This is a genomic window from Postechiella marina (assembly GCF_039538365.1).
GTDB classification, from domain to species: domain Bacteria; phylum Bacteroidota; class Bacteroidia; order Flavobacteriales; family Flavobacteriaceae; genus Postechiella; species Postechiella marina.
This window is the reverse complement of sequence record NZ_BAABCA010000005.1, coordinates 115,343-230,685: the sequence shown is the minus strand read 5'-3', so window position 1 is coordinate 230,685 and position 115,343 is coordinate 115,343. Positions and strand designations below refer to the sequence as shown.

Here is a 115,343-nt window from a genome sequence, read left to right as displayed (position 1 = left end):
GTTTGGTTTGCGAAACGTATCCGTTTCCATGGATAGAGCTTCCTAATGATGAAGAACTTGCAGACCCGTCAAAAAATGTAGTGTATTACGATTGGGTACGTGGTTATAAATTGGTAGATTTTAACGATGAAAGTCATGATACTAAGCAGGAAAACCCAATTAGAATTTATGATGAAGGTGTTATTTTTGATTCAGAATCAATAGATTTAAAATCATCAAAAGCATTAAAAATTCCTTTAAGTTATAAGGCTAATAAAGATAGAGTAATATCTTTTCTATTAAAAGATTCCGAAGGTAAAAATATTGTAGATCAAAAAATTACAGCTTATGCAGGTTATGCTAATTTTGAATATGATTTAAAACTTAAAAGTAAATTAAAACCATCTAATACTTATGTATTATTGGTAACAACATATCCAATTGGAGACAAAAAAAGCTTTTTAGACAAAAGCACTCTCTTAATAAATATAACAAAATAAATTACCATGTTGCAGACAGTAAAATTAGTTGTGTTTATAAGTTTTTGTATACTCAGGCTTTCGGCACAAAACGAAATACATGTATACTCAACCGAAATTCCTTGGCAAGAGAATGCAATAACTCAAGACCCTACCAAATTATATTCTATTACACAGGCTATAAATCAAGCTTCAAGTGGCGATATTATTATACTTCACGAGGGTATTTATAGAGAACGCGTTCTCGTAAATAAAAACAATATTACACTTAAAAATTTTCAAGGCGAGTATGTATTGGTGTCTGGAGCAGATTTGATAACTGGTAGCTGGTCTAACGCTACTGGTATGGCGTCGGGAGTTAAAGTTACTAATATTTCTGGTTTAAATATAGAAACAGATTATAGTCAATTGTTTTCTAATGGTAGAATTCAAAAATTAGGCAGGCACCCTAATAGAGCCATAAATCAAACTATGGAGGTTATTTCTGAAAATAATAAAGGAGGATATGCACCCGTAACTAATGGCTTTAAACCTGCAGGAGTAGGAGCTACTGGTCAAATTACGTTTCAAGAAACCACAATTCCAAATGTAGATTTAACAGGAGGTATTGTTCGAGCAATGACGGGTAAAATGCGTAATTATGTTTATGGAGATATTGTCTCGAAATCTGGAAATACGGTTTCGTTTAACGCTATTAATGATAATTCTGATTGGAAAAAAGAAAGCGCTATAGCTTCCAATAGATTTAAATTAGGTTGGGGGTTTGTACTTCATAAAAATTTGGTTGACACACCAGGAGAGTGGTTTATAGAAAATAATAACTTATACTATTTTCCGAGAGTGGGAGAAAATATTGATGAAAGTAGAATTGAAATTCAAACCCGAGAGCGTGTATTGGTTTTAAATAATACGAGTGACGTAACTATTATTGGAATTAATTTTGTAGCAGGTAATCTAGACGCACAATCTACAAATAACACATTAATAGACCAGAGTTCATTTAGGTATTTACACCCTTTTTGGATACCAAATGGATATGGACAAGGAAATACCGATAGAAAAGGCATGTTTTTTAGGTATAGCTCTAACAACACAATAAAAAACACCTATATAGCTCATAATTGGGCAAATATGGTTGCTTTTCATTTTGGAGAAAATAATACTATTGAAAATTGTATAATAGAAGATTTTGGTGCTGTTGGGGTATTTACTTCTGGCGTTCATGTAAATCGATCAGATAATACTAGTATAAGTAAGTGTACTTTTGGAGATGCAGGAAGATTCCAAATTAGAATTGATGGAGGCGATGCTAAAGTTGATATTTTAGATTCAGATTTTTATGGTGCAATGAAAATGGGAGAAGACGCAGGACCTTTTGAAGCTACAAGTACAGGGAAAATTGGAGCTTTAGATTTGAAAGGAAGCACAATAGCATATAATAAGGTACATGATATAAAAGGATTGCCGGTTTCTGATGGTAATTATAATAGGCAAAAAGTAGTTGCATTTTATATGGAAGATACGCAAAACTACACAGCACATCATAATTTAATATATAATATTAAAGCCGATAATTATATGGGATCTGTAGATAATGAACCTGCAGGCGAATTTTTATACCTAGGGCCACGTTACAATAGAATGGAAAAACCGGTTAACTATTACAATAATACAATATGGAATTATGATAAACTTTTTACTTTATGGGGGCTTGAAATAGACAATTGGGAAGCATTAGGGCTTGCAGAAGAAGATAATAAAGGGACCATGGAAGATGGACATTTTGCTAATAATGTTTTTATGACTAATTCTAAATTTGTATTAAGTTATGGAAGACAAAAACTTTCTGCCACAGGAGGAAATCAGGGATGGGTTAATTTAAACCCAAGCCCTTCTTTAGAAACCACAAATTTTAATGAGTTTATAACGCATTGTTCTAATTATGGTTTTCAATTTAACCCAGAGAACAATGTGTTAATAGATTTTTCTAGTCAAGATAATAATTTTACAGATGCTTTAAATGGCGATTTTAATTTAAAAGCGGGTTCTGTAGCTATTGATGCAGGTAAAGAAATTCCTGGATTCACAAATTCTACAACACCGGATAGTGGTGCTTTAGAAGGAGGAGATAGAGTATTAAATGCGGGAGCTTCTTTAATTATTCCTACTTTTTTAGAAGAAGAAACAATAACCATTTGGAATACTACATTTACAATAGCTACAACATCTGAAACGTGTACAAACCAGAACAATGGTAGTATAACTATAGTGCCAGATGTAAAAGGTGATTATGAGGTGAGTTTTAATGGGGTTAGCTACGAATTTGTAAACGAAAAAACCTTTGAAAACTTGGAGCCAAAAGTGTATCAAGTTTGTATTAAACTTAAAGAAAAAGTAGACGAGCAGTGTTTTACTATTAGAGTAAAAGAAGCAGATCAAGTAACATTTAAATCAACATTAAAAACAAAAAAAATAGAAGTTAATATTTCTAAAGGCACAGCGCCTTACCAAGTGTATGTTAATCATAATTTGGTTTTAGAGACTTTGGCATCATCTTTTGCAGTAGATGTAAGTCAAAACGATATTGTTGAGGTTAAAACGAATAAGGCTTGCGAAGGGCTTTTAGTACAGTCTATCGATTTTTATTCTAATATTAGTCCGTATCCAAACCCTACAACATCTAATTTTTCAATAAGTTTGCCTATTTCTGAAGGACAAATTCCTGTAGAAATATATGATATACGTGGGCAATTAGTAACTTCAGGTGTTTACACAATTAATGCGGGTTCTATAAATCTAAGTTTACAAGGCAAACAATCTGGCATGTACTTTGTAAAATTAGTATTAGAAGAACCAGTAAATTTCAAAATTGTTAAAAAATAAAATGGCTCAATATATATTACCTCACTTTAATACTATACATTCAAAATTAATTTATCTTTTTTTTATTTGTAGTTTGTTGTCGTTTTCGCAAACGCAAACAAAGCCTAACGTTATACTTATTCTAACAGACGACCAAGGTATTGGAGATATTGGGTGTCATGGAAACCCATGGTTAAAAACACCAAACCTAGATAAATTTTATAATAATTCTGTACGGTTAACAGATTTTCATGTAAGTCCGCTTTGCACACCAACACGTGCAGCTATAATGACAGGTCGTTATCCTATTAATAATGGTGCTTGGGCAACTTTTAAGGGTAGAGATGCATTATCGAGCGGAGCTGTAACTATGGCCAATATGTTTAAAAATAATGGTTATAAAACCGCTTTGTTTGGCAAATGGCATTTAGGCGATAATTATCCAACACGACCAACAGATTCTGGTTTCGAAACAGCAATTCATCATTTAGCTGGTGGTGTAGGTGAGTTGTCAGATTATTGGGGTAATAGTTATTTTAACGATGTATATTATGAAAATAATACACCTAAACAGTTTAAAGGTTATTGTACAGATGTGTGGTTTAACGAAACCATAAAATACATAGATAAAAATAAAGAAGATCCGTTTTTTGTGTATCTACCTTTAAATGCACCTCACGATCCCTTAATTGTAGATAAAAAATATGCAAAACCCTATAAACACTTAGAAGGTAAAGAAATTATTAGTGCCAATTTATATGGCATGATTGCCAATATAGATGAGAATTTTGGTAAGTTTTACGATTTCTTAGATAACAAAAAGCTACTAGAAAATACCATTCTTATTTTTATGAGTGATAATGGTACGCGTTATGGCTACAGTAACGATGGTAAATTTGGATATAACAAAGGCTATAGAGGTATTAAGGGAAGTAAGCAAGAAGGCGGACATCGCGTACCGTTTTACATACGTTGGCCAAAGGGAAATATTAAAGGCGGAAAAGATATAGATGTACTTACAGCTCATGTAGATATTATACCTACATTGGCAGGTTTGTGTAACCTCTCGGTTCCAAAAGCCATGAAACTTGATGGGGTAGATGTATCTCCATTGCTTTTAAATCAAAAGAAAAAAATAGAAAATCGTTCGGTGTTTATTCATAATCGTCAAGATTGGAGACCACCAATGGATGTTAATCAAACCTGTATTTTAAAAGACGATTGGAGGTTAATTAATGGTAATGCTTTATATAATATACGTAAAGACCCTAAACAGAAAAACAACGTAGCACATCTACATCCCGAATTGATAAAAGAGCTTTTAGCACAAAATGCTGTGTTTTTAAAAGAAACTAAAAGAAATTCTGAATATAAAGAGCTCCCAACGCACCATGTTGGTAATAGTAAGCAAGAAGAAATTAAGTTAACCATACAACATGCTATTGGAGAAGATAGTGGTATTTGGAAATGTGAGCAGGTAGCTGCAGGTATAAAAAACACAAATAACACCCATGCCTTAACTATAGAAAAACCTGGGCGTTATCAAGTTTTATGTGCTAGATGGCCTAAAGAATGCGCAGGTCCTATTTTAGGAGTGCCAATAGAAAACCCCAAAAATATGTTTACTTACCAAGCTATTTCGCCCGAAAAAGTTAGAATAAAAATAGCCAATCAAATTCACGAAAAATTAATTAAACCAAAACAAAATGCAGTGTCTTTTATTGTAAATCTAAATAAGGGCAAAACATTACTTGTTAACGATTTTATAGAGGGCAAAGATAGGTATGGGGTATATTATACTTACGTAAAATATCTAGGAGAGTAGATATTAAAAAAAACTTTAAAATGGAAGAACAGTAAAGCTAATTTGCATTGGAATTATGATGAAGTAGAGATGCTATTAGTTAAGGAGCCAACAAATTACCATATAGTAGAACTGTTTATAAATGGACGATCTTTATTCTAGTATCAGATAAAGTAGTAACTAATAATGGTAGGTGTTTGGCTATAATTCAGTCTCATAAAAATAAAAGATTAGTAAAAATACAAGTACACTCTGTAGATATTGAAGGAGCAGATGTTATTGTAGAATTAAAGTGAAATTTAATTTTATAGCAACGAAAGACCATCAATATAATATTGAAGATTTTTTTACAATAGAACGGTCTATTTAAAGTATATTTTTACTAAGAAAATGAAAGTTGTATATTTCAAACATTATCTATTTTAAAGACATAATCTTGAAATTAAAAAGCATCATAAAAACAAACACTACAACAAATTGGTTTAAAATCTTATTTGTGCTTATGTGGTGTCCAACTACTTTTTATGGGCAATTTAATTACACGTCGCTTTTCGAAACTACAGATTTACCAACAACCACGGTTTCTCGTGTAAGACAAGACGATAAAGGTTTTATATGGTTTACGTCTGAAGATGGTTTATTTAAGTTTGATGGTTACCGTTACGAGCAACATGCTTTTATAAATAATAATCCAGATTTTCCTTTACGCGGAATAAAGAAAATAGAATTCGACGCTTATGGTCGAATTTGGTTGGTAACCAAGGATAACACCTTACATTGTTATATAATAGAAACTAAAAACTTGCACAATATTATTTTTAAAGGTGACGGAGCAGCATCTTTTGTTAATAGTATGACTATAAATAATTCTAAATTATTTGTTGGTAGAGGCGCACCATATTATTTCTCTGTAAAAAATATAGATTTTAATAATATTAATCCCATTCCTGTTAGTGGTAATAAGTCGGGATCTAGGCTAGGGTATAGTAGGTCTCATTATGCATGGTTTGTAATGGGAGAATATATGGTGTTTTTCGATTCTAAAAAAGAAAAATTAATAAAAACAGTCGATATGCCTGTTAAGGCATCAAGCATTTGTGTAGATAAAGATAATAATGTTTGGATAGGCGACGGAACTAAACGATTACTAAAATATAATAATAAGGCCAATGTTTGGGAAGAGCCTTATCAAGTTGAAGGTGGTGTAAGATGGTTAGAATACGATGAAAAAAGAAACCGTATCTGGGTAACAAGTCATTTAAAACTTAGGTATATAGATTTAGGGTCTCTAGAAAAGGAATTGTTGGATTTGCCTGTTTCTAGAAAGTTTATTAGAAATTTAGAATCGTTTGTAGATAAACAAGGTAATTTGTGGATGGTAACCGTAAACGATTTAATAAAAATTAATTTTCGAGGAAACCTATCGCATGATTCAAATTTTGAAGAATTGTTTAACTTCAAAAATAAAAAAGTTATAGAACAAGATTTTTCTGGAGCAATGTTGTTGGCTACTACAGATTCTGGTTTAATAAGAAAAAATTTTACCACAGGCGAGAGTAAAAGGTATTTACAAGGAAAAAGTATTTTATGTATTAATAAGGTAACAGATTCTTTGTTTTTAGTAGGAACCTCAAAGGGCTTATTCGAGTTTAAGTTTAATGCCAAAACAAATAATTATGTTTCCAAACAAAAACAACTAGACGAAACAATAAGTGCAGTTTATGCCATTACAAAAAGTAAAGATCATATTTATTGGGCAGGTTATTATGGCGGTTTATCTAGAATAGATTATTCTGGGGACAAAGTAAAAATAGAACGTGTGGCTAGGTGGAGTAATGTAGGTTATATTGTTTACGATAGTGTTAATAATGCTATTATAACTAATGCCATTAATAAAGGAATTTTTCAAGTAACATTAAACGAAAACCATGAAGTAAAAAATATTATAAACATTAATCAATCTAAAAATTTAGGAAGTAATTCTGTTCAAATGATTTATAAAACTAAAGATAATTTGTGGGTAGCCACGTCTTTAGGTCTCAGTAAATTAAAGTATAACAAAGGCAAGGAAGAATATGTTGTTATAAAAAACTATACTACCCACGACGGATTGTCTAACAATTATATTTCTAGTGTTGTTGCAGAAAATGATAGTATTTTATGGATTGGTACGCATAATGGATTAAATAAGTTTAATTTTTCAAAAGAAAGCTTTACAAACTATTATAAAGGATTTGGGTATTTTTCTAATCGTTTTTCAGATAAAATTGCTTTTTTCTCAAAAGAAAAGAAAATGTTTTTTGGTGTAAACAAGGGCGTTATTGCTTTCGATCCTAAAAAGTTTTCTCCAAGCGAAAATGAGTATACCATTTTTATAGAAGATGTTCAAATAAATGGAATAAGTGGCAACAAGACTAAAGACCTTAACAGGTTAAGTCACTACCAAAATAACTTAACTTTTAAAGTATCTGTTCCTAACTATATTTCGCCAAGCGCCATAAAGTATAGGTATAAGGTTGATGATGGCGAAAATAAATGGAATATAAAGTTTGTTAAAACGCCTTCGTTTACTTTAAACAATTTGCCTAGAGGAAACCATAAAATATGGTTGCAATGTACAAACGAAGATGGTAAATGGAATTCTGAAGTTAAAACTATAAACTTTACTATTTACCCACCGTTTTGGCTTACATGGTGGTTTATTGCCTTTTGGGTACTTGTTGTTTTGGGAGCAGTAATATTATTTACTAGGTTTTCTATTGTAAAACAAACTAGAAAAAAAGCGTTAAATCTTCAGTTAGATTTAGAAAAGAAATTAAGGGAAACCGATTTAGAAAAAATTAAGTTTTTTACCAATATTTCGCACGATTTAAAAACACCCTTAACCATGGTTAAAGAGCCTTTAGAAAAGGTGTTAAAAAAATCGATGCCAGAAGAAGAGAAGCAGTTTCTTTTAGAAACAGCATCTAATAATGCAAATAGATTGGTTAAACTTATAAACCAAGTGCTTAATTTTAGCACTATTCATACTGGCGAGCTAACTTTAAATATTCAGAAAATAGAATTTGTAGGTTTTTTAAAAACACTTTTAGAAAATTTTAAGTTTAAAGCAGAAGAGAAAAATATTGATTTAATTTTTGATACTCAAGCTGTAAAATTGCCTTTGTATTTTGATAAAGAAAAAATAGAACGTGTTTTTTTTAATATACTTTCTAATGCGTTTAAAAATACACCTAAAGGCGGTAAAATTATTTTAAAGGTAAGACACGATCAAGAAAATCAGTCTGTAAAAGTAAGTGTAGAAGATACAGGAAAAGGTATAAGTAAAGATAAGTTAAAAGAAATCTTTTCAAGGTTTTTTCAATCTAACACAGATGCACAAGGGCAAGGTATAGGTTTATCTATAGTTAAAGAATATATAGAAGCGCACGAAGGAGAGGTAACCATAGAAAGTGAGTATCAAAAAGGAACCAAGGTACTTTTATCTTTACCAAGTGAAGAAGAAAAGGTAGAAGTAGCCATAGAAGATAGTAAAGAGAAAACAGAATTTAAATACAGTATTTTAATAGCAGAAGACGATGATGAACTTAGAAAGTATTTAACCTACGAGTTATCTTCTAAATACAAACTTTTTGTTGCAAACAATGGTAAAAGAGCTTTAGAGATTGTTTTAAATAAAATGCCCGATATTGTTTTAACAGATTTAATGATGCCAGAATTAAACGGTATAGAACTTTGCAAGAAAATAAAGGGAGATATTAGGACGTCTCATATTCCAACAATAATTATAACAGCTTCAGGAAAAAACGAAATAGAAGTGTTAGACAGTGGTGTTAACGATTATATTACAAAGCCATTTAAAACAGAAAGTTTATTACTTAAAATAAAAAACCAATTAACAACCATTAAGCAAACTAAAGACTGGTTCCAAAGAGAGATAGATTTAACACCTCAGATAGAAGAAATAGAATCGTCAGGGACTATTTTTTTAAAGAATTTAATGCAAGTTATAGAAGATAATTTTATAGAAAACAAGTTAGATATATCTGTACTAACATCTAAAATGAACATGTCTAAAAGTTCGCTTTATAAAAAAACATCTCAGCTTGCTGGTATGACAATAAACGAATTAATAACATCTGTTAAATTAACAAAAGCAGCCGAGTTACTTTCTAAAACAAACTACTCTTTTAACGAAATAACCTTTATGTTAGGTTACAACGATGTTAAGTATTTTAGAGAACTGTTTAAGAAAAAACACGAACTAACACCTACCGAATACCGCAAGAAACATCAATAAACATACACTTTACACTATAATCCCCTTATTGTTGGAGTATTATCCCCTGTCAATTTTTTTTATGAGAATTAACTTTGGAGTCTATAGTTTATTATAAAATTTGTTTATGAAGGTAACACTCTCTGTTGCGTCTATTTTTACATTAATTTTAATGGGGCTTATATTAGCGCCAATAAACATTGATGGCAAAAATGAATTAGTACTTTACATTGGAAATTTTCACCCATTAATTTTACATATTCCAATAGGAGCATTGTTAGGTGTTTTTGTTTTAGAGGTTGTTAATTTAATAAAACCAAAATTACAGTTAGAAAACGCAAGTAAAATATTATTGTGGTTTACAGTAATAAGCTTAATTCCTGCTGTAATTTTCGGAATGTTTTTAGCGTCTAGTGGTGGTTATAATGTTGAGGTATTATCGTTTCATAAATGGTTAGGTTGGGCAACCGCATTATTATGTGTTTGGCTATTAGTTTTTAGACTATGGGCTTATACAAAGTCTCAAAAAACAATACGTATTTATCAAGGCTTACTATTTATAAATGTAATACTGTTAACTTTTGCGGGCCACTATGGGGGCTCTTTAACACATGGTGCTGGTTACTTAACCAAAGATATGCCAGTAAGTATGAAAGAGTTTTTTGGAGTAGAAAAATCTAAAACAGAATCTATTTTATCATCAATAAAGGAATTGGCTAAAGATAAAGGCGAAAGCGAAGAAGCTAAATTAGCGTTAATCTTTGCAGATAGTATTCATCCTATAATGGATAAAAATTGTTTTGAATGTCATAATGCAAATAAACAAAAAGGCGATTTACGTTTAGATACAGCTAGTTGGGAAATGATAAAACCCGAAGATGTAAAAAAATGGGAAACGGTTTTTGAAGAAATTAGCGAAGGCAATATGCCTCCAGAAGAAGAAGAACCTTTAACAGAAGCAGATAAAAACAGTATTTTAAATTGGATAACAAATTCTTTAAATAAATTAACTCCAGAAGTAAAACAACAAATAGCGCTTAAAGAGGAAGCTAAAGCAAAAGCTAAGGCAGAACAAAGAAAAAAGGAGTTAGCTATTTTAGCAAGTAAACCCAAAGTTAAATTAAGCAAACAGGCTTTGCATTATGCAAATAATATTAAGCCAATAATGGATAAATATTGTTACGATTGTCATGGGCCAGATAAGCAAAAAGGTAGCGTACGCTTAGATCGTTTAAATTGGGATATGGTAAAAGGAGCAGATGCCGAAAGTTGGCACTCTGCATTAGATATGATTAACTCTGGAGAAATGCCTCCAAAGAAAAAACCACAACTAACTGCTAAAGAGAGAAAAGAGGTTGTTAATTGGATAACAAACTCGTTAGAGCATGCTGCAAAAGCTAAAAACAGTAATGCAAAAGAAGTAACAAGAAGGCTAACAAAATCGCAATACACAAATTCTTTAAACGAAATATTAGGGTTACCTATTAATTTTGGTAGTGTTTTACCAGACGATGGCAAATCTAAAATGGGTTTTACTAATAATGGAGAAACACTTCAAATATCGTCTTTGCATATAGATTATTATCAAAAAATTGCCCGTAATGCTTTAGATAAAGCTATTGTTTTTGGCGATAAACCAGAACCTAAAATATATAAGATTACAGTTGGAGAAGGTATTGGGAAAAATGAAATTTCTGCAGAGTTTGGAGGGTTTCAATCTGTAGCTATAAAAAGCGACAATTTTAAAGTTGATGTTTTAGATTCTAAAAATAATGAAAAAACAGATGTAGATGAAATTAAAAGACTTATAGGTATAGGTATGCGAGGCTCTGGTAACGATAGGTTTTCGGTAGTAGAAAACGGATTAATGCTATACTCCGCCTTACCTCATAAAGATGTGCCACCTCGTTCTTGGCAAGGGCCATCTCCAAACATGAAAATGTTGGTAAAAAATAATTTTCCTAGATCAGGAAGGTTTAAGCTAAAAATAATAGCTGCAAAAGGTTATGCTTTAGAGGCTAAAGAAGGTATTATTGGATTAAGGAAAAACGAACCAGCAGTAGTTAATGCTAATACCATAATTATAAAAGCAAAAGATGTAAAAGTAATTAATAGGCTACAGCTTAAAGACGATAAGTTTTTAGTTCCAATAGCTACAGATGCCAATGCAACTGCAAAGTTAAAATTAAATGTTCCAGAAACAGGGTATTATCAAATAGATCTTGTACACCCTTATGTACCACAAGAAAACATGCCATCTTTTTTAATGAAAATAGGGAGGTTTAATAAAGTGCAAGAACGGTTAAAACTAGATAAAAGCTTAGCAGATAAAAGCGAAATAGTTACCCCAGTAACTTTGGCATCGTTAAAGAAGGGAACTTACGAGATAACTTTAGGAGGAAAGTTTTTTGTTGGATTTAGCGAAGTTAGAATTTCTCAACTATCTGATGATGACCCTTTGCCTAAAAAATTAAAAGCAGAAGCTGCTAAAAATCAAAAGAAATACGAAAACATGACGCCATCTATAAGAGCCTTTATAGGTTCTAGAACAGACGATGGTATGGATTATAGAACCTTTGATGAAGACAAAGATGTTATAGGGGGAATTAATGAGTTTAATACCTATGAGTTTACAGGACAATTAGAAAATTTACCATTACCAGTTTACGATCCTAACGAGAAAAATGAAAATTCTAATACCATGATAATTGGTTTATGGAATAACCATTTAGTAAAACAAAAAGGAGAAACAGGACCTCCGCTTTTGGTAAAGTCTATGGAATTGGAGGCTCCATATCACCCAGTTTGGCCACCAGAAAGTCATACAAATATCTTTTTCGATTCTCCAAACAAAAATAATAAAGAGGTTTATACAGCCGAGGTGTTAAAGAAGTTTATGGAACATGCCTTTAGACGCCCTTTAATAGAAGGTGAGTTGGATAGGTATATGGATTTTTGGAGAAACTCTAGAGATGATTTTGATAGGTATGAAGACGGTGTTAAAGAAGTGTTAGTGGCTGTACTATGCTCTCCTAGTTTTTTATATTTATTAGAAGGCGAAAAGCCAAGCCCTAAAAATACTGCCGAAGAGTTTTTATTAGCTTCAAAAATGTCTTATTTTTTATGGAATACACCTCCAGACAACGAGTTAATTAACTTAGCAAAACAAGGGGATTTAAAAAAGCAATTGCCTAATCAAATTGTTCGTATGGCAAATAGCCCTAAAATTAAGAACATGATAGAGTCTTTTGCTTACGATTGGTTAAGAGTAGATCGCTTAAAAGGGATGAGCACCAATAAGAATTTATATCCAGATTTTACACGATTTGTAAAACAAGATATGGCAGAAGAGACTTATAGTTTTATTCATTATATTTTAAAAGAAAACCTAAGTATTTTAAATTTTATCGATTCAGATTTTGCTATGTTAAATCAAAATTTAGCAGAGTTTTATGGTGTAGAAGGAGTTAAAGGAAATGCATTTAGACCTGTAGCTATTGCTAGAGAAAAAAACAGAGGTGGTTTATTATCTCAAGGAGCTTTTCTAACAGGGCATTCAGATGGCGTGCAAGCGCACCCAATTAAACGTGCTGTATGGTTAAAAGAGAAAATATTAGGCGATCCACCACCACCGCCACCGCCAAATGTACCAGAATTAGATCCAGAAACTCCAGGTTTCGAAACACTAACATTAAAAGAACAATTAGAGCTTCATAGAAATAAAGCTTCATGTGTAGATTGTCATTTAAAAATAGATCCTTTCGGAGTTGCTTTTGAGAATTATGATGCAGTAGGAAGATATCAAAAGTTAGCAAAAAACAAACCTATAGATTCAAAATCTAAATTACCAGATGGTACAGAAGTAGAAGGTATTGAGGGGATTAAAGAATATATATTAAATTTAAAAAGAGAAGATTTTACAAAGTCTTTAGTAGAGCATTTATACGCGTATGCTTTAGGAAGAGATGTAAGCTTTTCTGATGATAAAGAATTAAATAGAATAGTAGAAAAAATTAAGAAAAACGATTATAAATTTCAAACCGTTTTGGAAGAAATTGTTTTAAGCGATTCTTTTTCTAAAAGTGCAAACCAATAAAACGAATATTATGGCAAAAAAATCATGGCATTTAAATAGAAGAACCTTTATAAAAGGATTAGGAGCATCTGTTATGTTACCATATTTAGAGTGTATGGGTATGGGAAACCTTACTAGTTTTGGAGACGTTTCTGTAGCTCCAAAAAGACTTTGTTTTGTATATTTCCCCAATGGTGTAGCAATGCCTGGAAAAAAGCATAAAACAGATAAAGACTGGAATTGGTTTCCGCACGAACAAGGAACTAATTATAAATTAACAAAGTCGTTATCTCCTCTAGAACCTTTTAGAAATGAGATGTCTATTTTAGGCGGATTAAGTCATCCAAATAGTCGTAGTGTTTTAGGGCATATGGCTGGAGATACTTGGTTAACAGGAGGCGATTTAAGAGGCGATACATATAATAATAGCATTTCTGTAGATCAATTAGCAGCACAAAAATTAAGAAAACATACACGTATACCTTCATTAACAATATCTACAGATGGCGGTGTTGGTTATAAATCTAGAGCATCAACTTTGTCTTTTGATAGTGTTGGTAAAGCGGTTCCGTCAGAACATCGTCAAAGAGAAATTTTTGAACGTTATTTTTCTAAAACAGGAGGAGCTAGTGCAGCAGAAAGGCGTAAAAGTTTAAAGCAGGGCAAAAAAATTGTCGATTTAGTTTTAGAAGATAGTAAACGTATTAAAAACCGTTTAGGGTATAATGATAAGTCTAAGTTAGACGAGTACATGTCTTCTTTAAATAGAGTTGAAGAGCAAGTAAAACGTAACGAAAAATGGTTAGATATACCTATGAAGGATTTCGATGCTAGCCATATAAACTTAAATGTTGATGCAGCAATAGATCCTGAAGCATATCTACGTTCTACAATGGATTTAATGATTTTAGGCTTTCAAACAGACATAACACGTGTTATGACTTATATGATGGCTCGTGAAGATGGAATGGGCTTTGGAGATGCATTTCCTAAACTAGCTTTAGATTTAGGTGGACACCACAGTATGACACATGACAAGAAAACGGGCCATTACGAAAGACAAGGTAAATATGACCAGTGGTTAACAAAGCAGTTTGCTTATTTTATGGATAAAATGAAAAATACGCACGACGAGCACGGTTCTTTACTAGATAATACTTTAGTTCTATATGGTAGTGCATGTAGTTCTACACACAATGCAAACAACTGTCCGCTTGTGTTGGCAGGAGGCTCTAATATGGGAGTAAAGCACGGAAGTTACGAAGTTTTCGATGCTAAAAAAATACATTTATCAAACTTATTTGTAAGTATGTTAAATAAGGTTGGTATTGAAACTGAGTCTTTTGCAGATAGTACAGGAGCATTACCATCAGTTTTATAATTAATTTTAATACATTTAAAAACCAAAAAAACTAAACTAAACCAATACGAATGAGTACAGAAACAAAAGCACCAATTGTAAGCAAGCAATTATTATTTCCTTTTATTATAATAACATCCTTATTTGCACTTTGGGGTATTGCTAACGATTTAACAAACCCAATGGTATCTGCATTTAAAAAAGTAATGCCAGAACTATCAAATTTACAAGCATCGTTAGTACAGTCTGCTTTCTATTTTGGGTACTTTTTTATGGCATTGCCAGCAGCATTATTTATTAGAAAATACAGCTATAAATCTGGAATTATTTTAGGTTTAACACTTTATGCCATTGGTGCATTTATGTTTTATCCAGCAGCTGCTTTCGAAGATTTTAACTTTTTCCTTATTTCTTTGTGGGTTATTACCTGCGGACTATCTTTTTTAGAAACCACAGCAAATCCTTTAATTTTAGCATTAGGAGATAAAAGAACAGCAACACAGCGCTTAAATTTAGCGCAAGCGTTTAACCCTGTTGGCTCTTTAACAGGTATGGTAATAGCTCAGGTTTTTGTTTTAAGTGCATTACGATCAGATGATTATACAACTGAGGCTTATAATGCTTTAGAATCAGCAGAATTAGCTGCTATTCGCGAAAACGATTTAAGCGTTATTAGTTTTCCATACATTGCATTAGGCGTTTTGGTTTTGGCTATTATGGCCATTATCATATTTACTAAGATACCAAAAACACCACAAGAAGATAAAATGAGTTTATCAAATTCATTTAAAAAACTATTTGCAAACAAAAATTATTTAGGCGGTGTAGTAGCTCAAGCAGCTTGTGTAGGCTCGCAAATTATGTGTTGGACTTTTATTTTTCAATATGTAGATAATTTAAATGCAACCAACGGGATGGATATTACAGCAACACATTATAACATTGCTGCTATGATTTTGTTTTTATCTGGACGATGGATTGGAACTGGATTAATGCGTAAAATGAATCCGTCTAAAGTATTAGCTATTTTTGGTTTCTCTGGTGCTGTTTGTGCTGTTGGAGCCATCCTATTAACAGGAATAGCAGGTTTAATATCGCTTGTTGCTATATCTATATTTATGTCTATTATGTTTCCAACCATATATGGTATTGCTTTAAAAGACATGGGAGACGAAGCAAAAATTGGTTCTGCAGGTTTAGTTATGGCTATTGTAGGTGGGGCTTTTATGCCACCAATTCAGGCTTCAATTTTAGATATGGGAGGCGATGGTTTTAACGATGTTACTTTTTTAGGATACATTCCAGAGGTTAATTTTTCTTTTATTTTACCTATGTTTTGTTTAGCAGTTGTTGGTTTTTACGGTTACAGAACGATTCAAAAAGTTAAGACAGTATAACCATTAATGTATTTTTCTAAATTTCATGTTTTTTTTTATGTTTCAGTTTGTATGTTGCTATGCGGCAATGCTCAAGAAATTAATAAAACCGAAGCTAATAAATTAAGAACAATTTTAGAAGTGTTTTTTAACCCTGTAGAAACAGATACCCAGTTTCTATTAGCAAATAAAAACAAAATAAATTTAGGTAGGCATTTGTTTTTTGACGAGCGACTTTCTACAAATGCAACAATATCTTGTAATAGTTGCCATAATTTAAATGCGTTTGGTACAAACGGAAGTTACTATTTAGATAAGCATAAAAATGGCAAGTGGTTTAGAGATGTGCCAACACTTTATAACGTACATACGCTGTCTATATATAACGCCGATGGTGGAATAAACACCTTAAAAGATAAAATAAATGATGCTTTTTCTAATGGTTTTGAAATGCATGTAACAGATAAAAATGTAATTATAGATCGCTTAAAAGCTATTGAAGATTATCGTATTTTATTTAATCAAGTTTATGTAGATGATACAAATGCAGTATCGTTTAATAATATAGTCGATGCTTTGCAAACGTTTATAAAAGGTTTAACGACACCAGCACCTATAGATAAATTTATAAAAGGAGATAATAAGGCTTTGTCTAAAATGCAAATACAAGGCGGACATATTTTTAATGATAAAAACTGCTACTCTTGCCATACGGGTTCTAATATTGGAGGACAAATGATTCAAAAATTAGGAGTAGAATTTAATTGGCCTAACCAAAAAGATTTGGGTTATTATAATATTGAGAGAAATCCAGATTATAAAATGTTTTTTAGAGTATCACCTTTAAGAAACGTAGAAAAAACGTCGCCTTATTTTCATGACAGAACCTCTAAGAACCTAGAAGAAGCTGTGCAATGGATGGGTAAGTACGAACGCGGTTTAGATATAAGTGCTTCCGAAGCCAAAAAAATAAGTGCCTTTTTAAAGGGGTTAACTGGAGAAATTCCTTCTGTATATATAAAGAAACCAACCAAACTAGTAAACTAAAAGTTATAAAATATGAAAGTGTTATTTAAACTATTGTCCAGTTATTTATTAATAAGTTTAGTTTTATTATCGTGTAATACACCACAAAAAAGCAGTGTTTTAATTGCAGGTAGCCAAAACCAATGGCCAATGTCTGGTGGTCCAGATGGTAGTTGGAAAGTAAAAACAGATTTAAAAGTACCAACAAAATGGTCTGTAAGAACGGGAGAAAATATAAAATGGAAAACCACATTACCAGAAGGAGGACAAAGTGGTATTGCTGTTTGGAGAGATAAGTTGTTTTTAACTATTAATCCGCCAAATAACGATGCAAAGTATAGCGATGTTTTATCTCAATTTAATACAGCTAAAGCAGCTTACAATTTACTTTTAAATTCAGAAATAGAAAGATTAACTAAAAAAGGAGACGCTGGTTTTTATGCTGTAAAAAAAGCATTGATATTACCAGAAAAAGAATGGAATGCGGTATTAGAAAAAAATAAACATTATCAAGAAGCATCTGCTATAGAGAAACCTGCTATAGCTCAAAACATGATGAGAAAAGACAAAAAAGGTAAAGCTTATTCAAAAGCATTAGAGTCTTATAAAAGTTATATTCACAAAAAATCTAATCCGCTTAATGTTGCTTATAAAAGTTATCAAAAAGCTATACAAGCTAAGAAAGGAGGTGCTTCTAGTGCAGATATCATATTAATGTGTTTAAACTCTAATTCTGGAGATATTTTATGGAGTAAAACCATTAAAGGTACAGTGTCTAGTCAATATAATTATGGATTTAGCGATGCAACCACACCTTGTCCAATAACAGATGGTAAAAATGTTTGGGCTATTAATGCAAGTGGAGGTATGGCTTGTTATTCTTTAGAGGGCGATTTAGTTTGGGAACGTACTTGGAAACCATCCATGGGAGGTAAACCATTTAATAAGCAATTCGATTCGGTACTTTTTGAAGATTTAATTTTAAATACAGAGCCTCCAGTTGAAGGAGATACTACAAGACATGCAAATTGGAACTACTTACATGCATTTAATAAAAATACTGGAGCACGTATTTGGGTTACTAAAGAAGCTTTAACGCATTACAATACACCAATATTAGGAGAAACAAAAGATGGCAAACCTGCTGTTTTAATTGGTAGAGGTGGTCCGCATGGTGTGCCAGAGCGCCCAGTTGGTTTAAGTTTAATTGGTTTATCTGGAGAAAACGAAGGACAAGCGTTATGGAACTGGGAACCTAAAGAGCCAAACGAGTTTTCGGGTTGGGGAGCTTTAAGTACACAGCATTGGGATGCGCATAAAGCATCGTGGTTTTATAAAGGAGACGATCATGCTATAATAAACACGGTATCTGGAGCATTAATTTCTAAAAAACCGTTAAACGTAGTTAATCAGTTTAATTTTGATGTTTCAACGGGTAAGCATCATTTAAGTAAGAATGTTAGTTTAAATCATCATCAAAATCAGCGTCATTGTAATATTTCCGAAGGAGAAAACCTTTTTTATATGGTAAGGTATAGTCCTTTTATTGCGCGCCACAATGTAATTACAGGTATTAACGAGCATATTGAGATGCCACAAGAAATTAACGAAGATGGAAGTTTTGTTTGGAGAAAAGATCAAAAAAATGATGGGTTAAATGCCAAAGGTCAACTTCATGCTTTAGATGCAAGAACACGAGGCGATGGTTTTCAAAAGTGTTTTTTAGGGTCTCCAACTATGATTAATAATTACATTTATTTTACAAATGCAATAGGTTTGGTTTACGTAGTAGATGCTAATGCAAAAACCTTTGATGCTTCTGCAATTGTTGCTGTAAACGATTTAGGTAAAAAAGGCGAAACATGGTCTGTAAATTCATTAAGTTTTGCTAATGGGCATATATACCACAGAACGATGAAAGAAATTATTTGTATTGGTAATAATTAAGTAGAATAAGTATATAACTGCAACATACAGCTCTGTACTAAAGAGTACATTTATTAAACTAAGAAAGACACCTTTTAGAGGTGTTTTTCTTTACTTCGTGTTTAATAAAATGTATAACTAAATGTTTAAAAGAATTTCATTAATATGCGTTGTTTTTATAGCAACGTTAAAAATTTCGGCTCAAGAAAAACCAAATATCGTGTTACTGTTTGTAGACGATTACGGTTGGGCAGATATAGGGTATAGAAACACAACATTCAATACACCAAATTTAGATAAGCTTAAAAAAGAAAGTTTAGATTTTGAGCGTGCTTATATACCAACGCCAACTTGTAGCCCAAGTAGGTTGTCTTTACTTACAGGAAAAGAAGCGGTGCGTTTGCAAATGGTGCGTCATATTCATTTAGATCCAGAAAAACCAGACGCTAAATATGCTTTATGGAAAACAGATCCAGTGCAAATGCCTTCTATTAACTATTTACCATTAAAGGAGGTTACTTATGCCGAAAAACTTAAAGAGTTAGGGTATTATAACATGTTTATAGGGAAATGGCATTTAGGGCATACAGGAAGATATCCAACAGATCAAGGTTTTCATGCCGATTTTGGAACCACAGATGCAGGACACCCAAAAAGTTACTATTATCCGTTCTTCAAAACTTCAGAAGACCCTAAAGGTTTTATGAAAAACTACAAAGAAGGAGATTATTTAACTGATGTTTTAACAGATGGTGCAGTCGATTTTATTAAAGATTACGATAAAGAAGAACCTTTTATGCTGTCGTTTTGGTACTATTCTGTGCATGGACCTTCCATAGGAAGGAAGGATTTATTAAAAAAATATCAAGATGCCGGTTTAGAAGGTAAATATGCACATCATGCAGCTATGGTTGAAGCCATGGACGAATCTGTTGGTCGTGTAAGAGCAGCTTTAAAAGATAAAGGCATTGCAGATAATACGGTTTTTATTGTATTGTCAGATCAAGGTGGCGCATACACAAATGCCCCTTTACGTGGCGGTAAAAAAGGAGGCGATACTTTGGCTGAAGGCGGAGCAAGAGTTCCTTTTATGATTTATTATCCTGGTTTAACCCAAGCCAATACTGTTTGCCATACACCTGTACAATCTGTAGATGTTTTTCCTACGGTAGTAGAAATAGCTTCTGGTAAAAGTTGTAAAGCTAAAGGTATTCAAGGTGTTAGCCTTATGCCAATTTTAAAAGGAAAAACCATTAAAAAAAGAAACTTATTTGGATTTAGAAGTTACGAAGACCAATATTGTTCTATTACTTCTGGCGATTGGAAAATGATTAAATACCACTCGGGAAAATATCAGCTATATAATGTAGTAAAAGATAGAAGTGAATTAAATGATTTAATAGGAACAGGATTAAGAATTGAAACCAAATTAAAAAAGGATTTGGCTAAATGGGAAAAGAAAGCGGTGCCAGACTATGGACCACATCAATTAAGTGAAGGAGGTTATGAGTTACATTAAAATTACAACAATATTTACTCTGTTAATTTCTATAGTTTCATGCGGAAGCAAGGAAATAGAAAAGAAAACAACAGCTAAAAAATTAGATAAGCCTAATATCATTTTTTTATTGGCAGACGATTTAGGTTATGGCGAATTGGGATCTTATGGGCAAGAAGTTATAAAAACACCATTTTTAGACGAAATAGCATCTAAAGGCTTACGTTTTACAGATTTTTATGCAGGGACTTCAGTGTGTTCGCCATCGCGAGCTGTTTTAATGACGGGTAAGCATACTGGGCATTTAAGTATTCGTGGAAATAAAGGAAAATTATCTGACAAAAAATGGGACAGAGTAGCACTTAAAAAATCAGAAACTACTGTTGGCGAAGTACTTCAGGCTGCAGGATACCAAACCGCAATGATTGGTAAATGGCATTTAGGCGTGCCCGAAGATATGTCTACTTGGGCAAAAGGTCGTGGTTTTGACTATGCAGTGCAAGAGCAATGGGGAAAATCTATAAAAGGAAATGTAATAGACGAGCGCGTGCATTGGGTAAATAATAATGAAGATTCTGTTTTTTATAATTATAATAATTATAAATGTTTAGACGAATTTAGAACCAATTTTGCTTTAGATTATTTAGATAATAAAGACGATAATAAGCCTTTCTTTTTATACATGTCTTATAGAATACCACATGCACACGAATTCTTTTTAAGTAAAAACGATTTATATGCAGATAAAATGGAAGAATGGCCAGAAATAGAGCGTCGTCATGCAGCACGTATTACCATGTTAGACAACCAAATTAAACGCATGTTTAAAAAGCTAGAAAAAAATGGAGAATTAGATAATACTCTTATATTAATTTCTAGCGATAACGGGCCAACAAACGAGAATCACCACGATTATAAGTTCTTTAATAGTTCTGGAAACTTAAAAGGATTTAAACGCGATGTATACGAGGGTGGAGTGCGAGTACCTTTAATAGCTTATTGGAAAGGAAAAATAAAAGAAGGGCAAACAACAAACCATCAAGCTACATTTTACGACATTATGCCAACTTTGGCAGAAATAGCAGAAACTACAGCTCCAAAAAATATTGATGGTATTTCTATGTTGCCAGAATTATTAGGAAAACCACAAAAGAAGCATGATTTTTTATATTGGGAAATTCAAGAAGGAGCTTCGGTAAAAGGGTTTCGTCAAGCAACAAGAATTGGAAACTGGAAAGCAGTACGATACGGTAATAACTACCATACAGAACTTTATAATTTAGAAAACGATTTGTATGAAACTACCGATATATCTAAATCACATCAAGATATTGTAAATCAGGCAAATCACATTTTTAAAACACAAAGCGAAAAAGATATTCATTTTCCATTTTCAGGAGGTGTATTCAAGACTAATCAATAGATCTAATAATAAAATATGCAATCAATATCAAAAATATTAAATCTTGCAATACTAGCTGTAATAGTAGTGTCTTGCAAAGAGACTAAAAGCTCAGAATTTAAAGGAGATTTAAATAAAAAAGAAGGTCGAAAACCAAACATTATTTGGTTAATGGCAGAAGATATGAGTACCGATCTAGAATGTTACGGTATGCCAAATGTAAAAACCCCGCATTTAAATAAAATGGCAGCAGAAGGTATTCGCTTTAATAATGCTTTTGTAACAAACCCTATTTGTTCGCCTAGTAGATCGTCTATGATGGTGGGAACTCATCAGGTTAAAACCAACACACATCACCACAGAAGTAATAGAAATCAACCTTTAGATGCTCAATTTAAACCATTTACCAAATTATTAAGAGATGCAGGTTATACTACTATTCTTGGGCATGAAAAGGTATATACTTATGGGCAAAAAATTGATGTAAATTTTAAACATGAAGCTATTGGCCCTTGGGATGGAAAAGAAAATTTTGGTTTGTTTGATAAGACTAACACCTTTACAAAGGCAGACGAGCCATTTTTTGCGCAAATACAATTAAAAGTAACACATAGGGGAGAATGGTGGTCAGAAATTAGAGAACAATCTAAACATCCTGTAAACCCAGAAACCTTAACATTGCCTCCGTATATGGCAGATCATCCTGCCATTCGTTTAGATTGGGCTAAATATTTAGATCAAGTAGAGTATATGGATGACGAAGTCGGTATGATTTTTAAAGAGCTAGAAGATAAGGGTATGGCAGATAATACCATTGTTATTTTTATAGGAGATAATGGGCGTTGTAACATTAGAGGTAAAGGTTATTTACAAGATCCTGGTTTAAGAATTCCATTTATTATTTATTACCCAAAGGCTTTAAAGGGAGGTCAAGTTTTAGATAAGGTTGTAGCTGCAACAGATATTACTGCTACAATTGTAGATTTTGCAGGTATTGATGTGCCAGACTACATGACAGGGAAACCTATATTTAACGAAAATTTTAATAGAAAGTTTGTTTACGGTGCTCGAGATTTATGGGACGAAGTGGAAGAAGATTCTAAATCGATAACATCTGGAGAATGGTCTTATATTAGAAATAATAAGCCAAATATACCGTATGATGCGCATCAGGCTTATTTAGAGTTTTACAGACCTGCGGTTCATATTATGAGACAGCTTTATAAGGATGGGAAGTTAAACGAAAATCAAAAACCATTTTTTGAGCCTAAAAAACCGGTTGAGGAATTGTATAATATGAAAAACGATCCGTATCAACTAAATAATTTGGCTAACAATCCAGATTATAAAGAGGTTTTAAATAAACTTCGAGAAGAAATTATACTCTTTGATAAAGAAATGGTTCCTGTTAGCGATTTCTATGATCCTATACCAATGATAGGTCCTGCAGTTGTAAAGTGGCTTCAAAAAGAAATGCCAGAAGATTATAAACGCATGTTAGCTGGAGAAGAGATTGGCTATAAAAGAATTACAAAAGCTTATAAAGAAGCGCATAAAGTAAAAAAATAAATATTAAGATAAAATGAAGTTATTTGGGAAACCTGTGTTAAGTCAAATTTTTAAGTTGATAATAGTGGCCATATTAGTGGTTAGTTTTCAATCATGCGACAATGAAAAATCAGAAATAAAAATAAGTATAAATCAAGATTGGAAATTTAAGTTATTAGAAGATTCTAAAGTTTCAGACGCTAATTTTAGCGAAATAAACTTTGATGATTCTAATTGGAATGCAGTAAGTTTACCACATACAGCAAATATAGAACCTTTAGTTGTTAATAACCAGTGGCAAGGTACATGTTGGTATAGAAAATCTTTTTCGGTTCCAGAGTTTACAGTTAGTAAGAGAGTTTGGATAGAGCTTGAGGCAGCTATGAATCATTCTAAACTATGGGTTAATGGTTCTTTAATAAAAATACATCAAGGGGGATATTTACCAGTGGTTGTAGATGTTACTAATTATATTAAAAGAGGAGCGAAAAATGTTTTAGCTGTAAGGTTAAATAATACAGATAATGCTATTACAGGTCCTAAACCATTAAAGCGTTTAGATTTTAATATGTTTAGTGGTTTGTATAGAAATGCATGGTTAATTATTAAAGATAATGTACATATTTCTCATCCTGTTTTAGCCAATAAAGTTGCCGGTGGTGGTGTGTTTGTAACCTACCCAAAGGTTTCAAAAAAACAATCTGTTGTAAATATAAAAACGCATGTTATAAATGAAGATTCTAGTGATAAATTGGTGAAAATTAAGCATAGTCTTTTTTACAATGGTGCTTTAGTTACAGAAAACACATCTAATGTTAAAGCTATAAAAGCAGCAGGTGATAAAGAGTTCTCTGCGAATATTTCTTTAAACAATGCAAAATTATGGTCGCCTAAAAATCCTAATTTATATGTTTTAGAAACCGAAGTGTTGTTAGATGATAAGGTAATTGATAAGAATACAAATACAATTGGAATTAGAGACTTTGTGTTTAAGAATAACAAACTGTTTATTAACGGTGAAGAAACTTTTTTAAGAGGTGTAAATCGTCATCAAGAATATCCATATGTTGGTTATGCCTTATCAGATAATGCACAATATAGAGATGCTAAAAAAATAAAAGATGCTGGATTTAATTATATAAGATTATCACATTATCCACAGTCGCCAGCATTTATGGATGCTTGCGATGCATTAGGTTTGGTAGTAATAGATGCTATTTTGGGTTGGCAATATTATTTAGATAACGATTTATTTAGAGAGTATTGCTATCAATCTGCAACCAATTTAATTCGAAGAGATAGAAATAGACCATCTGTTTTGGCATGGGAAGTATCTTTAAACGAAACCAAAATGCCAATTCCTTTTATGGAAGAGCTAGATAGAATTGTGCATGCCGAGTATCCTGGAGAAAATGTATATTCTTGTGGTTGGATGGACGATGTTTACGATATTTATTTGCAAGCACGCCAACACCGTATTTTGCATCCGCATGAGTTAAAAGATAAACCATATTCTGTATCAGAGTATGGAGATTGGGAGTATTATTCTAAAAATGCAGGACTAAATCAAGATAAATTACCAAATGAATTAAGAGACGAATATAGCAGTAGACAAGCTAGAAAATATGGAGAAGAGCGCTTATTAAGGCAAGCTTATAATCTTCAAGAGTCTCATAACGATAATTTAAACACCGCAGCATATTCAGACAGTTATTGGGTAATGTACGATTATAATAGAGGGTATTATGACAATTTAGAAGAGTCTGGAATAATGGACATATTCAGGTTACCAAAATTCGGTTATTATTTTTATAAAAGTCAAAAAGATCCTAAAGAAGAACCCGTTGTAAATATAGCTAGCTATTGGAATGGAAAATCGCCTTTAGATATACGTGTATATAGTAATTGTGAAGTAGTAAGTTTTTATTTAAATAATATATTGGTAGCAACACAAACTCCAGATAAAAATAAGAATTCTACTAATTTAACGCATCCGCCTTTTACTTTTAAAATGACAGATTTTGAGCGAGGAGAAATTAAAGCAGTAGGGTTAATAGATGGAAAAGAAGTGGCTAGCCATATTGTAAAAACACCAAGTGAAGTTACTAATTTAAAGATATGGTTGGATACAAGCGGAAAAGAAGCTGAGGCTGGTTGCAACGATGTTTTATTTTTATATGTAGCAGGAATTGATGATAATGGAACAGTAAATCCTGATTTTTCTGAAGAAATACTATTAGATATTGATGGCGATGTAGAAATTTTAAATGTAGAAAAAGTAAAAGCAGAAGCAGGAATAGCCACAGCACTTATAAAAATTGGATATAAAAAAGGAACAGTTAAGGTTACTGCAAAAACAGGGAAAACTATTTTGGAAACATATAGTTTTAATGTAAAATAATAGGTTGTTGTATATAAAAGGGTGTTAATGTAATACCCTTTTATATAACCTTTTTAATTACGCGTAATTTATGCGTGTGTATATTTTTGTCTACATTGTAAATACCAGAATGATCTAAACGGTCTATTCTAACTTTTCCGTGGGCATGTATAATGTAATTATCTTTCATAATAATACCAACATGTATAATGTCGCCTTCGCTATTGTCAAAAAAAGCTAAATCTCCAGGTTCGCTTTCTTCAATAAAACTTAAAGCTTCTCCTTGTGTAGCTTGTTGCGAGGCATCTCTAAGTAATTTAAAACCGTTTAGTTTATACACCATTTGTGTAAAACCCGAGCAGTCTATACCAAAAGGCGATTTTCCTCCCCATAAATAAGGGCTATTTAAGTATAAAAAAGCTGTTTTAATTAAGTTTTCTTTTTTGCCAACACCTTCAAAAGAAGCTCCGTCAAACTTATGCTTTAAAAATGAAAGACCGTTTAAAGAAGAGCCTAAAAGCAAAGGATGTAATTGGTCGTTTTCATCTTGAATAAATTCAACTAAATCATGCGATATTTTTGGCGAGTCTTTTTCTAAAAAGTTATAATGAGCTTCTTGAAATTCTACATATTGCTTATTATCTATCCAACCTTCATATTTATCGAAAGCCAAACGAATTTTACTCCAAGATTTACGTTGCTCTAAAACTTTAAAGTGATCGCCATACAAAACCTGAGACACCAATTCGCTTTTATCCGAAGGTTCAAATCTTAAAGGCACAACGCTTAAATTACAAATACCGTACTGCATTCAAATAAATTAATTGCGTTCTATAATAATTGCAGAAGCGCCACCACCGCCATTACATATGGCTGCTGCACCTATTTTAGCGTCGTTTTGTTCTAGTACACTTAATAAAGTAATTAAAATTCTAACACCAGAGCAGCCTAAAGGATGCCCTAAAGAAACAGCGCCACCATTAACATTTACATTGCTATCGTTAAGGCCTAGAATTTTCATGTTTGCCAATCCTACAACAGAAAAAGCTTCGTTAAATTCAAAATAATCAACAGCATCAATACTAATTCCTGCTTTATCAAGGGCTTTAGGTAGTGCTTTAGCAGGTGCGGTAGTAAACCATTCTGGTTCGTGAGCAGCATCAGCATAACTTTTTATTGTAGCTAAAATATCTAATCCAAGCTCGTTTGCTTTTTCTTTGCTCATTAAAACTACAGCGCCAGCACCATCGTTTATAGTAGAGGCATTTGCAGCAGTAACAGTTCCGTCTTTAGTAAATGCAGGACGAAGCGCTGGAATTTTTTCCATTTTTACGTTTGTAAATTCTTCATCTGTATTAACTATTTTGGCATCACCTCTGCGCTGTGGTACTTCAACAGGAACTACTTCGTTATCAAATTTTCCAGCTTTCCAAGCAGCAGCAGACCTGTTGTAAGACTGTATGGCATAGGCGTCTTGATCTTCTCTAGAAAAATTATATTTGGCAGCACAAGCATCGGCACAAACGCCCATAGCATTTTCATCGTAAGCATCAACTAAGCCATCTTTTTGCATACCATCTACAAGGGTAGTACTTCCAAATTTGGTTCCGGTTCTAGCATGTAAATAGTGTGGTATTAAACTCATGTTTTCCATTCCGCCAGCAACTACAACGTTAGCATCGCCAAGGGCTATAGCTTGTGCAGCTTGCATAACAGCTTTCATTCCAGAAGCACAAACTTTATTAACAGTTGTACATGGTACTGTGTTTGGTATACCAGAATAGATAGCAGCTTGTCGTGCAGGGGCTTGTCCTGCGCCTGCTTGTACAACATGACCCATTATAACCTCGTCTACTAATTCTGGCTTTAAATTTATTTTGTTTAAAGCGCCTTTTATAGCGATAGACCCAAGTTTTGGGGCTGGAATGGTTGATAACGCGCCTAAAAAACTTCCAATTGGAGTTCTTGCTGCAGATACAATAACGACTTCTTTATTCATTTTAGTTTACCTTAAATTTACTATCAGCGAAAATAATGATTTTTTAATAGAAATTAGAAGGAATACTGTTTTATAAAAAGCAGCGCAACGCTTAGAAATTTATTACATTTGAAAATATTATTCGTACCATATGAAGGACTTTATAAACAAACTTTATCGAAATCACTCCTTAATCTATAAGACTTTATTGTTTATAAGTACTACTATTTTAATTGTTTATTTGTTTCCTAAAAGCGGAAAATTTAAATATAATTTTGAAAGAGGAAAGCCTTGGCAATCAGAGAATTTATATGCGCCTTTTAATTTTGCCATAAAAAAATCTGAAGAAGAAATATCGGCAGAAAAAAATAAAATTTTAGAGCAGTCTGTTTTATATTTTAATATTGATAATACAGTAAGAAAAAAAATTAATAATTTATATGATAATCAGTTTAAAAGTGTTTTTTCTGACTCTATTTCTAAAGTAGAATCTACATTACTTTTTACTACAGGTAAAAATATTATCTCAGAATTATACAAATACGGTGTTTTAAGTGAAGATTATGAGTTTGATAAAAACAAAGCTGTTGTTATTTTAGATAATCGGGTAAAAAAGCAAACAACCAGTTTCGATAATTTAATTACGCAAAACGAAATTTCTGCACATATAAGCAAACATTTAGTTAAACATAATTTTTTAAATTATAAAACAGATTTTGTTGCTCTTTTTTTTGATATTATAGAGCCTAATTTAAGTTACGATAAGGCTTTTACAGAAAGGGCTTTACAGTCAGAATTAAGTAAAATTTCTTATGCAAGAGGGAGTGTAGAAAAGGAAACCTTACTTATATCTAAGGGCGAAGTTGTAGAAGGTGATAAATTTTTAAAGTTAAAATCTTTACAGTCTGAATACGAATCTCAAGTATGGAGCGATGCTAATTATAACTTAATTTTGTTTGCCTATACATTATTAGTGTCTTTAGCACTTTTAATGTTGCTTTTGTTTTTAAGGAAGTATAGAAGCGATGTTTTTGAAAATAATACAAAAGTGACATTTATTTTCTTTAATATTTTTTTAATGGTTTTAATTACAACTTTGGTTGTAAATTATAATTCGCAGTATATTTATGTGGTACCTATTTGTATATTGCCTTTAATATTCAAGGCCTTTTTTGATGCTAGGTTAGGGCTTTTTGCACACGTAATAACTGTTTTGCTTTTAGGATCTATTGTGCCTAATAGTTACGAATATATGTTTTTACAAATTATAGCTGGTATTGTTACTATTTTAACAGTATCTGAACTGTATAAGCGGGCTAATTTATTTATATCGGTAGGACAAATTACTTTAATTTATATAATAGCTTATTTCGCATTTTTTGTAATACACGAAGGAAGCGCAGAGTCTTTAAATTGGGAAACCTTTCTGCTTTTTATACTATGTGGTTTAGCCACTTTATTTGTGCAACCGTTAATTTATGCTTACGAAAAATTGTTTGGTTTGGTAAGTGATGTTTCTCTTTTAGAATTGTCAGACACTAATTCTAAACTACTTAAAGAACTTGCTAATGTATCGCCAGGTACTTTTCATCACTCTTTAAACGTAGCAAATTTGGCAGAAGCATCAGCAAATGAAATAGGTGCTAATGCTATGTTGGTTAGGGTAGGAGCACTTTATCATGATATAGGTAAAATGGTAAACCCAAATTACTTTACAGAAAACCAATCTACAGGTATTAATCCGCACGACGAACTTACCTCTAAAGAAAGTGCAGAAATTATAACAGACCATGTTATTAATGGTATTGAAATAGCAAGAAAAAATAATTTACCAGATCGGGTTATAGATTTTATAAGAACACACCATGGTACAAGTGTTGTGTATTATTTTTATATGAAAGAAAAAGGAATAAACGCCAATGTAGAAAAAGCAGACTTTAGCTACCCAGGGCCAAAACCTTTTAGTAAAGAAACTGCCATATTGATGATGTGCGATAGTGTTGAAGCTGCATCTAAGAGTTTAAAAAATCCTACATCGACAAAAATTAACGATTTTGTAGAAAATATTATAAATAAGCAAATAGACGAAGGGCAATTTTTAAATGCCAACATAACTTTTAAAGAAATTGAGTCTATTAAAAAAGTGCTAAAACGCAAGCTTGCAAATATTTACCATTTAAGAATAGAATATCCCGAATAATTTTTTAAAAAAAGTAAATAAAATAGTTGTATTCTTAAAGATGTTGTATTACATTTGCACCCGCAATTTATTGCTACGTTCATTAAAACTGGAGAGGTGCCTGAGTGGCCGAAAGGAGCGGTTTGCTAAATCGTCGTAGGTGGAAACACTTACCCAGGGTTCGAATCCCTGTCTCTCCGCAAAAAGTATTACTTAAAATTGAATTCCCAATTAATGTTCAGTTTTATTTTATTCGGGGTGTAGCGTAGCCCGGTTATCGCGCCGCGTTTGGGACGCGGAGGTCGCAGGTTCGAATCCTGCCACCCCGACACTGTTTTCGTAGAAACATAAAAACTACGGGCTCTTAGCTCAGCTGGATAGAGCACCTCCCTTCTAAGGAGGCGGTCGAAGGTTCGAATCCTTCAGGGCTCACAAAAAGACTTACTAGAAATAGTAGGTCTTTTTTGTTTTTATAGGGTTTGTAGTGCTTCACAGACTTTATAGTATCTAAACCATTACTTTAGTTAAATTTATTTTATATAAAAAGTATGCCTCTTCAGGTACACCATAGGGTAGACCTTTTTGTCTTTAGGTACACCCTTTTTTAAACTATAAAATTATGAATGATTATAAAATATCAATATTGTTTTTACTTAATAAAGTTAAAACAAACAAAAGAGGATTATGTCCTATAAGGTGTAGGATTACATATTCTAAAAAAAGAAAAATATTTTCTACAGGGCTTTTTATAAATCCAGATTATTGGAAAAGTAAAGAACAACAAGCAAAACCCACCAGCAAGGAAAATAGTATTGTTAATGGTCATTTAAGCCTTATTAGTCAAAAGATTAATGAGGCTTTTTTAATGCTTCAAATCCTACCTAATGAGTTTGATGTAGATGATATTTATAGAAAGTTTAGGGGAGAAGACTCTAAAGAGGAAATAACCATATTAGGTGCTTATGACTTACATAATGAAAAGACTAAAAAGTTAATAGGTGTAGATTTTAATGAACTCTCATGGAGTAGGTATATTGAAAGTAGGAGGAAAGTAGCAGAGTTTATAAAAGTGTTTTATAAGAAGAAAGATGTTAAACTTAGTAATCTAGATTTAAAGTTTATTAAGGACTTGGAGTACTACTTTAAGACTGAACTACATTTAAAGCAAGCTACTATCTATAGAAGTATGCAAAGGGTTAAGAAGATTATTCAATTTGCTATAGCAGAAAACTATTTAAGTAGAGATCCTTTCAACTTGTATAAAAACAAAAAGTACAAGACCAAAATTGTTTACTTGTCAGTTGAAGAATTAGCTAGGTTGGAAAATCATACTTTTAGCCAGACTAGGCTACAAAATGTTAAAGATTTATTTGTGTTCTGCTGTTATACAGGACTAGCATATAATGAAATGGCAACACTAAGCTCTAAGCATATACAAATAGGGTTTGATGGCAATGAGTGGATTGAAATGACAAGACAAAAAACAGGCTCTTATATATCTGTACCATTACTTTCTAAAGCAAAAGCTATTTTAGATAAATATGATAATGAATTACCTATTATTACTAACCAGAAGTTTAATTCTTATCTAAAGGAAATAGCAGAAGTGCTAGGTATAAAAAAGAAACTTACACATCATATTGCTAGAAAAACATTTGCAACAACAGTATTATTATACAATGATGTACCTATGGAAATAGTGTCTAAGTTGCTTGGACATTCGAAATTATCAGTAACCCAAGACCATTATGCTAAAGTGGTAAATAATAAAGTTAGTGAGCAGATAGAAAAGTTAAGTGAAAAGTTAAATAAAAAGTAAGAAATAGACTGTGTTGTAATATATTTATGGCACAGTTAATTTTAATATTTATTATGAACCTACCCAATCAACATTTCCAAGACTATCCTGTAGAGTTTAAAAAAATAAACTCTGAAGATTTCCCTTATTTTGAAGTTGAAGAAAAAGTAAACCTTGAACTTAATAATGGTTACATAGGGGATTCTTTTATTGAAAATATATCTATTGATGAATCTAATACAGTAGTTGTAAACTGTGGTGTTGGAAGTGGTAAGACCACAGCAATTATAAGAGCTATCAAACAGTTCTATGAAAACCAAGAATATGTGATTTTTGTAGCTTCTCCTTTTCTAAGTTTAGTAGAACAGTACTATGATGATATTCAGAGAAAAGCTGAAATCTCTGAGGGTGATATTTACAGACATGAATCTATCGGAGAAGAGCATATTGATTATACTAATAAAAGAGTGCATATAGTAACCATTAATGCCTTATTAGGTAATCCAGGAGAGGATAGTTATATAAATTCTATTGCAAAGAGAAGGTATCTTGATGGTATGGTAAACTATTGTGAAAGCAACAATAAGAAAGTCATATTTATTTATGATGAAATACATGATTCCATTCATAATTTCAAAGAGAAGTTTGTTTTTAATCTTTGGAAATGGCGTAATGTTATTCATAAAAACTTTGTTATTAGTGCAACTTATAGTGAAGCATCTAAAATTGTTATTGAATATTTAGCAGAACTAACACATGATAAAATCAAAATACTAGAAGCTGAAAGAGTTAGAATACCTGAAAAGTTAAGTGATTTATACCTCTACTATGATAATGCTAGAAGTTATTCAAATGAAAATGGAAATTTGATTAGTATAGTTGATAGTGTAATTGAAAGAGACTTAGATATAGATATACTCTGTTTTTCAAAGAAGCTATGTAAAAGTATCATTAGTAGTAAAGAAGAGGGTGTTGGAAAGTTGCTAAATGATAAATATGGTGAGGATATTAATGATTGTACTTCTGGATTAGAGAACAACTCAAGAATAGATAGGGATTATATTAAAGGTAGGTACAATGAAAATAAGTGTAACATTGGTACAAATTTCAAGTCAGGTGTTAGTATAGAAAAAGAGAATCATGCCTTTATACTCATTTTTCCACCTATCACAGCAAGGGGAGATTTTAAAAGTAGCTATGGTATTTTTAGTGATGGAATTAATAACATCATACAAGCTTTAGCAAGAAAAAGGGAAAAAGGAGAAATCCATATATTACTTCCAAGACCCACTAATTTTAATTATGATTCATTTCCATTTAATGAATCTCAAAAAGAGGTGTTCAAGCATTATTTTGAGCCTATACAATACCAAAGTACTAGACCTAGTTTAAATGACATTGTAGATAGGAAGACCATTGATTACATACCTCTTGACAATCAAAATGATATTCTAAGTAACTTTTATAATAATGAACTAAAATCTAATGTAGAAGCAAGTATTTCACATATTAATAGTGTTAGAGATAATAGAGTTGATAAGGTTAGATTGGAATTTCCTGAATTTAAATTATTTCAGTTAGAAGATGGAGAAAAGTATTTAGCTAATAAATACAAATTTCTAGGGAAAGACCTTTCGGGTTATGTCAGTTATAGTACTGCTGCAAACCAATTTGTAAACTGCAATCTTGTCTATACCAACATGAACCCTATTCAGAATTTTAAGGTTGATAAACTACAGTTTTGTTTTAATAAGTTTTATGAAAACTATTTTGATGTAGATTGGTTCAACTCCCTAAGAAAACAAGTAACAGACACATATGTTTATCATGAAATCAGAAATGAAATTTTTGATAATTATCAAGTTAAGATGTATGGTGTTGATAGTGCTTATATGTTTGTGAAACCTTATGAGAGTAGAGTTTTTGAAACTCAATTAGTAGCTTTTATTCAAAGGAAACTTTATCCAAGCAATGAAGAGTTTAAGGGCAGATTTAAAAGCTCAAATGGTTGGGTACAGGATAGCGAGTACACCAGAGGTGATTATTTTAGAGGGTGTATTTCTCATGCGAATAGGTTAAATCAACTAGAAAACTTATCTGGTGAAGTAAAACCAGTTGTTGAGGCTTATTTGAGTCTAGATTATTTCAGGATTAAACTTTTAAGTAGTGTCCAGACTAGGATTATTAAAAGTGTAGAGATAAAATATATTGATAAAACGCCTATTAGTAATTTTTTTACTAGAGAAGAAATGGAGGTCTTTGAATCCATGTGTAGTATTATTTGTGAAAATGACTCTTTTATAATTAATGAAATCTTTGAGTTCAAAAGATTTTTAAATTCAAATGAAACAATTGAGAAAAAGCTTAATAGGTTCTATAAATATCTTAAACAAGATATGTTTGAACTAGAAACAAAGAAAATAGATGGAGTAGATCGAGATATGATTCTTACTGAATACCCTATTTATGAACCTTCAAAAACTCTAGACTTTATTTCTCCTGCAATAGTTACTTTACCAGAAGAGAATATGACGAAGATAAAAGTAGTTGATGGTGTGATTAAATCATATTAACGTCTAAAAGTTTTTCGTGATTTGGTAATACATCTATATAAGGAGTAAACTAAATCACGAAATTTTATACTATATAACTGACCTATCAAAACTGGACGAGTTCTAGATTAAATTACCTAGTTACTAAACTAATAGGGTTTCTTTTTAAATCTTCCCATCCTGGAAAATGTTATTATTTTCAACGCAGGAACTCTGGACGAGGACTACTTATTAAAGTAGTGATTTTGTTTGTTATGTATACATGCAAAATTACTAAAAAATCTGACATTTCCTAATGAATACAGGAGTTAAGAGTGTTTTATAGCTAATAGCCATTTCTTAAAAAACACATTTAAAAAAAGCATTTTACTACTTCAGTAAGATGCTTTTTCAGTTTAATCTGAATACAATTTAAATAACATATTAATCTTTAAAATTATAAACAATGAACTTAAGACAATCGCACAGAAAACTTGCCAAGATTAAAATGGCATTACAAGGAAGTGCTGGAAGTGGAAAAACATATTCAAGTTTACTTCTAGCAAAAGGACTAACCAATGGAGACTTAACTAAAGTAGCTATTATAGACACAGAAAATGGTAGTGCAGATTTGTACGCTCATCTAGGACAGTACAATGTACTTTCATTAACGCCTCCATTTACACCAGAAAAATATTGTGAAGCTATTGATATATGTCTAAAAGCTAAAATGAATGTGGTGATTCTTGATGGAATAAGTCAATGCTGGGATGAACTTATAGATTTTCATTCTAAGCTACCAGGTAATTCATTTACAAATTGGAACAAAATAACTCCGAGACAAAAAGCTTTTGTAAATAAGATACTTCAAGCAGATGCTCATATTATTGCTACAATGAGAACTAAACAGGATTATGTGCTAAACCAAAAAGATGGTAAATACATCCCTGAGAAAGTAGGATTAAAGGCTGTACAAAGAGACGGGGTAGATTATGAATTTACATTGGTCTTTGATATAGATTCTAAGCACTTTGCAGTGGCTAGTAAGGACAGAACCAACTTGTTTTCTGGTAAGCCAGAGTTTACCATTAATTCTGCCACAGGGAAGAAAATTCTAGATTGGTGTAATAATGGCACTAGCCTAGATGAAGTTAGAGAGCAGATTAAAAACTGTAATGATATTGAGACTTTAAGACAGCTTTATAATCAATATTACACTATGAAAGATTTGGATGAAGATTTTAAACTTCAGAAAGAAACTATTGAATCTAAAAAGAAATTGTTAAACCCTCAAAATATTTCAAGTAATGGAACTACAAATCACGCCTAAGCCAAGGTTAGAGCTTTTGCCAGTTACACCTGTAATTCAGCTAGAAAGTAGCTTAAATAAGCTCGTAACACCCACATATAAGCACAATCCATTCATTGAGGCTAACACAACAAGTGTTAGTCTTCCTCATTTACAAAAGGATTGTATTATCCCTGTGTTTAGTAAAGATAATGAGCGCACAATAAGTCATCAAGAATTTATAGATGTAGCACATAATTGTGCTAATAAAGTGTTTTTACATCATAGTATAGATGAACCTGAAATACGCATTAGCCATCAAATTAAAGGACGTGTACCAAGTGCAATTCATAAATCTGCAAAAGACTTGTTAGACCACGAAAAGACTATTTATTATGAGAGGATGGCATTTATAATTCGTGTACCTAGTATAACTGAAACTATTAATGGAAACGAATTAGCTCTTACAATAGGTGGAGTTCGTGCATACAACAAGGAGAATCTTTACAGCAAAAAGTCTGTAGAAAAGTTTCAAGTGTTTATAGGTTTTCAGAATATGGTGTGTTGCAACTTATGTATTAGTACAGATGGAATGGCTAATGAAATGCGTGTAGGCGGTACACATGAATTGTCTAGCAAAATAATGGAGCTTATAGAAACGTATGATGCAGAGAAACACCTGTTGCAGATGAAGCAATTAACAGAGTACAACCTTACAGAACAGCAATTTGCTCAGTTGGTAGGTAGATGCAGGCTTTATGGATTTTTACCTAGGGAACAGAAACTAGAAATCCCATCTTTGCTCCTTAATGACGGGCAGATAACCACTATATCAAAGGACTATTATCAAGATGAAAGGTTTTGTAAAAAACCAGATGGAAATATAAACTTGTGGAATGTATATAACCTATTTACATCAGCCAATAAGAGCAGTTATATTGATACTTTTTCAGATAGGAATGTAAATGCTTTTGAGTTTACAAATGGACTAGCACAAGCTCTCAATGAGGATTCTTTAAACCATTGGTTTCTTAATTGAGTTGATGCACCCTGTTTAATTATAGGGTGCTTTTACTTTTCTATTACCTTTAAATCCATCAACACGAAGTCCCCACATAATTTTATTAAAATCTTGTTGGCTAGCATTTATGTCTAATTGAGAAAATACAAATTCTAATCCAGCTTTATATATTTTATTTCTATCATCAACATTTAAAAAGTCTTTTCGTTGACCTTTCATTTTTATTTCAAACCTATCACATTCATAAAACTGTTTTAGTTTAGAAGGGTGCACAAAATCTATATCAGATTTTCGAGGGCTTATACCTCTTGTAGGAGAGAATCTATTAAGCATATCCTCTCTAAGTTCTATCATCAAGATTTTTACAAACTCATCGTCTGTAAGCCCTCTTTCTTTTATCTCTTCAAATGATGTTAATGCTCTCCTTGTTTGGGTATTCATTATTTCATTCATACGTAGAAATAATTGATGTAACTCTGCAAATGATATGCTGTGTTTTATATGAAAGTAGGATGCTATTTCTAACTGAACATTTTTATTTCCAAAATCTATAAAATCAAAGTAAGTATCTTTTATTTCGTCTTTTAAAACAAGGTTGATACTAGAAGGGATGTTGACAAAATTTAATACATCACTAAGACGTTGTCCTTCTTTAAATATTCTATTGCTTTGTGTTAATGTACCCGAAATACCTCTTGTAGTTAGTGATACAATTTCTTCATCAAGAGTAGTTAGGTATTCATAGAACTCTAAACCAAAACGGTAATTTTGGAATGACTTAATTACCATTGTTTCACCACCACCAATAACAGCAAATATTTTATCCTCAACACAGGCAAATAATACGAAAGATATTCGGACTACAGTAAAATCAAGACCTTCTAATAAAGATTCAGGTAGAAAGTTATCCCAATGTGCTTTCTTTTCTTTTTCATTATAAACATAAGTGTAGTAGTGAACAGCATCTATAACATTTGGTGATAACTCAATATTTAAAGTTTCTGTTTCATCTATTCTCTTTTTATGATGTTTTACTAGTGTATTGACTATGTCATGGCTTGTCTTATTCTTTAAATCTCTATGTGTAGTATCAATTTGAAAAACCTTTATTTCATATTGTCCATGTGCTCTAAGTCTAATATCTTCCATTGTATCTCAAATGTAAGAAAATGATTTAATGTTTTTTTAAATTATTGAAGTTTTTTCTGTCCTTTTAATAAAAAATAAAATACTTTAGAGCACACATAATAAGATTAAATTAAAGAAAAAGAAACAAGTTTAATATGAAGCAAACACATGCGGTTGAAATTTACACACTATATGATAGATTTATTGATGGTTTTCTGCTTGAAGGGAATAGTATAGTATCATATGAAAAGGATATATTAACATCAGAAAACATTGAATCTTGTATAAATGATTTTGTAGAGAACTTTGATGAAGGTGCTCAGAACTTTGATGAAAAAATAGTACTTCAATTTAAAAACGCTACACTAGAAGCTAAACTTGTTTTTGCACATGCAGAGTGGTTATGGTCTTATGCTGTAAATGATATAAGTAGAGATAAAAAGAAACATTATACCATTCGAACAACTGATTTAAATATTAATGATTTAGTAGATGGTGTATACCCTCAAGAAGGTTTTGGTAGTGCTGGACAATGGCATACTAACAATAAGTACTATGAAATAAGTTTTAACTTGTTGATTATTAAATTTATTAAAGATAAAGTTGACAGGAAGGAGATTACTACTAAGGATGAGATTAAAGAATGGATAGAAAATATTTGCTTATTTCATAAATACGAAGCTGAGGTTGAAGGTTTTATTATTCCAGATGAGTTAAAGGAGAAATTACCCACTTCTAAGTTAGCGATGACTAATATTCTAACTTATACGGGTAATCCAGATATGTATGAAAGGATTGCATCAGATGGGCATAAAAACCAAATACTTCAGTCATTCATAAGTTTATTGCCAGAAGAAGCTAAAAACTTAAACCTAGACCAGAAAATATTTGAAATTAGAAAGATAATAACTAAGCTTACTAATAAAAATGACTTTGATTTTTATGAACATGATTATAGGAAAGTTTGGAATTATTCTCTATCAGAAGAAGGTTTTAATGAGGTACAAGGATTACAATACAAAAAAGCAATTATACTTTATGGTCCTCCAGGAACAAGTAAAACATTTACAGCTAAAAAACTATCTAAAGCTTTAATTACTCATGCTTACCTTAAAAAAAGTGATAGTGTAGTTGAGTATTTTAGTAAAGATTTAGATATCACAAAGGGTAAAATACACCATCTGCAATTACATCCTAATTACACTTATGAGGATTTTATAGCAGGGTATCAATTAAAGGATAATGCCTCTATTAAAACAAAAGGCTCACTTTTTACTATATGTGAAGCAGCAAGAGCTGACAAAGGAGATACAGAGAAGGATGATACACCACATGTCTTAATACTAGATGAGATAAACCGTATAGACTTATCAAGGTTGTTTGGAGAGGTGTTTTCTGCTATTGAAAACAGGGAACAATCTATAACTTTAGGTATAGGAGGTTTAGAGTTAACAATCCCAAGGAACTTGTATATTATAGGTACAATGAATGAAATTGATTTTTCACTAGAACAAATTGATTTTGCTCTACAAAGGAGGTTTTTATGGTACTTCTTTGGTTTTGAGGAATCCACTTTAGAAACAATTATACATCATAAGGACAATGAGTTAAATACTAAACTAAAAATGGATGGTGATATTAAATTGTTTATTCGTAATGTTTCTAATTTAAATAAAAAGATAACAGATATACCTGAACTTGGAAAGCAATACCAAATAGGTCATACTTTCTTTGGTGAGATTGTAGATATTTATAAAAGTTACAAAGATATTGGGGGGTATAAGTCATTGAAAAAGCAGATTTATAGAAACAATGGACCTGCATCAATTTTATGGTCTATATCCATAGAGCCAATGTTAAAATCATTTTTAGGAAATATGGAGCCAGAGGAGAGTATTAGAATATTGAAAGAGTTAAGTGATATATTCTTTGATATATAAATGAGTAGACAACCTATCATATTAGCTGCTAAAGATTGTTGCGCATTCTTGGAACAAGAAGGTCATGCTGATGCTATTCAATATTTTCTTACTACTCAAAGTAAAAATAATATATTTCATTTTAACGTATCTAAGGAAAAAAGAATTGATGAATCTCCAATAATAAGTTTCAATTACCAAGATGGAAAATGGTATGCAGGAAGGTATGTAGGAGAGGCTTATTTTAACTATAAAGGACAAGAATATCAAATAACAATTACACCTAGATTTGGAAACACTCAACTTTTTCACATGTTGGAGGAGGTGTTTAATGTTAGGTTTAGTGAATCCAATCAAAGGATAAGTAAGCAAAAAGATATTCAGTTTATAATAAAAAAGATAATAGCATTCTTGTGGCTTAATATGCTGTCAAAAGCAAATAAACACGGATTGCCAAGAAGTAATAAGAAGTTCACTTATAAAGGTTCAAAAATAAGAGGTAGATTGAATGTAAGAGCATCTATTTTACCCATGTATACTGAGAATAATGTGGTTAGTAATTATTGGGAAAAGACTCCAAATGAACCTATATTAAAAATTTTAAAACAGGCATATAGTATTTTAAAATATGAATATGGACTAGCGCATATAAAAACTTCACGTGCAGCAACAAATGCTTTAGAGCAATTGTTTTCATCTAATGTTTCTACAGGATATTTAACAGAGAATGAGTATTGTAAGATTGTGTATAAAAACATATATAAATCCTTTAAGCCTGTAGTAGATTTATCTTGGGATATTATCAGACGCAAAAACTTTGGTAACAATAATAGTGAGGATACAAATGGAGTAAGCTTTTTCCTTGATATGGCAGAGATATGGGAATTATACCTTAAAAGCATTATTAAGAAAAAGATAGCACCTCATGGCTGGATACTAAGGAATGATGTAATACAGACATACTCCAATAAGGATTTTAAAAGAAAGTTAATACCAGATATTGTATTTCAAAAGGAGAATAATGTATTAGTTTGGGATGCAAAGTATAAAAGAATGGAATATGCTTACTATGATTATGATAGAGCAGATTTTTTTCAGATACATACTTACATCAATCACTATGATAAAAATTTCAATGTTATTGCGGGTGGGTTGTTATACCCTTTGTCTAAGGAGTATTCAAGAGAAGTAGCTTATAGAAATTACTCTGAGAGTATATTTGGAGAAGGGCAAGATGACACTCAATTCTTTATTGATGGTATTGAATTAATACATATAGATAAAGAGTCTGTTAAGAAGCAAGAAGAACTTTTTTTAGATAGAGTGCATTTAAGGATATCTAAAGATTCAATTGCGCATGTATAATAACAAAAAAACTTATGTTGTTGTATTATGAAAGTGTTACTAGGTTCTTATATGTAAAACATCTCAGAAAAAAATATAAAAAATTTTTAGGATTAATATTGTGTGTGCATGAATGTCCTTCACAAGATAACCCCACCCTGTTTAGAGTTACAAACATCCCCACCCCAATCTGAGAGAGTATTTATTTTTTTGAGGCTAGTTAAAGAAGTAATTTTTAAGATGCTTCAAAGGCTTCTTACAAGCTTAAAGTGTGGACTTTCTTGGTTCGTGTATCTTTAATTTCTATTGTAGTGCTATAGCATTTATATGTACTAAGACCATACAGCTTAAACCAACCCCTCACTCAAACCTGAGCAGTCCGCACTAAATACCCTTGCTAATTTTTGCAGGGATAAACTTCCTTGTACCTGATATATATAAAATTGAATTTATTGGCTTCTTGTGTTTCAAGGTGATAGCTGAAGAGAGGAGTGTTACATTCTATAGTCAGGGTTTTATCAACTCATAAATTTTATACAATGGTTAGAATTATTGGATTTAAACAAAGAGAAAAAGAAGATGGGACTCCATTTTTTATTTTAGAATTACAGGGAGGTGTTGAGATGTCTTTAAGTAAGGCAGGGCAATACTACGCAACAGCCAAAAAGGCTTATGTGACTAGCACATTTGATGAAGAAACATGTAAGGCTTTAGTAGGCACTGAAATGGCAGGCTCTATAATTAAGAAAGAGGTTGAACCTTTTACTTATGTAGTAACTGAAACAGGAGAAGAGCTTATACTTAATCATAGATGGGTATTTGTGCCTGAATCTGAACAAGCTAAGCAAAATAAAGCTGTAGACCAGCTCATGGCTGATACTTCTGTGTTTTTACAAAATGGAGCTTCGCAATTAGCTGAACAGGCTATTTAGTATTAATCTAATCCGTCCACTTTTGATATTTTACCATATAGGTATGAAATCATTTTAGGACGGATTTCACTTTTTCGTGATTTGGTATTTCTACTATAGGGGTGTTACACCAGATTACGAAAAACTTAAAATTTAAGTTATGGAGATTTCTGAAATAAAAGTGTCTTACTCAAATTGTGGTGCTAGTAAAGTAAAGATAACCAATAGTAAAACTGCTTATGATGTGGTGTTATCTCATTGGAATTTAGAACTTATAGAATATCAAGAAGAAGTAAAATTGTTATTACTTAATAGAGCAAATGTTGTTCTTGGAATACATGAATTGTCTAAAGGTGGTACAACAGGTTGTATTGTAGATGTTAAAATGGTTTTAGCAATAGCTTTAAAGTGTAATGCACATGGTATAATTGTAATACATAACCATCCAAGTGGTAATTTAAAGCCTAGTGAAGCAGATAAGAGTTTGACGTCAAAGCTTAAGAAAGCTTGTAGAATAGTAGATGTTAATATGCTAGACCATTTGATTATTTCAAAGGATGGATATTATAGTTTTAAGGATAAAAGTAATTTGTTGTAGTTGTAGAAGCAACAGATAATGTAATGCCTTAGGGGGTAGATATAGATATGTTTATTCTGTTGAGTAAAACTGTGTGCGTATGAATACACGTAAATAGCATTTTAACTCCTCTATGGCACTAACACAATAAAATCACTACATATTAATATAGCCAAAACTGTTACAAATAAGGGGTGAATACAAGTGAAAAGAACAAGGAATAGGTACACAACTTAACTATCCTAGCAAAATGGGGTAGTTTAATACAAGAACTAGCTAATAGCTAAAATTAATCTTCGAATACTTCAATATCTAATAAATCTGAAATATCAATATCCAGTGCTTTAGCTATTCTAAATAATGTAAAGACAGTTGTATTGATTCTTCCACTCTCAATGCGAGATACATTGGAAGTGTCAAACCTACCTTCAATTCTACTTGCTAAATCAACTTGAGTAAGGCTTTTACTTTCTCTAACCTCTTTGATTTTAGCACCTAGATTGTGGCGTGTTTTCTTTTTTAACCTATTTATTTCAGAATCTTTCAATATGCCATATGTGAATATATCCAAAGCAACTGATTATATTTGCTTTAGTTTATGCCACATGTGGCTAGTTAAAGAAATATGGTAGGAATAATTTTTATAGTTGGATGTATAGCTTTTTATTTTTACACTAAGCATGAAAGCAAAGTAGAGCGTTTAGAAAGAAATATAGAAAAGTTAAAAAATGAAAAAGCAAGGTTAAAAATTGACAAAAACCTAAAGAAACAATCAACTATATTAGTAGATGATGAAGATGAACAATTCATTGATGGTGGTTATACTTCAGTAAATCAATACAATCATGCAATAGATGAAATTGTAAAAAGTGCTAAATACAGTCCAATTGAACGTATTTATTATGAAGCTCAACTTCCAGACCAATTGAGTAATGATATAAGTTTAAAGGAAAAAACTCAAGAGCATTTGGATTACTTGGAATCTAAAGGAGTTAATCAGAATGATATTATTGCTGCAAAAGAAATTCTTAGGATGCGTGAGGATATATCTGGAAGAAAATTAGATTTTGAAGGTTTTGTATTGGAAACAATTAATTTTAAAGATAAGTATGTTACTAAAGAAATTTACTTAGGTTTGATTAAAATATATGAAACTGCTGGTAGAGATATTACTATTTCAACTACTACACTTTATAATAGATTATTCCTTGATTTACCTTTTTAAAACTTATGCAGCATGAATGAGGACAATTATCAAAAATTAGATGCTCTACTAAAGGAGTTTTACTTCAAAGTAAACAATTCATTAGATGATTATATTAATGCAATAGAGGTTCATGAAATAAAGGCAAACAGCTATTTTGAAACAAAGTATAATTTATACAAATCAAATGTAATTGGGTTCAATTCACTGTTTAATAAAAACTTCTTCAAGGAAACTATTTTACTTTTTTACAAGGACCTACTATGTGCTGTGTTTTATAAGTTTAAAGGAAATGAGCTAGATTACTTTCATAATATACTACTACAATTCATACCTGAGGAGCAAGTTCAAAATATAGTTGCCTCAGACAGAAATTCTATAGTTTACAAATTTACAGAAGAGTTACTTATTGAAGTTTTATATACAGAAAATGATACAACAGGTATTTGTGTTATGAACTCTATATATAGAGAAGACCAACTAAAAAGTATACAAGAAAAAGAATATGAGTTAATGCTCATTAAAAATAATATTTCAATTACAAATTAAAACCCCAATTTACTATGAAAACAATTTTAAAATTAAGTCTTACAGTATTACTATTAACTTTAACTACATCATGTAGTTCTGATGATAATGATATTAATACAAATGAGTTACAAAGTCAATTATTAGGCAAATGGCTTTTTGAAAACCCTAATAATAATCCATCTGTAAACAACTCATTTACATTTACTTCAAGTGGTAATGTGACATACTCTTACTGGACTGGTTCAGGAACTAATTATGATAGTGAAACAGGTACTTTTACTTTTAATGGAGATATAATGACAATGGTATTTCCAGAGGGTGTTACTTTAACCTATGTACAGAAGGTATTGTTTACTAATGATAATGTAGTTGAGTTTCAATCTACAGGTGTTTCTGGAGAGGATGCATATGAAGGAGATTATTTTAGGGATGGGGCAGACAGCTATGAAAGTCCAGATGATATTAATATAGATAAATTAAACCTGTTCTTTGACACTGGAAATGCATGGAGGACAGGGTGTGGTGGAACATATAGTTCTGAGGCTAAAATTAGTATAAAAGTAACCTATCTTTCAGATGGAAAAGAAGTAGATTCTAAAACTATATCATCTAGACAAGGTTTTCAAATTCATGAAAATATTGAATTAGAAGGAGATGTAATTTCTCTAAAAGTTAGATTAGAAGATTTTAATGCAAGTGCTTTAGATAAAGGTATTGTTCTACATGATTCAGCAGTAAGAATAGAAACTAGTGATGAAACAATTTTAGTAAATGAAAACCTAGGGGAATTATTTATTTGTACGGACTCAAGGTATGAAGTATTGTTTACGTATAAGAAAGTGGATAATACTTTCACTTTGGAAGTTGAAACAGATGGCTTTTAGTAAATAGCGTATAACATTTTTTACCTAGTACTTTAACACGTATTTGTAACTAGCTACAACAAGAATAGATTAGAATATTAATGATATGTTGCTGAGTAAAGTACTGGTAGAGTAGGTAATAATGCCTAGAGTGTAAGAGGTTTTTAGTCTAGTAGAATTAAGGCTATGGCTTCAAGATAAAGCTAGGTAAGGCACACTTTTAGGCATACCTATTTTATTATATTTGTATAATAAACTAATTAACAGAGAAGTTAAGCTTTAAGGTTCGAATCCTTCAGGGCTCACTTAAAGCTTCACTAGAAATAGTGGAGCTTTTTTGTTTTTAATTCTTTTTATAATGCATAAGATTTCTTTAAAGCAAGACTTTTATATTTTAGTTTAGTAAAATCGAGTAAAAATTACTCTATTGAGTATTATTTACTCGGTTAGTTTTTTGGTTTAAAATTAATTTGTATTTTAAATACATGTATGTCAGTGGGTTGTGTTTCTTTTTTTTATAAAATGAATAAGGCATGTATTTTGATAATAGGCAATAAAAAATTAGATGCTAAAAAGAAAGGCTGCAGCAATAAAAGCCAACCGTAATTTTAGAATAACACGATATATTGTATATAAAGAAACCGCTATAAATATAAGCGAGCAGTTTTGGTCTTTTATAGGAGCTTTTATAGGTATTGGTCTTATAGCTTTTTTGCAGTCTTTACATTTTTCTAGATTAGAAAATGTATTTTTAATAGGTTCGTTTGGGGCTACTAGTGTTTTGGTATTTGGAGCCATTCAAAGTCCGTTAGCACAACCTCGAAACTTAATTGGAGGTCAACTAATTTCTGCTTTTATAGGGGTTAGTGTTTTTAAAATTTTTCCAGATGTAATTTGGGTAACTGCACCACTAGCAGTGTCTCTATCTATAGTGGTTATGCAAATTACAAGAACATTACATCCGCCAGGAGGTGCAACAGCACTTATTGCTGTTATAGGTACAAGTAAAATTACATCTTTAGGATATTTTTATGTGCTTTTTCCAGTGTTAGGAGGGACTATAATTTTATTTGTAATCGCACTTATTTTTAATAATTTAACGAGGTGTAGACAGTATCCTACAAATGAAAAACTTACAAGGGTTTTTAAAACAAAAGGAATAGATAGATGAGTAACGATACAGAAAGTGCTTTAAAAGAGCGAATAAAAGAGTTAACATGCCTTTACGAAGTATCTTCTATAATAGAAAATACAACGGTCGAGTCTCTAGATAGTGTTTTAAAGGCAATAACTGTAAGCTTAAAAAAGGCTTTTTTATATCCATTGCATACCGAAATTTCTATTAATAGAGAAGAAGTATCTATTTCCACAGATAATTTTGCAAATAAAAATCCTAAGATAGAATCGAATATAAGAATTTTTAATACCACAAAAGGGCAAATAATAGCCTGTTTAAATGCTAATAAATTTAGTCAAGAAGACTTTTTAAAAGAAGAGCAGCAGTTGCTAGATAATGTGGCTTTAAAGATAGGTAATTTGTTAGAGCGCATTGAGATACAAAAAAGCGAAGCCTCTTTAAAACGACAAATGGAGCATGCAGACAGATTAAGTATTTTAGGCGAAATAACCGCAGGTATTGCTCACGAACTTAATACTCCTTTAGCAAATATATTAGGATATGCCGAGTTATTAAGAGAAGATTTTGAAGGAAATAATAGAGCAATTTCCGATTTAGATAAAATTATAGATAATTCTATATTTTCTAGAGAAGTATTAAAAAAATTAATGTTTTTTGCTTGCGAAATGCCTCAAGAGAAAAAACGAGTTAATTTGGTGCCTATTATTAAAAATGCCACTAACTTGCTAGATGCTACCTTTAGAAAAGAACGTGTTAATTATCTTTTAAATATAAAAGAAGAGGCACTTTGGTTAAAAGCAGATGCTATACAGCTTACCCAAATATTATTTAATTTATTAATTAATGCTATTTATTTTAGCCCTAAAAATAGTGTTATAACGGTAGAGGCTTATCAAACAAAAAACGAAATTGAGTTTAAAATATCCGATCAAGGTATTGGTTTTACACCCGAGGCCCTAGAGAAAGTGTTTCAACCTTTTTTTACCACTAAACCTATGGAAGACGGTTCTGGGTTAGGCTTAAGCGTTGTACACGGTATTGTGGCTTCTCATAAAGGCACAATAATAGCAGAGAATAATATAGATAAAGGCGCTACTTTTAGGGTTGCTTTACCAAAAGATTAAACTATGCAATTACGAAAAGAAAATATACTTATTGTTGATGACGATATTAATGTTTTAGAGGTGTTACAGCGCCATTTACAATCGTGGAATTATCATGTTTTTAAGGCTGTTTCGGTAAAAGAAGCTGTTGCAATTTTAAGAGATACAAAAATAGGTTTATTGATAACAGATTTAAAAATGCCAGAAATAGATGGATTTGAATTAATAAAATTTGTTTCAGAGCATTATCCTAATTTGCCTAAATTGGTGGTAACAGGTTACCCTTCGGTTCAAAATTCGCTAGTAGCTATTAAATCTGGCGTGGTCGATTATTTAACAAAACCTTTTACAAAAGAGGAGTTAAAATTGGCTATAAACAAATCGATGTCTATTTCCGAAGAAAAAAATACCAGCGCCAATAAATCCATCAAAGAAAAAAATGAAGCCTATGGAGAAATTATAGGCAATTCAGAAAAAATAAATGATGTTATTCAACTAATAGATCGTTTAAAAGATAATAAAGCAACCGTATTGGTTAAAGGTGAGAGCGGAACAGGAAAAGAACTTGTTGCTAGAGCTATACATTATAAAGGTAAATTTGCTCGAGCGCCTTTTGTAGCGGTAAATTGTGGAGCTATACCAGAAAATCTTCTCGAAGCCGAATTGTTTGGGTATTTAAAAGGGGCTTTTACTGGAGCAGAAAGTAATAGAAATGGTTTTTTTCAAGCAGCTCATGGAGGTACTATTTTTTTAGACGAAATAGGTAATGCTTCTTTGGCGGTGCAAACCAGACTTTTAAGGGTGTTGCAAGAAAAGGAAGTTATTAAAGTAGGTTCGCAAAAAACAGAAAAAATAGATGTTAGAATTATTGCAGCCACCAATAGCGATTTATTAGACATGATACAAAAACAAACCTTTAGAGAAGATTTGTTTTATAGGTTAACAGTTGTAGAAATAAATGTAGCACCATTGCGAGAGCGAAAAGACGATATTCCGTTATTAGTAGATAAGTTTTTGTTTAAATACGGTGTAGAGTATAAAGATCGATTTATAAAAATGACTCCTGAGGCTTTATCAGTTTTAAAACGTTATAATTGGCCAGGTAATATTAGGGAATTAGAAAATGTAGTACAGCGTGCAGTAATTATGAGCGATAAGGTTATAGATGTAGAGCATTTGCCAAATCATTTAAAATATACTTTAGATTTTTCTGATGATGCGCTAGAACCATTAAAGGTTATAGAAAAAAAGTACATAGAAAAAGTATTACGAGCAACAGGAAATAACAAAACAAAAGCTGCTCAAATTCTTAAAATAGACAGAAAAACGCTTCGTCAAAAGTTGTTAGATTAAATATTTTATTGATGCGTTTTTACGCTTCTGGGAAATTTTGCCCCAATCATTTTTTTTACATATAATTTTTTTATAACAGAAAACCCTTTTAAATAAAGGGTTTTCTGTTTTTAGTTGCTTTTTTTATTTAAAAAGGAATACCATTTGCTTTTTTATAAATAAGCAAGTTGACGAAAAATAATATTTGTAAACAGATACAAATTATCTATCAACTTGATGTTTAATTAAGTTTAATTTTAAATATTTTTTTTATGAGAAAGTATGTATCAGTTATTTTTATTGCATTAGGAGTTTTAAGTGTAAACGCTCAAGATGTAATACGTAAACAGGCCACTGTAGCAAAAGGCGATGTAATAGAAATAGGAATGCCATCTACAGCACAATACAAACACATTAAGTTTCCTAGAGCTAATTTTATTATTAAAAGAGGAGGTATAGCAAATTACAAAGCTGTTAAAGGCGAAGAAGTTGTTGTTACCAACGTAAAATCTGGTAAAAATGGAAATACAATAATCGATGTAAAGCGTACAGACGGTAAGCGTTTTTTTAGAACAGTAAATACAGTTTCTATTAATTTAGAAGATGCTTTGGCTTCCAACGAAATTAAATTATAGTAAGCATAAAACTTGCTTTTTTTTAAGTTGGTAAGTATACAACGTATTTGCGCTTAAATATAGTGTAATACGTTTTTTAGGAGGGGAATTTATACGCATAATGGTTGATTAAAAGCAAAAATAAAATGAAGTATGGAAGTTTAATATTAGAAAAAAAAGAATATGTGTATTTAAAACGTATGCTTAACATATCTGAGTACGAAAATAAGTTTGACAATAAAGAGGCTTTAAAAAAATTAAAAGAAGAACTTAAAGAAGCTCATATTGTAGACGATGCAGATATGCCAAAGGATGTTATACGTTTTAATAGTAAAGTCACTTTATTTTTTGAGAATCAATTAGAAAAAACATTTCAAGTGGTTGCTCCGTTAGATAATGATGTAAGTAATAGTAAAATATCTGTTTTTGCTCCAATGGGAGCAGCCTTATTGGGGTATTCTGAAGGCGATACTGTTGTTTGGAATTTTACCCAAGGAAAACTAGATCTTAAAGTAATTAAAGTAGAACAAGAAACAATGTTTAAAAATATAGATGTTGCTATATAAAAATTATTAAGATGAAGGCAGATAGTATAGAAATTTTCGATCACGATACAGATGTAGATATCGCGCATAAAATAAACACTCTAGAACTTAATAATTGGATTAGTCATTTAACATATATTGAAACAGAGCTAGCTAACCTTATAGGTGTTTATAGAGAAAAATTAAAAGGAAAGCTAAAGACTAATAGCGTTTTAAGTAGGTTGTTAAAAAAGCAAACCGAAAATAAGAATTTACTAGTAGCTCTAAAGAAATACGCTTCTGTTAGGTTTAAAATAGCAGAATGCGAAAGCATGCAATGTAATATGGTTTATATAACAGAGCACGAAAGTTATCGAAGAAGTTATTTATATCATTTAGATAAATATAGAAAATTAAAAGATGAGTTTTTTAACAAATTACAAGTTAAATTCTCTCTTTTAAAATCTGTTTAGTGCTTTAATTTGTGTCCCCACATTTATCAAATAAAATAGAGAATCAAAGGCGACTTTGCATTCAAAAAGATTTAAACGAATTAAATTTTTGGATCTATACGTTAGAAGCATTTAATAACGAGTTGGATGCTTTTAGCGTACTAGAAAAACAACTTATTAAAAATACTAGTATTATAAATTTAATTAAAGCATTACGACGAAAAAATGTTTTAAGCATGGCAACGTTTTGTAAATACAATCAAGAACTTAATAAAGAATTTGAATATGGAAACTTAGAATATAATACGCCTAGAACCAAAATGCATGAAAAAAAGCGTGAGCAATATATGTTACTTGTACAAGAATATAATGCGTTTAAAATGCATATATACAAATTATTAATGAAGTATAAACGTAAATAGAAGGATGAAAAAAATTTTAATACCAACAGATTTTTCGAAAAAAAGCTATCAAACTATAAATTATATTGTCGAGCTTTTTAAAAATGAAAGATGCGCCTTTTATTTTTTAAACACATATACTTTTGATGCTTATGGCTTAAATGCTATAGAATTATTGCAAGCAGACGATGATTGGTTTGATAAGCCTCAAGAAAACTCTTTAAATAATTTAGGTAGTTTATTAAAAAAATATAGTGGAATAGGAACTAATTTTAGGCATCAATACCATGTAATTTCAGAGTATGCCACTTTGGTAAAAGGTATAGAGATGCACATTGATAATTTAAACATAGACTTATTGGTTTTAAAAGGTAATCGAGTAATTAGTAAAAACATTAAAGATATAGTAGATAAAATAAGAACTTGTCCTGTTTTAATAGTTCCGCCATGTGCGTTGGTAAACAAAACCTTGAATTTAACTATTACTTCTACTTTTAAAGATCAAGTTAGAACTTTTGGTATTGATACGTTTTTAGAAATTTTAAAAAACACCAATTTTGTCATTAATATTTTGGTTTTAGATAATAATAAAACCTTAACAACCGAAGCCGAAGGTTATTTACAACGTTTAATAAATCATTTAAAAAGCTTTTCTAACAAAAAAATAAAAGTAGTGCACACAAAAAAGATGCTAAATTTAAAAGATTATGCAGTATCTCATCTTAATGAAATTTTATGTGTAACAGATAAAAAACCAGATGTATTTAGGAGGGTAGGTTTAAGTCAATCGGCAGTAATATCTACTTTAAAATCGTTGCAGCATAATCTTGTTTTAACCATTCATCAATAAAAAGGTAGAAAATAGCTACAAGCTATATGTTTTTAGTTTGATATGTTTTTGGGAACAATCATTTTTGTTTTGTCAACCTCAAACTCTTTTACCAAATTATTTTTTTTTAATTTAGTAACGGTGTTATCTATTTTTTCAGGAGAACCTAGTTTATAAAGTTCTTTATTATCAGATATTTTATTAGTCTTAATTTCATAATAAACAGTAGCCTCCATTTTATCTAAATTAAGCGCTTTCTGGTAACCGCGTATTTCTTCATCTTTTGTTTTGCTTTTCTTATCAATAAGAGTTTTAGTTTTTTCGGTTTTAATGTTGTAGAGCGCATAATCTACTTTTTCGTTAGAGTTTTCTATCTTTTGTTCAATCACAGCAATTTCTTCAGATACTTCATTAAACACTTTTGCGTAAATACCTTTTAGAAAAACATCGGCAAAAAGTGCAGCCAATAAGCACAAACTAACAAAGTAAATGTAATTTTTATAGCGTAAATGTTCTTCAACATAATCTAAAATATTGCTCGATGCTAATTTTAAAAATAAGGGTAAAACAGCCGATGCTATTATACCCATTATTATAGGTTTTATAAGGCCTATAGCATTTTTTGGTTTTATGTCTATCATAAAATAGTTACCAATACCTCCAATAGCTCCCGCAATTATAGTAATTGCAATTAAAATTTTAATGTGTTTAACCTCTTTCATCTGGTTCTTTATTTGTTTTTAGCCTTTATTGGCTAAAAGAGTTTGCATATAGTCTTTGGTTTGTGCATTATAAATACCCGTTATTTTTAAACTATTGTTGGTAGACTGTAATTGTTTAATAGCGCTTTCTGTTTTGTTGCCATAATCGCCATCAGAAGTACCAGGGTTAAAACCTAATACCTTTAGAGCATTTTGTAGTTTTACAATATTTGTACCTTTACTACCTTTTCTTAATGGACTAGGAGGGAGTTTACTGTTGCCAGTATTTGTTAATCGCCTAAAAGACAAGACTCGGTTGGTTGGGTAAGCAGATATAGACACAGCGTCACCTTGATTACCTCCAAGTACATAAACACGATTTCCGTCTTTAGAGAAACCTAAATAAATGCCAACATGGCCTAAGTGCGAATTAATATTATCTCGCCAAAAAACAACAATATCTCCAGGTTCTGGCTCTTGTGTTTCAAAACCTACGTTTTGCCAAGATCTAGCAGCTGCAGATTTTGATGTACTTAAACCAGCCTCTTTAGCTACCCAATTTAAAAAGACACTACACCATGGTGTTTCGTCGTCTTTTATCCATGAAAAATAAGATTGCTCTGCATACTCTAAAATGCGTTTATTATGCTTTAGACCTTTTATTTCTGTAACACCAACTTCGTTAATAGCAACATTTAATAGATTTTTCATAATTATAATATTCAGAATTTTAGAGACTGCATATTATACTTATTATTTATACAATAAAAGAGGAAAAACACTATTTGGAATATGATTAAAACACTGGTTTTTAGTTTTCTTTGTTTAAAAAACGATAACAGACCAAGTATTTTAAAAGCAAGAGAAATATGAGAACGTATTCTAGATAAAATGAAGGAACTTGTACAAGTGTTTGTAGAGGTAATGATGGGGTAGAAAATGAGATTCTTTAAAGAAAATATTGTTAAAGATAGGAGAGGTGTATAATATCGATGCGCAAATACATAAAAGCAAGAACCCAAGAATAAAATTCTTGGGTTTTTAATAGTTATGCAAATAGTAAATAGTTGTTTTGCGGTCTCTTAAGTATTAAAATAAGAGGAAAAAGGTGTTTGTCTATTTTATTTACTGTTTAAATTAAATGTAAAACTAAACGCATAGTTTTTAACTGGTAACAAATATTCATTTAACGGAGGAGGCCCGCAACTGGCATTTCCAAGTCCTAACATTTCAGAATCAATACTTAATATGGTTTCCTTTCTTTTTTGCATAAATTCTGGTCTACTGGCGTTGTCCATATCATTAGCATCATAATGTAATGCTGAAAAAATAAAAGGTTTATTAGACGTTACGGTTAGTGCCGATTTTTTACTGTTTTTAAACCCAAGTTCCATCCATCGTGTATCCGACCGAGCGCCATTTTCTTGCGGTACAATGTATGGTGTAAATAAATTTGTAGCGTTTGATTTGTAGATACCCAAGTGTGCAGATTCCTTACGATCTGGATAGTTTTCTTGAGGTCCACGACCATACCAACTAACATCTTCCAAACCTTCAACCAAACCTAATTTTAATCCTATTCTAGGTAAAGCAGTTACATCTGTAAAACCAGTAGGAGTCACTTTGTTGTCCATTTTAATGGTTCCATTGCCATTAATCTCATAAATGCAGTTATGATTGAAACTTCCAGAATTGGAAGTGAATTCTTTTATTATCATAATTTTGACTTTAGATTTATCTACCTGAGATGTTTCAACAGAAATTGTTTTTTCCACTAAGTCATTTAGTGAAGCTTTTACCCAGCTTTTTGTGTAATGCTTATGGTCATTTTCAATAGGAGAGCGGTAAACATTAAGTTCTGGTCCATTTATTGTTCCTGTTTGTGCAATGAGTTCTTTTTTATTGTTCAAAATAGAATTAATTGTTCCAGATGATTTATTAAAGCTAATTTTAAAGTTTTTACCAGATATTACAATTTTATTTGCTGTTTCTAATACATCAACAGTTCCAGATACTTGATGTTCTATTGGTTTCCACTCTTGCAAAATAATTTCTTCTTTTGCTACTTCATGGCCCGCTTTTGCCCAAAGCGTGGCTTTTTTCAATTTATAGCTAAACTGAATAACATATTCTGCATTAGGCTTTAGTTTAGGAATAGAAACTTCAAATTCGCTAGTTTCGTTAGGTTTTGTATTGAAAGCTGGGATATTTCCCTCTTTAATAATTTCTCCGTCTTTAATTAATTGCCAACTACCGTTAAAATGATTTAAGTTTGAAAAATAATATTTGTTGTCTACATGGTAAACATGTTTTTTGTTCTTATCTGCATATATAGAAATATATTGTTGTGCTTTTTTAATCTCTGCCATGAATGGTTTTTCATTACGGTCTGAAAAAACAGCACCTTTAGCACATTCGTTGCCTTCGTATTTTAATTTCGAGAAGTTTTTATTTGTAGCTATGGTATCTGTTTTGTGATAATCTAGCTTGTGACTTTGACGGATTCTACCATCAGACATTTTTGTGTTATACGTTTGATTTACCCAATCCCAAATATAACCACCTACAAAAGATGGCGTGCTATTAACCACTCTCCAATATTCGGCAAAGTTACCAAGAGCATTGCCTTGGGCGTGAGCATATTCAATCATAATGTAGGGTTTGTTATATTTAGGATCTGCCCAGAAACTCAAAAGTTTCCAATGTTTTTGTTCTGGATCGTCTTCAATAAACGGATACATGGAGCTATTCATATCGAAGTAATCTTTAACATCCCAACAATCTGTTTCTCTACCGTCGTACGAGATTAAACGTGTTGGATCGAACCTACGAATATAATCACTCATTAAAGCAAAATTTTGTCCATAGCCAGATTCATTTCCTAACGACCAGAAAATAATGGAAGGGTGGTTTTTTGAGCGTTCTACCATTGCAACTGCACGGTCTAAAGCAGCTCCCATCCATCCAATATCGCTACCAGGTAAACTGTTTCCTCTAATAAAATAATCTGGAGACTCCAACGCTTCATCCATGACATAAAGTCCGTATTTATCGCAAAGAGCATACCACCTTGGGTCGTTTGGGTGGTGACTAGAACGTACTGAGTTAAAGTTGTTTTGTTTCATTAACAAAATATCCTGAATCATAGATGCTTCACTTAATGTTTTACCTGTTTCAGGATGAGATTCTCCACGGTTAGCACCTTTAATTTTTATTGGCACTCCATTAATATGTACTTGTAAATTCTTCATCTCGATTTCTCGAAACCCAAAAGGAGATTGTGTTACTTCAACAGTTTTACCTTCAGCATCAAGTAGTGTTATTACAACAGTATATAAATTGGGGAACTCTGCAGACCATAATTTGGGGCTTTTTATATTTGTATTATATTCAAGAATAGTCTCTGCTCCAAGGTTGCCCATGCGCCATCCTATTTTTGGGCTTTTATCTCCAGATTCTGAAATTAACTCTCCAGCATCGTCATAAATATCAATCTTAACTTTGTAGTTTTTTGGAACAACTTCACTATTATTATGAATCTTGATTTTTGCGTTGAATTTAGCATCAACATATTGTTTATCTAAATTAGAGGTAAGAAAAAAATCTTTGATTTGTACATTCGGGCGACTTTGTAAATACACATCTCTAAAAATCCCGCTAAATGTCCATGTGTCTCCAGATTCTAAATAACTACCAGTTGTCCAGCGGTATACTTGTACAGCTATGGTATTTTCGCCTTCTTTTAAGAATGAAGATATATCAAAAACAGAACTGGTCATGGCATCTTCGTCATAGCCTACCAATTCTCCATTTATCCAAAGGTAAAATGCGCTAGAAACGCCATTAAAATGAAGTAGTGTTTGTCTGTTTTTCCAGCCTTTAGGAATCTTAAAAGAGGTACGATAACTTCCCACATGGTTATCATTATCTGGTACTCCTGGAATTTTGATTTTTTCGGCTCTAACTAAAGCCCCGAGTCCACGATGAGAAGGTGCACCATAACCATGACGCTCCCAACAAGCAGGAACAGGTATAGTACTCCAATCATCAACATTGAAATTAGATAAGTGAAAGTCTTTTGGTTTATCTTTAGGGGTTTCTGCCCAGTTAAATTTCCAGTTACCCGCAAGACTTTTATAGTAAGGTGATTCTTGATAATTACCTTTTAAAGCTGCAGCTTCATTGGCATAAACAAAATGAGTTGCAGCATGGGGTTCGGTTCCAACAGTATATACTTGTTTGTCTTTCCAAAAATCTTGAGCATTTAAGTTGAAAATGGTAAGAGTAATTAACAGTAAGGAATAAATAATTTTTTGTTGTTTCATCTTAATCTATTTTAAAAGAATTGCTGTTATTGATTTTGCCAAGGCTTTAATTTTTAATTAATACTTTCATCTAGTGATTTAATTGAAATAATTGGTTATTTACTGTAATTTTTCAGGTGTATTATTTGGCACTAAATTGGCTTTTTAAGTATAATAAGTAAACGTACACAGAATTTCAAAATTTAGCACTTGACCGTTATAGCCTAGCGTTATAATATATTTTGGTTTTGTGTTAAATCATGACTCTCCTTGATTATGAAGAACCATATTGAGCAATAAAGGATATCGGTCTTTTACTACATCAATCTTATTTTGGTAATTATAAAAAGATATAATTATAAGAGTGAAGAATGAAAATGTTTTCAATATGATAATGTTTAAATGTGTTAGTTAACAAGTAATATTACGTATGATATTTTGTATTTAGAAGGAAAAATAGTTTTTTTCTGTTTAAAAACTGTTGCGGTTACGGTGGCTTTAACCGTTAAATATTAGTTGTAATGTTAAGGTATATAGTGAGTTGCGTTTGCTAGGTAATTAACTCTTGTTCCTTTGGTTATTTTTCGATGTTTAATGTTATTTTTGAATAGTTATGACCGAAAAACAAAATATAGAAGCTTCTCTAGAGCAAGTGTGCAATGATAAACTTTTTGCAAAATCAACGACCTATTCTCGTCTTTTAAAATATTTGGTTAAAAAAGCGCTATTATCAGAAGATGTAAATGAAAATATTATTGGAACAGAATTATTTGGTATAGACTATACAAAGGATAAAAATAATGGAGTAGTACGTTCTTACATGTATAAGCTTCGAAAAAAACTAAAAGAGTATTATTTAGATTCTAACCAAGAGCATAAAATAGTTTTCTTTTTAAAAAAAGGACATTATAATCTTAGTTTTATTTCGGTAAGTGATTATCATTCAATAATAAAATCGAGAACCGAAACTATTTCTATTTCAAAAAAGAAACTTAAGGTCTTAGTAGGAACAATACTATTTTTAACCTTTTTATTTGTGATTATAAACCTCGTAATTAGTAAACCACATGCTATTTGGAAACCCTTTTTCTCAAATAGCACATTAGTTGTTATTTCAGATCAATTTATGCTTAGCGAAACCGACTCTCTTGGTGTAAGACGTGGTACAATGTATAAAGAAATTAATAGTAATAAAGATTTTATTGAATATACCAATAAGCACCCAAATAAGAATATAACATTAACAGATTATACTTTAATGTCTAAAATGGCGCCATATGGTATTAAACTTTTAAGTGAATGGTTTGTTTTAAATAAAGGCGATTACACATTAAAATTAGAAAGTAAGCTAACTTTTGATGATGTGCAAAACCATAATATTTTATTTATTGGGCAATATAAAACTATGAATTTATCTAGTTTGTTATTCTTGAAAGATAGCAAAGTGTTTACAACATACAGAGATGGTTTTAAATATGTTTCAAACAATTCAAGTAAAGCGTATAATACTAAGTTTGGAGCGGGGTTAAAAGTTGAGTATGCTATGGTTTCTTCTACATCGCTTAGCCCCGGAAAAAGGGCTTTATATTTTGTTTCTAATAATGATATTGGAGTTATTGCTACTGTAAAAAACTTTACTAATATAGAATGGTTAAATAATTTTTTGGAGCAAATACCTAACAACGCACAAAGTTTTAACGCTTTGTTTGAAGTTAGTGGCCTTCAACGTACAGAAGTAAGTTGTAAGTTGGTGGAACTTGAGGTTTTTAATGACTGATGTTAGCAGTTTAAAGTTAGTATTCTTAAGTTTTAGTATAAAAAAAACGGTTTAGTAATTCCTAAACCGTTTAATATTGTAGCGAGAGCGGGGCACGATCCCGCGACCTCCGGGTTATGAATTTGGAATAATCAATATTATTTTTATTTAAGTAATTGATTATTAGTAAATTATAATTTTCACGTGTTCTAAATCGTGTTCCAAAACGTGTTCAGTTTTGTGTTCACTTGTTAAAAAATATTATAGCAAATGTAATATATAAATTCTACATAAAAATTATTAAGGACATATATGTTTTTTAACCATATAATTTGTTATTTCTTTAAGTGTTTTTCCCGTTATGGGGTGTTTACCCGTAGAAGTAAAATACTCTAAATTACCATATTCATTTTTGCCATACCATAAGTTAGCTTCTCCAGAACCTTTAAAAAAAGCATATTCACAATTAGGTCTTGCCTTATGAAAATTTAATATTCTATCTTCATTGTAAAGCTTTAATTCGCCAATTTTATATTTTTCAGTATCAAAATTAACTTCAACATAATTTTCTCCATTCCAAATCATCCACCTCTGGGTATTTAAACTTTTATAGAAAACTATTAAAATAATTATTAATGCAATAGATGTAATTGCTAATTTATAGTTAAGAAAAAAGTTATATATACCATTTTGTTTATTTTCTTTGGTTTTAAGCTCTTTTATAAAATCATTATAGGTCTTAAATTCAAGATAGCTTAAAAGGGCGTTAACTACCTTCTGCTGGTTTATGTTAATGTCAGAATCCGAATTTTTTAATTCTTCAGCTTTTTTTCTATAAACTCTAAAACTTTTTTCTCCAAGAGAAAATCCTGTTTCTTTTTCTACAAATTCCGAAAGGTCTTCAGCTTTAGTTATAAGAGAAGGTTTTTGGCTTCCTTGCTTTTTTCTTAATTGATCTGCTTTTTCAAACGCTTTTAAAATTAATGTCTTATGCATTTATTAATAGAGATAATAGCTATAAAATTAAATAAATTTTGGTAAATATAGAGGAAATATATTACCTAAATAATTCCTTAAAACTTCCTGTTTCTTTCCTAGAAATTATAGGCTAATTGTAGTGATTTGCATCAGAATTAATACAAGCCAATTACGTAACAGATTAGTAATTTATTCTAACAAACCGAAAAACTGTTTAGTGGTATTTAAGATCTGGGAAGTTCTTTTATTTCTCTAATTCAGTTCTTCATACTTCCCACAAAAGAGAGAGAGACGTCTCTTCAATAAAGCTTTTAGCTAAGTAATGCTAATACCCGAATAAAATTTGGGTAACCAGACTATTGTCCAATTTTAAAAACTAAAAAAATGAAAATAATATATTTATTACTATTCACTTTATCTATTTTATCATGTACTCCTCAATCTAATTTTTCAGAAGATGTGTCTTCTACAATTCCTAATCCTAATTGCTGCGGAGATGATAGTCCCATTTTGCCACCACCTCCAATAGGAGATTAAATATATTTGTAACTAAAAATAAGTTGTTATTTTAGAGGAATGAAATTACATAAAACTTCATTCCTTTTTTTATTCTTTATAATTTTTAATCAAACGCTATACTGTCAGACAAAAATAGATAGTACAATGTTTTATTATAAAACCATAGCAGAATTAAAGGACGTTAAATACATAGCTAAGTCTTTTGAGTTTTTTAATAAAAAAGCAAATCAAGCACTAGTGTTAAAAGATAGCGTAAAATCCGCATATTATTTGGAGTTAATAGCTGTTGGTCAATTTAAAATTGGTTTCCCTTATGATAGTGAGGCTACAAGTATAAAGGCTTTAAAGTTGTTAAATGGTGTAAACAAAAAAACAGATTTAAATGCAGCAAAACAGCGCTTAGCTAACCAATTGGGGATGATTTATAGACGGTTAGAAAATTTTGATAATGCACATAGATATTACAACGAAGCTTTAAGTTTAAATAATGGTTTAAAAGGGAAAATTGCAATTTTAACTAACATAGCAAATTTGTATGCAGATCAAGAAAAATATAAAGAAGCTTCACTAGTGCTTTCTAAATATTACAACGAAGTTTTAGCATTTAAAGATAGCGAAATTAAAGCCACTTTTATAGATAATTTAGGATACTTTGGTTCGAAATTAAAGGATAAAAAGGCTATACTTAACATGAATAAAGCTTTGGAAATTAGAAGTAAACTAAAAGATTTATCAGGATTATTTTCTAGTTACAGGCATTTGTCATTATATTACCTAGAACAAGGTAACCTAACTAAGGCTACCTTTTATTCTCAAAGAGCTCAAGACATTTCTAATATTATAAATACACCAGCCTACCAACTAGAAGCTTTGGCAGTGAAGTTAAACTTAGAAAATAATCAAGATTTTAAAAAATACATAGCATTAAGTAAGGCGGAAGTTAGTAAAAAACAATTAAGAGAAAATAAGTTCGAGGCTATAAAATATGATATTGCTAATAAACAAAAGCTGTTAGAAGAAAACATACATCAGCTTGAATTATCAGTTTTAGAAAATGAGAAGCAAAGAACCTATAAATGGCTGTATTTTATAATTGGTTTATTTGTAATTTTTATTTCCATTTTCACTTTTTTCTTTTTACAATCAAGGCACAGAAAAGAAAAGCTTAAAGAAGTTTATATTACAGAAAAAAGAATTTCAAAAAAAGTGCATGACGAGGTTGCTAACGATGTGTATCAGGTTATGACAAAGCTTCAAATTAATAACACAAACAAAAACGAAAAGTTACTTGATGATTTAGAAGATATATACAATAAGACAAGAGATATTTCAAAAGCGAGTAGTGCTATCGATTTAAGTTCTAATTTCGATATTATTCTAAACGATCTATTTTTTAACTATAAAGTAAACGGAATAACCATAATTACACAAGGTGTAAAGGATGTTGATTGGAACCAAGTTTCTGTAATTAAGCGAACCACTATTTATCGTGTTTTGCAAGAGTTAATGACTAATATGTCTAAACATAGCCAAGCTTCTTTAGTTTCAATAGTGTTTAATCAAGATAAACGAAAAATTGAAATTAAATATAAAGATAACGGTGTAGGAGCACAGTTAAATAAACTAAGCGGATTGGAAAATGTGGATTCCCGTATTCGAGCTATTAAAGGAAATATTACATTTGAAACTAGTTTAGGAGAAGGTTTTAAAGTTAATATATTGATATAAGATGTTTAAAAAGGTTTTAATTGCAGATGATTTAGGGAGTATAAATCAAGGGGTATCTTCTATTTTAAAAGATTTAAAAATCAAAAATATTTATAAAGTACAATATTGCGATGATGCGTATTTAAAAATTAAAAAAGCAGTTTTTGATAAAGAACCTTTTGACTTAGTAATAACCGACCTCTCTTTTCAAGCAGATTACAGAGAGCAGACTTTAAATTCTGGTAATGCTTTAATTAAGGTGTTAAAAGACGAATATCCAGATCTAAATATTATTGCATATTCTGTAGACGATAGAATAGAAATGATTCGTGGTTTAAATGACGTTGGTTTAAGCGCATTTGTTTGCAAAGGAAGAAACGGATTAATAGAATTGTCTAAAGCTATTAAAAATGTTTACGAAGGAAAGCGCTATTTTTCGCCCAAGGTAGCCAGTGCTTTTAATGATAAATCTAATCTAGAAATAGATGCTTACGATATTAAATTACTTCAAAACGTATCTAAGGGACTTTCTCAAGACGAAATTAGTGCCATATTCAAATCATCGGGTGTATCTCCTAGTAGCTTAAGTTCTATAGAAAAAAGACTCAACAAATTAAAAATACAATTAAACTCAAAAAACACCATTCACTTAATAGCTACTTCAAAAGATTTAGGATTAATTTAAATTATTACTGGGTTTATGGAAAACCGTAATATTTAGTTTTTAGTTCTATGTAAATTTGAGTGCTATTAGTGATATCCTTAAGGGAGGATTTTCATTTTAAACCTCAAGAGATATACTTCTTGGGGTTTATTTTTTTTATTATTTATTACTGATTCCCGTAAAATTAGTTTCTTGTGTTGCAATACATTTGACGGTATAACCAAAACCTTTATAATAGTATTATGAGAAAAAGTATTTTATTTTTAATTATTATTTCAACGTTATTTCCTAGACAATTAAAAGCACAAAACGACGGTGCAGCAGTAGCAGCAGTAGCTGGTGGTTTATTGGCTATAGGTGCAGGAATTGCAGCTGTAGAGCAAATGAAAGAACGAGCAGAATTAACAGCAACACAATGGGTGTTAGCTAATGAGCCTAATATGAATAGCTTTTCGTTAAAAACATTAGCTTTCGATGGTAAAAAGTTAAAAGATATATCTTCAGCCTCGGTTATAACATTTAAAATTCAGGAATTTACACCAGTAAGCGACCCTGAACTTGATGGCAAAAAGCAAGTGTTATTTGGTTTTACCAGTCAAGGTTGGATAAACGAATATGGTATTAATTTCGATAAGGTAAAATGGTATCTTATTGATAGTAAAGAGTGGATGAAAATGATGGTGGCTTATGTTAAAGTATCATCAGAAGAAAAAAATGAAACATCTTTAAACGAAACTTTATTAAAGGGAAAGCTAGTTAATAAAGGCGTAAAGGTAAAAGGCAAAATGGCTATACCTTTTTTTAAGCTGTCTGGTGATATGTATGTAGTAACCGATTATTCTTCTGATATGAAATTACTTTATAACGAAAGGTCTTTAGGTATATTTTTAAAAGAAACTAGAGACTTGGTTCAAATAGGTAGAGGAGATATTATAGATATTCATGAGTATTTCTTTCAGGAAGAATAGACGCTAAACTTAAATTTATTTAACCCATACGGTAATCCGTAAGGGTTTTGTGTTTATAGGCGGTAAGTTTGATGCAGCGCCACAATCTAATGTTCTTAACCTACATTATAGGCTTTCAATTTATAAAAAAAATATAATATGATTTCAACCGAATTAAAGAGTCATTTTCTAAGACTCTACCAAATGGCTTTTGCAGATGATAATTTTGATGTGCTTGAAATGCAAATGCTTTACAAATTTGCAGAAGAACGGGGATTGAGTAAAGAGCAATTAAATGATATTTTACTTAATCCATCTCATGACTCATCTATACCAGAATCCTTGCAGGTTAGAGTCGAATATTTATATGATTTAGCTGTAATGATATGGGCAGATGGAAAAGTTACAAATGATGAGTACAATACTTTAAAAAAGTACTGCAAGAAGTTTGAGTTTTTAGACGAAAACATCACGGAGTTAGCAGATTATTTACTTGAAAGTGCAAAAACAGGCGTTTCTAAAGAAGAGATTATTACTGAAATAAATTCATAAGCTATGGGTGCAATTAAAAAACTGTTTAAACTTAAAGATAAAGCAAACTCTCAAGAAGCATATAGTAGTACTGAAGAGGCAAGAGAGCAAATTAGAATCACGTATTATCAAAGTGGTTATGGTGCTTCAACAAAGGCCTCTGGGTGTTCTATTAATTTGGGTGTATGCCTTAAGAACTTATATTATAGTTTTGAAGATTTATGCAGAAAGCAATTAAATGAACAAGAAAGGCTAAAACAACCTTATATAGAAGAACAAGAAAAGCAAAGAACAGAGCTTAAAAAGAGAGAAACAGCATTATCAATCTACGAGGATCAAAAAAATGACTTAATAAGTACTATTGATAAACAAAAGTTTGAAATGATTGATGTTAAGCAAAATCCAGAAGTTTATGGTATTCAAGATGTTGATAAAAGGCCCAAAGCTCAATTTTATATTGGCTTAGGGTTATTATTGCCTATAACCATTTATCTATTTGTTTTTTATATATCTGCATCATATTCTGCATTTTTTAAAAATTTTGAAACCGATAGCTTAACAGCTGCAATATTTGATGCCAATGCCTTAAAATTGTCTTTGTCTCATGGATGGCTGGAAGCAATTTTTATTATTACAATTCCATTTGTATTTATGGGTTTGGGATATTTAATCCATATGTTTCAAAAAAATAAAAAGTTTATCTCTTATGTAAAATTAGCTGCTCTTCTTATACTAACATTCATGTTTGATGTGATTTTGGCTTATTTAATAGAGAAAAAGATTTTCGATTTCGATCGCGTTCTTGGAGAAACCTTTTCTCCTTCTATAGCTATTGAAAGTGTTAATTTTTGGGGCATCATATTCGCAGGTTTTGTTGTGTATTTAATCTGGGGACTCGTTTTCGATTTTGTTATGAAAGAACACGAAAATGTGGATAAAATAAAGACTTTCATAAGAGGAAAAAAAGAGGAAATAAAAAACACCGAGCTTAAAAAATCAGATTTACTTATAAAGGTTGATATTATAAAGCAAGAAGTAACTTCCATAAATGGAAAAATATCAGAATTGCAATCTAAAATTGATGGTTTTGTTTTTCCTGTAAAAGAATATCTACATTATCACTATCAATATAAAGAAGGTTGGTTTCAATCTATAAACGAGGTGTTAGCTTTACCAGCTAAATCTAAAGACGAATTAAAAACTAAGTGTGAAACAGTTTCTTTAGATCATTTAAAAGAGTTGAATCTAGAAAATATGGACTTTCAGCATTTAGTATTTACAAAAAATTAAAATCATGAAATATAGTTTAATTAGAATTTCAATACTGTTTTTAATCTTAGGAGTCTCATCTTGTAAAAACGATACAGAGAAAACAGATAGTGGTAAAAGCGAGAAACAATTTAAGCTACTTAAAAATAAGATATCTCAAAATTTAAACATCAGTTTTCTTCTCGATTTATCAGATAGGATAAACCCTAAAAAGTATCCTAACAATGCTATGGAGTATTATTTAAGAGATGTGGCTTATATAAAATCAGTTTCCGAAGCTTTCGATGCGCATTTAAGAGGAAAAAAAGTAAGAGCCATGGACGATAAAATTCAATTGTATTTCGATCCAGAACCTAAAAACCAAAATATAAATAAAATTTCTAATAATTTAAGGTTTAACGTAAACAGGACCAATGTAACTCTCGAAACCTTAGACGAAATTAAGGATAACTACGCCAGTAAACCAATTAAGATTTACGATTTGGCTATTTCAGATAATAAATATGTCGGGTCAGACACTTGGCGTTTTTTTAAAACTAAAGTTAAAGATTATTGCATCGAACCTAATTATAGAAACATTCTTGTGGTTTTAACAGATGGTTATATATATCATAAAGACTCAAAAATGAAAGAGGATAATCTAACCACATATTTAACACCACAGGTAATACGAAGTTTTAATCTAGATAATAAGGATTGGCAAGATACAATGGTTAGTCAAGGGTTTGGGTTTATTCCTGCTTCAGAAGATTTATCGAATTTAGAAATACTTGTTTTAGGTATTAATCCAGATAAAAAGAACCCTTATGAAGAAGAAATTATTATGGATTATTGGAGTAATTGGTTTGATGCCATGAAAGTTTCTAAATACGAAATAAAAACAGCTGGTTTACCTACAAATATGGATAACATTATTAAGGAGTTTATTTTAAATTAGTTATACATCTTTTGGTGAATTTTACATCATGTTTGGAGAAGTGATTTTGAGTTGATTTTTTTATAAAATAATCAACCTAAACCAACGCTAATCATTCAAAATAATTATATTTACTTACCTAACCAATCCTAACTAATTTTATGAAAAGATACATTATCTGTATTTTTCTATTGTCTTGCTTTGTTGTAAAGTCTCAAAATTTAAAAAAAGAAGACAACATAATTTATGGAAAAGTAACAGCTATTACCGATGGTGATACTTTTAAATTATTAACTCAAGATTCTACCTTAATACGAGTAAGGTTAGCCAATATAGATTGTCCCGAGCGTAAACAGCCATTTTCTAATAAAGCAAAGCAATTTGTTTCAGATGCTATTTTTGGAGACCATATAAATATTCATATTTTAAAAAAAGATAGATACGGGCGTTTCATAGCTAATGTAATGTACAAAGATGCTTTAAACTTAAGTTATCAATTAGTACAACATGGTTTAGCATGGCATTATAAAGAATACTCCAAGGATACAAATTTACAAGCCATGGAGGACGAAGCTAGAAAAAATAAAATGGGCTTATGGGCAGACTCTAATTCCATTGCACCATGGCAATGGCGCGCAAACAAGAAAGAAGCATCACGGTTAAAGAAATTAAGTGAAAACAAGAAGTAAAGCTCGCGTAAATGAAAACCTTAAAAATCCTAATTTTATTTTTAAGCTTAGCTTTTGCGAGTGGTGCAGTAGCACAAAATGTTTATACTACAAAAACTGGAGAAAAATATCATAAAAACACTTGCCATTACTTAAAATATTCAAAAAAGGAATATAGTTTAGATAGGGCTATTGCATTAGGTTTTACAGCATGTTCGGTTTGTAAGCCACCAAAAGGAGGGGCTAATGTTGCCTCTAAGAATAGCGCATTTTCTGCAGGCAATAGTAGCTATAAGTCAACAAAAAGTGCCACAGCAAAACAATGCACGGGTAAAACCCAATCGGGATCGCGTTGTAAGCGAAAAACAAAAAACACTAACCAACGTTGTTATCAACATTAAAAATATAAAACATGGGATTATTAAATAAAATATTAGGAAACGCAAGTCAAGCATCAACAGAGCAATTAACCGAAAAATACGGACGCTTACTAACAGCATCCGAAAACATAGAGTTAGGCTTTAAACTCTTTAGAGATGTATTTATGTTTACCAATAAACGCTTAATACTAATTGACGTTCAGGGCTTAACAGGTAGTAAAGTAGAATATAAATCTATGCCTTATAAAAGCATTTCAAGATTCTCTCTAGAAACCTCAGGAACTTTCGATTTGGATGCCGAATTAAAAATCTGGATATCAAGCGAGAACATGCCATCAATAAGTAAAAAGTTTAACAAAAGTATTGATGTTTACGAGGTGCAAAAGTACTTGGCAGAGAAAGTAATGTAGCACACGTTTTTTAATTATAATAAACGCTATCAATCTTTAAAAAGTTATATATTAGGCTTTCCCTATTTACTAATGCTTCTAATAAAAGTAAAATACTCTTTTATTAGATGTTTATAGTTTTACAATAAATTTAAACAACAAGTTTTAAATGTCTGAAGAACAAAAACAACAAATATTAAAACAAACCCTGTGGAACATTGCCAACGACCTTCGTGGTAATATGGATGCAGACGATTTTAGAGACTATATACTAGGCTTTATTTTTTACAAATATTTAAGTCGAAAAATGAAACTCTACGCCAACGAAATTCTAGAACCAGACGGTTTAAGTTACGATACCGTAGAAAGCCACGAACAAGCCGAAGCATTATTAGAAGCCATTCGTTTTGAAGCATTAGACAAACTAGGCTATTTCCTTAAACCAAGCGAACTCTTTAGCGAACTTGCAAAACGAGGCAACTCTGGAGGCAAAAACAACTTTATTTTAGGCGATTTAGCAAACGTGCTAACCAGCATAGAGCAAAGTACCATGGGAAGCGAAAGCGAAGACGATTTTGGTAACCTGTTTGAAGACCTCGATTTAACAAGTAGCAAACTAGGTAAAACCGAAGATGCTAAAAACGAACTGATAGTAAAAGTACTTACCCATTTAGAAACCATAGATTTTGACCTAGAAAACTCAGATAGCGACATCCTTGGTGATGCTTACGAGTATCTAATTGGGCAATTCGCCTCTGGAGCAGGTAAAAAAGCAGGCGAGTTTTACACACCACAACAAGTCTCTAAAATATTGGCGCAATTAGTAACCACTAATAAAACCAAACTAAAAAGTGTGTACGACCCAACTTGTGGTTCGGGTTCTTTATTATTACGTGTGGCTAAAGAAGTAAAGGAAGTAGGCGAATTTTTTGGGCAAGAAAGTAACCCAACCACCTATAACTTGTGCAGAATGAACATGATTATGCACGACGTACACTACAAACGTTTCGACATTTATAACGAAGACACCTTAGTTAACCCAAGTCCAAACCATATAGATAAACGTTTCGAGGCCATAGTTGCCAATCCACCATTTTCGGCAAACTGGAGCGCAAGTCCTTTGTTTATGAGCGACGATAGGTTTTCTGCATACGGTAAACTAGCACCAAAATCTAAAGCAGATTTCGCCTTTGTGCAACACATGGTACACCAATTAGACGATAATGGTACTATGGCTTGCGTTTTACCACATGGCGTATTGTTTAGAGGTGCAGCAGAAGGCCATATTAGAAAGTTTTTAATAGAAGATAAAAACTACCTAGACGCAGTTATAGGCTTACCAGCAAACATATTTTATGGTACCAGCATACCAACCTGTATTTTAGTACTTAAAAAAAATCGAAATGTCTCGTTGAGCGCAGTCGAAACGTCTGTAAAAAGAAACGAGTCTATTCTTTTTATAGACGCAAGCCAACACTTCGAGAAAGTAAAAACACAAAACGTATTACAAGACGCGCATATTAATGCTATTGTAGAAACCTACAGAAACCGAGAAACCAAAGACAAATACAGTTACGTAGCCACTTTAGACGAAGTTAAAGAAAACGACTACAACCTAAACATACCACGTTATGTAGATACTTTTGAAGAAGAAGAACCCATAGACCTAACCACAGTAACCAAAGACCTAAAAGCCTTAGAGCAAGACATAGCAAAGACGGATGCCACCATTGCAGACTTTTGCAAACAGTTAAACATAGAAACTCCTTTCTAATGGCAAACGAAAACAACAATCTGAACGTCATTGCGAGTGAGGAACGAGCGAAGCAATCTGCCGCTTCACAACCGTCATTGCGAGTCGACGTTGCGAGGAACGAAGCAAAAGCAATCTCATCAAAACAACGCAAAAGCCTAATACCCAAACTACGCTTTAAAGAGTTTGAAGGGGAATGGGAACAGAAACGTGTTAATTCTTTTTCATCCAAATTGAAAGTAGGATTTGTAGGAACTTGCGAGCCTTATTACACTAGTGAAACTGAAGGAGTACTTCTTATAAGGACAGGGAATTTAAAAGGAGTTAATATTGAACTCGATGAAGAGAAATATGTTACTAAAGAATTTCATAATAAAAATAAAAAATCACAAATACAACCTGATGATTTATTATTAGCGAGACATGGTGGAAACGGAGAAATATGTAGAGTTCCAAAAGAATTTCCTACTGCCAATTGTTTAAATATTGTGATTTTAAGAACAAACACAGAAGTTGATAGTGTTTTTTTTCAATTAGTTTATAGTACTTATTTTGTTCAGAAACAAATAAAAGCAGTAACAGCAGGTAGCACTCAAGTCGTAATTAATACAAAGGAAATTGGAAAATTGAAAGTTAGTTTCCCAAAACTCCCAGAACAACAAAAAATAGCCAATTTCCTAACAGCAGTAGACACCAAACTACAGCAACTAACCACCAAAAAAGAAACACTAGAGCAGTACAAAAAAGGCGTTATGCAACAACTGTTTAGCCAACAATTGCGCTTTAAAGCTGATGATGGTAGTACGTTTCCGGATTGGGAATTTCCTCATGCAAACGTATTATTCAAAAGTGTTTCGGATAAAAAGCATAATTCAGATTTACCAATTCTTGCAATTACTCAAGACCAAGGTGCAATTCCTAGAGATATGATTAACTATCAAATGATTGTTACTGATAAAAGTGTAGCTAGTTATAAAGTAGTTCAAGTTGGAGATTTTATAATTAGTCTTAGGTCTTTTCAAGGAGGAATTGAATATTCAAATTATCATGGTATTTGCAGTCCTGCTTATAATATTCTTAGACCAACATCAGAAAATGTAAATAATGACTTTTATAGAATTTATTTAAAGACAGAATTTTATATAAAACAATTACAAAAAAGACTAGAAGGAATTAGAGATGGAAAAATGATTAGTTATAAATATTTTTCAGAAATTAAATTACCATTTCCATCCCTAAAAGAACAACAAAAAATAGCCACTTATTTAAGTGCTATAGATAAAAAAATAGAAGCAGTACAAACGCAAATAAGCAACACGCAAGCGTTTAAAAAAGGGTTGTTGCAGCAAATGTTTGTTTAGGTAAAAAAGAGAACAACACCGACACAACACTGATAAATATGAGTTGTTTCAGGAACTATTTGTCTAAGTATGTTTGCGCGCAAAATTTTACATTATAAATAGTATGCGCTTGTTTTTTATGTATTGCGCTTATTTTTTTGTTAACCTTTTTTTCCGTTTTTAATAATTAATATACCTAAAAAAACATTTTAAAACCCGTAATTCCAATATGTAAAAACCTATTTTTCCTAATTAATCGAAAATAAAACCTATTTTTCCACAATAAAACCTGTTTTTCCATTATATTTATAGTAACAATTTTTCACCTAAACCAATGATTAGTAAACAATTTTCACTTAAAATAACTGTTTTTCATGGTATGCAAGTTCCAGAAGAAGGGACACTTGTTGGTTATGGCGCAATATTAGAGGGACTAGAATTAGCAATGCCTTTTCCAGAACAATTGGCAATTATTAGCGCAAAAAGACGTAGTTATAGTACAGATAAATGGAAAGTGTTTTCATCTAGAACACTATTTGACGATACGCTTTACAAGCATTTGGTTTTTGCTCTAAAGTATGAAGGTGTAAATCTTTTATTTTTTAAAAAACTATTTAATAAGCTGTCGGAAGAAGACATAACTACATTGGTGCAACTAGAGCCCACAGGACAATACAGTCGTAAAATTTGGTTTTTGTACGAGTGGTTAATGCAACAAAAGCTAAAGATACAAGACTTAACCATTAAAAACTTTGTGCCTTTACTAGACGAGAAACTGCAATACGCAATAAAAGGTACGCGCTCTGCAAGACATCGTATAATTAATAACCTTCCTGGTACACCTGAGTTTTGTCCATTAATATTTAAAACGGATAAACTAGATAACTATATTAACGCCAAATTATCAGAGCAGAAAAACACGTATTTAAACAGTATTCACAAAGATGTGTTACAACGAGCATCTTCTTTTTTACTTTTAAAAGACTCAAAAGCATCTTTTACTATAGAGAATGAAAATCCAGGAACCAATCGCGCTATGCGTTGGGGAAAAGCCATTGGACAAGCTGGTAACAAACCATTAAGTATAGAAGAATTGGAGCGTTTACAGCAAATAGTTATTGAAAATGCCAGATTTGTAAAGCTAGGTTTAAGAGATGAAGGTGGATTTGTTGGTGAACATGATAGAAGTACAGGCGTACCACTACCAGAACACATCTCAGCAAAACATGAAGATTTAGCATCGTTATTAAATGGATTGGTTAGCGCCAATGTGTTAATGCAAGATGTAGCTTATGATGCTGTATTGGCATCAGCATCCATAGCATTTGGGTTTGTGTTTATACATCCATTTGTTGATGGTAATGGTCGTTTGCACAGATACCTTATACACCATATATTGGCTAAAAAGGAATTTACGAAACAAGGTGTTATTTTTCCGGTTTCAGCATCTATTTTAGACCATATTGATGACTACAGGAAGACGCTTGAAAGTTATTCGCATCCACTATTAGATTTTATTTCCTGGAAAGAAACAGAAGACCATAATGTGATAGTTTTAAACAATACAATAGACTTCTATCGTTATTTTGATGCAACCAAACAAGCCGAATTTTTATACGATTGTGTTGATGATACGTTAAAGCGTGTAATTCCAGAAGAAGTAACTTATTTGCAAAATTATGATGCTTTTAAAAGATATTTAGATAACGAATTTGAAATGCCAGATAAAATGGTGGCTACTTTAATTCGGTTTTTAGAACAAAACAACGGTGTATTATCAAAAAGAGCATTAAACAAAGAATTTGCTGAATTAAAAGAAAACGAAGTTACTGAGATTGAAAATAATTATAAACTTATTTTTTTGAATGACTAAACAATCCGAACTACAACTAGAAAACAACCTCATTAAACAATTAGTAGGTTTAGGCTACCAAAACGTAACCATTACAGATGGCGACGCTTTAATAGCTAATTTAAAAGCACAATTAGAAGCCTTTAATAAAACCTCGTTTTCTACCAAAGAGTTTGATACTATTTTAAACCACCTAGCAAAAGGTAATGTGTTTGAAAAAGCAAAAACGCTTCGCGATCGTTTTAATATTACCAGAGATAATGGAGACAGTTATTATGTGCGCTTTTTTAATAGTGAGAATTGGACAAAAAACTTGTTTCAAGTCACCAACCAAATCACCCAAGAAGGCACGTACAAAAACCGTTACGATGTTACGTTGTTAGTTAACGGTTTACCATTAGTACAAATAGAGTTAAAACGTCGTGGTTTAGAAATAAAGGAGGCTTTTAACCAAGTAAATCGTTACCAAAGACATTCGTTTGATAGTAATTATGGCTTGTTCCAATATGTGCAAATATTTGTTATCAGTAATGATTTAGAAACGCAGTATTTTGTAAACAATAAAGGCCAATCTATAAAACAATCGTATTTCTGGAGCGATGTAAATAATAAAAACATAAAAGATTTAACAAGCTTTACCAGCCTGTTTTTAAATCCAAACCATTTGGGTAAAATGATAGCCCAATATGTGGTATATAATGAAACCTATAAGGTGTTAATGGTATTGCGTCCATATCAATTTTATGCAGTAGAGGCTTTAGTAAATAAAGCAAAACAGCAGACAGATAAAGCAGACAGCGTAAAAGCTAACGGTTACATTTGGCACACCACAGGTTCTGGTAAAACACTAACATCGTTTAAAGCAAGCCAAATAATAATGGACTTGCCAAATGTAGATAAAGTGGTGTTTGTGGTAGACCGTAAAGATTTGGATTACCAAACCATGAAGGAGTTTAATAGCTTTAAAAAAGATAGTGTAAGCGGTACAACCAATACAAAAAACTTAGTTAGCCAATTAAAAGACGACTCTAAATTGGTAGTAACCACTATTCAAAAGTTAAACAATGCAATTTCTAAAGCTAATTATAATAAGAGTTTTACAGCTTTAGAAAACCAACGTGTGGTTTTTATTTTTGATGAGTGCCACAGAAGTCAGTTTGGAGATACGCACAAAAAAATCACGCAGTATTTTAAAAACAGTCAGCTTTTTGGCTTTACAGGAACTCCAATTTTTGCTAAAAATGCATCTAAAAACGACTTAGGAAAACGAACTACCAAAGATTTGTTTGGAGAATGTTTACACAAATACGTAATTACAGATGCCATACGAGACGATAATGTATTAAAATTTGGTATAGAATACATAGGTAGATACAAACAAAAAAGTAACACCTTTATAGACATTGATGTTGCAGCAATAGATAAGCCAGAGGTTTTTGCAGATCCAAAACGTTTAGAGAAAATTGTAGATTATATTATTGCCTATCACGATACTAAAACTAAGAGTCGTCAGTTTTCTGCATTATTTGCTGTAAGCGATATTGATACTTTAATTAAGTATTACGACATTTTTAAACGTAAAAAACTAGCTGGCGAACACGATTTACGTATTGCAAGTATATTTACTTATGGCACTAATGAGGATGGTATAGGAGCAGATGATGCTTTACCATCTACAGCAGAAGAAAAGAGACTGTATGCAGCAGAGCCAAATACAACGTATAAAAAAGAAAATCATACTAGAGAAAAGCTAGACGAGTACATTGAAGATTATAACCAAATGTTTACGCAAGCATTCTCTACAAAAGACCAAAAATTGTTTGATGGTTATTTTAAAGATATTACCAGACGCTTAAAAGAACGTGAAAAAAACACTGCTTTAGATAAAGACCGTTTAGATATTGTTATAGTAGTAAACATGATGCTAACAGGTTTTGATGCTAAAAAGGTAAATACACTTTACGTTGACAAAAATTTACAATATCATGGTTTAATACAAGCATTTTCTAGAACCAACAGAATTATAGGAGATGTAAAATCCCAAGGAAATATTTTATGTTTCAGAAACTTAAAAGGAGCAACAGACGATGCGATTACGTTGTTTTCTAACAAAGAAGCTATAGAAGATATTATTTTACCAGATTATGATGTTGTCGCTAGTAAATTAGATGACGCTATAGAGCATTTATTTAAAGTAACTCCAACTTTTGAAGACATAGAAGCATTGCAAGGTGAAAATGAAGAATTAGCCTTTGTGCAAGCTTTTAGGCGTGTGTTAAGAGCTGTAAATGTATTAAAATCTTATACAGATTTTAATTGGGATGATTTATCTATAGATGAAGATACTTTTAATGAATATGTTGATAGATATTGGAGTTTAAACGATAAAGTTAAAAAAGCAAGTAAAGTTGATAAAACTTCAATTCTTAACGATATCGATTTTGAGTTAGAGTTAATCCATCGCGACCAAATAAATGTAGCTTACATTTTGCAACTCTTAGCAAAACTAAAACATGCAAAATCTGCAGATGCCAAAGCACAGAAAAAGGCAATTATAGACATGTTGTCTGGAGACGTTGAGTTGCGTAGTAAACGCGAGTTAATAGAAAAGTTTATAGAAGAAAATTTACCACATATTAGCGATGTAGATGCTATTCAAGACGAGTTTGAACGTTATTGGCATGAAGAAAAAATACTAGCATTATCTAAAATATGTGAAGACGAACATCTTGACAAAGCACAGTTTAAAGCCTTAATAGAAAGTTACACCTATAACGGAAGAGAACCATTACGAGATGAGGTTTTTAAATGTTTAGACAGTAGACCAAGCATTTTAAAAGCACGAGAAATAGGAGAACGTATTTTAGATAAAATGAAGGAGTTTGTGCAAGTGTTTATTGAGGGTATGACGGGGTAGAAAAGAGATGTATAGCTATTATGGTTAATAGTAATGAGTAAAATTAATAAATGCTATTTAACAAAGTAACTAAAGATAACATTTTACAGGGAATCAAAGATTTTGAAAATAAAGTAAGTGCTTTAATGGGGTTATGTGATGCTTTAGATCAAGAAGAACAACAAAGCCAAGCACATAGTGAGCAGTTAATGCAGAGTGTTTTGCGTGAGGTTTTTGAGGGAAGTAAAAACTGTTGAGATATGAGTGAACAAGAAAAGAATAATACCTTCTTATTGATATTTGTAATTGTTATTGTAATAATTATTTATGTTGGTTCTTTTGGTCAAGTAGATTTAACCATAGAAAATGTTTCTAAACAAAACAATGAGGATAAACTTAATTTAGGAAAACTAAAATCTAGATATAATAAGCTAAAAACTTTAATCCAGAAAAAAGAATCACTAAATATAAAATTAAACAAAAAGTTTAAACGTATTTATTTTGGAGTTCGTCTGGTATTGACTTCAATTTATTTAGGTTATAATGCATTGCTCTATTTTGTTTTTAATATTACTAACCTTGGAGATTTACTTAACTGCAATCAATTAGCTTTAATTGTTATTGCATTATTTTCTTTTATTGCTTTTGGCACACTTGCAAACGTTCAAGATTTTATTAATAATATTAAAATGAGATTAGAGTCTAGAACTTACAATAAGTACGTTGACATAACAGAACAGATAGAAACACATAAAAAAGAAGCAGTTAAATTAACAGCAACTATGACACAGGCTAAATCTAAAATTGAGTTGACAAACGAACCACTTATTGAAAATTCAGTTCCGATAGAAAATAAGAATGATATTGTTAAAAAAAAAATGTAATTTAATTAAAAAAGATATGAGGTAACTGCCATTTTTATAGAAGATTATGATTGCACAGATAGAGATTATACTATAAATTTAGATGGTAATTATTTTTATACTATTAAATTAGGTAATGGTTTTTGTGATGTAAATGTTGCAGAAAATAAACTTTTTATCAATGATTTATTTGATAAAAGTGAGACTTAAAAAAATGTATCTGCTATTGTTGGAGGTAATGGTAGTAGTAAAACGTAAAGCGTTAAAAACTAAAGAAATTTATCATTGTAAAGGCAAAATGGCATATGCAGAAGGGGAGTTTACTGATGATGGTATGCTTGTTTATAAAGGCGGTAAATGTAATTTAAAAGAAACTCCAACAGCTGGTCCTTGGGTTGTTAATAGACGTAAGCAATTATTAAAAGATGGTATATTAAATGAGTCTAATGGTTTGTTAGTCTTTCAAGAAGATTATGTTTTTGATTCAGTTTCTGCAGCAGCAGCAGCTACAGTTTTAGCAAGACGAGCAAATGGTTGGAAGGAATGGAAAAATAAAAATGGTAAAACGTTAGATACGTTAAAAAGAAAATAGCTGTTTAAGAGGTTATCAATTTGTTATTTAATTGATTTAAAAAACGATGTTTTTTCTTTTACACTAATTTCAAAAGGTTCATTACAATGGTATAATTCTAAGTTACGATTATCTATATTCCTAATATAATTCGTATTTATTAAAGTGCTTTGGTTAATTTTTTTAAAACCAAAATTAGCAAGCTCAGTTTCTAAACTACTAATAGTTATTCTTATAGATTCAAACACAATCACACCGTTTTTTCCATAAAAATGAACGTCATTACTACTAGGTTTTTCTACTTTTTTATACGTATTATTAATTAGTTTTTTACCTGTGCTAATTAAAGCAGAGCTTATAAAATAGATGTCCTCTGGATAGATACCCATATTTTTATTTTTAGAAATAGACAGCATAACCAAATCTCCTTTTTGGTATGTATTTTTACTGTTTACTTTTCCAATCACCTTATTTTTAAGGATATACTCAAACTCTTCAATATCAAAAGGCTTGCTTAAAAAACCAGAAATATCCAAACTATTAATTACCTTTTTTTCATTATTGGTAGTCGACGTTAAAAATATTATTTTTTTATTATTTGCTATTTTTTGTGCTAACTCAATACCATTGTACACTGGCATTTCAAAATCTACAATAAGTAAATCGTAATCCTCTTCATTTATTTCTTCATAAGCCTTTTTAGAGCTATCGTAACTTGCTATGTGCTGTAACTCGTAGTCTTTTGGAAGCGTATCTATCTTTGCTTGTACGCGTTTTAAAATTTTAGGCGCATCATCAACTAGTATATAGCGTATCATTTAATTTAAGCTTAAGGTTAATTCAGATAAATATTGTTGGTTAGGTAATGTTTTGTGTTCTAATGTGCTATTTGGGTAGTATGCATCTAATAATTGTTGTAAAGCATTTAATCCAAAATTAGAGCTTTGTGTCATTTTTTCTTCTTGTTCAAATCGTTGCTCTGCACTATTTACCAAGCAATAACTTAATTGTTTATTGGGGTTTTCTTTCAATACGATACTAATAAAAGAAGCTTCTTCATTTAGGCTTCCATGTTTTAAAGCATTTTCAACAAATGGAAAAAATAAGGTTGGTTTTATTTCTATATGCTTTTGTTGCGCTTTGGTTAGCATATTTTTTAAATCAATTTTGGTATTGGGCTTTAAATATTGAATTAAATCTAAAAACATTTCAATATGCTCTAATTCTTCTTTAATACTTGTTTTTTCTTTGTTTAGGGCAGAAACATTATAGTCTAAAAGTTTAAAAATACTTTTTAAAGCTTTTAATGAAGGTAGTTTACTTTTGGTATTCTTATTTTTAAACGGTATTCCTAAAAATGATTTGTAACTGTCTTCTGCTTCTTCTAAGTCATCATAAATCTGGCTTATCACATTTTTTATAAAATGTGCACCAAGTCTGGTGTTATTGGCTTCTACATTTTTATAATTTACATAACGTTCGTATGCTTTTTGTTGGTGACTTATAGCTTCCTTTTGTTGTGCAATTTCTCGATCTTTTTCACTTAAACTAGCATAGAATTTTTCTTTGTAATCTTCTATTTCTTGTTGTAATGCAAAAACTTCTGTGTGCTTATTAGAGAGCTTGTCTTCTAGAGATGCTATTTTTTGAATTTCTTTATCATAGTTAGAAAGAACTAATTGGCTTGCTTCTAATTGTTTGGTTAACTTTTTATTCTTTTTTCTAAAAGAGCGCTTTTTATAGAGATTGTACCAATTTCTTATTATAACCAAGAGAAGTATACAAAAAAGGACGAGTATTACTTTCATTAATACTTCATTTTCAGCTAACAAATCAGCGTATTTAGAATATATATCCATTATTTATATTATCGATTTTAGAGATAGAAACAGTTCTTGTATTCGAGTTCTTTTTTATTTACCTCAAAAAAGTAGGGTTATATCCCAAATATAGTCGGTCTGTCACAAATTAGAAAATTTAATTGTAATCATCTTGATATTTACAGTAATAACAAAAGGGTTTAGCATGTTGCTGAGCTTTTAAAATCTAATTTAAATCAAATATTATGAGTAATTCAAAACAAAACAATCACAAATCCAATCAATCAAATGCCAACAAAGGCACATCTGGAAGTAACAGTACTAATAGTAAAGTGCATGGCAATAGAGGGAAACAGTTAAATCCGAACCGGAACACTAAAAAGTAATTATTAAAGAGAAAACAGGTCTCAAAGCGATACAATTAAGAAATCAGAAAATGAGAGATAGATTTCAAGAAAATTATGGTGTAGATTTTACTACTGATGAAAACTATGATTTGGTTATAGATACGGATGATTTAACAGCCAATGAAATTGCTAGTTTAATAATAGAATATTACCAAAAGAGTAGTGCTGCAACTAAAATCCCTAGCATAAACTTCCACCTTTGGCAACCTTGTAATATGCGATGCAAGTTTTGTTTTGCAACATTTCAAGATGTAAAACAAACCATTTTACCAAAAGGACATTTATCAGAAGCAGATGCTTTAAAAGTGGTAGAGCAAATTGCTGCTGCTGGGTTTCAAAAAATAACCTTTGCGGGCGGAGAACCATTATTATGCAAATGGTTACCAAATTTAATTAAGAAAGCAAAGCAATTAGGAATGACTACTATGATAGTAACCAATGGTAGTAAATTAACAGAGGCTTTTTTAAAAGCGAGCACTGCTTATTTAGATTGGATAGCTCTAAGTGTAGATAGCTTAGAAGAGGAAACAAACATTAAAATTGGTAGAGCAGTTACATCGAAAACACCATTAAGCAAAGCCTTTTATTATGACTTAGTAGATACTATTAAAAAGTATAGCTATGGTTTAAAAATAAATACAGTAGTTAACAAAGTAAACTATAAAGACAACTTAACAGAATTTTTAGCCTACGCAAAACCAAAACGTTGGAAAGTATTACAAGTACTACCAATAAAAGGTCAAAATGATAATAAAATAGATGCTTTCAAAATTACAGACGTAGAATACAAGCATTTTTTAAACACGCATAAAAATGTAGAAACTATTATTCCAGAATCTAATAATGAAATTAAAGGCAGTTATGTGATGGTGGATCCTGCAGGACGTTTTTTTGATAATGCACAAGGCACCCATAAGTATAGTAAACCCATTTTAGAAGTAGGAGTAGCAGAAGCTATTAAAACAATGGATTATGATTTAGATAAATTTTTTAATAGAGGAGGTATTTACAATTGGAATAAAACGAACCAATATACGAGAAAGGAGAAAGCTAATCAGGATGCATAAAATAGCAGGATTTTGTAAAACAGAACATTTTTGCTTTAGACAATGGGATAGACAAATTAGTGATAAAATATTAACACATGTTTTAAAACATATGGATCCCAATATGCCCAATACACTATGTATTGTAAGCCGAAAAGTATTAAGAAAAATAAATAGAAATATGAATACAGAACTCTTTATTAAAATAGATAGAACAACTTTAATAACTTGTTTTTATTGTGATTTTCAAGAGTATTGTAGTGGTGGAAGAGAACAGAAATATGTAATAATTAATCAAATTTAAAAGATGAAGAAGATAGTATTAATAGATATGGATGGTGTTTTAGCTGAGTTAGGTGAAGGGCCTTTCAGTGAAAATAAAAATAAGAAAGGTTTTTTTCTAAATAATAAACCAATTGAAGGAGCAATAAAAGCATTTAAAGAATTGAGTGCTAAGTATGATTGTTATATTGTGTCAACACCTGTATGGAGTAATCCGCATTGTTGGATGGAAAAACGCTTATGGGTTGAAAAACATTTGGGATTGGAAGCTTATAAAAGATTAATATTAACTCATAATAAAGATTTAGTCAAAGGAGATTATATTATTGATGACACTAAAAATTATGGTGTAGATAAATTTGAAGGGGAGCATATTATGTTTGGGAATCAATATTTTAAGAATTGGGATAATGTTTTAGAGTATTTAAAGTAAAAAGAATGAAGATACTGTTTATAAAGTTGCTTTAGCGCTATTCAAAAGAATAAAATAGACTTATCATAGTGATAGAGGCAAAATTGGGAAACAAGAAACCATGGATTACAGTAAGTAATGCTAGTGGATGATTTAAAGATCTGTTTTTTTAGGGGTTTAATGGTTCTTAATTAATTTTATTAAGAGCCTTCAATTCCACACCCAACTCATTAAACATGCCAAGAATACTGCTAATTTTTAATTCTTCTTCGCTGTATTCTTGAGTATTTATACTGCATGTAAACTCCCAGATTTCTAAAATTTCATCTATAGGTACACTGTAGTCGTTATAGGTTTTATTATCAGACATAAGCAATAACGAGTTGTTTAAATCGATGTTATTATACACGCGTTTATAAACCATTCCATCGTTTAGGGTAACTAATACGTAGGTTTTACCAGTTTTAATTTCGCTACGGTCTTCAACAAAACGCCCAATAACAAACGCGCCATCTTTCATGGGTAACATAGAGTCTCCTTTAATAGGAAATGCACGGTGTTTTCCTGTGGGAAGAAAAGGCAGTTTTATTTTTTGAAGCTGCTCAATGTATTCAGGATCATCATATCCTGCTAAATATCCAGCAGAAGCCTTAACAGGAACCACTTCAATTAAGTTTTCGTTATTATCATTAACTTCTAAATACTCGAAAATTTCATTTTGCTCTTTTATGGTGTATGTTTTATGTCTCTTAGGTGTAGTTTTTAAAATGCTTATTTGTGTGATAAAATTTTTATCAATCAGTTCATTATCTTCTAAAACCTGAAAAATTGTACTAAAAACTGTTCGATAATTATTTCTGTTTCTAGCAGAACTATTTAACTGTACTTGGTTTAAATAATCTAAAACTAACTTTTTATTAAGTTCATTAATGTAAACTACAGTCTTGTGATTCTTTTTTAGCCATTTATTTAAACCTTTAAGTCTACTTTTGTAATCGTCTAAAGATTTTTCTCCAATTACATTAGTTTTAAGTTCTATAGCTCTATTAAAAGCATTATCAATTGTTAAATCATTTTTGCTAGCTTCTTTTTTTACGAGCTGTAGAATAGGTTTTGAGATTTCTGTTTTTGGTTCAACTTTTTTGGGTGCTTTTTTTAGTTTATCGCTATGATATTCTGTATTATCTATAAAAGGATTATAACCATCTTTTAATAGCTTAAAAAGTCTTCTTTTATAAAGATTAAGTAGGGTATAGCGATCAGCTTTTGTTTTAAAGCTATTAGCCTTTCCATAAATATTCTTCATGCGTTTTAGCTTACCACTTTTTGGGTCGCGATAAGAGTAATAAACATACCAACGTTTGTTAATATTACCATTTGCATCAAAGATTTTGGGGGTAGAAAATTGCTTTTTGTATTCCAAAACGTGTTCTAAATCGTGTTCATTTTCGTGTTTATGTGTAATTACTTCGTTAAATGTAAGCATAAAAAAACGGTTTAGAGTGAACTAAACCGTTTGTTTGTACATGATTAAGAATTGTAGCGAGAGCGGGGCACGATCCCGCGACCTCCGGGTTATGAATCCGACGCTCTAACCAGCTGAGCTACCTCGCCATTTTGAGGATGCAAATATAAAAACATTATTCATTCCCACAAATAATACTTCATTTAAATTTTCTTAATTTTTTTTGTTATACTTATCAATTAATGTATATATTGAGCATCATTAATATTTTAACACTTATGGACGATAAAGTCAAATTTGAAATTGAATTTCCTATACATGCTTCACCGCAATTATTATATCAATATATATCAACTCCTTCTGGCTTGTCAGAGTGGTTTTCAGATAATGTAAATTCTCGTGGCGAGTTGTTTACATTTATTTGGGACGATAGCGAGGAGCAAGCAAAGTTATTGAGTAAAAAAAGTGGAGAACGTGTAAAGTTTAGATGGTTAGAAGACGAGGATGATACAACCACATATTTTGAAATTAGAATTCAGGTGGACGATATAACCAAAGATGTGTCTTTAATGATTACCGATTTTGCTGAAGACGACGAGGTCGACGAGGCTAAAATGCTTTGGTCAAATCAAATTTCTAGCTTAAAGCAAGTATTAGGATCTGCATAATTCTATCTAAAGGAATTAAAATTATATATTTGCCTCACTCAAAAAAAAATAAATTGGGTGAGGTTTTTTTATGATAAATTTTAATGAAAATATTGTAGATAACAATACCAAGTTATCAATAGAGAATAGAGGATATACTTATGGCGATGCACTTTTTGAAACCATAAAAGTTGCAAATGGAAAGATTTTGTATTGGGAAGATCATTATTTTAGATTAATGGCCTCTATGCGTATTATGAGAATGGAGATACCCATGAATTTTACAATGGAATATCTTCAAGAGCAAATAGAAAAAACATTAAATGCCAACCAATTATTAACTAGCTCTGCAAGAGTAAAATTAATGGTTCATAGAAACGAAGGTGGTTTGTACTTACCAAACACTAACGCAGTTAGTTTTATTATTAGCGTAAAACCATTAGACCAAAATATATACATACATAATACAGATTTTTACGAGGTAGATTTGTATAAAGACCATTATTTATCTCCAAGCCTACTATCTACATTAAAAACCAACAATAAAGCCTTAAATGTTATTGGTAACATTTATGCAAAAGAAAATAATTTAAACAATTGTTTTGTTTTAAATACAGACAAGCAAGTTGTAGAAGCTTTAAATGGTAATGTTTTTTTAATAAAAGGCAATACTGTTAAAACGCCCCCCTTAAACAATGGCTGTTTAAAAGGCGTAATGCGTAAGCAAATAATAGAGCTTTTAGAAAAATTACCAGATTGGGAGCTAGAAGAATCACCTATTTCACCATTCGAAATTCAAAAAGCAGACGAAATTTTTATAACTAATGTAATTGTAGGTGTTCAGCCCGTTACAAAGTACAGAAAAAAGCAATATAAAGCCAACTTATCTAAAATACTAATAGATAAGTTAAACATAAAAATACGGTTAGGCTAGTTGTAACTTGGGTTTTCTGGAGCATTAGACCAAATACTGTACTCACCACCAAGTTCTAGCATTTTTTCTTTCCAGAAAAATTCGTAATCTTTTTCTATAATATTCTTTTTGTAAACGTTTTCTGTTACTAACCACGAATTTGCCTTTAATTCAGATTCTAATTGATTTGTATCCCATCCAGAATATCCAAGAAAAAATCGAATATCGTTTTCGTTAATCGTTTCGTCAGATATTAGTTCTGCCACTTTACTAAAATCTCCACCCCAAAAAATGCCTAAAGATATTTCTATACTATTAGGTATAAGCTGTGGTACTTTATGAATAAAATATAAATTATCTTGCTCTACAGGGCCACCGTTGTATACTTTAAAATTGGCTTCAACTTCAGGAACCAAATCGTTAATACTATATTCTAACGGTTTGTTAAGTATAAAACCTATAGAGCCCTCTTGAGTGTGATCTGCTAATAATACTACAGAGCGGTTAAAAGAAACATCGCCTATAATAGCTGGCTCAGCGATTAACAAATCACCTTTTTTTGGTTTTGATGTTGTCATGCTTGAAAGAATTTTAACTAAATCTAATCTTTATTTGTCAATAATGCAACACTTAGCTAAATATTTTGAATAAAAAAAGCCTTCTGTAATAGAAGGCTTTTAATAATATATCTAAGTAAATATTAGTTTACTGCATTTGATAAATCAGATCCAGCTTTAAACTTAACAACGTTTTTAGCTTTGATTTTGATTGTAGCTCCTGTTTGTGGGTTTCTTCCTTCTCTAGCAGCTCTTTTAGAAACTGACCAAGAACCAAATCCTACTAAAGAAACTCTGTTTCCTTTTTGTAAAGCTCCTTCTATTTCAATGATTGCACACTCTAAAGCTTTTTTTGCAGCTGCTTTAGTAATTCCTGCGTGCTCTGCCATTGCGTCAATTAAATCTGTTTTGTTCATAATATAAAGTTTAATTATTAATAATTCGGTTAAACATTTTTGTTAAATCCTCTACAAATTTATACGGATTATGCAACCATGCAAGTAATAGCAAGGGAAATACGTACTATTGTTAATAACTTAAAGCTTTTGTTAATAAAGAAGGTGTGTTTTAACGATTATTTAAGAATATGAGTAATAATAAGGGTTTAGAGCGTTTTCGCATCACTCTCAAATTGATACCCGTTTAAAAGCGATTTTATATCCATAGCTTTTTTTCCTGGCAACTTAATTTCTAATATATTTATGTAGCCTTCTTTTACTGAAACTTTTAGCGATTTTTTTGTAGAAATAATCGCTCCAATGGCCTTAGAGTGGCTTTCTATTTCTTTCTCGGCTTTATAAATTTTAACATCCAAGCGATCGGATCCGTTTAAAATAGTGCACCATGCAGCAGGGTACGGACTTAACCCACGTATTAAATTATAAATATCCTCAATAGGTTTTTTCCAATCAATTTTACAATTATCTCTATTTAGTTTATAAGCAGTTTTAATACCGTCAATATCTACTTGAGGTGTCGTAGTAGCCTTTCCGGTTTCAATAAGTTTTACGGTTTTTAAAACAAGCAGGCTACCAATGCGCATTAAATCATCATGTAATTTTCCTGCATTTTCTTTTTCATCAATATCAATCTCTTCTTGCAAAATCATTTCGCCAGTATCAATTTTTTCATCAATAAAAAAAGTAGAAACCCCAGTTTTTGTTTCACCATTAATAATAGACCAATTAATAGGTGCAGCTCCTCTATAATTTGGAAGTAAAGATGCGTGTAAGTTAAAAGTACCATATTTAGGCATTTGCCAAACCACTTTAGGTAGCATTCTAAAAGCTACAACAATTTGCAAATTGGCATTTAAAGCATTTAATTCTTCTAAAAAAACGTTGTTTTTTAAGTTAGTAGGTTGTAAAATATTTAAACCTTCAGCTTTGGCATATTTTTTTACCGCACTCTCGTTTAATTTACGCCCTCTACCAGCAGGTTTATCTGGCGCAGTAATTACACCAACAATATTATATTGGTTGTCTACTAATGTTTTTAAAGTGGCAACAGCAAAATCTGGCGTTCCCATAAATATAATTCTCAATGCATTCATTTTTTTATAATTTTTATTTTGGCGTTTCCCTGCGGGTCGGGCTATTCGTTTCAAGTCCTCGTGCCTGCGGGCTTTACACTGCTATCCATAACGCAATATCTTGCTAGTGTAATGGTAAAACCTAATATGTTTATTGTTTTTTTATAATGGTATATGTTTATAAATGACTTAATTTATAAGTATTTGCCTCTGTAACACTTATAATATTATGTTCTAATAGTAATTTTAAAACTGCTTTAATTTCTATATCTGTACAACCCAGTGTGGTAGTTATCTCTCGCGAAGAGTACGCTCCGTTTTGCAACAATTCAATTAATTCATTTTTTAAAGCACCAACATCTTGGGGTTTTTTAGCCGAGTTTATATTAGTGCAAACCGAGCAAATACCACAAGGTTTAACATCTTTTTCTCCAAAATAGGAGAGTAGTTGTACGCTTTTACAAACCAATTCGTTTTCAACATAGCTAAGCATGGCTTTAACTTGTCTTTGCTTCAATTCATTTTGTAATTCTATCCCTTTAGCAATTCTATTAATAGTTTTATCATCTTCTCGAGGCATTATAAAAGTAACCTGTGCATCAGTTTTACTAGCCTTTAAAGCAATTATTTCGTCTTTTTCTAACGCTTTTAAAGCATGCATTAAATCAGATTCGTTAATAGATGCTTTGTTTGCAATATTTAAAGTGTTTATTTTAGTTTCGTTATCAAAAACCCCACCGTAAAGGCGTAAAATACATTTTACAATTAAACTTAAATTGGGGTGTGTATTTAAATAATTAAAAAGAGCATTATTGCTAATTATAAATTGAATAGAAACTTTATTTTTAAATTGTTTTGTTAAACTAATTACACTGTTTCTATCTAAAACTAAAAGTGCATTATAGCTTAAAATAGCATTAAAATTATAGGTTTTACAAAACGAATTAAAATCGAAATCGTTAGTAATATCTTCGCCCTCGCCATAAGAAATTTGAAAATAACTACACAGTTTTCTGTAAACTTGTTTTATAAAATCTACAGGCGGTAAAACCTTTAAAAACTGATTTTCTACCAATTGCTTGTCGCTTTTGTTTTTTAAAATAACAGCAAAAGCTTTTTCGCCATTACGACCAACACGACCCGCTTCTTGAAAGTAGCTCTCTATACTTTCTGGTAAATTAAGATGAATAACCGTTTTAACATCGGGCTTATCAATACCCATTCCAAAGGCATTTGTAGCAACCATTACCTGTTTTTGGTTGTTAATCCATGCAGCCATATTCGTGTCTTTTTCGCTATTCGAAAGTCCGCCATGGTAGTAAGTGGCACTAATGTTTTTATTGTTTAAATGTGCACTTAATTCTAGTGTTAGTTTTCTGTTTCTAACATAAATTATAGAAGAGGCTTTATATTTTTTTAATATAGTTTCTACTCTGTAATATTTATCGTCTTCATGTAAAACTAAGTAAGCCAAATTAGGCCTAAAAAAAGATTGTTTAAAAATTTTAGGTTTTATAAAATCGAGTTCTTTAATAATATCTTCTATAGCCTCAGGCCTCGCAGAAGCTGTAAGTGCTAAACAATTAATAGTTGGATGTAGGCGTCTTAAAATAGAGATGTTTTTGTATGCAGGTCTAAAATCGTTTCCCCATTGCGAAATACAATGGGCTTCGTCTACCGCTATTAAATTTACATGCATTTGCTCTATACGAGCTTGTACAATTTCCTGCTGTAAACGCTCTGGCGAAATATACAAGAATTTATAATTGCCATATATGCAATTATCTAAAAGAGTGTCAAGTTCTTTATAACTAATTCCGCTTGTAATGGCCATAGCTTTTATACCTTTATCTTGTAAGGCTTGTACCTGGTCTTTCATTAAAGCTATTAATGGCGATACAACTATGCAAATGCCTTTTCTAGCAAGTGCAGGTATCTGGAAACATATCGATTTACCTCCACCAGTTGGTAATAAAGCAAAGGTGTCTTCGTTGTTAAGAACCGCATTAATAATGTCTTCTTGATTGGGGCGAAACTCTGTAAATTTCCAATAACGTTCTAATATGTTAATGGGATGTTCCATATTACATATTAAGCGTTTTTAATATAAAATCTACACGATTTTCAACCGTGTCAAAAGGTACATCAACTAAATTGTAATTGTAAGATTTGTATGTTTTTAAAAGGTTGTCGTGTATTTTTAAAGCCTGATCAAAATTCTCGTATCTCTCGTTATCACTTGTGTAAATAGCTTTCCAAGGTTTTAAAATAAACGAAAAATCGTATTTAGATTTGTTGCATATGTCTATAAAAGATTGTGGGTATTCGTCGCCAATATAATCCATATAAGCCAAGACATCGTGCACACCTCTATCAAAAAAAACAGTGTCGTTTTTAAACGTATTAGCTGCTTTAAATTGTTGATGCCTACCTTCTAAAAGGCGTTGACTAAACAACAAGGGGTTGGTTAAAAAAAGTTGATCTATACCTTGTTTTTTAGCCTCTAGCGTAACCTGTCTAGAAATTTCTTCAAGACAAGTGTAGCCTCGTTTTATAAGTTCGTTAATTATGGTAGATTTTCCTGTGCCTGGACCTCCTGTAATTACAATTTTTTTTGCTGTCAAGTTGAAGTGATTTTGGGTGTAAAAATCGGAATTATAATGATGATAACCAATTACTAGTTAAAATTATCTCAAATAGGCCACAGCATAATCGAATTTTAACTACGAAATGGTATCTTTGTAATTAATAAAAAAACATATGAGTACACCTCCAAATACAGAAGAATTTTACGCAAAATTAAAAGTACAATTAGAAGAAACTGCCGCTTGGCCTTCAGAATATTTGTATAAGTTTATTGTTAAGTCAGACTCTAAAAAAATAGCAAAAATCGAAGCTATTTTTGATAACATGGGAGCGGTTATTAATATAAATGCATCAAAAAACGGTAAATATACAAGTGTTTCTGTTAATGTTAGAATGAAAACCCCTGATGCTGTAATAGAAAAATATAAGGAAGTTGCAGAAAAGATTGAAGGCGTGATAAGTCTTTAGTTTTTTTTTGTATTTTGCGAGTGCATAACAACTACGTGCGCAAAAATTAAACTCTACACATTTATTTTGATAGATAATCTAGAATATAACACAGAGCGTGAACATTTAATTATTCCTGAGTATGGTCGCCATATGCAGAAAATGATTAATCACGCCAAGACAAGAGAAACAAAAGAAGAACGTAATAACTTAGCGAAAGCAATTATTTCTGTAATGGGAAATATGCAACCGCACTTAAGAGACGTTCCCGATTTTCAGCATAAACTCTGGGATCAACTTTTTATAATGGCTAATTTTGAATTGGATGCAGATTGTCCTTTCGAAAAACCAACTAAAGAGTTGCTAAACGAGCGCCCAGAACCTTTAAAGTACCCTCAAAATTTCCCAAAGTATCGCTTTTATGGTAACAATATTAAAACCATGATTGACGTTGCTAATACATGGGATGAAGGAGAGATGAAAGAAGCACTTTTATATACGATTGCAAACCATATGAAAAAATGCTTTTTAAATTGGAATAAAGACACGGTGCAAGACGATGTTATATTTAATCATCTTTACGAGTTGTCTAATGGTAAAATTGATTTAAGAAATTCTAAAGAAGAATTAAGAGATTCTACTAGTTTGATGCGAACTAAAAATAAGTTTAACTCAAACAACAAAAAGCAACACCATAAAAAGAACAATTCTAATAATCGCCAAAGAAAACGCTACTAAGCAAATATGGGAACATTTAAAATTGAAGGAGGCCACCAATTAAAAGGAAAGATACAGCCTCAAGGAGCAAAAAATGAAGCTTTACAAATTTTATGTGCAGTATTATTAACTCCAGAATTGGTTACAATTAATAATATTCCAGATATAGTTGATGTTAATAAACTAATTAGTTTATTAAAAAAGTTAGGTGTAAAGGTTGAAAAACTATCAAAAGGAACCTATACTTTTAAAGCAGATAAAGTTAATTTAGAATATTTAGAATCTGATGCTTTTAAAGTAGACGGACGCGGTTTACGCGGTTCTATAATGATTGTAGGTCCTTTATTAGCGCGTTTTGGTAAAGGTTATATACCTAAACCTGGAGGCGATAAAATAGGAAGACGACGTTTAGACACTCACTTCGAAGGCTTAATTAAACTTGGAGCCAATTTTAGATACAGTAAAGAAGATCAATTTTATGGCGTTGAAGCAGATAAGTTAACAGGAACTTATATGTTACTTGAAGAAGCCTCTGTAACAGGAACAGCAAATATTGTAATGGCTGCTGTTTTGGCGCAAGGACAAACAACTATTTACAATGCAGCTTGCGAACCTTATTTGCAACAACTTTGTAAGATGTTGAATAGAATGGGAGCAAAAATTAGCGGTGTAGGTTCTAACATGTTAATTATAGATGGTGTTGATTCTCTAGGAGGTACAGACCATACCATGCTACCAGATATGATAGAAATTGGGAGTTGGATTGGTTTGGCTGCAATGACAAAAAGTGAATTAACAATTACTAATGTTTCTTGGAATGATTTAGGACTTATACCTAGTGTGTTTAGAAAATTAGGAATTACTGTTGAAAAGCGAGGCGACGATATTCATATTCCAGCACATACAGATGGTTACGAAATTCAAAGTTTTATAGACGGGTCTATTTTAACTATTTCTGATGCGCCTTGGCCAGGCTTTACTCCAGATTTGTTAAGTATTATTTTAGTGGTAGCTACTCAAGCAAGAGGAAGTGTTTTAATTCATCAAAAAATGTTTGAAAGCCGTTTGTTCTTTGTAGATAAATTAATAGACATGGGCGCAAAAATTATTCTTTGCGATCCGCATAGGGCTACAGTTATTGGTCACGATTTTAAGTCTACATTAAAAGCAACAACTATGACATCTCCGGATATTCGTGCTGGTGTTTCTTTATTAATAGCTGCACTTTCGGCAAAAGGAACATCTACTATAATGAATATAGAACAGATTGATAGAGGTTACGAAAATATAGATGAGCGATTACGTGCTATTGGAGCACATATAGAAAGGTTGTAAACATTTAGTGTTTTAGTTTCTAGGCAACATTTTATTTACTAATTATTTAAATTTTGAGGCATGCATAAAGTTGTTAAGGTTTTTGCTATAAGTTTTTTGTGTCTTTTTTTTAGTTGTAAAGACACTAAAAAAACAACCGTATCTAATACGTTTCAAGCAGAAAAATGGGGGCATATAAATGGAAAGCAAATCTATTTATATACTTTAACAAATGCCAATGGCATGGTTTTAAAAATGACAAATTATGGTGGTATTATTACGTCTCTATTAGTGCCAGATCAATTTGGAAAAGTAGAAGATGTGGTTTTAGGTTTCGATAATTTAAAGCAATATTTAGAGCCAAACCCATGTTTTGGAGCAACTATAGGTCGAGTGGCCAATAGAATAAGAAATAGCCAATTTAAAATAGATAGCATTGTTTATAATTTAGAATCTAATTCTAAACATTGTTCGCATGGTAATAATGAATTCGATAGAGCTGTTTGGCATAGTGAAAAAATTGAAAATGAAGAGGGAGAAGGTATTAAATTTCATTATCTATCTAAAGATGGTACGTATGGTTTTCCTGGAAATTTAGATGTATATGTAACTTATACATTAACAAAAAATAACGCAGTTCATGTTATTTTTGAAGCGACTACAGATAAAAATACCCATGTAAATTTAACACAACACAGTTATTTTAATTTAGCAGGAACTCAAGCTAAAATTTACGATCACCTTATAAAAATTGATGCCGATAATTATACTGAAATAGATGAAGACATTGTTCCAACCGGTATTATCGCTTCTGTAAATGGGCATGATTGGGATTTAACAAAAAGTACTCGTATTGGTAAAAATATTAAGAAGTTGAATAATGGCGGGTATCATTATAACTATGTATTTAATAACTATGATACTAAACTAAAAAAATTAATAGAAGTTATAGAACCTAAATCTGGAAGAACTATGGATGTGTATACAACACAACCAGGAGTTCAATTTTATTCGGGTAATGCGATAGATAGTATGTTAGTGGGTAAATATGGTGTTAAATATGGGCCACATAGTGGTTTTTGCTTAGAAACTCAACATTTTCCTAATTCTCCAAATCATTCTAATTTCCCTTCGACATTATTAAAACCAGGAGAAAAATATAAAGAAGAAGTTATCTACGATTTTGGTTTAGTTAAGCATTATTAATATAGAGCTTCTTTATAAGTTTTTAAACAACGTTCTCTTGCAAATTTATGATCTACCATAGGAAGAGGATAAGTGAGTTCTTGGAAATTGGGTACCCATTTTTTTATGTAATTCAAATCTTTATCAAATTTTTTAATTTGAGTAGTAGGATTAAATATTCTAAAATATGGGGCAGCGTCAACACCACAACCAGCAACCCATTGCCAATTACCAATATTACTAGCAGCATCATAATCATGAAGTTTTTCTGCAAAATAAGCTTCGCCCCATCTCCAATCTATAAGCAAGTGTTTGCATAGAAAGCTGCCCACTAGCATGCGCACTCTATTATGCATAAAACCAGTGGTGTTTAGTTCGCGCATCCCTGCATCTACTAAAGGGTAGCCTGTTTTACCCTCACACCATAAATTAAATTCTTTTTCATTATTCCTCCATATAATATTATCGTACTTTGGTTTAAAACTTTTGGTTTGAGTTTGTGGAAAATGCCATAGAATTTGCATAAAAAATTCTCGCCAAATAAGCTCCTGCCAAAAAACTTCGTTAGTTTCTTGTGTTGCTTTTTTAATTATTGCTCTTACGCTAACCGAGCCAAACCTTAAATGCGGACCTAGTTTTGAAGTGCTGTCTTGTTCTGGAAAATTTCGAGTGTCTTCGTAATTTTTAATTAAAGTAGAGGAGACTTTATAGTTTTTTATAATTTGATTGGATGATTTAAAGCCAATATCTTTTAAACTTAAAAACGGAAGATCTTTATTTTTAATTAGATTATTTAATAATTTTTCTGAAGGAAACGATTCTATTTTTAGTTGTCTAAAGGTTTCTTTCCATTTTTTCATGTATGGCGTGTAAACTAAATAAGGAGTGCCATCTTTTTTAGAAATTTCATTTTTTTCAAAAATAACTTGGTCTTTATAGGTTTCTAACTTAATGTTATTTTTTTCTAGAAGGGCGCTAATTTGCGAGTCGCGTTGTTTTGCATAAGGCTCGTAATCTCGGTTTGTAAATACTTTTTCTATATTATAATCTTCTATTAACTTTTGATAGATAACTAGAGGTTTTCCGTAATAAACAGCAATGTTACGCTCGTGTTTTTTATTAAGAGTTTTGTTTATGTTAGTTAAGCAGTTATGAATAAATGTTACTCTAGCATCATCTTTTTTTAAATGGGCCAAAATTTCAGAATCAAAAATAAATATTGGTAATACATTATTTTTATCTGCTAAGGCATGGTAAAGAGCAGCATTGTCTTCTAATCTTAAATCGCGTCTAAACCAAAATATATTTATAGGTGTTCTCATTTTAATAGCTTCCAAATAGTTGCTCTAATTTTGTTGTTCTGTAGCTAAAAATTTCATCTAACTTAGGTTTTACTAAAATAGGGTGTGCCAATTGGCCAAAAATGCCAAAAGGTAATTTATAATCTATAATATCTTCCATTTCTACACCGCCATCAATTTCTTTTATAAAATGTTTATGATGCCACAATGCATATGGACCAAAACGTTGTTCGTCTACAAAATAATGTTTATCTACACTGTGTGTAATCTCTGTTACCCATTTTGTTTTTATTCCTAAAATAGGGGTTACAATGTATTGAATAATTTGACCCGCAAACATAGGCCTATCTGCACCAGATAAAATATTAAAACTCATATATTCTGGAGTAATGGTTTTTAAATTTTTAGGGTTTGATAGAAAATTCCATGCAGTGTCTATAGAAATGGGTAAGTTTTGTTTTTTATGTAACCGGTATATTTTCATAAGTTTAATTAAATATATAAATGTATAGATTAAGAGAGGTTGCAATACAAAGCCAAATAAAATAAGGTAAAATTAATAGGCTTTTACTTTGTAATAGGTTTTTATAATCGAAAAGAAGTTTCCCGACAATAGCAGTTAATAAAATAATGCAGGCAAGCCCAAGAAAAACAAAATGCTTATTGAAAAACAGGTAATTCCACAGAATATTAAAAATTAGTTGCAGTAAAAATAATATTTTGAGTTTTGTATTTGGTGTTGCCTTGTACAAATATGTCATGTAAATGGAAAAGCAAACCATAATACTAAACCAAGCTATGCCAAATACCCATCCAGGAGGTGTCCAAGGCGCTTTATTTAGGTTTATATACCAAGATGTTCTTGGTCCGTTTTCCATAAGCCAACTCCCTACGCCTAAGGCACTAAAATTGATAATTAAAAAAAATGTTAAGTATTTTAAAAATTTCATTTAGAATTAAATTTTAAAGGAAACAATACCACAATCCATATTAAAAATTTGACCTGATTGTGATGAAGCTTTATCTGAGATTAAAAATTCTGCCATATTCGCAACCTCTTTTGGTTCTAGAATCTTTTTTAGTGGGTGGCGCTCTTTTATACTAGTTGTTATCTTGTCGTTACGTAATAATTTGGATGCTAATTCTGTATTTGTAACAGTTGGGGCAATAGCGTTAATACGAATTGTTGGTGCTAGTTCTGCACCTAAAGATTTTACTAAACCTTCTACACCCGATTTTGCAACAGAGATACTCGCATGAAAAGGCATGCCTAGTTTTGTAGCAACTGAGCTGAATAATAAAATGGAAGGGTTTACACCTTTTTTTAGAATAGGCAAATAGGCTTGTATTACTTTTATAGCACCTAAAACATTAATTTCGAAATCGTCTTTAAAATCTTCTAAGCTTAGTCTAGAAAAAGGTTTTAAGTTTATACTGCCAAGACAATAAATAATATTATCTGCTAATTCTATATTTGGTAATTGATCTTTTAAAACATCACAACTGTAATGAATTAAGTTTTTGTGAGAGAGGTTAGGAGCTGTTCTACTAATGTTTATAACCTTTGAGTGTAAGATTAAATTTTGTAAAACAGCTTTTCCAATGCCCTTACTTCCACCTATAATAATTGTTGTTTTCATATGGTTTCAGGGCATATATTTTGTTATGGCCTGCCCTTTAGCCTTTTTTCTATTTTCTGTTTAATAACAGTTAATCGTTTCATTATATCCATTATTTTAGGATCTTTGTTTTCCTTATAAATGGTATTTAGGCTTAATATTAAATCTTTCACTTCTCTAGAGGATTCGATACGCTCACTTGTAGTTTTAAATGTGTGTTTGCGTTGTTCGAAAGCTAATGCTCTATCTATAATCTCCATACTTTTTTAAACTTTAATCTTTTCTTATTGAGTTTGCGATATAAGTATATTATATACACAATCGGGCAATATAATAAAATATATGAGATTTTTAGTTTATATAGAGAATAATTATGTAAATTTTAGTAAATAAGCTTTTTTTCTACTTAATAAATCCTTATATGTGCAACTAAGCAGTTAATGGAGCTCCTTTTAATCTTTTGTCAATTTTTTGTTTTTTTACAGTTAAACGTTTCATAATATCCATTATGTTTTTGTCTTTTTCTACCTTATAAATTTCGTTTAAATCTAATATTAGAGCTTTGGCTTCTCTAGATAGTTTAACACGATCGCTAGTAGATAATGATCTCATTTTTCTTTGTTCAAATTCAAGTGCTTTATCTATTAAATTCATAATATATGTTTTAAAATTATTGTGTTAATAGTCGTTATTTATAGCTAAGTTTACATTTTTACATCCCAAAATCTTTACTAAATCTATTCGCTTTTAAATAAATTAAGCATTAGATAATTTATTTATCATACCGTTAAAAATAAGTCCATGAAAAGGGAGAACGCTAAACCAATATAGGCGCCCCCACAATCCTCTTGGTCTAAAGGTGGCGGTTTGTTTAAGTATGTTGTTTTCTATTTTAAACTCAAGCCAAGCTTCACCAGGAAGTCTCATTTCTGCATAGAGTAACAATTTTTGCTTTTTTTTATCAGCAAATATTACTCTCCAAAAATCAAGTACATCACCAGCATCAATTTCGGTAGGGTTAGTTCTGCCTCGTCTTAAACCAATACCACCAAATAATTTATCTATGTAACCTCTAATTCGCCATAGTAATGTACCGTAATACCAGCCATTTTCACCCCCAATAGCCCAAATTTTATCTAAGGTTTTACTTGTGTTAATTACTTTTTTTTGTTTAAAATCTTTATAGCATCCGTACGTGGGCACGTTTATGTATTTGTGCAAATTGCTATCTAATCTCCCGCTACTTACCATAGAGTCTTTCCAGCTAGAAATAATACTGTTTTGTTCAATTTTTTTAAAAGCAAGTTTTACTGCTTCTTTATAGCTAAGAGGAGTTACGTTTAGTATTTTGTTTATATTACTGGTCTTGCCTATAATTTCTATACCCATGCTGTCTACTAAAGAGGTTGCTAATTTGTAAGATGTAGAAGTTACAAAGTATAACCAATAAGACGATAATTTAGGTGTCATAATAGGTACGGTTAAAATATAACGTTTTAACTTTCTAACTTTGGCAAACTGCAATAGCATTTGTTTGTATGTTATTATTTCTGGGCCAAAAACATCATACGATTTATTATATAGTGCCCGGTTGCCTGCAGCTCTGTATAAAAACGATAAAACGTCTCGTACAGCAAGCGGTTGTGTTTTTGTGTTAAGCCATTTTGGGGCTATCATAAACGGTAGCTTTTCTACTAAATCTCTTATTATTTCGAAAGAAGAGCTGCCAGAACCAACAATTATACCTGCTCTAAAAACAGTAAGACTATATTTTCTAGACCATAGAATGGTTTCTACTTGTTTTCTAGAACTTAAATGTTTAGAAAGTTCTAGTTGGTTTGTAATACCACTTAGGTAAATAACTTGTTTTGTATTTGTGTTTTCTATGTAATTTTTAAAAAAGGTAGCACAGCGCGCTTCTAATAATTCAAAATTTTTAGAATTATTGGACATAGAATGAATTAAGTAATAGGCAACATCAATATTTTTAGGAATGTTTTTTAATGTTTCTGGTTTTAAAAAATCGGCTTCAATAATAAAAATGTTTTTTTCTTCGTTGTAACTTTTGTCTGCGCGAAGCTTATCTCTAACAACACAATATACTTTATGTCCTTCTTTTAAAAGAATAGGTATTAGGCGTTTGCCTATATATCCAGTGGCTCCTGTTACAAGAATATTCATGAGTTAAAGATTAGATTATTGTATTATAAATTTTTGTAGTTATTTATTTTAATATTTTGAGCTTTTAAATCAAACATTAAATTATACAATCCAAAAAAGGTTCTGTTTATATAGATAAAGTGTTTAGAGCCACGGTTTCCATTCATCTTTTTTAAGTCGGTACTTTTAGAATAGCGTTCTCCTAATTCTGCAATTTTACCGAAGAAATCTTTATCAGAAAAATCAAAATTATCTTGTTGAAACGGTAAAGTAAAAAGACTTAACATTTCGTGAAACATGTTGGTGAAGAAACTAAGTTCTTCTTCACTATCTTCTTGCTTCAAAATTTCTAATTCATATAATTTTGAAACAAAATAAGATTTATTGTTAATGTTCTCTGATTTAGCTAACTCAAAATAAGGGATGTAAAATGCATTAGGAATAGATTTTATACAACCAAAATCGAGAGCTATCAAATTATTGTTTTTAGATACTAAAAAGTTGCCTGGATGCGGATCTGCATGTACTTTTTTTAGTTGATGAATTTGAAACATATAAAAGTCCCATAAAGCTTGTCCTAGTTTATTTGCTGTTTTTTGATTAGTGTTATGGCTAGTAAACTCAGAAAGGTGTTCTCCTTCCATATAATCCATGGTTATAATACGTTCTGAAGACCATTGCTCGTAATATTTAGGAAAAATTAAATTAGAAACATGCGAGCATGCTGTTGCCATTTCTTTGCTTTGTTTTATTTCTAAAATATAATTGGTTTCTTCTATAAGTTTGTTTTCAACTTCTTTAAAATATTTATCAGAGTCTTTACCTTTAATATTAAACATACTCATGGCTATAGGTTTAACCATGGCTAAATCTGAAGCAATACTTTCTGCAACTCCTGGATATTGAATTTTCACAGCAAGTTTATTTCCATCTTTTTCTGCTATATGTACTTGGCCTATACTAGCAGCGTTTACAGAAGTTGCATTAAAAGTATCATATATGTCGTTTGGATATTTTCCAAAATATTTTTTAAATGTTTTTAGCACTAGAGGCGGAGACAGTGGAGGAACAGAAAATTGTGATAACGAAAATTTTTCTACATAAGCCTGTGGCAAAATGCTTTTTTCCATGCTAAGCATTTGTGCAACCTTTAAAGCACTACCTTTAAGTTGTTTTAACCCATCGTATATGTCTGTAGCGTTATTTTTGTTTAATCGCTGTTTTGCCTCGTTTTCTGAGTTTACAATTTTATCTCCGTAATATTTAATATAATTTACTCCAACTTTAGCACCGGTAGCTACTAGTTTAGTTGCACGTTGTATTTTGGATGTAGGTATACTGTCTATGGTTTTCATAATACTTTGTATTAGTTAATTTTAAATTTTTCTTTAAAGAGAAATTTGCCCAAATCAATAACGCTTTTAATAGGTGCAGTTTCTATAACGTTAAAAGATGTGTTAACAGATTTTTCTATAAAAACATCCGTTTTTTCAAAAGAAGCCGATGTGTCTTCAATCCAAAATTTTATGGTTAAAACTAACTGTAGCCAAGCCGATTCTGTCAATGCCTTTTTTTGAAACTTTTCTATTTTATCTTCCTTAAAATCTATAATTTCAATATTTAAGTGTTCTATGTATTTTGTAAAATGATGTTTTAGGCTAGATAACGATTGAAGCGATTTTAGTTTATTTTTATTGCGATTAAGGGCGTAAACAACATAACTTCTGTTTGCAGTGAGGTTTTCAAAAAATGTAAAGTAAAAACTTAATAGTTTATTTCTTGAGTCGTAATTAATATAGGTTTCGCTTTTATTTAATACAGCTATAGTGTTTTCAAAAAAAACAGCAAATATGTTTTTTTCTATAGCTTTAAAAGAAGCAAAGAATTTATAAAAATCGGTTTCTTCAAAATTATTTGTTTTAGCAAAGGTGTAGACACTTTTTGGGTTCTCGCTATTTGCTAAAACATAGTCCATATATAATGTTATTATTTCGATTTTGGTAATAGTGCTTTCCTGAGTCATAATCTTTATTTTATGTAAAGGTAGTAAATTTTGTTTAATTAATATTTAAAATAGTTAAACAAAATTGATTTGTATTCATTCTCTCTATATGTTATACTCGATAAAAGCTTATTGTTTTGTTTATAAGGATATTATGGTGTTTACTACTATAATTAGAAAAACTCTTTTGCTCAGTAGCTTTAAAGCTTTATTTAAGCTTTTGTTAACAATAATGGGTTTAGGATTGTTTAAATTTAGCTTCTAAATAATTAACTAAAAATTATATAAAAAAGATGAAAAAATTAGTGTCAATTTTAATGGTATTTACCCTGTGTTTATCGGTAAATGCACAAGTAAAAACTCCTGCTCCAAGTCCGTTTTCTAAATTGGAACAAAAAGTAGGATTAACAGATATTACTTTAGAGTATTCTAGACCGGGTGTAAAAGGTAGAACTGTTTTTGGTAATTTGGTACCTTATGGTAAAATATGGAGAACAGGAGCAAACGCAAGAACTAAAATTACGTTTAGCACAGATGTTGTGGTTAGCGGGCAGACTTTAGAGGCTGGTTCTTATTCTATTTTTACAGTTCCTAATGCAAAAACTTGGGATGTTGTTTTTTATAATGAAGGAAAAACTTCTGGAACACCTAAAGAATTCGATGCTAAATATGTTGCAGCTAAGGCCACGGTTGATGCGCATACGGTTCCTTTTGATGTAGAATCTTTTACAATAGATATTAATAATATTTCTAATGATGGAGCAAGATTAGAGTTTATTTGGGAAAAAACTTGGGTTGGTTTAGATTTTACTGTGCCAACAGACAAAATGGTTGTTGCTAGTATAGAAAAGGTAATGAACGGTGCAGATGCTAACGATTATTTTGCTTCTGCTATGTATTATTTACAAGCAGATAAAGATATTAATCAAGCTAAAATATGGATAGATAAAGCTATTAACATGTCTGGAGATAAGGCTCCATTTTGGCAATTAAGACAACAGTCTTTAATTTATGCTAAAGCAGGAGACAAAAAAGGTGCTATTGCAGCTGCTAAAAAATCGTTAGAGAAAGCTATTAAAGCAGGAAATGATGATTACGTAAAAATGAATAAAGATTCTTTAAAAGAGTGGGGCGTTAAATAATATTTAGCTTCTGCTTTTAAAGTAAAAACGCAACCTTTTAGGTTGCGTTTTTTGTTTTAATTATATTCTAGCTTAATTAGCTTTCTTACGTTGTCTAGAGTTTTAATTAGTTGTTTACTAAAATTAAAAGTCATTATATCGCTTTCAGTTTTTCCTTCTCGTATGAGGTTATTAAAATGAATGGCTTCGTATTTGTAACCGTTTACTTGGTTTGGAAATTTAAAGTTTTCTTCCTTTTTATCAGCAAAAATAGTTACTGTAGATGGTGCATGAAAACGGGTGTTTATTTTTATTGTCCCTCTTTCACAATAAAAAATAGCTTCGGTAGGCGTGTCTTCTAGTAATGTGCTTTTTAAATGAGCAACAGCTCCATTTTTGTATTTAAAATGCATTTGGCAAGACGAATCTGCTCCGTTATCAAAAATGGTTGCATTTGCTTCTATTGTTTCTGGATTGTTCAAAGTAGACAAAGCTGTAAAAATAGGGTATATGCCAATATCTAAAAGACTACCACCGCCAAGCGATTTATTAAACAATCTAGACGAATCGTCAAACGCTCTGTAAAAACCAAAATCGGCTTCTAGTTTTAAAATTTCACCATAAGTTTTATCTTTTAATTTTGATAATACAAATTGATAATGAGGCAAAAAATATGTCCAAAGCGCTTCCATTAATAAAACGTTTTTTTCTTTGGCTTTGTTAATCATTTCATCAACTTCTCCAGTGTGCATTGCAAATGGTTTTTCGCATAAAACAGCTATACCATGTTCCAGACATAATAAAGTGTTTGCTTTGTGTAGAGCATGTGGCGTTGCAATATAAACTGCATCTATATTTGGGTCTTTCGCTAAAGCTTCGTAACTATTGTATGCTTTATTTGCTTTGTATTTTGAGCCAAAATCATTAGATTTTGTTTGCGATCTTGATGCTACTGCATAAAGGTTAGCTCCGTTTATGGTTAATAAATCTGAAGCAAATTTATGAGCAATATTTCCAAGGCCAATTATGCCCCAATTTATGGTTTTAGGCCGCGATTGTTTTATCATTTTTAAATAACGTTTGAAGAATTAAGGCTATAGATATTACAATGGCACAGCCAACAAAATTTAACCACAAAAAAGGCAGGTTAATCCATTCGTATTGGTTTAAAAGAAATAGAGCTATAACAATAACTTGTGTAATTAATGCGCCAATAAAAACAGCATTACCTTTTACATGTTTAAAAAAGAATGCAAGTAGAAATATACCTAATACATTACCATAAAATATAGATCCAATAATATTAACAAGTTGTATTAGGTTTTCGGCTAAATTTGCAATACAAGCAACACAAATAGCAATTATACCCCAAGCAAAAGTGAACCATTTTGAAGCTTTTACCATAGACTCTTCAGTTTTTTTGCTAGTGTTTCTTTTGTACAAATCTATAGTTGTGGTAGATCCTAGTGCGTTTAATTCGCTTGCAGTGCTAGACATTGCTGCGCTTAAAATTACTGCTAATAAAAGGCCTATTAATCCTCGTGGTAAATTGTTTAATATAAAGTGAATAAAAACATAGTCTTTATCATTACTTTCTACTTTTATATTATTCTCGTCAGCAGCTTTTTTAATCAATTTTTTAGCTTCGTCTCTAAGGTCGTCGTTAGCTTCATTTGCCAAAGCAATATATTTTGAAGCTTCGGGTGTGCTCGATTTTATAAAAGATTTTATTAAAGCTTGCTTGTCGTTAAATATCGCTTTTTGTTCGTCTTGAAGCGTTTTATATTGATCTGCATATTTAGAATTTAATACAACTTGGGTTGCTGTAGGGTTAAAATTAACAGGCGCTTCATTAAATTGATAAAACACGAAAACCATGACGCCAATAAATAAAATAAAAAATTGCATGGGTATTTTTAATAAGCCATTAAAAATTAAACCTAATTGCATTTCTTTAATAGATTTACCCGATAAGTAGCGTTGTACTTGACTTTGGTCTGTACCAAAATAAGATAGCATTAAAAAAGTACCTCCAATTATACCGCTCCAAAAAGTATAACGGTTATTTAAGTCGAAAGAGAAATCTAAAATTTCCATTTTGCCACTAGCCCCAGCAATGTTTAATGCTTTGGAAAACGTAATGTCTTGAGGGAGTTTGCTAACTATTAAAAAGAAAGCAATTAACATGCCAATAAAAATAACAACCATTTGGTGTTTTTGCGTTACATTTACTGCTCGTGTGCCTCCAGAAACAGTGTAAATTATAACTAATACACCTATAAAAATATTTAGTAATAGCAAGTCCCAGCCCAATACAACAGATAATATAATAGCAGGAGCGAAAATGGTAATTCCAGCTGCTAGGCCACGTTGTATTAAAAATAGAATAGCTGTTAAGGTTCTTGTTTTTAAATCGAAACGATTTTCTAGAAACTCGTAAGCAGTATATACTTTTAATTTATGGTAAAGCGGAATAAATACCATGCAAATAACAACCATGGCAATGGGTAAACCAAAATAAAATTGAACAAAACCCATACCGTCGTTAAAAGCTTGACCTGGTGTAGATAAAAAGGTAATGGCACTAGCTTGAGTTGCCATTACAGAAACACCAATAGTCCACCATTTAGAGTTGCTACCTCCTTTTAAGTAGTCTTTTACATTTTTACTGCCTCTTGTTTGCCAAGTGCCATAGCCTACAATAGCAAGTAGAGTAATAGCTAAAACAGTCCAATCTATCCATTGTAAAGTTTGCATGTTTTAAAAGGCTTTTGTTATAAAATAAAAAGCAATCATGTAAACAGCATTAGCAATTAATACTAACGTATACATAGGGTTCCATTTGTACTTCTTGTTGGTTTTCATCTGTTTAGTTTTTTAAGGTTGCTTCTGTTTTTATTTTATCTTTGCCTATGGATAACATATTGGCAAATAACCTATAAGCTCCAGAAACTCCTGCAGGAAACTCTCTAAAAAAACTTAGTCCGGTGTAAATGTAATAGCCTTTACCGTGTTTAGCAACAAGTAAACTTCCGTTTTTAGCAGATTCGTTTTTATCGTGCATAGACAATATGGGTGTAAACTCTTTGCCCCATTCGTTAGGAAAATACAAACCGCGTTCTTGCGTCCAGCCTTTAAAATCGTTTTGTGTTATTTTATTCGGAAAGTTTAAAAGTTCGTGTTGCGGATTTAAAAAACGAACTTCGGCATTTTCATCTGTAACGCGATCTCTCGATAATTTTAATTTATAAGGGGCTAATTGGTCTATTTTTAATCTATGATTGGTATTGTATTGTACAATCATATTTCCGCCTTCAGCTACAAAATTAAATAATTGTTGTTGTTTAAATTTTAAATCTTCAATGGTGTTATAAGCTCTAATACCAACAACAACTGCATCAAAAATACTTAGTGTTTCTGCATTAATTTCTTCTGGTTTAAGTATTCTTACATTGTATCCTATTTGCTGTAAACTTTCTGGAACAACATCACCTGCTCCTTGAATATAAGCTATGTTTTCTCCTCTTTTTTTTATATCTAAACGCACAATTTTGGTTTCACTTGGTAGTAAAACGGTTTGCATAGGTATGTGGTCATATTCTATTTTAATAAGCTCTTTAGAGTGTTTATTTTCGCCTATAGTAACAATGGGAGTTATGTAGCCTTCGCTTTGCGTAGTAGGAGGTACAATGGTAAATACTAGTACTTGTTCTTCGCCTTTATTTTTAATGGATACTTTTTGTTTAGCAGGGAAAACCTTCCAGTTGTTTGGGTAGCATATTTCGGCATAACCTTCTAAATTGTCTCTACCAGCTTTTAAAACTAAAGTAACATCGCGTTGTTTGTTATTTTCTAGAATAATTACTTTCTCTGTTATTTTAGCTGATACTTCAGGTATAATTTCGAAAGGACGATATAATTCGCCTTTATCGGGTTTAGAAAAACGCTGTACAACTGGTTTTGTAATAGTTATAGGAGTTTTGTTTATTAATAGATTAAAATGGATATTTAAAATACGAGGGGTTTCTGGTAAACCTATTAAGTTTTTATTAGCTTTATACATACCTAATGTGCCTTTTTCGTCAAGCCAATAAGGTGTTGTTGGTTTTTGGTTACTCTTTACTGTAAGTTTTTCTTTAAATGTGTATTTAGTGTTTTCTTTAAGGTTAATTTGTTTTGAAATATTTAAGCCTTCTGTATTATTTATGCTCTCTAAGCGGATGTCTTGGTTGCTTCTGTTTAAAACTTCGATATCTAGTTGAATGGTTTCGTTTTGCGTTGCCCAATTGGTTTCGGCAGAAGCTTCTATATATAAACCAACACACATTTCTATAATAGAAAGGAGTTCTTTACTTTTTTGAGTTTTCCAATGGTTGTCTTTAATATTTTGGAGAAGTTTGTATGCTTTTAATAAATCATTTAAATGATTTGAAGGATTTTTAAAGTCGAAATTGTTTTCTACTTTATACAAAATATCTCCAATGGCTTTTCCTCCCGCAATACGACTCCAAGTAGTGTTTATACCAGAAAATATATTCTCTTTATTTTCTAAAGGCTTTCCTTTTAATAGTTCTACATATTCTTTTTGCGAACCACGTTGCGATAGGCGTCCAAAACCTTGGCATAAATGTTGGCTACTAGCCATGGCAGCAACTTCGTTATTCGATAGGCCTTTAAGTGGATAATAGACACCAATATCTAAGGTTGTCATATTGCTTTTATCTGCTTTGTCAAAGTTTTCTTGGCTACCATAAAACCACCAATTTGTATTAAAAAATATACGTTGTGGTTGCCATATTTTATTCTTTTTTAATTGATCTGGGTAGGCGTTTTTGTCGTTTGCCAAATCGAAGGCTTCTACACCTAGCATGGCAGAAGTTGTATGGTGTCCGTGCGTTGTACCTGGTGTTCTGTGGTCAAACCTGTTTATAATAATATCGGGTCTAAAAGTTCTAATAGCCAAAACTACATCGCTTAAAACTTCGTTTTTATTCCAAATATCAAGGGTTTCGTCTGGGTGTTTAGAATATCCAAAATCGTTTGCTCGTGTAAAAATTTGTTCGCCACCATCAACACGTCTCGCAGCTAATAATTCTTGTGTTCTAATAACGCCTAAAAGTTCTCTTATTTCTGGACCAATTAAATTTTGACCACCATCGCCTCGTGTTAACGATAAATAAGCAGTTCTGGCTTTTACTTGGTTAGCCATGTAAGATATTAATCGTGTATTTTCGTCGTCTGGATGTGCTGCTAAATATAATACAGAGCCTAAAAAATTAAGTTTTTGAACCGACTCGTATATTTTTGAGGATGAAGGTGTTTTAGGTTTTTGCGCTTGTAACGAAGTGTATAAAAATAAAGATAAAAGCCCTACAAAAAATCGATGTTGCATAAGTTATTTTGGTTTGATAAAAACCAAATATATAAAAGAAAACAGGCTTATAAACCCGTTTTAATCTTTCTTTAACGTATGCTTAATACTTATACATCGAAAGCATCTTTTTGAACTAAGGTAACCGCTTTTTGAAGTATGAGGTTATTGGGATAGGTAACTAGATCTCCATTGTCTAAACGTAAATGCAACTGAAAAGCTCTAATGTCTTCAATAATACCTTTTAAGGGGAAATCTTTATCGTGTATTAATATTTTATCACCTGCTTTATAAGGAAAAGAAAAGAATAAAATTATACCAGAAGTTACATTGCTTAATATAGACCAAATAGCAAATAAAGCTATGCCAATAACAGCAAAAATAGAAGAGAAAACAACTGCTAATTCCTTAAATTCTGCTCCAAAAATAAAAGCTTCAATAAGTAATGTAATAAGTGTAAGTGTTACAGTTACATATCTGCAAATTAACCTAATACGAACTGTGTTAACACCGCTGTTTTGGCCTATTTTTTTTATAGTTAAATGCGCTATCATTCTAATTATTAGCATTATGCTTATTACAAAAGCTGATGCTATAAGTTCTTCTACATAAGTTTGAAAAAACATAAAATATAAATTAATGTTCGATGCAAAGATACGCAGATAATAAAACAAGCAATTCTTTATTGCAAGTATTATTTATAAAGTTATGTTATAATTGTGCTTGTCTTAAAAACTAAGAAAATTGTTGTTAATTAAGGTTTTTATTTGTTATTTCTTTTCGGTAATATCAATTAGTGTTTTGTATAGAAGATGCACTGGTAAACCCATAACATTAAAATAGGAGCCTTCTAGTTTAGTAACACCTATTTGGCCAATCCATTCTTGAATACCATAAGCTCCAGCTTTGTCGTAAGGTTTTGCTGTTTGTATATAATGATTAATTTCTTGATTTGTTAAGGCTTTAAAGGTTACTTTAGTAATGGCATGTATCGTTTTTTCGTAGGTTGTAGTAGTAAAGCAAACCGAGGTTATTACTTCGTGAGTTGTTTGGCTGTAAGATTTAATCATTTCGAAAGCTTCCTTTGCATCTCTAGGTTTTCCCATGGCTTTATTATTATGCCAAACAATAGTATCGCTAGTAATTAAAATGTCGTTATCTTTTAATTCATCTTTAAAAGGGAGGGCTTTTAGTTGTGCTAAATAGTTGCTTATTTCAAAATGTGTTAATCGGTCTGGGTATTCCTCTTTAACAGGTTTTAAACGAATTTCGAAGTCTAAATCTAAGTCTTTAAAAAACTGTTGACGCCTTGGCGAACCCGAAGCCAAAATAAGATTGTAATTTTTTAGTTTATCGTTTAACATAGTTACAGTAAAATATACTTGTATAAAAGTAGTGAAAGCATACCAAAAAGCATTACTAATTTAAGAATGTTGCTAATATGTTTATAATCTAGCGTTGTTTTAGCGGTATAAATTTTAATGCATAAATAAAATAGGGGAGCTACAATAAAAATTAAGAAGTATATAACAGCAATTTCATTTTTGTATAGCGTGTTGGTTATATAATATATGGTAGTAAATAGCGGAATTATCGATAGGCCAAAAAGTATTTTATGGGCTCGATTTCTGCCAATAGCAATAGGCAATGTATTCATACCAGATTTATAATCGCCATTTATGTCTTCAATATCTTTTGCAATTTCTCTAATTAAATTGATAATAAAAGCAAAATAAGTGTAATCCATTAATATTTTAAAAAATACAAATTGTGTGCTTCTGTTTTGTGTGGTAATAGCAGGAATTAAATCAAAAATACCAACAATAATAATGCTTAGCGAAACTAAAACAGATATAACAATGTTACCTATTAAAAGCGAGCGTTTTAAATAAGTAGCATAAATGTATAGTAGAGCAGAAATGATAACAAACAATGCAAAAAACGAACTTCTATTTACTTGCAGCGATACGTAAAAGCCAGCACTTACGCCTATTGCATTTAATGCAATAAACATGTTGTACGCTGTTTTTTCTGTAATATGTTTGTCTATAATTATTTTATCGGGTTTGTTTACAAAGTCGGTTTCAACATCATAAATATCATTTATAACATTCCCTGCTGCTGCAATACAAATAGTAGCAATGGTTAAAAGAGAAAAACTAAAAGCATTTAAGGCAGAGGCAACTCCAAAGGGTTCTAGTAAAGCGTATTTAATAAGGTATTGCATTAAAGCAATCATTAATAAATTCTTGTAACGTATAAGATTAAAAAAATGTTTCAATCGTTTTGTTTTAAAATGTTGTTACAAATAGTGTTAATAACCTTTGGGTTAGAATACATATTATGGTCTTGATTTTTTAAAAATACAGGGGTTATTTTTAATTTTGTAAAGCAATTATCATCGGGTTTGTGTGTGTCGTTTTCGCCATAAAACAAAGTAGTTTTACATTTGGGGCTTTTAGTTTCGTATCGTATTCGTGTAGACGATACTGCCCAGAAATTAGAAACATTTAAGCCTTTTAAAATAGCTTTCCATGCAATGGTTCCTCCAATACTAAAAGCCAGAATATTTATTTTTTCTCTGTACTTAGTAGTTAAATTGTTTACAGCTACAGTAATGCTTTTTGCAATAAATAAATTATGTATATCTTCTTTGTTGTTAGTGTTTAACGTAATTTCACCTAAATCTTTACTATCAATATAATGTATGTCGTATTTATCACTTAATAATTCGTAATAAACAGAAATCCAGTCAGATTTTTCTTTGCCAAATAGATCCGAAAGTATAATTAGTTTTTCTCTAATCATTTAAAGTTTGTTCATAAACATAATACACATATTCTCGCGAAAGTATAACAACGCTTATAAAAATAATAACAGTAATAATAAAAGCCTTAATTGTTTTTTTTTGGTCAGCCTTTCTAATTTTATTTTTAATAAAATCTTTTTCTGCTTTCGATAATTTATCGTGTGTAAAATGAAGTTGATGATGAAAATGAGACTCCGCATTAAGCTTATCTTTTAAAGACGAAAACGCCTTATTAGATTTTTGATTAAAAGTACTTTGGCTATTACCAAAACCAATATAACCAAATCCATTGCTTATGCGTCTGCTTACTCTTTTCAATATTATAGTTTAATACACTGTTTTAAATTATGTTTAATCGTATTTAGCACCAAAATTGCCAAACCATTTGCCTTGCACTTTTAGCACCTGCTCTATAATATCTCTTACAGCTCCTTTTCCTCCTTTTTTATGAGAAATGTACTTAGAAATGGCTTTAATTTCTGGAACAGCATCCTGCGGACAACATGGTAAGCCAATTCCTTTCATAACAGGAAAATCTGGAATGTCATCACCCATATAAAGTGTGTTTTCAGATTTAATTCCCATTTTATCAAAGTAATCATCAAGTTGCTCAATCTTATTATGTGCACCTAAATAAATATCTTTAATACCAAGACCTTGCAACCTTAAACGTACACCTTCGTTACTACCACCAGAAATAATACAAACGTTAAACCCCTTGTCTACAGCTGTTTTTAATGCATAACCATCTTTAATATTCATGGTTCTTAGCATTTCTCCCGTTGTAGTAACTGTAATAGTACCGTCGGTTAAAACACCATCAACATCAAAAATAAAAGTTGTAATATGTTCTAAGTATTCTTTATAGCTTTTTTCTTCCATGAGTCTTTTGTATAGATGCAGTTAAAAGTTTGTAAATATCTTGATGGTGTGTATTATTTTCTAAGCTTTTTAACTGTTTTTTTATCGTTTTTTTATCGTTGCGCTTTGCAGGTCCTGTTTGTGCCTTGTAAGGCGACATATCTTGAATTTTTTTAGCAGTTTCAAGAATTAAAGGTTTTAAAATATCAAATTCAGCCCCCTCAGACTCGGTAATTTCATGTCCAATTCTATAAATCTGATTGGTAAAATTATTAACAAAAACAGCAGCCAAATGCAAAACACGTCTTTGGTCGCTATTAATTCTTTTCGTTGGGCTTCCTAAGCTTAAAGCTATGGTTTTTAATAACGGATAACTCGGTTTATCAATTGCTTCAATACAAATAGGTACGTTTGCAAAATCCATTTTAGCAGCTTTGCTAAAAGTTTGTAATGGGTAAAAAACCCCGCGTTTATGCTTTTTATCAATATCGTACGCACTTGCACTACCAGATGTATGCACAACCAATCTGTTTTCAAACGGTAGTTTAGACGATAATTCAGATATCGCATCATCACTCACTGCTAAAATATATAAATCGGCTTCTTTTAATTGCGATAAATCGTCAATAATTTCAACCTCGTTTTTGTAAGAGCGAATCGCATCAATACTTCTGTTAAACCATTGTTTTATAGACACGTCTTCTGCTTTAACAAAAGCCTTAAATAAATGTGTGGCAACGTTACCTGCGCCAAGAATTGTAACTGAAATCATAAAGCAAAAATACTAATGAATTCTGAATGCTTAATAACGAAATCACTTTTTTTTATGTCGCATCCCTATCGGGTCGGGCTATTCGTTGCAAGTCCTCGGTCGTGCCTCCCTGTGGGCTTTACACTGCTATCCCTTGCGTAACTATTCGCAGCGTCACCCTTTTAGCTGTAGTTTTAGGTTTAAAATCTATGCTTGGTTTTGTTTCTTTTAGTCGTAAAAACCGTTAAAAAAAAGAGTAGTAAAATTACATTATTTTAAACATTGGCAGTTACAAATAGTTAACTTTGCAATACCATGAGCAAAAAAGATATAAAAACAAGAGAAGATGTCTATTTACTAGTATCATCATTTTATGTAAAAGTTAGAAAAGACAATGTATTAGGTCCATTTTTTAATAATACCATAAAAGATTGGGATGCTCATTTAGAAAACTTAACAACATTTTGGGAAGCCAGTTTGTTTTTAAAAACCAAATATTTAGGCAATCCCTTAGAGGCTCACGAAAAGGTAGATCGAGATTATAGTAATTCAATATCAGAATTGCATTTTGGCCTCTGGTTAAACCTCTGGTTCGAAACCATAAACGAGCTTTTTGAAGGCGATTACGCAGAGAATGCCAAATACCGGGCACGCAAAATGGGTACTTTTCTCTACTTAAAAATATTTGAAGCACGAACTAAACAGTAGCACTACGCATTAAAAGTCTTTGCTTTGCAAAATAATGTTTTACCAATACAACATCTATTTTATGTATGTAAAAAGGTCTTTTTTTAGATAACTTTAACACGCTAAAACGAACTTAAATACCTAAATTTGCACGACCTTAAAAGGAGCTTATATCATGCAAAAAAAAATCACCAATATTCTTTTTTCAACACGCTTAACAGCTGTTTTATTTGTTGCATTTGCAGTAGCAATGGCAACAGGTACCATTTTAGATGCAGGGCAAGACACGTCGCCTACAGCATATACTAGAAATTTAATTTATAATACATGGTGGTTTGAGGGTATTATGCTCTTTTTTGTTATCAATTTTGCGGGTAATATTGTTAGATTTAGACTTCATAAAAAAGAAAAATGGGCTACTTTACTTTTGCATTTAGCATTCTTATTTATTTTAATAGGCGCATTTATTACACGATATGCAAGTTTCGAAGGCATGATGGCTATTAGAGAAGGTGCTACAGAAAACACATTTTTGTCTAGAAATACATTTTTAACAACTTATATAGATGGCGATTACGAAATTAATGGCGTACCACAACGCTTGCCATTAGAAAAAGAAGTCGATTTTTCTAAACGATTAGACAATAAATTAAAAATAGAAACACAATATAATAAGCAGCCAGTAAGCATAGAGTTAGTAAAGTTTATAGCAGGAGCAGAAGAAGATATTGTACCAGACGAATCTGGTGAAGAATATCTTAAAATTGTTGAAGCTGGTGGTAACGGTGCGCACAATCATTTTTTAAAAGTAGGACAGGTTCAAAGCATTCACAATGTTTTATTTGCATTAAATAAGCCAACACAAGGCGCAATTAATTTTACATATACCAATGATGGTATTACTATAAAATCTCCTTTTGAAGGCGATGTATTAACTATGGCAACTATGGCACAAAGCAAGCTGTATAAAGATAGTTTACAGCCTTTTTTATTACGCTCTAGATATGTTATTGGCGATATGCAAATAGTAGTGCCAAAACCTGTTGTTAAAGGTCATTTTGATATTGTTCAAAAATCGAAATTATTAAAAAATGACGAAGATGGTGTCGTACTTAAGGTTACTACTAATAACGAAACTAAAACTGTTGGTTTATTAGGAGGAAAAGGCATGAATAATGCGTTTAAACAAATAAAAGTTGGCGGATTAGATTTTGCTTTTAAGTACGGTTCTAAAATTTTCGATTTACCATTTAAAGTTAAATTAAACGATTTTGAGGCAGAACGTTACCCTGGTACAGAGCGCGGTTACTCTGCATATTCTAGTAAAATAACGGTTTTAGACGAGCAAGAAGGCGATTTTGATTATAAAATTTTCATGAACAATATTCTAGACCATCGTGGCTATCGTTTCTTTCAATCTGGGTTCGATCCAGACGAGAAAGGCACCATTCTTTCTGTAAACCATGATTATTGGGGGTCTTTAATAACATATATTGGTTATTTCTTATTGTATGCAGGCATGCTAGCTATTTTATTTGTTAAAGGTTCGAGATTTGATGATATAAGAAATCAACTTAAAAAAATAAAGGCTAAAAAAGAGAAAGTTGTTACTGCTATTTTGTTGTGTTTAAGTTTAAGTGGTTTTGCACAAGATGCGCATAAGCATTCTGGACCTACCAAGGCTCAAATAGATTCTGTTTTAGGTGTTCATATTACACCAAAAGAACATGCTGCAGAGTTTGGCCATATGGTAATTCAAGATTTAGGTGGTCGTATGATGCCTGTTAATACTTATGCATCAGAAATGCTACGTAAGTTAACTAAAAGCGATACTTACGAAGATTTTGATGCTAACCAAGTCTTTTTATCTATTCACGAAAGTCCGCAATTATGGTACAATGTTCCAATTATATATTTAAGAGCTAAAAAAGCCGATTCTATAAGAAGATTAATTGGTGTAGACAAAGAAGTAGAGTTTGCAACCCTAGCCGATTTCTTTACAGAAAGAGGAGAATATAAATTAACACCTTTTTTAGATGAAGCTTATAAAGCACAAGTACCTAATGGGTTTCAAAAAGAGTTTAAAGAAGCAGATCAGCGTGTAAATTTATTGTACAATACGATACAAGGGAGTTCTCTTAAAATATTTCCGTTACCAGAAAACGAAAATAATAAATGGATTTCTGCACAAGAGTTTGCAACAGGAGAGCATAAAGTACAAGATTCTTTGTATGGTAATTTTGTTAAAAACGGATTTAGAGCTTATTTGTACACTTTAAATCAAGCAAAACAATCGGGCGATTTTTCTGAAGCAACAAAATTACTAGAAGCTTTTAAAAAAACACAACACAAATATGGTGGCGATGTTATGTTAAGCGACGATAAGGTAAAAACCGAAATAGCTTATAATAAATACGACATATTTAAAAAACTGTTTAGTTGGTATATGTACGCAGGTTCTTTATTGTTTATTCTGTTAATCGTCCAAATTTTTAATAATAAGAGTAAAGCCTTAAATAAATCTATAGCAGTATTTAAATTTGTAATTATAGGGTTGTTTATACTACATACTTTAGGTTTAATTACACGTTGGTATATCTCTGGTCATGCACCTTGGAGTGATGCTTACGAATCTATGATTTATGTCGCTTGGGCTACAATGTTATTCGGTTTATTACTTGGTGTTAAAAAGAGTGATTTAACTATTGCATCTACTGCATTTGTTACTTCTATGATTTTAATGATAGCGCACTGGAACTGGATGGATCCTGCTATAGCAAATTTACAACCGGTTTTAAATAGTTATTGGTTAATGATTCATGTAGCTGTAATTGTAGCAAGTTATGGCCCTTTTACCTTAGGAATGATTTTAGGTGTTGTAGCGTTGTTTTTAATGATAGCTACTAACGAAAAGAACAAAGCCAAAATGCTTATAAACATAAAAGAACTTACCATAATTAACGAAATGGCACTAACTGTTGGTTTAGTTATGCTTACCATTGGTAACTTTTTAGGTGGTATGTGGGCTAACGAGAGTTGGGGACGTTATTGGGGCTGGGACCCTAAAGAAACTTGGGCGCTTATTAGTATTATGGTTTATGCCTTTGTAATACACATGCGTTTAGTGCCAGGTCTTAGAGGGCGTTGGTTTTATAACTTAATGTCTATTGTGGCTTATGCTAGTATATTAATGACATATTTTGGAGTTAATTTCTATTTGGCAGGTTTACACTCTTATGCTAGCGGAGACCAAATTGTAAGTGTTAAGTTTATAGCAATAGCTTGTGGTATGGTTGCAATCTTGGCTTTTTTCGCTTATCGTGGTTATGCTAAGTATTATAAAAAGTAAGATGTAAAATACGTTTTTAGTTTAGTCAGATTTATTAACAGAACCTACAAAATTAAAATGATTTAGAGATGAAGCTATTTAAAGAGTTTAAAGAGTTTGCGGTAAAAGGTAATATGATGGATATGGCCATAGGTATTATTATAGGAGCTGCCTTTAATAAAGTTGTAGATGTATTAGTTAAAAAGGTTATGTTACCTCCACTATCTTTATTAACAGACGGTGTAAATCTTCAAAATAAACGTATTATTTTAAAAGATGCAGTTACAGATGCATCTGGAGCTATTTTAAAAAACGAAGTGGCAATAGGTTATGGGGCATTAGGCGAAGCTTTTCTCGATTTTATTATTGTTGGTTTTACAGTATTTGTAATTGTAAAATTTATGAATAAATTACGTAATAAAGCTCAAGACCCTAAAAATAAAACTGTGGCAACACCTAAAGATATTGAATTACTTACGCATCTTACAGAACTTATGGAAGAGCAAAATGCTATGTTAAAAGCAAAGCAATAGTTATGGCAAAAACAGGGCGAGAAAAGAATACCAAAAATAAAGCCAAACATTCTAAGTTAATGAACCGTAAAAAGAATAAGGCTAAATCAGAAAAAGAGTTACGTAAAGAGCGGTTAAGAGTTATTATTCAAAAGGTTAAAGCTAAGAATAACCCAGACTAAGCTTAGTATAACATAAATGTAATATAAATAAATGCTAGAGTTTAAAAGTTAATGTCTAAATTTAGAGACGCTATTACTTTTAATTCACTTAAAACATTTATTATGCCTTGGTATAACGACCTTAGACCAGTTTCTGATGATGGAAAAATAGATTATTCCTTAGTATTTCCAGATTTAAAAAACACAGAACGCAAACGTATTATTCAAGATATTCTCGATTTACGTGAGGATTTAGATCTTAAAGTTCCTGAGAAAAATAGTGACCGTAGTGTGCTATTGGCAAGTTGGAATATTAAAGAATTTGGGCATTTAAATGAACGCCTGCCAGACTCTTATTTTTTTATAGCCGAAATTATTAACCGATTTGATATTGTAGCTATACAAGAAGTAAAATCTAAACTAGACGATTTATTTATTATAATGCGTCTTTTAGGAAAAAATTGGAGTTACATTATTACAGATATTACAGAAGGACATGCGGGTAATAAAGAGCGCTTTGCGTATATATTCGATACCAGAAAAGTAAATACATCGGGATTAAGTGGCGAAATTGTACTGTGGGATACTTTAACGCAAAACTCTACAGTAAAGCAACTAAAGCGTACACCAGCCATTACAGGTTTTACTGCTGGGTGGAAATCTTTTTC

The 115,343-nt window shown here is 31.2% G+C and carries 101 protein-coding genes and 4 tRNA genes (2 of these 105 running past the window's edge); 69 read left to right on the top strand and 36 right to left on the bottom strand.

The window, feature by feature from the left end; all coding sequences use genetic code 11:
* The 13 genes from ABD715_RS12585 to ABD715_RS12525 all read left to right on the top strand — a co-directional run.
* Positions 1–479: the 3' portion of a LamG domain-containing protein gene (locus ABD715_RS12585; protein WP_344788606.1), read on the top strand. It extends 772 nt beyond the left edge of the window; the window shows 479 of its 1,251 coding nt (coding positions 773–1,251); the start codon falls outside the window, past its left edge; it ends in the stop codon at positions 477–479.
* Positions 480–485: 6 nt separating this feature from the next.
* Entirely contained in the window at positions 486–3,341 is a 2,856-nt protein-coding gene (locus tag ABD715_RS12580) for a right-handed parallel beta-helix repeat-containing protein (RefSeq protein WP_344788605.1), read from the top strand.
* Between the two features lies 1 nt (position 3,342).
* Positions 3,343–5,145: an arylsulfatase gene (locus ABD715_RS12575; RefSeq protein ID WP_344788604.1), complete on the top strand. Its 1,803-nt coding sequence runs from the start codon at positions 3,343–3,345 to the stop codon at positions 5,143–5,145.
* 415 nt (positions 5,146–5,560) lie between these two features.
* Positions 5,561–9,424: a hybrid sensor histidine kinase/response regulator transcription factor gene (locus ABD715_RS12570; RefSeq protein WP_344788603.1), complete on the top strand. Its 3,864-nt coding sequence runs from the start codon at positions 5,561–5,563 to the stop codon at positions 9,422–9,424.
* Positions 9,425–9,530: 106 nt separating this feature from the next.
* Positions 9,531–13,499 (top strand): DUF1592 domain-containing protein, encoded by a 3,969-nt coding sequence (locus tag ABD715_RS12565; RefSeq protein ID WP_344788602.1) that lies wholly within the window; start codon positions 9,531–9,533, stop codon positions 13,497–13,499.
* A gap of 10 nt (positions 13,500–13,509) precedes the next feature.
* On the top strand, positions 13,510–14,859 hold the full coding sequence (locus ABD715_RS12560) for a DUF1552 domain-containing protein (protein ID WP_344788601.1): 1,350 nt from the start codon (positions 13,510–13,512) through the stop codon (positions 14,857–14,859).
* Positions 14,860–14,909: 50 nt separating this feature from the next.
* Positions 14,910–16,235 (top strand): L-fucose:H+ symporter permease, encoded by a 1,326-nt coding sequence (gene fucP, locus ABD715_RS12555; RefSeq protein ID WP_344788600.1) that lies wholly within the window; start codon positions 14,910–14,912, stop codon positions 16,233–16,235.
* A gap of 51 nt (positions 16,236–16,286) precedes the next feature.
* On the top strand, positions 16,287–17,261 hold the full coding sequence (locus ABD715_RS12550; protein WP_344788599.1) for a cytochrome-c peroxidase: 975 nt from the start codon (positions 16,287–16,289) through the stop codon (positions 17,259–17,261).
* A gap of 12 nt (positions 17,262–17,273) precedes the next feature.
* Positions 17,274–19,187 carry a PQQ-binding-like beta-propeller repeat protein gene (locus tag ABD715_RS12545; RefSeq protein WP_344788598.1) on the top strand — a complete coding sequence of 638 codons (1,914 nt, stop codon included), beginning with the start codon at positions 17,274–17,276 and terminating at the stop codon, positions 19,185–19,187.
* A 121-nt stretch (positions 19,188–19,308) separates the two neighbouring features.
* Positions 19,309–20,685: a sulfatase gene (locus tag ABD715_RS12540; RefSeq protein WP_344788597.1), complete on the top strand. Its 1,377-nt coding sequence runs from the start codon at positions 19,309–19,311 to the stop codon at positions 20,683–20,685.
* Positions 20,672–22,087 (top strand): sulfatase-like hydrolase/transferase, encoded by a 1,416-nt coding sequence (locus ABD715_RS12535; RefSeq protein ID WP_344788596.1) that lies wholly within the window; start codon positions 20,672–20,674, stop codon positions 22,085–22,087. The genes ABD715_RS12540 and ABD715_RS12535 overlap by 14 nt, the downstream gene beginning before the upstream one ends.
* A 15-nt stretch (positions 22,088–22,102) precedes the next feature.
* Positions 22,103–23,635, top strand: coding sequence for a sulfatase family protein (locus ABD715_RS12530; protein ID WP_344788595.1), 1,533 nt, complete (start codon positions 22,103–22,105; stop codon positions 23,633–23,635).
* Positions 23,636–23,648: 13 nt separating this feature from the next.
* Positions 23,649–26,015, top strand: coding sequence for a glycoside hydrolase family 2 protein (locus ABD715_RS12525; protein WP_344788594.1), 2,367 nt, complete (start codon positions 23,649–23,651; stop codon positions 26,013–26,015).
* Positions 26,016–26,055: 40 nt separating this feature from the next.
* On the opposite strand, the gene ABD715_RS12520 is transcribed toward ABD715_RS12525, so the two are convergent.
* Together ABD715_RS12520 and ABD715_RS12515 are read right to left on the bottom strand one after the other, a co-directional pair.
* A complete protein-coding gene (locus ABD715_RS12520) occupies positions 26,056–26,805 on the bottom strand; it encodes a C40 family peptidase (RefSeq protein ID WP_344788593.1) in 750 nt (249 codons plus the stop codon).
* A gap of 9 nt (positions 26,806–26,814) precedes the next feature.
* Positions 26,815–27,993 (bottom strand): acetyl-CoA C-acyltransferase, encoded by a 1,179-nt coding sequence (locus ABD715_RS12515; protein WP_344788592.1) that lies wholly within the window; start codon positions 27,991–27,993, stop codon positions 26,815–26,817.
* A 130-nt stretch (positions 27,994–28,123) separates the two neighbouring features.
* Between ABD715_RS12515 and ABD715_RS12510 the strand changes: the two genes are divergently transcribed.
* The 8 genes from ABD715_RS12510 (at position 28,124) to ABD715_RS12475 (ending at position 36,807) form a co-directional block, all read left to right on the top strand.
* Positions 28,124–30,172 carry an HD family phosphohydrolase gene (locus tag ABD715_RS12510; protein WP_344788591.1) on the top strand — a complete coding sequence of 683 codons (2,049 nt, stop codon included), beginning with the start codon at positions 28,124–28,126 and terminating at the stop codon, positions 30,170–30,172.
* 90 nt (positions 30,173–30,262) lie between these two features.
* A tRNA-Ser gene (locus tag ABD715_RS12505) sits at positions 30,263–30,351 on the top strand.
* A 54-nt stretch (positions 30,352–30,405) separates the two neighbouring features.
* Positions 30,406–30,480, top strand: a tRNA-Pro gene (locus ABD715_RS12500).
* A gap of 29 nt (positions 30,481–30,509) precedes the next feature.
* Positions 30,510–30,583: transfer RNA gene (locus ABD715_RS12495), tRNA-Arg, on the top strand.
* Between the two features lie 187 nt (positions 30,584–30,770).
* Positions 30,771–31,970: a site-specific integrase gene (locus ABD715_RS12490; protein ID WP_344788590.1), complete on the top strand. Its 1,200-nt coding sequence runs from the start codon at positions 30,771–30,773 to the stop codon at positions 31,968–31,970.
* Positions 31,971–31,996: 26 nt separating this feature from the next.
* A complete protein-coding gene (locus tag ABD715_RS12485) occupies positions 31,997–34,522 on the top strand; it encodes a DEAD/DEAH box helicase family protein (protein WP_344788589.1) in 2,526 nt (841 codons plus the stop codon).
* 424 nt (positions 34,523–34,946) lie between these two features.
* Entirely contained in the window at positions 34,947–35,810 is an 864-nt protein-coding gene (locus ABD715_RS12480; protein WP_344788588.1) for an AAA family ATPase, read from the top strand.
* A complete protein-coding gene (locus ABD715_RS12475; protein WP_344788587.1) occupies positions 35,788–36,807 on the top strand; it encodes a DUF3871 family protein in 1,020 nt (339 codons plus the stop codon). Before ABD715_RS12480 ends, ABD715_RS12475 begins: the two co-directional genes overlap by 23 nt.
* Positions 36,808–36,822: 15 nt before the next feature.
* Here the strand turns inward: ABD715_RS12475 and ABD715_RS12470 are convergent, their stop codons facing one another.
* On the bottom strand, positions 36,823–37,938 hold the full coding sequence (locus ABD715_RS12470; protein WP_344788586.1) for a DUF6119 family protein: 1,116 nt from the start codon (positions 37,936–37,938) through the stop codon (positions 36,823–36,825).
* Between the two features lie 134 nt (positions 37,939–38,072).
* Between ABD715_RS12470 and ABD715_RS12465 the strand changes: the two genes are divergently transcribed.
* The 4 genes from ABD715_RS12465 (at position 38,073) to ABD715_RS12450 (ending at position 42,689) form a co-directional block, all read left to right on the top strand.
* A complete protein-coding gene (locus ABD715_RS12465) occupies positions 38,073–39,857 on the top strand; it encodes an McrB family protein (RefSeq protein ID WP_344788585.1) in 1,785 nt (594 codons plus the stop codon).
* Complete coding sequence (locus tag ABD715_RS12460) at positions 39,858–41,201, top strand: 5-methylcytosine restriction system specificity protein McrC (protein ID WP_344788584.1); 1,344 nt, start codon at positions 39,858–39,860, stop codon at positions 41,199–41,201.
* A 518-nt stretch (positions 41,202–41,719) separates the two neighbouring features.
* The gene (locus ABD715_RS12455; protein ID WP_344788583.1) at positions 41,720–42,112 is read left to right on the top strand and encodes a hypothetical protein; all 393 of its coding nucleotides are present in this window, start codon (positions 41,720–41,722) and stop codon (positions 42,110–42,112) included.
* Between the two features lie 160 nt (positions 42,113–42,272).
* A complete protein-coding gene (locus ABD715_RS12450; RefSeq protein ID WP_344788582.1) occupies positions 42,273–42,689 on the top strand; it encodes a JAB domain-containing protein in 417 nt (138 codons plus the stop codon).
* 268 nt (positions 42,690–42,957) lie between these two features.
* Here the strand turns inward: ABD715_RS12450 and ABD715_RS12445 are convergent, their stop codons facing one another.
* Positions 42,958–43,215, bottom strand: coding sequence for a helix-turn-helix domain-containing protein (locus ABD715_RS12445; RefSeq protein WP_344788581.1), 258 nt, complete (start codon positions 43,213–43,215; stop codon positions 42,958–42,960).
* A 78-nt stretch (positions 43,216–43,293) separates the two neighbouring features.
* Here ABD715_RS12445 and ABD715_RS12440 point away from each other — a divergent pair, with 78 nt between their 5' ends.
* The 11 genes from ABD715_RS12440 to ABD715_RS12390 all read left to right on the top strand — a co-directional run bounded on the left by ABD715_RS12440 (position 43,294) and on the right by ABD715_RS12390 (position 51,680).
* Positions 43,294–43,893, top strand: coding sequence for a hypothetical protein (locus ABD715_RS12440; RefSeq protein WP_344788580.1), 600 nt, complete (start codon positions 43,294–43,296; stop codon positions 43,891–43,893).
* Positions 43,894–43,905: 12 nt separating this feature from the next.
* On the top strand, positions 43,906–44,421 hold the full coding sequence (locus tag ABD715_RS12435; protein ID WP_344788579.1) for a hypothetical protein: 516 nt from the start codon (positions 43,906–43,908) through the stop codon (positions 44,419–44,421).
* 14 nt (positions 44,422–44,435) lie between these two features.
* Positions 44,436–45,287: a hypothetical protein gene (locus ABD715_RS12430; protein WP_344788578.1), complete on the top strand. Its 852-nt coding sequence runs from the start codon at positions 44,436–44,438 to the stop codon at positions 45,285–45,287.
* Between the two features lie 544 nt (positions 45,288–45,831).
* Positions 45,832–46,437: an HPP family protein gene (locus tag ABD715_RS12425; RefSeq protein WP_344788577.1), complete on the top strand. Its 606-nt coding sequence runs from the start codon at positions 45,832–45,834 to the stop codon at positions 46,435–46,437.
* Positions 46,434–47,528: a sensor histidine kinase gene (locus ABD715_RS12420; RefSeq protein ID WP_344788576.1), complete on the top strand. Its 1,095-nt coding sequence runs from the start codon at positions 46,434–46,436 to the stop codon at positions 47,526–47,528. The genes ABD715_RS12425 and ABD715_RS12420 overlap by 4 nt, the downstream gene beginning before the upstream one ends.
* Before the next feature lie 3 nt (positions 47,529–47,531).
* Positions 47,532–48,860 (top strand): sigma-54-dependent transcriptional regulator, encoded by a 1,329-nt coding sequence (locus ABD715_RS12415; protein WP_344788575.1) that lies wholly within the window; start codon positions 47,532–47,534, stop codon positions 48,858–48,860.
* Positions 48,861–49,111: 251 nt separating this feature from the next.
* A complete protein-coding gene (locus ABD715_RS12410; RefSeq protein WP_344788574.1) occupies positions 49,112–49,474 on the top strand; it encodes a hypothetical protein in 363 nt (120 codons plus the stop codon).
* A 125-nt stretch (positions 49,475–49,599) separates the two neighbouring features.
* On the top strand, positions 49,600–50,019 hold the full coding sequence (locus ABD715_RS12405; RefSeq protein ID WP_344788573.1) for a GreA/GreB family elongation factor: 420 nt from the start codon (positions 49,600–49,602) through the stop codon (positions 50,017–50,019).
* Positions 50,020–50,030: 11 nt separating this feature from the next.
* The gene (locus ABD715_RS12400) at positions 50,031–50,450 is read left to right on the top strand and encodes a hypothetical protein (protein ID WP_344788572.1); all 420 of its coding nucleotides are present in this window, start codon (positions 50,031–50,033) and stop codon (positions 50,448–50,450) included.
* 11 nt (positions 50,451–50,461) lie between these two features.
* The gene (locus tag ABD715_RS12395) at positions 50,462–50,851 is read left to right on the top strand and encodes a hypothetical protein (protein WP_344788571.1); all 390 of its coding nucleotides are present in this window, start codon (positions 50,462–50,464) and stop codon (positions 50,849–50,851) included.
* A gap of 4 nt (positions 50,852–50,855) precedes the next feature.
* Complete coding sequence (locus ABD715_RS12390) at positions 50,856–51,680, top strand: universal stress protein (RefSeq protein ID WP_344788570.1); 825 nt, start codon at positions 50,856–50,858, stop codon at positions 51,678–51,680.
* Positions 51,681–51,712: 32 nt separating this feature from the next.
* Here the strand turns inward: ABD715_RS12390 and ABD715_RS12385 are convergent, their stop codons facing one another.
* From ABD715_RS12385 to ABD715_RS12375, 3 genes are all read right to left on the bottom strand, one after another.
* Positions 51,713–52,381, bottom strand: a complete 669-nt coding sequence (locus ABD715_RS12385) for a YEATS-associated helix-containing protein (protein ID WP_344788569.1) — start codon at positions 52,379–52,381, stop codon at positions 51,713–51,715.
* A gap of 18 nt (positions 52,382–52,399) precedes the next feature.
* The gene (locus ABD715_RS12380) at positions 52,400–53,071 is read right to left on the bottom strand and encodes a C40 family peptidase (RefSeq protein ID WP_344788568.1); all 672 of its coding nucleotides are present in this window, start codon (positions 53,069–53,071) and stop codon (positions 52,400–52,402) included.
* Between the two features lie 410 nt (positions 53,072–53,481).
* Positions 53,482–56,685, bottom strand: coding sequence for a glycoside hydrolase family 2 TIM barrel-domain containing protein (locus ABD715_RS12375; protein ID WP_344788567.1), 3,204 nt, complete (start codon positions 56,683–56,685; stop codon positions 53,482–53,484).
* A gap of 592 nt (positions 56,686–57,277) precedes the next feature.
* On the opposite strand from ABD715_RS12375, the gene ABD715_RS12370 reads away from it, so the two are divergent.
* On the top strand, positions 57,278–58,441 hold the full coding sequence (locus tag ABD715_RS12370) for a hypothetical protein (protein ID WP_344788566.1): 1,164 nt from the start codon (positions 57,278–57,280) through the stop codon (positions 58,439–58,441).
* Positions 58,442–58,720: 279 nt separating this feature from the next.
* Here ABD715_RS12370 and ABD715_RS12365 read toward each other — a convergent pair whose 3' ends face one another.
* Positions 58,721–59,416, bottom strand: coding sequence for a hypothetical protein (locus tag ABD715_RS12365; protein WP_344788565.1), 696 nt, complete (start codon positions 59,414–59,416; stop codon positions 58,721–58,723).
* A 645-nt stretch (positions 59,417–60,061) separates the two neighbouring features.
* Here ABD715_RS12365 and ABD715_RS12360 point away from each other — a divergent pair.
* The 16 genes from ABD715_RS12360 to ABD715_RS12285 all read left to right on the top strand — a co-directional run bounded on the left by ABD715_RS12360 (position 60,062) and on the right by ABD715_RS12285 (position 76,684).
* The gene (locus tag ABD715_RS12360) at positions 60,062–61,645 is read left to right on the top strand and encodes a tetratricopeptide repeat-containing sensor histidine kinase (RefSeq protein WP_344788564.1); all 1,584 of its coding nucleotides are present in this window, start codon (positions 60,062–60,064) and stop codon (positions 61,643–61,645) included.
* Between the two features lies 1 nt (position 61,646).
* Positions 61,647–62,309 (top strand): DNA-binding transcriptional response regulator, encoded by a 663-nt coding sequence (locus ABD715_RS12355; RefSeq protein WP_344788563.1) that lies wholly within the window; start codon positions 61,647–61,649, stop codon positions 62,307–62,309.
* Between the two features lie 221 nt (positions 62,310–62,530).
* Positions 62,531–63,256, top strand: a complete 726-nt coding sequence (locus ABD715_RS12350; RefSeq protein WP_344788562.1) for a hypothetical protein — start codon at positions 62,531–62,533, stop codon at positions 63,254–63,256.
* Between the two features lie 138 nt (positions 63,257–63,394).
* Positions 63,395–63,787, top strand: coding sequence for a hypothetical protein (locus ABD715_RS12345; RefSeq protein WP_344788561.1), 393 nt, complete (start codon positions 63,395–63,397; stop codon positions 63,785–63,787).
* Between the two features lie 3 nt (positions 63,788–63,790).
* On the top strand, positions 63,791–65,056 hold the full coding sequence (locus tag ABD715_RS12340) for an ABC transporter permease (protein WP_344788560.1): 1,266 nt from the start codon (positions 63,791–63,793) through the stop codon (positions 65,054–65,056).
* A gap of 4 nt (positions 65,057–65,060) precedes the next feature.
* Positions 65,061–65,972 (top strand): hypothetical protein, encoded by a 912-nt coding sequence (locus ABD715_RS12335; protein ID WP_344788559.1) that lies wholly within the window; start codon positions 65,061–65,063, stop codon positions 65,970–65,972.
* A gap of 140 nt (positions 65,973–66,112) precedes the next feature.
* Complete coding sequence (locus ABD715_RS12330; RefSeq protein ID WP_344788558.1) at positions 66,113–66,640, top strand: thermonuclease family protein; 528 nt, start codon at positions 66,113–66,115, stop codon at positions 66,638–66,640.
* An 11-nt stretch (positions 66,641–66,651) separates the two neighbouring features.
* A complete protein-coding gene (locus ABD715_RS12325) occupies positions 66,652–67,020 on the top strand; it encodes a hypothetical protein (RefSeq protein ID WP_344788557.1) in 369 nt (122 codons plus the stop codon).
* 11 nt (positions 67,021–67,031) lie between these two features.
* Positions 67,032–67,409, top strand: a complete 378-nt coding sequence (locus ABD715_RS12320; protein WP_344788556.1) for a PH domain-containing protein — start codon at positions 67,032–67,034, stop codon at positions 67,407–67,409.
* A gap of 148 nt (positions 67,410–67,557) precedes the next feature.
* Positions 67,558–69,162, top strand: a complete 1,605-nt coding sequence (locus tag ABD715_RS12315; RefSeq protein WP_344788555.1) for a type I restriction-modification system subunit M — start codon at positions 67,558–67,560, stop codon at positions 69,160–69,162.
* A complete protein-coding gene (locus ABD715_RS12310; RefSeq protein WP_344788554.1) occupies positions 69,162–70,502 on the top strand; it encodes a restriction endonuclease subunit S in 1,341 nt (446 codons plus the stop codon). The genes ABD715_RS12315 and ABD715_RS12310 overlap by 1 nt, the downstream gene beginning before the upstream one ends.
* Before the next feature lie 313 nt (positions 70,503–70,815).
* Positions 70,816–72,354 (top strand): Fic family protein, encoded by a 1,539-nt coding sequence (locus tag ABD715_RS12305; protein ID WP_344788553.1) that lies wholly within the window; start codon positions 70,816–70,818, stop codon positions 72,352–72,354.
* A complete protein-coding gene (locus ABD715_RS12300) occupies positions 72,347–75,250 on the top strand; it encodes a type I restriction endonuclease subunit R (RefSeq protein WP_344788552.1) in 2,904 nt (967 codons plus the stop codon). The genes ABD715_RS12305 and ABD715_RS12300 overlap by 8 nt, the downstream gene beginning before the upstream one ends.
* 50 nt (positions 75,251–75,300) lie before the next feature.
* A complete protein-coding gene (locus tag ABD715_RS12295) occupies positions 75,301–75,486 on the top strand; it encodes a hypothetical protein (RefSeq protein WP_344788551.1) in 186 nt (61 codons plus the stop codon).
* 3 nt (positions 75,487–75,489) lie between these two features.
* Positions 75,490–76,113 (top strand): hypothetical protein, encoded by a 624-nt coding sequence (locus tag ABD715_RS12290; protein WP_344788550.1) that lies wholly within the window; start codon positions 75,490–75,492, stop codon positions 76,111–76,113.
* Positions 76,114–76,291: 178 nt separating this feature from the next.
* On the top strand, positions 76,292–76,684 hold the full coding sequence (locus ABD715_RS12285) for a DUF4357 domain-containing protein (protein WP_344788549.1): 393 nt from the start codon (positions 76,292–76,294) through the stop codon (positions 76,682–76,684).
* 23 nt (positions 76,685–76,707) lie between these two features.
* Here the strand turns inward: ABD715_RS12285 and ABD715_RS12280 are convergent, their stop codons facing one another.
* Both ABD715_RS12280 and ABD715_RS12275 read right to left on the bottom strand, forming a co-directional pair.
* Positions 76,708–77,481: a LytR/AlgR family response regulator transcription factor gene (locus ABD715_RS12280; RefSeq protein ID WP_344788548.1), complete on the bottom strand. Its 774-nt coding sequence runs from the start codon at positions 77,479–77,481 to the stop codon at positions 76,708–76,710.
* On the bottom strand, positions 77,482–78,522 hold the full coding sequence (locus ABD715_RS12275; RefSeq protein ID WP_344788547.1) for a hypothetical protein: 1,041 nt from the start codon (positions 78,520–78,522) through the stop codon (positions 77,482–77,484).
* Between the two features lie 206 nt (positions 78,523–78,728).
* On the opposite strand from ABD715_RS12275, the gene ABD715_RS12270 reads away from it, so the two are divergent.
* Genes ABD715_RS12270 through ABD715_RS12255 form a run of 4 tightly spaced genes read left to right on the top strand, consistent with a single transcriptional unit; the run spans position 78,729 to position 80,651 of the window.
* Positions 78,729–78,869: a hypothetical protein gene (locus tag ABD715_RS12270; RefSeq protein WP_344788546.1), complete on the top strand. Its 141-nt coding sequence runs from the start codon at positions 78,729–78,731 to the stop codon at positions 78,867–78,869.
* A 50-nt stretch (positions 78,870–78,919) separates the two neighbouring features.
* Positions 78,920–79,957: a viperin family antiviral radical SAM protein gene (locus ABD715_RS12265; protein WP_344788545.1), complete on the top strand. Its 1,038-nt coding sequence runs from the start codon at positions 78,920–78,922 to the stop codon at positions 79,955–79,957.
* Complete coding sequence (locus tag ABD715_RS12260) at positions 79,950–80,240, top strand: hypothetical protein (RefSeq protein ID WP_344788544.1); 291 nt, start codon at positions 79,950–79,952, stop codon at positions 80,238–80,240. Before ABD715_RS12265 ends, ABD715_RS12260 begins: the two co-directional genes overlap by 8 nt.
* A 3-nt stretch (positions 80,241–80,243) precedes the next feature.
* The gene (locus tag ABD715_RS12255; protein WP_344788543.1) at positions 80,244–80,651 is read left to right on the top strand and encodes a 5' nucleotidase, NT5C type; all 408 of its coding nucleotides are present in this window, start codon (positions 80,244–80,246) and stop codon (positions 80,649–80,651) included.
* Positions 80,652–80,817: 166 nt separating this feature from the next.
* Here ABD715_RS12255 and ABD715_RS17845 read toward each other — a convergent pair whose 3' ends face one another.
* Both ABD715_RS17845 and ABD715_RS12245 read right to left on the bottom strand, forming a co-directional pair.
* Positions 80,818–81,648 (bottom strand): S24 family peptidase, encoded by an 831-nt coding sequence (locus tag ABD715_RS17845; RefSeq protein ID WP_425567976.1) that lies wholly within the window; start codon positions 81,646–81,648, stop codon positions 80,818–80,820.
* 522 nt (positions 81,649–82,170) lie between these two features.
* Positions 82,171–82,244: transfer RNA gene (locus tag ABD715_RS12245), tRNA-Met, on the bottom strand.
* A 129-nt stretch (positions 82,245–82,373) separates the two neighbouring features.
* Here ABD715_RS12245 and ABD715_RS12240 point away from each other — a divergent pair.
* Both ABD715_RS12240 and ABD715_RS12235 read left to right on the top strand, forming a co-directional pair.
* A complete protein-coding gene (locus ABD715_RS12240) occupies positions 82,374–82,763 on the top strand; it encodes an START-like domain-containing protein (protein ID WP_344788542.1) in 390 nt (129 codons plus the stop codon).
* 70 nt (positions 82,764–82,833) lie between these two features.
* The gene (locus ABD715_RS12235; protein ID WP_344788541.1) at positions 82,834–83,676 is read left to right on the top strand and encodes an aminotransferase class IV; all 843 of its coding nucleotides are present in this window, start codon (positions 82,834–82,836) and stop codon (positions 83,674–83,676) included.
* Here ABD715_RS12235 and ABD715_RS12230 read toward each other — a convergent pair.
* From ABD715_RS12230 to ABD715_RS12210, 5 genes are all read right to left on the bottom strand, one after another.
* Positions 83,673–84,233, bottom strand: coding sequence for a YqgE/AlgH family protein (locus ABD715_RS12230; protein ID WP_344788540.1), 561 nt, complete (start codon positions 84,231–84,233; stop codon positions 83,673–83,675). The genes ABD715_RS12235 and ABD715_RS12230 overlap by 4 nt on opposite strands.
* Positions 84,234–84,355: 122 nt before the next feature.
* Positions 84,356–84,628, bottom strand: coding sequence for an HU family DNA-binding protein (locus ABD715_RS12225; protein ID WP_092852637.1), 273 nt, complete (start codon positions 84,626–84,628; stop codon positions 84,356–84,358).
* A 188-nt stretch (positions 84,629–84,816) separates the two neighbouring features.
* Positions 84,817–85,764, bottom strand: a complete 948-nt coding sequence (fmt, locus tag ABD715_RS12220) for a methionyl-tRNA formyltransferase (protein ID WP_344788539.1) — start codon at positions 85,762–85,764, stop codon at positions 84,817–84,819.
* 157 nt (positions 85,765–85,921) lie between these two features.
* Positions 85,922–87,826: a RecQ family ATP-dependent DNA helicase gene (locus ABD715_RS12215; protein WP_344788538.1), complete on the bottom strand. Its 1,905-nt coding sequence runs from the start codon at positions 87,824–87,826 to the stop codon at positions 85,922–85,924.
* Position 87,827: 1 nt separating this feature from the next.
* Positions 87,828–88,367, bottom strand: coding sequence for an AAA family ATPase (locus ABD715_RS12210; RefSeq protein ID WP_344788537.1), 540 nt, complete (start codon positions 88,365–88,367; stop codon positions 87,828–87,830).
* Positions 88,368–88,503: 136 nt separating this feature from the next.
* Here ABD715_RS12210 and ABD715_RS12205 point away from each other — a divergent pair, with 136 nt between their 5' ends.
* The 4 genes from ABD715_RS12205 to ABD715_RS12190 all read left to right on the top strand — a co-directional run bounded on the left by ABD715_RS12205 (position 88,504) and on the right by ABD715_RS12190 (position 92,013).
* Positions 88,504–88,797, top strand: a complete 294-nt coding sequence (locus ABD715_RS12205; protein WP_344788536.1) for a DUF493 family protein — start codon at positions 88,504–88,506, stop codon at positions 88,795–88,797.
* Positions 88,798–88,863: 66 nt separating this feature from the next.
* Positions 88,864–89,514 carry a DUF4290 domain-containing protein gene (locus ABD715_RS12200; protein ID WP_344788535.1) on the top strand — a complete coding sequence of 217 codons (651 nt, stop codon included), beginning with the start codon at positions 88,864–88,866 and terminating at the stop codon, positions 89,512–89,514.
* A 6-nt stretch (positions 89,515–89,520) separates the two neighbouring features.
* Positions 89,521–90,828 (top strand): UDP-N-acetylglucosamine 1-carboxyvinyltransferase, encoded by a 1,308-nt coding sequence (gene murA, locus ABD715_RS12195; RefSeq protein ID WP_344788534.1) that lies wholly within the window; start codon positions 89,521–89,523, stop codon positions 90,826–90,828.
* Positions 90,829–90,888: 60 nt separating this feature from the next.
* Positions 90,889–92,013 (top strand): aldose epimerase family protein, encoded by a 1,125-nt coding sequence (locus tag ABD715_RS12190; protein WP_344788533.1) that lies wholly within the window; start codon positions 90,889–90,891, stop codon positions 92,011–92,013.
* On the opposite strand, the gene ABD715_RS12185 is transcribed toward ABD715_RS12190, so the two are convergent.
* The 9 genes from ABD715_RS12185 to ABD715_RS12145 all read right to left on the bottom strand — a co-directional run bounded on the left by ABD715_RS12185 (position 92,010) and on the right by ABD715_RS12145 (position 99,095).
* Positions 92,010–93,314 (bottom strand): cryptochrome/photolyase family protein, encoded by a 1,305-nt coding sequence (locus tag ABD715_RS12185; protein ID WP_344788532.1) that lies wholly within the window; start codon positions 93,312–93,314, stop codon positions 92,010–92,012. The two genes, ABD715_RS12190 and ABD715_RS12185, sit on opposite strands and share 4 nt — an antisense overlap.
* A gap of 1 nt (position 93,315) precedes the next feature.
* Positions 93,316–93,777 carry an SRPBCC family protein gene (locus tag ABD715_RS12180; RefSeq protein WP_344788529.1) on the bottom strand — a complete coding sequence of 154 codons (462 nt, stop codon included), beginning with the start codon at positions 93,775–93,777 and terminating at the stop codon, positions 93,316–93,318.
* A 4-nt stretch (positions 93,778–93,781) separates the two neighbouring features.
* Positions 93,782–94,243: a TspO/MBR family protein gene (locus tag ABD715_RS12175; RefSeq protein WP_344788528.1), complete on the bottom strand. Its 462-nt coding sequence runs from the start codon at positions 94,241–94,243 to the stop codon at positions 93,782–93,784.
* Positions 94,244–94,249: 6 nt separating this feature from the next.
* A complete protein-coding gene (locus ABD715_RS12170) occupies positions 94,250–94,933 on the bottom strand; it encodes an SDR family NAD(P)-dependent oxidoreductase (RefSeq protein WP_344788527.1) in 684 nt (227 codons plus the stop codon).
* A 23-nt stretch (positions 94,934–94,956) separates the two neighbouring features.
* The gene (locus tag ABD715_RS12165; protein WP_344788526.1) at positions 94,957–95,172 is read right to left on the bottom strand and encodes a hypothetical protein; all 216 of its coding nucleotides are present in this window, start codon (positions 95,170–95,172) and stop codon (positions 94,957–94,959) included.
* Positions 95,173–95,341: 169 nt separating this feature from the next.
* Complete coding sequence (locus ABD715_RS12160; RefSeq protein ID WP_344788525.1) at positions 95,342–95,566, bottom strand: hypothetical protein; 225 nt, start codon at positions 95,564–95,566, stop codon at positions 95,342–95,344.
* Positions 95,567–95,668: 102 nt separating this feature from the next.
* Positions 95,669–97,093, bottom strand: a complete 1,425-nt coding sequence (locus ABD715_RS12155; RefSeq protein WP_344788524.1) for an SDR family oxidoreductase — start codon at positions 97,091–97,093, stop codon at positions 95,669–95,671.
* A 23-nt stretch (positions 97,094–97,116) separates the two neighbouring features.
* Positions 97,117–98,427 (bottom strand): ABC1 kinase family protein, encoded by a 1,311-nt coding sequence (locus tag ABD715_RS12150; RefSeq protein ID WP_344788523.1) that lies wholly within the window; start codon positions 98,425–98,427, stop codon positions 97,117–97,119.
* An 11-nt stretch (positions 98,428–98,438) separates the two neighbouring features.
* Positions 98,439–99,095 carry a TetR family transcriptional regulator C-terminal domain-containing protein gene (locus tag ABD715_RS12145; RefSeq protein WP_344788522.1) on the bottom strand — a complete coding sequence of 219 codons (657 nt, stop codon included), beginning with the start codon at positions 99,093–99,095 and terminating at the stop codon, positions 98,439–98,441.
* A gap of 272 nt (positions 99,096–99,367) precedes the next feature.
* On the opposite strand from ABD715_RS12145, the gene ABD715_RS12140 reads away from it, so the two are divergent.
* On the top strand, positions 99,368–100,216 hold the full coding sequence (locus ABD715_RS12140; RefSeq protein WP_344788521.1) for a DUF2911 domain-containing protein: 849 nt from the start codon (positions 99,368–99,370) through the stop codon (positions 100,214–100,216).
* Positions 100,217–100,272: 56 nt separating this feature from the next.
* Here the strand turns inward: ABD715_RS12140 and ABD715_RS12135 are convergent, their stop codons facing one another.
* The 10 genes from ABD715_RS12135 to ABD715_RS12090 all read right to left on the bottom strand — a co-directional run bounded on the left by ABD715_RS12135 (position 100,273) and on the right by ABD715_RS12090 (position 110,008).
* Complete coding sequence (locus ABD715_RS12135; RefSeq protein ID WP_344788520.1) at positions 100,273–101,262, bottom strand: Gfo/Idh/MocA family protein; 990 nt, start codon at positions 101,260–101,262, stop codon at positions 100,273–100,275.
* Complete coding sequence (locus ABD715_RS12130) at positions 101,240–102,952, bottom strand: sodium:solute symporter family protein (RefSeq protein ID WP_344788519.1); 1,713 nt, start codon at positions 102,950–102,952, stop codon at positions 101,240–101,242. Before ABD715_RS12130 ends, ABD715_RS12135 begins: the two co-directional genes overlap by 23 nt.
* A gap of 112 nt (positions 102,953–103,064) precedes the next feature.
* Complete coding sequence (locus ABD715_RS12125) at positions 103,065–105,587, bottom strand: PIG-L family deacetylase (protein WP_344788518.1); 2,523 nt, start codon at positions 105,585–105,587, stop codon at positions 103,065–103,067.
* A gap of 89 nt (positions 105,588–105,676) precedes the next feature.
* Positions 105,677–106,192, bottom strand: coding sequence for a mechanosensitive ion channel domain-containing protein (locus ABD715_RS12120; RefSeq protein ID WP_344788517.1), 516 nt, complete (start codon positions 106,190–106,192; stop codon positions 105,677–105,679).
* A 144-nt stretch (positions 106,193–106,336) separates the two neighbouring features.
* Entirely contained in the window at positions 106,337–106,930 is a 594-nt protein-coding gene (locus ABD715_RS12115; RefSeq protein ID WP_344788516.1) for a Maf-like protein, read from the bottom strand.
* A gap of 2 nt (positions 106,931–106,932) precedes the next feature.
* Entirely contained in the window at positions 106,933–107,847 is a 915-nt protein-coding gene (locus ABD715_RS12110) for a geranylgeranylglycerol-phosphate geranylgeranyltransferase (protein ID WP_344788515.1), read from the bottom strand.
* On the bottom strand, positions 107,844–108,374 hold the full coding sequence (locus tag ABD715_RS12105; RefSeq protein WP_344788514.1) for a hypothetical protein: 531 nt from the start codon (positions 108,372–108,374) through the stop codon (positions 107,844–107,846). The genes ABD715_RS12110 and ABD715_RS12105 overlap by 4 nt, the downstream gene beginning before the upstream one ends.
* Entirely contained in the window at positions 108,367–108,693 is a 327-nt protein-coding gene (locus tag ABD715_RS12100) for a hypothetical protein (protein WP_344788513.1), read from the bottom strand. The genes ABD715_RS12105 and ABD715_RS12100 overlap by 8 nt, the downstream gene beginning before the upstream one ends.
* A gap of 33 nt (positions 108,694–108,726) precedes the next feature.
* Positions 108,727–109,257, bottom strand: coding sequence for a KdsC family phosphatase (locus ABD715_RS12095; RefSeq protein WP_344788511.1), 531 nt, complete (start codon positions 109,255–109,257; stop codon positions 108,727–108,729).
* Complete coding sequence (locus ABD715_RS12090) at positions 109,238–110,008, bottom strand: Rossmann-like and DUF2520 domain-containing protein (RefSeq protein WP_344788510.1); 771 nt, start codon at positions 110,006–110,008, stop codon at positions 109,238–109,240. Before ABD715_RS12090 ends, ABD715_RS12095 begins: the two co-directional genes overlap by 20 nt.
* 294 nt (positions 110,009–110,302) lie before the next feature.
* Between ABD715_RS12090 and ABD715_RS12085 the strand changes: the two genes are divergently transcribed.
* From ABD715_RS12085 to ABD715_RS12065, 5 genes are all read left to right on the top strand, one after another.
* Positions 110,303–110,695 carry a group III truncated hemoglobin gene (locus ABD715_RS12085; RefSeq protein ID WP_344788509.1) on the top strand — a complete coding sequence of 131 codons (393 nt, stop codon included), beginning with the start codon at positions 110,303–110,305 and terminating at the stop codon, positions 110,693–110,695.
* Positions 110,696–110,849: 154 nt separating this feature from the next.
* On the top strand, positions 110,850–114,023 hold the full coding sequence (locus tag ABD715_RS12080; protein ID WP_344788507.1) for a cytochrome c biogenesis protein CcsA: 3,174 nt from the start codon (positions 110,850–110,852) through the stop codon (positions 114,021–114,023).
* Between the two features lie 68 nt (positions 114,024–114,091).
* The gene (mscL, locus tag ABD715_RS12075; RefSeq protein ID WP_344788506.1) at positions 114,092–114,535 is read left to right on the top strand and encodes a large conductance mechanosensitive channel protein MscL; all 444 of its coding nucleotides are present in this window, start codon (positions 114,092–114,094) and stop codon (positions 114,533–114,535) included.
* Between the two features lie 2 nt (positions 114,536–114,537).
* On the top strand, positions 114,538–114,696 hold the full coding sequence (locus ABD715_RS12070) for a hypothetical protein (RefSeq protein WP_344788505.1): 159 nt from the start codon (positions 114,538–114,540) through the stop codon (positions 114,694–114,696).
* 51 nt (positions 114,697–114,747) lie between these two features.
* On the top strand, positions 114,748–115,343 hold the 5' portion of the coding sequence (locus ABD715_RS12065; RefSeq protein ID WP_344788504.1) for an exonuclease/endonuclease/phosphatase family protein. 550 nt of this gene lie beyond the right edge of the window; 596 of the gene's 1,146 nt are visible here — the first part of the coding sequence; it begins with the start codon at positions 114,748–114,750; the stop codon falls past the right edge of the window.

Coding starts and splice junctions, on each gene's coding strand:
- ABD715_RS12580 (WP_344788605.1), top strand. CDS start 486: ATGTTGCAGACAGTAAAATTAGTTGTGTTTATAAGTTTTTGTATACTC.
- ABD715_RS12575 (WP_344788604.1), top strand. CDS start 3,343: ATGGCTCAATATATATTACCTCACTTTAATACTATACATTCAAAATTA.
- ABD715_RS12565 (WP_344788602.1), top strand. CDS start 9,531: ATGAAGGTAACACTCTCTGTTGCGTCTATTTTTACATTAATTTTAATG.
- ABD715_RS12560 (WP_344788601.1), top strand. CDS start 13,510: ATGGCAAAAAAATCATGGCATTTAAATAGAAGAACCTTTATAAAAGGA.
- fucP (WP_344788600.1), top strand. CDS start 14,910: ATGAGTACAGAAACAAAAGCACCAATTGTAAGCAAGCAATTATTATTT.
- ABD715_RS12550 (WP_344788599.1), top strand. CDS start 16,287: ATGTTGCTATGCGGCAATGCTCAAGAAATTAATAAAACCGAAGCTAAT.
- ABD715_RS12545 (WP_344788598.1), top strand. CDS start 17,274: ATGAAAGTGTTATTTAAACTATTGTCCAGTTATTTATTAATAAGTTTA.
- ABD715_RS12540 (WP_344788597.1), top strand. CDS start 19,309: ATGTTTAAAAGAATTTCATTAATATGCGTTGTTTTTATAGCAACGTTA.
- ABD715_RS12535 (WP_344788596.1), top strand. CDS start 20,672: ATGAGTTACATTAAAATTACAACAATATTTACTCTGTTAATTTCTATA.
- ABD715_RS12530 (WP_344788595.1), top strand. CDS start 22,103: ATGCAATCAATATCAAAAATATTAAATCTTGCAATACTAGCTGTAATA.
- ABD715_RS12525 (WP_344788594.1), top strand. CDS start 23,649: ATGAAGTTATTTGGGAAACCTGTGTTAAGTCAAATTTTTAAGTTGATA.
- ABD715_RS12520 (WP_344788593.1), bottom strand. CDS start 26,805: ATGCAGTACGGTATTTGTAATTTAAGCGTTGTGCCTTTAAGATTTGAA.
- ABD715_RS12515 (WP_344788592.1), bottom strand. CDS start 27,993: ATGAATAAAGAAGTCGTTATTGTATCTGCAGCAAGAACTCCAATTGGA.
- ABD715_RS12510 (WP_344788591.1), top strand. CDS start 28,124: ATGAAGGACTTTATAAACAAACTTTATCGAAATCACTCCTTAATCTAT.
- ABD715_RS12490 (WP_344788590.1), top strand. CDS start 30,771: ATGAATGATTATAAAATATCAATATTGTTTTTACTTAATAAAGTTAAA.
- ABD715_RS12485 (WP_344788589.1), top strand. CDS start 31,997: ATGGCACAGTTAATTTTAATATTTATTATGAACCTACCCAATCAACAT.
- ABD715_RS12480 (WP_344788588.1), top strand. CDS start 34,947: ATGAACTTAAGACAATCGCACAGAAAACTTGCCAAGATTAAAATGGCA.
- ABD715_RS12475 (WP_344788587.1), top strand. CDS start 35,788: ATGGAACTACAAATCACGCCTAAGCCAAGGTTAGAGCTTTTGCCAGTT.
- ABD715_RS12470 (WP_344788586.1), bottom strand. CDS start 37,938: ATGGAAGATATTAGACTTAGAGCACATGGACAATATGAAATAAAGGTT.
- ABD715_RS12465 (WP_344788585.1), top strand. CDS start 38,073: ATGAAGCAAACACATGCGGTTGAAATTTACACACTATATGATAGATTT.
- ABD715_RS12460 (WP_344788584.1), top strand. CDS start 39,858: ATGAGTAGACAACCTATCATATTAGCTGCTAAAGATTGTTGCGCATTC.
- ABD715_RS12455 (WP_344788583.1), top strand. CDS start 41,720: ATGGTTAGAATTATTGGATTTAAACAAAGAGAAAAAGAAGATGGGACT.
- ABD715_RS12440 (WP_344788580.1), top strand. CDS start 43,294: ATGGTAGGAATAATTTTTATAGTTGGATGTATAGCTTTTTATTTTTAC.
- ABD715_RS12435 (WP_344788579.1), top strand. CDS start 43,906: ATGAATGAGGACAATTATCAAAAATTAGATGCTCTACTAAAGGAGTTT.
- ABD715_RS12430 (WP_344788578.1), top strand. CDS start 44,436: ATGAAAACAATTTTAAAATTAAGTCTTACAGTATTACTATTAACTTTA.
- ABD715_RS12425 (WP_344788577.1), top strand. CDS start 45,832: ATGCTAAAAAGAAAGGCTGCAGCAATAAAAGCCAACCGTAATTTTAGA.
- ABD715_RS12420 (WP_344788576.1), top strand. CDS start 46,434: ATGAGTAACGATACAGAAAGTGCTTTAAAAGAGCGAATAAAAGAGTTA.
- ABD715_RS12415 (WP_344788575.1), top strand. CDS start 47,532: ATGCAATTACGAAAAGAAAATATACTTATTGTTGATGACGATATTAAT.
- ABD715_RS12410 (WP_344788574.1), top strand. CDS start 49,112: ATGAGAAAGTATGTATCAGTTATTTTTATTGCATTAGGAGTTTTAAGT.
- ABD715_RS12405 (WP_344788573.1), top strand. CDS start 49,600: ATGAAGTATGGAAGTTTAATATTAGAAAAAAAAGAATATGTGTATTTA.
- ABD715_RS12400 (WP_344788572.1), top strand. CDS start 50,031: ATGAAGGCAGATAGTATAGAAATTTTCGATCACGATACAGATGTAGAT.
- ABD715_RS12390 (WP_344788570.1), top strand. CDS start 50,856: ATGAAAAAAATTTTAATACCAACAGATTTTTCGAAAAAAAGCTATCAA.
- ABD715_RS12385 (WP_344788569.1), bottom strand. CDS start 52,381: ATGAAAGAGGTTAAACACATTAAAATTTTAATTGCAATTACTATAATT.
- ABD715_RS12380 (WP_344788568.1), bottom strand. CDS start 53,071: ATGAAAAATCTATTAAATGTTGCTATTAACGAAGTTGGTGTTACAGAA.
- ABD715_RS12375 (WP_344788567.1), bottom strand. CDS start 56,685: ATGAAACAACAAAAAATTATTTATTCCTTACTGTTAATTACTCTTACC.
- ABD715_RS12370 (WP_344788566.1), top strand. CDS start 57,278: ATGACCGAAAAACAAAATATAGAAGCTTCTCTAGAGCAAGTGTGCAAT.
- ABD715_RS12365 (WP_344788565.1), bottom strand. CDS start 59,416: ATGCATAAGACATTAATTTTAAAAGCGTTTGAAAAAGCAGATCAATTA.
- ABD715_RS12360 (WP_344788564.1), top strand. CDS start 60,062: ATGTTTTATTATAAAACCATAGCAGAATTAAAGGACGTTAAATACATA.
- ABD715_RS12355 (WP_344788563.1), top strand. CDS start 61,647: ATGTTTAAAAAGGTTTTAATTGCAGATGATTTAGGGAGTATAAATCAA.
- ABD715_RS12350 (WP_344788562.1), top strand. CDS start 62,531: ATGAGAAAAAGTATTTTATTTTTAATTATTATTTCAACGTTATTTCCT.
- ABD715_RS12345 (WP_344788561.1), top strand. CDS start 63,395: ATGATTTCAACCGAATTAAAGAGTCATTTTCTAAGACTCTACCAAATG.
- ABD715_RS12340 (WP_344788560.1), top strand. CDS start 63,791: ATGGGTGCAATTAAAAAACTGTTTAAACTTAAAGATAAAGCAAACTCT.
- ABD715_RS12335 (WP_344788559.1), top strand. CDS start 65,061: ATGAAATATAGTTTAATTAGAATTTCAATACTGTTTTTAATCTTAGGA.
- ABD715_RS12330 (WP_344788558.1), top strand. CDS start 66,113: ATGAAAAGATACATTATCTGTATTTTTCTATTGTCTTGCTTTGTTGTA.
- ABD715_RS12325 (WP_344788557.1), top strand. CDS start 66,652: ATGAAAACCTTAAAAATCCTAATTTTATTTTTAAGCTTAGCTTTTGCG.
- ABD715_RS12320 (WP_344788556.1), top strand. CDS start 67,032: ATGGGATTATTAAATAAAATATTAGGAAACGCAAGTCAAGCATCAACA.
- ABD715_RS12315 (WP_344788555.1), top strand. CDS start 67,558: ATGTCTGAAGAACAAAAACAACAAATATTAAAACAAACCCTGTGGAAC.
- ABD715_RS12310 (WP_344788554.1), top strand. CDS start 69,162: ATGGCAAACGAAAACAACAATCTGAACGTCATTGCGAGTGAGGAACGA.
- ABD715_RS12305 (WP_344788553.1), top strand. CDS start 70,816: ATGATTAGTAAACAATTTTCACTTAAAATAACTGTTTTTCATGGTATG.
- ABD715_RS12300 (WP_344788552.1), top strand. CDS start 72,347: ATGACTAAACAATCCGAACTACAACTAGAAAACAACCTCATTAAACAA.
- ABD715_RS12295 (WP_344788551.1), top strand. CDS start 75,301: ATGCTATTTAACAAAGTAACTAAAGATAACATTTTACAGGGAATCAAA.
- ABD715_RS12290 (WP_344788550.1), top strand. CDS start 75,490: ATGAGTGAACAAGAAAAGAATAATACCTTCTTATTGATATTTGTAATT.
- ABD715_RS12280 (WP_344788548.1), bottom strand. CDS start 77,481: ATGATACGCTATATACTAGTTGATGATGCGCCTAAAATTTTAAAACGC.
- ABD715_RS12275 (WP_344788547.1), bottom strand. CDS start 78,522: ATGGATATATATTCTAAATACGCTGATTTGTTAGCTGAAAATGAAGTA.
- ABD715_RS12270 (WP_344788546.1), top strand. CDS start 78,729: ATGAGTAATTCAAAACAAAACAATCACAAATCCAATCAATCAAATGCC.
- ABD715_RS12265 (WP_344788545.1), top strand. CDS start 78,920: ATGAGAGATAGATTTCAAGAAAATTATGGTGTAGATTTTACTACTGAT.
- ABD715_RS12260 (WP_344788544.1), top strand. CDS start 79,950: ATGCATAAAATAGCAGGATTTTGTAAAACAGAACATTTTTGCTTTAGA.
- ABD715_RS12255 (WP_344788543.1), top strand. CDS start 80,244: ATGAAGAAGATAGTATTAATAGATATGGATGGTGTTTTAGCTGAGTTA.
- ABD715_RS12240 (WP_344788542.1), top strand. CDS start 82,374: ATGGACGATAAAGTCAAATTTGAAATTGAATTTCCTATACATGCTTCA.
- ABD715_RS12235 (WP_344788541.1), top strand. CDS start 82,834: ATGATAAATTTTAATGAAAATATTGTAGATAACAATACCAAGTTATCA.
- ABD715_RS12230 (WP_344788540.1), bottom strand. CDS start 84,233: ATGACAACATCAAAACCAAAAAAAGGTGATTTGTTAATCGCTGAGCCA.
- ABD715_RS12225 (WP_092852637.1), bottom strand. CDS start 84,628: ATGAACAAAACAGATTTAATTGACGCAATGGCAGAGCACGCAGGAATT.
- fmt (WP_344788539.1), bottom strand. CDS start 85,764: ATGAATGCATTGAGAATTATATTTATGGGAACGCCAGATTTTGCTGTT.
- ABD715_RS12215 (WP_344788538.1), bottom strand. CDS start 87,826: ATGGAACATCCCATTAACATATTAGAACGTTATTGGAAATTTACAGAG.
- ABD715_RS12205 (WP_344788536.1), top strand. CDS start 88,504: ATGAGTACACCTCCAAATACAGAAGAATTTTACGCAAAATTAAAAGTA.
- murA (WP_344788534.1), top strand. CDS start 89,521: ATGGGAACATTTAAAATTGAAGGAGGCCACCAATTAAAAGGAAAGATA.
- ABD715_RS12190 (WP_344788533.1), top strand. CDS start 90,889: ATGCATAAAGTTGTTAAGGTTTTTGCTATAAGTTTTTTGTGTCTTTTT.
- ABD715_RS12185 (WP_344788532.1), bottom strand. CDS start 93,314: ATGAGAACACCTATAAATATATTTTGGTTTAGACGCGATTTAAGATTA.
- ABD715_RS12180 (WP_344788529.1), bottom strand. CDS start 93,777: ATGAAAATATACCGGTTACATAAAAAACAAAACTTACCCATTTCTATA.
- ABD715_RS12175 (WP_344788528.1), bottom strand. CDS start 94,243: ATGAAATTTTTAAAATACTTAACATTTTTTTTAATTATCAATTTTAGT.
- ABD715_RS12170 (WP_344788527.1), bottom strand. CDS start 94,933: ATGAAAACAACAATTATTATAGGTGGAAGTAAGGGCATTGGAAAAGCT.
- ABD715_RS12165 (WP_344788526.1), bottom strand. CDS start 95,172: ATGGAGATTATAGATAGAGCATTAGCTTTCGAACAACGCAAACACACA.
- ABD715_RS12160 (WP_344788525.1), bottom strand. CDS start 95,566: ATGAATTTAATAGATAAAGCACTTGAATTTGAACAAAGAAAAATGAGA.
- ABD715_RS12155 (WP_344788524.1), bottom strand. CDS start 97,093: ATGAATATTCTTGTAACAGGAGCCACTGGATATATAGGCAAACGCCTA.
- ABD715_RS12150 (WP_344788523.1), bottom strand. CDS start 98,427: ATGAAAACCATAGACAGTATACCTACATCCAAAATACAACGTGCAACT.
- ABD715_RS12145 (WP_344788522.1), bottom strand. CDS start 99,095: ATGACTCAGGAAAGCACTATTACCAAAATCGAAATAATAACATTATAT.
- ABD715_RS12140 (WP_344788521.1), top strand. CDS start 99,368: ATGAAAAAATTAGTGTCAATTTTAATGGTATTTACCCTGTGTTTATCG.
- ABD715_RS12135 (WP_344788520.1), bottom strand. CDS start 101,262: ATGATAAAACAATCGCGGCCTAAAACCATAAATTGGGGCATAATTGGC.
- ABD715_RS12130 (WP_344788519.1), bottom strand. CDS start 102,952: ATGCAAACTTTACAATGGATAGATTGGACTGTTTTAGCTATTACTCTA.
- ABD715_RS12125 (WP_344788518.1), bottom strand. CDS start 105,587: ATGCAACATCGATTTTTTGTAGGGCTTTTATCTTTATTTTTATACACT.
- ABD715_RS12120 (WP_344788517.1), bottom strand. CDS start 106,192: ATGTTTTTTCAAACTTATGTAGAAGAACTTATAGCATCAGCTTTTGTA.
- ABD715_RS12115 (WP_344788516.1), bottom strand. CDS start 106,930: ATGTTAAACGATAAACTAAAAAATTACAATCTTATTTTGGCTTCGGGT.
- ABD715_RS12105 (WP_344788514.1), bottom strand. CDS start 108,374: ATGATTAGAGAAAAACTAATTATACTTTCGGATCTATTTGGCAAAGAA.
- ABD715_RS12095 (WP_344788511.1), bottom strand. CDS start 109,257: ATGGAAGAAAAAAGCTATAAAGAATACTTAGAACATATTACAACTTTT.
- ABD715_RS12090 (WP_344788510.1), bottom strand. CDS start 110,008: ATGATTTCAGTTACAATTCTTGGCGCAGGTAACGTTGCCACACATTTA.
- ABD715_RS12085 (WP_344788509.1), top strand. CDS start 110,303: ATGAGCAAAAAAGATATAAAAACAAGAGAAGATGTCTATTTACTAGTA.
- ABD715_RS12080 (WP_344788507.1), top strand. CDS start 110,850: ATGCAAAAAAAAATCACCAATATTCTTTTTTCAACACGCTTAACAGCT.
- mscL (WP_344788506.1), top strand. CDS start 114,092: ATGAAGCTATTTAAAGAGTTTAAAGAGTTTGCGGTAAAAGGTAATATG.
- ABD715_RS12070 (WP_344788505.1), top strand. CDS start 114,538: ATGGCAAAAACAGGGCGAGAAAAGAATACCAAAAATAAAGCCAAACAT.